We start from the raw sequence: 111,520 nt of genomic DNA, 5'->3' as shown, positions 1-111,520 counted from the left end.
GCTGCTGGACTGGCAGATGCCGGTGATGGACGGCCTGGCCTTCCTGCGTCGCCTGCGCGACCTGCCCGGCGGCCGCGCGCCCAAGGTCCTGTTCTGCACGATCGAGACCCGCGCCGACCGGATCGCCGAAGCCCTGTCCGCAGGAGCCGACGACTATGTTATGAAGCCTTTCGACGGCGAGATCCTTCAATCGAAGTTCGCCGAAGTGGGAGCTGTTCAGTCACCGTCATGACGCCCGAGGATTTCGATCGCCTTCAGACCTTGCTGGCGTCCCGCGCCGGCTTCCGGCTGACCCGCGACCGGATGCATCTGGCCGAGCATCGTCTGGGCCCGGTGGCGCGGCGCGAGGGCTATCACAACGTGGAGGCCATGCTGGCCACCCTGTGGAACAAGCCGGTAGCCTCTCTGGGCTGGTCGGTGATCGAGGCGTTGCTGAACAGCGAGACCTGGTTCCGCCGCGACCGCGCTGTGTTCGACGTCTTCGCACGCGAACTGATGCCCGCCCTGACGGCGGCGCGCCCCGGCGGAAAGGTGCGCCTGTGGTCAGCCGGGGTCTCCACTGGCCAGGAGGCCTATTCCCTGGCCATGGCGGCGCTGGAAAGCCACGCCGACGTCGAGATCGTCGCCACCGACCTGTGTCAGCAGGCTCTCGATAAGGCCGCCTCCGGCCTCTACACCTCCTTCGAGATTCAGCGCGGGCTCTCGGCCCGCACCATGTTGCGCTGGTTCGAGCAGGCCGACGAGCAATGGCGCGCCCGCCCCGAGTTGCGCAAGGCTGTGCGTTTCCAGCGCGCCAATCTGCTGGATGAACCCAGCGACGACGGACAGTTCGACGTCATCTTCTGCCGCAACCTCCTCAGCGATCTGGAGCCCGCGCGCCGCGCCCAGGCCCTGGAGCGGCTGGAGCACCGTCTGGTCGACGACGGTTGCCTCTTCCTCGGCCTCGACGAACGCCCCGACGGCGACAGCGTCGCCTTCCGTCCCGTCGCCGGGCGCAAGGGCCTCTACGTCAAGGCGCCGTCAGCCGTGCGCCGCGCCGCCTAGCAGGCCCGCCGCCGCCGTCGCCTTGACCCGCGCCTCGGCCATCTCGCTGAAGACCAGATCGCTGACGCCGAAATACTCGGCCTGATTCATGGCGCACCAGTCGGTCGTGACCAGACGCACCGTCGCCTTGCCCGCGACATCCCCCGCCGCCCCATAGAGGAAGTCGCCGCTGCGCTCCGCCAGCGGCATGGGCCGGTCCTGATTGGCCCGCGCCATGAAGCCCGCCAGACGCGCGACCGGAACCTCGGCGACCATCAGCCTGCCGTCGAACCGCACCACGGCGTCAAAGGCGTAGCGCGTCACCGGGCCCGCCGGCAGGCCGGTCCCCAGCGTCGTATGACCGATGAAACCCGCCTCGGCGCCCGCCGCCCGCGCCATGGCGGCGGCGACGGCGCGGCCGGTCTCGCCCAGCGTCAACGCGACCGGACTGACGCCCAGCACGACCTGCTCCTCATCCGTCAGATGGGCGGCCACGGTCGTCGCGATCAGGTCGGCGATGCGCGGCGACGGCGGGGCCGCCAGGTCCACCGGCGTCGAGATCACATCGATCCGCCCGTCTTCGAACAGGGTGGCGGTCGTATAGGCGTTGCTCCACGACCCCGTGTGGGCATAGGCGCTGCGCCCCTGTTCGTGCTGGAACAGCAGGTGATTGTGCCCGCCGATCATCAGGGCGCCGTCGGGCAGCAGGGGCAGGATGTCGCGATCCCCGGCCACCCCGGCATGGCTCATCATCAGCATCAGGTCGGCGCCGTCCAGCAGACGGGTCAGGTTCGCCTTCGCCCACGCGCCCGGTTCCGGGATCGACAACCAATCACGGCTGGCCTTGGGATAGGTGTTCAGCGAATCCGTCCCCGCCCCGACGATGCGCAGCGACCGCGAACCCAACGGCACGGTCACGGCGGCCTCGGCATAGGGCTGGCCGGTGCGGGCGTCGAGAATGTTGCTGACGACCACGATGCCCAGCGACCGCATCCGCCCCACCACCTCTGCCAAGTCCAGCGTCAGGTCGTTGTCGTGGTTGCCCAGGTTGACCACTGTGGGCGCCAGCTTCGGCAGTTCGCCCAGGAAGGCCCAGTCAATTGCTCCGCCCGACCTCACCGAGACGACATTGCCATGCTCGAAGATGTCGCCGTCGAGGGCGATCAGATGCGGAATGTCCGAACCTGCGATCTCGGCCTCCAACGCGGCGAGCAGTTGACCTGTGCGTTCATAGGCCGAGTGCAGATCCGACATGGCCAGAACGCGGCCGACCGCTCGCGCCCTACGCCGCGGCGACAGCGCGCCCAGACCCGGCGCCACGGCGGCGACGGCCATCAGCTGAAACAGGCGGCGGCGGTGAAGGGGAGTGATCGTCATGCGCAGGTCCCTGTCAGGCCGCGCCCGGCGGGTCGAGAGACAACTCACCGAAAAACAGCGGCGCAGCCCTGCCGTTTCGCACGACATATTGCGACGCACAATGCCAAGCAGGCCGGCAGGCCGCCAGAAACGTCGAGTTTTTTGACATCGTGTCCCTGTCGCGAAAGCTTCATCGAACAGCCGTTCTCGAGACTGGAAAAAGCGCCGCTGTGGACCTAGGGCCTCGCCACCAGTCTCAACGAGGATCTTCCCCCATGTCCCGTCGTCTCGTCGCCCTCGCCGCCTCCGCCAGCGGCCTCGCCCTGCTCATCGCCGCCCCGGCCCTGGCCCAGAATGTCGCGCCCCAGCCAGCCGACGCCGCCTCACAAGCCGTCGCCATCGACGAGATCGTCGTCACGGCCCAGCGCCGCAGCGAGAACATCCGCGACGTGCCTTTCGCCGTCACGGCGATGAACACCGAGACCCTGGCCGCCCTGTCCTCGGGCGGCGGCGACATCCTGCAACTGTCCGGGCGCATGCCCAGCCTGCAGGTCGAGAGCTCGAACGGTCGCTACGCCCCGCGCTTCTACATCCGCGGCCTGGGCAATGTGGACTTCGACTTCAACGCCTCGCAGCCGGTCTCGGTCGTGCTCGACGACGTGGTGCTGGAGAACGTCTACCTGAAGGGCTTCCCCCTCTTCGACGTCAAGCAGGTCGAGGTTCTGCGCGGTCCGCAAGGCACCCTGTTCGGTCGCAACACCCCGGCCGGCGTGATCAAGATCGACACGACCAAGCCCGGCGACGACTTCACCGGCTACGGCTCGCTGACCTACGGCAACTATGGGTCGACCCGCGCCGAAGCCGCCGTCACCCTGCCCGCCTCGGACACCCTGTCGGTGCGTGTCGCCGGTCTGTGGAACCACCGCGACGACTGGGTCAACAACGCCTATGACGCCCCCTTCGCCAAGACGGACGGCAAGGATCTCGGCAATTTCGACGACATCGCCGGCCGCATCCACGTCGCCTGGACCCCGACCGACCGCCTGTCGACCCTGCTGACCCTGCAGGCACGCGACTATGAAGGCACCGGCACGATGAACCGCGCCAACGTCCTGACCAAGGGCTCGAACAAGCTGAACGACCGCTTCGACCGCGACACCGTCTATTACGACGGCGGCCGCAACAACTACCAGAAGCAGCAGACCACCTCGCAATCGCTGCAGGTCGCCTATGATTTCGGCCCCGCCACCCTGACCGGCGTGCTCGGCTCCTATCAGGGCTCATCCGCTGGCAACGGCGACATCGACGGCGGCGTGCTGAACGACCCCATCAACAGCGGCACCGTGCCCTTCCCGTCGGAAACCGGCACCCTGTCCAGCGACCTGATCCAGAACACCTATGAGCTGCGTCTGTCGTCCAACGGCGACGGCGCATTCGGCTGGCAGGTCGGCGCCTTCTACTGGAATGAACGCTTCAACCTGGTCTCGGCCACGTTCAACGGCTTCGGCGGCCTGACCCCGACCCACGTGACCGACATCGTGCAGAAGTCGGATTCCTGGTCGATCTTCGGTCAGGGCCGCTATCAGGTCACCGAGGCCCTGAAGCTGACAGCGGGCGTGCGCTACACCGACGATAGCCGCGACTTCCGTGGCCAGCGCATCAAGTCGCCCACGACCTTGCTGGACGTGACCAAGACGGTCGGCGACGAGCAGGTCAGCTGGGACGTCAGCGCCCTGTATGAGGTCAACGACAGCCTCAACCTGTTCGCCCGCGTGGCCAACGGCTATCGCGGCCCCTCGATCCAGGGCCGCATCGCCACCTCGGACCTCGTCACCACCGCCGACTCCGAGACCGTCATGTCCTATGAGACCGGCTTCAAGGCCCGCCTGTGGGACGGTCGCGCTCGCCTGAACGCAACGGTCTACTACTATGAGGTCTCGGACCCGCAGTTCACCGCCATCGGCGGCCAGGGCAACTTCAACCAGCTGATCAACGCCGCCAAGGGCGAAGGCTACGGCGTGGAAATCGACGGAGACGTCTATCTGGGCGCAGGCTTCAGTCTGGCTAGCAGCTTCGCCTGGAACCATACCGCGATCAAGGACAAGGACCTGCTGGTCCCGATCTGCCGCATTCCTACGGTCGGCGCAGCGCCGATCTGCACCCCCACGGACCCGCTTGTGACGGTGGGAACCACGCCGCGCGCCAACATCAACGGCAACCCCTTCCCTCAGGCGCCGGAATACACCGCCAACCTGACGCTGAACTACGTCCGTCCGATCGGCGACGATCAGGAACTGTTCGCCTCGACCGACTGGGTCCTGCGTCAGAACTTCAACCTCTTCCTCTATGAAGCGGTCGAGTTCCGTCAGGACACGCAGTTCGAAGGCGGCCTTCGCGCGGGCTGGCGCGACCTGAACCGTGGCCTGGAAGCCGCCGCCTATGTCCGCAACATCACGGACGAGGCCAACATCCTCGGCGCCATCGACTTCAACAACCTGACGGCCTTCGTCAACGAACCGCGCATGTACGGCGTGGAGCTGTCGAAGCGCTTCTAAGCCTTCACGGCTGCGGCGATCAGAGGGCGGCGGCGGGGAGACCTGTCGTCGCCCTCTTGCCATCCGGGCTCGGCTTGGCCCTACTGCCTATCGGATCGGGGAGGATCTTTCACATGCGGCTGGCCCTGCTGTTCGGATCGCTGACGCTCGCCTTCTTGCTGGCGGTATTGACCACCCAGGTTCCCCGGCCTCGCCCCCTCGACGCGCCCGCCGCCGCCTTCTCCGCGGCCCGCGCCATGAGCGACGTCGAGCAGATCGCCCGCGCCCCGCACCCGGTCGGCTCGCCCGAGCACGCCCGCGTCCGCGCCTATCTGACCGACCGCATGACCCAGCTGGGCCTGTCGCCGCAGGAACAGGCCGGCCCCCTGTCGCCCGGCTCGATCCAACGTTTGAAAAGGGCCGGCGGCGATCCCGAGGCGGCCAATAATCAGGCGATCAATCTGATCGGGGTCCTGCCCGGCCAGAATCGTAACGGGGATCGCAGCCAGCCCGCCGTCATGCTGATGGCCCACTATGACACCGTGGTCGGCTCGCCCGGCGCGGCGGATGATTCCACCGGCGTCGGCGCCGTGCTGGAGGCCGTGCGCGCCATCCAGGCGCGCGGTCCAGCCGAGCGCGATCTGGTCGTCCTCTTGACCGACGCCGAGGAGCTGGGCCTGGACGGCGCCCGCATCTTCTTCGGCGGGCATCCGCTGCGCGACCACATCGGCGCCGTGGTCAACCTCGAGGCGCGCGGCGGCGGCGGCCGCGCCGCCATGTTCGAGACCGGGCGCGAGGCCGGCCCCACCGTCGACCTGTTCCGCCGCGCCGCCATGCGCGCCGACGGCGGGACCACGGCCACCTCGCTGGCCGTCTTCATGTACGAGCAGATGCCCAACGGCACCGACTTCACCATCCCCAAGGATCGCGGCGTCGGCGGTCTGAACTTCGCCTTCATCGGCCGCCCGGCCCAGTATCATTCCCCCGACGCCACCCCCGAAAACCTCGACAAGGGCGGGCTACAGCACCTCGGCTCACAAGCGCTGGAGGCCGCCGACGCCCTGCTGCGCGCCCCCGCCCTGCCCGCCAAGGGGCCGAACACCGTCTATGCCGACGTCTTCGGCCGTCTGATGCTCAGTCATTCGGCGGCGACCGGCTGGGCGCTGCTCGGCCTGACCGCCCTGTTCGGCGGCTTCGCCGCCTGGCGCGCCCGACGCTCGACCGGTCCGAGCGCCGGACAGGTCGGGCGCGGCCTGCTCGACGGGCTGTGGTTTCTGTCCGCTGGCCTGATCCTGGCCCAGGCCGTGCGCCTGCTGGCCGGGCCGACAGCCAGCCGCGCAAGCTCATCAGAGACCTACTACGTCCTGCTGCGTCGCCTGCCCTGGATGGAGGCGGGCGCCGTCCTGACCATCCTGGCGCTGGCCCTGCTGTTCCTGACCGGCGCGCGTCGCAGGCGTCCGCGCGCGGTGGCCGGGGTTGTCGCCGTCCTGACCCTGCTGGTCCTGCTGATCGGCGGCTTCAGCCCCGTCATGCTCGGCGCGGGCGTCATCGCCGCCGCCCTGTCCCTGTGGCCGGTCAAGGCGCCGACCGCGACCACGACCTCGACCTGGGGCGGTTGGCTGGGTTTGATCGCCCTCGTCTTCCTGCTCGGCTGCGCGGTTCAGGGCTCAGCCCCCGAAGCCGCCCTGCTGTTCGTCTGGCCCGCCCTGCTGGCCGCCGCCGCCGCCGCGCTCGCCGCCCTGATCAGCCCCGACCTGACCCGCCCCGCCAGCCTGATCCCGCCCGCCGTCGCTGGCGTGCTCGGCGTCGCCTGGCTGATGGGACTGGGCCATTTCGTCTTCCTCGGCATCGGCATGGACCTGCCCGGCGCCCTGGCCCTGATCGGTCTGCTGGCCCTGCTCTTCCTGCGCCCGCTCAGCCCGCCCCTCGGCGCCGTCCGCCCGGTGCTGATCGGCGCCGCCGCCTGCCTGATCCTGGCCTGCGGCCTCAGCCTCGCCGCCCGCTTCGCCGAGCCGACCCCCGCTGTGGCCCAGAGTGTTCCCTGACCCTGCCCTGACAGCGGCCCGCTGGCGAAACCGCGTCCAACCGTCTATCGCAGCCTGATGTCCACTGATCCCGTTCTCGTCACCGGCTCCGCCGGCTTCATCGGCTTCCACACCGCCCAGCGGCTGCTGGAGCGCGGCGAGACGGTCATCGGCCTGGACAACCTCAACGCCTATTACGACCCGGCGCTGAAACACGCCCGTCTGGCCCAGCTTCAGGCCTATCCCGCCTATCGCCACTACACGCTGGATCTGGCCGACCGCGCCGGCGTCGCCGCCCTGTTCGCCGAGCACGCGCCGCGCCGCGTGGTCCACCTCGCGGCCCAGGCCGGGGTCCGCTACAGCCTCGAGGCGCCCGAGACCTATGTCGATTCCAACGTCGTCGGCTTCCTCAGCATCCTCGAGGGCTGCCGCGCGGTGAAGGCGACCAATCTGGTCTTCGCCTCGACCAGTTCGGTGTTCGGCGCCAACGCCGCCCTGCCGTTCTCGGTGCGCGACCCGGCCGACCATCCGCTGACCGTCTATGCGGCGACCAAGCTGGCCAACGAGGCCATGGCCCATTCCTACGCCCACCTGTTCGGCTTCCCGGCCACGGGCCTGCGCTTCTTCACCGTCTATGGACCGTGGGGCCGCCCGGACATGGCCCTGTTCAAATTCACCCGCGCCATCCTCAAGGACGAGCCCATCGACGTCTACGGCGAGGGGAAAATGAGCCGGGACTTCACCTACGTCGATGACATCGTCACCGGCGTGGTCGCCGCCCTGGATCGCCCCGCCGCCATCGACCCGACCTGGGACGCCAAGGCTCCCAACCCCGCCACCAGCGGCGTCGCCCCCTGGCGTATCCTCAACCTGGGCGCCGGCCGCCCGGTCGCCCTGATGCGCTACATCGAGGTGCTTGAGGCAAAACTGGGCCGCCAGGCGAAGCTGAACCTCATGCCCATGCAGGACGGCGATGTGGCCAATACCGAGGCTGACGTCACCGACACCCTGGCCGCCCTGGACTACGCCCCCTCGACACCGGTTGAGGACGGCGTCGGCCATTTCGTCGACTGGTACTGCAACTTCTATCGCGAAAACTGACGCGCGCAGCGGCCTTGCGCCTCATCGTCTCTCAATGAGGAAAGCCTTGGTGGAGCCGAGGGGAGTCGAACCCCTGACCTCGTCATTGCGAACGACGCGCTCTACCAACTGAGCTACGGCCCCGACCGACAGGCAGGTGGCGAGATAAGCGGCGGGCCAAGGGGGTGTCAACGGGTCGCGGAGGAATCCTTGGCGTTCGGCGACGGCGCCGTTAGAAGCGTACTGGTTTCAAGGGAATTTCTGCATGGGCATCGGCGTCGGCGTCATCGGCTTCATCTTCTTTCTGATCGGCGCGCTGCTGCAGCTGCTGCTGTTCGCCATCATCGCCAATGCGATCCTCAGCTGGCTGTTCGCCTTCGACGTCATCAACTACCGCAACCGGTTCGTGGCCCAGGTGGCCGAGTTCCTGGACCGGTTCACCTCGCCGGTTCTGGCGCCCCTGCGCCGTGTCATTCCGCCGCTGGGCGGCATGGACCTGACGCCGATCGTGGCCCTGCTCATCATCCAGGGCGTGCAGGCTTATCTGCTGCCGCCGCTGCATATCGCCGCCCTCGGTCTCGTCGGCGCCTACTAGGCCGCCACGTTGAGGCGCGGCCACGGGCGGCAGGAATCTCAATCGCGCCTCATTCCGCCCCTTGCGCGTGGCGGGCGGGCTCCTAAGGTGCCCGCGATTGGTCCCTGCGGGACCGCAGCTTGCGCGTATCTATGACCACGATCAGGACAGTCGCCATTATCGGCGCCGGACAAATGGGTTCGGGCATCGCTCAGGCGGTGGCCTCCGGCGGTTATGAGGTGCGGCTCTACGACTTGTCAGCCGAGCGGATTCCGCTGGCCCAGGGCGAGATCGCGGCCAGCCTGGCGCGTCGCGCCGCGCGCGGCCTGACGACAGCGGCCGAGGCCGACGCAGCCCTGGCCCGCATCCGCCCCGTCGCCTCGCTCGCCGAAGCCGCCCAGGCCGATCTGGTCATCGAGGCGGCGTCCGAAGACGAAGCGGTCAAGAAGTCGGTCTTCATCGAGCTTCTGCCCCACCTGCGCCCCGACACCCTGCTGGCGTCGAACACCTCGTCCATCTCGATCACCCGCCTGGCCTCGGTCAGCGATCGGCCGGACCGCTTCATCGGCCTGCACTTCATGAAGCCGGCGCCGACGATGAAGCTGGTCGAGATCGTGCGCGGCATCGCCACCTCGGCCGCCACCTACGAGGCCGCCGTCGCCTTCGCCGAGAGCCTGGGCAAGATCACCACCGAGTCCGAGGACTTTCCAGCCTTCATCGTCAACCGCATCCTGGTGCCGATGATGAACGAGGCCATCTATGTGCTGTATGAAGGCGTCGGCAACGTCGCCTCGATCGACAAGGCGCTGAAGCTGGGCGCCAACCACCCGATGGGGCCGCTGGAGCTGGCGGACTTCATGGGTCTGGACGTGGTCCTGGCCATCATGAACGTGCTGTACGACGGCCTGGCCGACAGCAAGTACCGCCCCTGCCCGCTGCTGGTGAAGTATGTCGAGGCGGGCTGGCTGGGCAAGAAGAGCGGGCGCGGCTTCTATGACTATTCCGGCGCGACGCCGGTGCCGACCCGCTGATGTCGCGTCTCGACCGGATCGAGGACCTGCCGGGCCTCAAGCGCGTCGCGCCCCGGCATTCGACGCAGAGGTTTGTGCTTGCGGCCCTGGCCGCAGCCGCCTGGCCGCCGCTGATCGGCACCCTGATCGTCTGGCCGCCCGAGAACTGGGCCTCGGGCGTCGATACCGACTGGCGACTGGTGCTGCTGGTGCTGGGCCTGATCGCCGCCCCCGTCGGTCTGTGGATGCTGCGCCAGACCCATGCACGCGCGGGCCGTCCCTCGACGCGCCTGGGCGTGGTCTGCCGCTTCATGGTCTTTGGCGGACTGCTGGCCGCCGCCGTGCAGATCCTGATCGCCGCGGTCATGTCCCTGCTGTCGGTGATCGCCTCGCAGAGCCTGGTCCAGGGCCTGGGCGCGTTGGAGACGACCTTGCTGATCTTCGGCGTCGCCGGCCTGCCGCTGGCGGTGCTGGTAGGCGTCAGCTACGCCCTGTGGGCCGGTCTGTGCGTGGCGTTCATCGCCTTCGCGCCCGCCCCCGTGGTCAAGGACCGCATGGGCCTGATGCAGAACGGCGCCCGCTGACATTCGGCGACGCCCCGCCTAAGCTTGTCCCTCCACGGGGGACGCCATGATCGACCAGACGAATCTCTCGGACGGGCCGCAGCCCGTGGCCGCCGACGCCCGCATCCAGACGCTGGACGTGCTGCGCGGGGTCGCCGTCCTGGGCATCCTCGCGGTCAACGCCGCCGCCTTCGCCCTGCCGATGGATGCGGCCGTGGCGCCGGAGCAGTCGCCCTTTCCCCTGATCGGCGCCTCGGCCGTGGCTCACTGGGTGGTCGAGGTCTTCTTCCATCAGAAGTTCGTCACCCTGTTTTCCATGCTGTTCGGCGTGTCGATCTTTCTGGTCGGCGGCGAGCGCGGAGATGAAGCGCGTGGGCGGGTGCTGCGACGTCGCCTGCTGTGGCTGGGCCTGTTCGGCCTGATCCACGGCCTGGCCTTCTGGTACGGCGACATCCTTCTGCTCTACGCCTGGTCCGGGCTGTTCGTCATGCTGATGCGCTCCATGCCGGCGCGCTCCCTGATCCTGTTCGGCGCCGCCGCCACCCTGGCCTTGGCCACTATGCAGGCCGCCACGATGTGGATGACGGTCAACGGTCCCGCCCTTCTCGTCGACGCCCTGAGCGACGAGTCCCTGAGCCTCGCCGAAGGGGCCGTCTCGGCCAGTATCGCCGCCTATCACAGCGGCTGGCCCGCTGGCCTGATCGAGAACCTCAAGGCCTGGGGCATCCTGCAGGGCGCCAGTCTGTTCGGCTATGTCTTCGCCACCGTGCCGCTGATGATGCTGGGCCTGGGCCTGTTCAAGGCGGGCTTCTTCCACGGCCGCCTGCCCACCCGCGTCTATGCCGCGCTGATCGCGCTGGGCGGCGCCATCCTGGCCCTGCTGGCTCTGCTGGAGTGGCGCGAGATCATGGCCGGGCCCGCGATCAAAGGAATGGGCGTCGAGGCCACGCATGGCTGGGCCGAGATCGTCGCCTCCTATCCGATCTTCATCACCCTGGCCTACGCCAGCGGCCTGATCCTGCTGACCTCGCGCGGGGTCGGCTGGGTGCGCCGCGTCTTCGCGCCGGTCGGTCAGATGGCCTTCACCAACTATCTCAGCCAGACGCTGATGATGAGCAGCCTTTTCTATATGCCGTGGGGGCCGCGCCTGATGGGACAGGTCGACTATCCGGGCCAGTGGGGGATCGTCATCGCCGTCTGGGTCCTGCAACTGATCTGGTCGCCGCTGTGGTTGAGCCGCTTCCGCATGGGTCCGCTGGAGTGGCTGTGGCGCCGCCTGAGCTATGGCCACGACCTGCCGCTGCGCCGTCAGGTCTGACGGCAAGTTGCAGCGGGTCCGCCGATGGCTTAATCGCGCGGCATGACTGACGAAGCCCCCATCCGCCCCGAAGCCCGCGCCCCCCGGGGTTTCGCCGACCGTCGCGGCCGCGACCTGACCGCCGAGCGCCGCATCGTCGCGCGCGTGTCAGAGGTCTATGAGCGCTGGGGCTTCGAGCCGCTGGAAACCCCGGCGTTCGAATACGCCGACGCCCTGGGCAAGTTCCTGCCTGACGCCGACCGCCCCAACGAGGGCGTCTTCGCGCTTCAGGACGACGCCGGGTCGGACGAGCCGGGCGAGTGGATGGCCCTGCGCTACGACCACACCGCTCCCCTGGCCCGCTTCGCCGCCCAGAACTGGGAGACCCTGCCCAAGCCGTTCCGCCGCTACGCCTACGGCCCTGTCTGGCGCAACGAGAAGCCTGGCCCCGGCCGCTTCCGCGAGTTCTGGCAGTGCGACGCCGACACCGTCGGCTCGGACCGTCCTGAAGCCGACGCCGAGATCATCGCCATGGGCTGCGAGGGCCTGCGCGCCGCCGGCCTCGGCGACGGCCAGTCGGTGATCCGCGTCTCCAACCGCAAGCTGTTCGACGGCCTGTTCGACGCCGGCGGCGTGACCGACGCGGTCCAGCGCCTGACCGCCCTGCGCGCCGTCGACAAGTATGACCGCCTGGGCCTGGAGGGCGTGCGCGCCCTGCTGGGCGAGGGCCGTCTGGACGAGTCCGGCGACTATACCAAGGGCGCCCGCCTGCCCGCCGCCGTGATCGGCGCGGTCGAGGCCTTCCTCGTCTCCGCCGAAACCGCCGGTCTCAGCCGCGCGGGCGTGCTGGACGCCGTGGCCAAGGCCGGCGCCTCCCTGGGCGCGGCGGGCGAAGCGGCCCTGGCCGAGCTGTCGGCCATCGACCGGGCCCTGACCGCCATGCGCGTGGGCGAGGCCGAGGTGAAGTTCGATCCGACCATCGTGCGCGGGCTGGAATACTATACCGGCGCCGTGTTCGAGGCGGAGCTGCTGCTGGACACCAAGGACGACAAGGGACGCGCCGTGCGCTTCGGCTCCATCGGCGGCGGCGGTCGCTATGACGATCTGGTCGCCCGCTTCACCGGCCAGTCCGTGCCGGCCACCGGCTTCTCCTTCGGCGTCTCGCGTCTGGCCTCGGCCCTGCGCGCCGCCGGTCGCGGCGACGATCACGCCACGCGCGGCCCGGTTGTGGTCATAGTCTTCTCGGAAGACGATATGCAGCACTACCTCGACGCCGTCTCCGAACTGCGCGCCGCCGGGATCGCCGCCGAGCTCTATCTGGGGCGCGCCGGCATGAAGGCGCAGATGAAATACGCCGACCGTCGCGGCTCGCCCGCCGTGGTCATCCTCGGCGGCGACGAACTGGCCGCCGGTGAAGTCACCATCAAGGATCTGGACGCCGGACGCGCCCGCGCCGCCGCCATCGCTGACAACGAGGCCTGGAAGGCTGAGCGTCCCGGCCAGCAGAAGGTGGCCCGCAGCGAACTAATCGCAACGGTTCGCGCCATTATCGAATAGGCTTCGAGTTTATCCGCGCCACAGGCGCGGGTTATCGATGTTTAGTCATAAATGGATGCTTTTTGACGCTGACCTTGATTGACTTGACCCCTGGGTTCGCGTCAATTGGCCTCACTCAAGAGGCGCAGCGGTCAAATGCAGCGACAACTTGAAGGCGTTTCGGGGAGGAAACGTCCGCTCCTTAGAGAGCGATAAAGCCCGCTGCGATGTATCCCCCGCAGCGGGCTTTTTCATGCCTGAAATCCTGCAGCGGCCGCGCAAAGCCCCTGCGCCGTCGCATTAATCGAAGGTTATTCGAGAGTGCGGCTTCTTCATGAAAAAGGGCCGGAGCGTCGCCGCTCCGGCCCTCTTCACATGTCAGACGTCGCGCCTACCAGATGCGAACGCGGTCTTGCGGCGCGAGGTAGTATTTGTCGCCCGGCTTGACGCCAAAGGCCTCGTACCAGGCGTCGACGTTGCGGACAGGACCGATGACGCGGAACTCGGCCGGGCTGTGCGGATCGGTGGCGATCTGCTGCTTCAGCGCCTCCTCGCGATACTTCGACTGCCAGACCTGGGCCCAGCCGTAGAAGAAGCGCTGGTCGCCGGTCACGCCGTCGATCACCGGGGCCGGCTGGCCGTTCAGCGACAGGTGGTAGGCCTCAAGGCCGACCGCCGTGCCGGCGGCGTCGCCGATGTTCTCGCCCATGGTCAGACCGCCCTGGACGGGGTGGCCCGGCAGGGGTTCGAACTGGTCATACTGGGCGCCCAGACGGGTCGTCAGGGCCTGGAAATTGGCCTTGTCCTCGTCGGTCCACCAGTTGCGCAGCACGCCGTCGCCGTCGGACTTGGAGCCCTGATCGTCGAAGCCGTGGCCGATCTCGTGACCGATCACGCCGCCAATACCGCCATAGTTGACGGCCGGATCGGCGTTCGGATCGAAGAAGGGCGGCTGCAGGATGGCCGCCGGGAAGACGATCTCGTTATTGGCCGAGTTGTAGTAGGCGTTGACCGTCTGCGGCGTCATGCCCCACTCGGCCTTGTCGACCGGGCCGTTCAGGCGGTTCAGCTGATAGTTCCACTGGAACTCGCCCAGGCGCTGGCTGTTGCCGAACAGGTCGTCGGCGCGGATGTCCAGGGCGGAGTAGTCGCGCCACTTGTCCGGGTAGCCGATCTTGACGGTGAATTTGCGCAGCTTTTCCTGAGCCGCCGCCTTGGTCTCCGTCCCCATCCAGGTCAGGTTGTCGATGCGGTGCGACAGGGCGGTGCGCAGGTTGGCGACCAGCTCTTCCATCTTGGCCTTGGATTCGGCCGGGAAGTATTCGGCGACATAGAGACGGCCCGCGGCTTCGCCCAGCGAACCTTCAGCAAAGCTGATGGCGCGCTTTTCGCGGCTGCGCTGCTCGGGTTGGCCCGACAGGTCGCGCGAACGGAATTCCCACTGGGCGTCCGAGAAGCGCTTCGACAGGGTCGAGGCGGCGTCGTCCGTCGTGTGGAAGGCCTGCCAGGCTTGCAGGGTGTCGACCGGCGCCTCGGCGAAGATGGCGGCGATCTTGGGCATGGCGGTGTTCTGACGCACGATCAGGCGGTCGACCGAGCCCAGGCCGGCGGCGTTGAAATAGCCGGTCCAGTCAAAGCCCGGCGCCTCGGCGGCCAGGGTTCGGATGGTGTATTCGTTGTAGGTCTTGTCGCGGTTGCGATTCTCGATCGGGGTCCAGTGGGCCTCGGCGATCCTAGTTTCCAGCGCCACGATGGCGGCGGCGTGACCGGCAGGATCCGCCCAGCCGATATTGGTCAGCATCCGCTCGACATAGGCCTGATACTTCTCTTTCTTGTCCGCAAAGCGGGCGTCCAGATAGTAGTCGCGGTTCGGCAGGCCGATGCCCGCCTGGCCGGTCGTCACAGCGTAACGGGTCGGGTTCTTCTGATCGATGGTGATGCCGGTGCCGAAGAAGGAGGCGCCGACCCGACCCTGGGTCTGCCCCATGTAGGCGGCGATCTTCTCATGGGTGTCGGCGGCGCGGATGGCGGCCAGGAAGGGCTGCAACGGCTGGGCGTCCAGCGCCTCGATGCGCGCCTCGTCGATATAGCTGCGATAGGCGTCGGCCACCTTGGCTTCGTCCGAACCGGGCGTCAGGTCCGTGCGCGACGCCAGCCCCTGAACCAGGGCCTTCATGCGGTTGTCCGACAGCTCGCGCAGCAGGGCGAACGAGCCGTAGGAGGTGCGGTCCGACGGGATCTGCAGCTTGTCGAAGGCCGCGCCGTTGGCATAGCGGAAGAAGCTGTCGCCCGGCGCCACCGAGGTGTCGCGACCCGACAGGTCAAAGCCCCAGGTTCCGTATTTGGGCGCGTCCGTGCCGGCCCAGCCGGCTGGCGCGGCGCCGCCTTCAGGCGCCGAGGCGCCGTGGAACAGCTCCACCACCGAGCAGGATTCGTCCACGCAGGCGTGGTCGTGGCCGTCTTGCGCCGCGGCCATTCCGGCGGGCAGCAACAGGGCGCCGACAGCGGCCCCGATCAGCAGTTTCTTCATTAAGCAATTCCCTCGACTAACCCGTGCTCAGGTTCGGCGCGGACCCTAGTCCGACCGTGAGCGGACCCGCGTCTTAAAAAAAGTTCATGAAAGACGCGAGCCGTCTCGCCAGATCGTGATCGCCTGCGTCACAGTGCGGCGTTACGGAGGATGCATGGATCAGGCGCACGGCGGCGAATACCGGGACCTTGTGGTCTTTCTGGCGGCGGCCGGCGTGGTGGTGCCCCTGTTCAACCGGCTGAAGATCAGCCCGGTGCTGGGCTTTCTCGCGGCGGGGGTGCTTCTGGGCCCCGACGGTCTTGGGCGCTTCGCCCAGTCGCACGGCTGGCTTAGCTGGCTGACCATCGGCGATCAGGCCCAGATCCGTCAGCTCTCCGAACTGGGCGTCGCCTTCCTGCTGTTCATGATCGGACTGGAGCTGTCGTGGGAGCGGCTGAAGGCCATGCGCCGACTGGTCTTCGGCCTGGGTCTGTTGCAGGTCGCCGCCTGCGCCGTGGTCATCGCTATCGCCTTCATGGCCTTGGGCCAGCCCCTGGCCGGGGCCGCCGTCCTGGGCATGGGTCTGGCCCTGTCCTCGACCGCTGTGGTCATGCCGGTGCTGGCGGCGCAAGGGCGCATCAACAGTGAAACCGGGCGCGCCACCTTCGCCGTCCTGCTGGCCCAGGACGTGGCGGTCGCCCCCATTCTGATCACCGTCACCGTGCTGGCGACCCTGGCCCAGAGCAACGCCGCCACGGTGGAGCCCGCCGCCCTGGGCCGCGCCCTCTTCACCCTGCTGCCCGCCGCCGGCGGTCTGTTTCTGATGGTGCTGCTGGGGCGGCTGGTGCTGCGCCCCATGTTCCGTTCGGTCGCCCGCGCCCAGCACCGGGGCGAAGGCCGCGAACTGTTCGTGGCCGCCAGCCTGCTGGTCGTCGTCGTCGCCGGGCTGACGGCCCAGGCGGTCGGCCTGTCGATGAGCCTGGGCGCGCTTGTCGCGGGCGTCCTCCTCGCCGAGACAGAGTTCCGCCGCGAGGTCGAGGTGGCCATCGACCCCTTCAAGGGCCTGCTGCTGGGCGTCTTCTTCATCGGGGTCGGCATCGGCCTGGACCTGGACGCGGTAGCGGCGGACCCGGCCACCGTCCTGGGCATGGCCGCCGGTCTGATCCTGCTGAAAGCCCTGATCATCTTCGTCCTGGCCCGCGCCTGGGGCCTGGCCGCCCGCTCGGCCATCGAGACGGCCCTGGTCCTGGGCCCGGCGGGCGAGTTCGCCTTCGTCATCCTGTCCACCGGCCTGGTCGAAGGCCTGGCCTCGCCCGAGCTGACCCGCAAGGCCATGCTGGCCGCCACCCTCAGCATGTTCGCTGTGCCCCTGCTGGCCGTTCTGGCCCGCGCCCTGACCAAACGCGCCGCGCCGGTCTCCGACCCCGAGACCGAAGGCCTGTCGCCGGACGCCGGCGCGCCGGGACCGGACGAAGCGGTGCTGATCGTCGGCTTCGGCCGGGTCGGGCGGCTAGTGGGCGAGCTTCTGGCCGAACACGATCAGCGCTTCGTCGCCCTGGACGCCGATCCCGCCACCGTCCGGTCAGGCCGCGCGGAAGGTCATGAAGTCTATTACGGCGACGCCGCCCGGCCCGAGATGCTGACCGCCTGCGGCCTGGGATCGGCCCGCGCCCTGATCGTCACCATGGACAGTCCGACTAAAGTCGATGAGGTGGTCAAGGCGGCCCGCGCCCTGTGCCCCGACCTGATCCTGATCGCCCGCGCACGCGACGATCACCACGCCGCCCGCCTCTACGCCCTGGGCGTCACCGACGCCGTACCCGAGACCACGGAGGCCAGTTTGCAGCTCGCCGAAAACACCCTGGTCGATCTCGGCGTCCCCATGGGGCTTGTGCTGGCCTCGATTCACGAGCGTCGCGACGGCTTCCGCAAGACCTTCCAGGCGGCGGCGCCAGATGGTCGGGGCGCCCGCCCAGCAAGAGCGTTCCGCAGCCCCCGTTCAAACGTTCCGCCACCGAACAACAGTACGCAAACTACGTAAAAACCCTTAGGCCGATTGACCTTAAGGCCAAGCTTAAGCAAGATTTCAGATCGGTTAGCGACCCATTTTGGTCAATGTTCGGTGATGAAAGTTCGCTTCCCCCCCACGGGACGCCGGTTGTCGTCTTATCGTGGTCCATGCCGAGGCGGCGTCGGATCAGGTTGGATGCTACGGGCGCCCTTCACGACCGGCGGGCGTTAAGCCCTTACCGAGCCAGAGTATTTTACTGATGCGTGAGACTAGCCTGTCTGCCCCGGAAACTGTCGAAACCGAGGGTCAGCCCCGCCTGAATCGTCGTCAAGCCGCCAAGATCCGCACCCGTCAGAAGGTGCTGGACGCCGCGCGCACCCTGTTCGCCGAGCGCGGATACGACGCCGCCACCATCCGCGACATCGCCAAGGGCGCCGGAATGTCGACCGGCGCCGTCTTCGCCAACTTCCAGGACAAGGCCGAACTGTTCGAGTGCGTCTTCGCCGAGGAGATGGCTGGCCTGCTGCAGGACATCCAGACCGCCGCCGGTCATGAAGGCCGCGTCGCCGAGCGTCTGGCCGAGGGCCTGACCGCCGGCTACCATCGCTCGCTGGAGCACCTGCCGCTGATGCAGGCGATGATCGCCCGCTCGTGGTTCCAGCCCGAGGCCGCCGACGAGCGCTCGCGCACCTTCGTCAAGCCGATCGTCGAAGCCATCATCAATGTCCTTCAGGGCGGCATTCGCGAAGGCGAACTGCGTCAGGACCTCGATCAGATGGTCATGGGCCGGATGATCTGGGACGTCTTCATCGCCAACTTCCGCTACGCCGCCTACGACAACTGGGGCATCGAAGAGCTGACGCCGCAGATCCGCAAGCAACTGGACCTGATCCTTTCCAGCCAGCTGGCGCGGCAATAGTCCGCGGGGGCCGACAGCCCCTGATCGCTGAATAGAAAAGGCCTCTCCCCAGCGCGGGGAGAGGCCTTTTGCTTGGCTTCAGGGTCGGAGCATGACGACCTCGGCCACCCCTCCAATCAGCTCTTCCACCTCAAGACCACTTCCTTGATCGGATTGATGAAGCTGCGCCCCTCGGCGCGGCTCTTGATCCACTCACGCTTCAACTGCTGGTACCATTTGGCCTGCTTGTCGGCGTCGTCGATCCAGATCAGGGCCGGGTCGTATTTCAGCCCCTCGTTCTGCAGGTTCACCATGCCGCCGTCCTGCTTCAGGAAGGCGACCACGCCCATGCGCAGGAAGGGCTTGGCGACATTGAACACCCAGTGGTCGGACCAGAAGATCTGGGTGATCCGCGTCTTGGTCTCCGTCACCGGCGTCAGGCAGGTCAGGGCCAGCACCTGTTTGGCGCCGACCTGGATATGCTCCCAGCGATAGCCGGGCAGGCGGAAGGTGATCTCGGTCGCCGGCGCCCCGCCCAGGATCTTGTAGAGGCGGCTGTTCGACGACGGGGCGTGGCGCACCATGGCCCAGCCATAGTCGCGCGGCGCAAAGGTCTTGGCCTTTTCATGCATCGAATGCTCGGAGCGCCACCACCACTGCTGATGCACGAAGGGGCCGTGCGCCGGGTCCATCAGGCCGATGACGGCGTGGTCGATATGGCTGTCGAAATCCATCGCCTCGACCAGCTTCACCTCGCCCTCAGCGCCGGGGAAGAGCGGCGGCTCGTGGTCGGGCTCGGACGGATCACGCGCGTCCGCCGCCATCCAGACGAAGACCAGGCCCTGGCTCTCGCGCACCGGATAGGACCGGACGCGGATGCGATTGGCCTCAAAGGCCTGATCTTCGACCAGGGAGGGAATGGCGGCGCAGACGCCGTCGGGACGGAAGCGCCAGCCGTGATAGGGGCATTCGATCGTCTCGCCCTCGCCCGGCTTGTCCACCAGACGCCCGGCCGAGAGGGGCGCGGCGCGGTGAGGACAGATATCGCGCATGGCATAGATCGCGCCCGCGCGCGTCCGCCCGATCAGGACCGGCTCGTCCATCACCTCATAGCGCTTCAGGCTGGCGACCGGCACGTCGCGCGCCAGGGCGACGAAATACCATGCGTCGCGCACGAAGCCCTTGCCGAAGGCTGTAGGCGGGGCCTTGGCCTCAGGAACGGCGACATCAGAGGACTGGACGGGATCGACGGCGGCTGGCTTCATCCCGCCTCTCTATCAAGAGACGCCGCTCGTGTCGTCGGGGTCGATGATGGGTCACAAAAAGAACTTTACATCATAAAGTCGGTCATCTAGTTCGAAGATCATCTTTCGGGGAGCCACGCCATGAACCATCGCATCGCCATCGCCGCCGCCCTTCTGGTCCTGGCCTCGCCCCTGGCCGCCCAGGCCCAGGACGGTCACACCAATCATGCCGCCGGCCACGCCCACGCCGCCTTCGCCTCGGACCGCCTCCACGTTCGCGTCGACGGCCCTGAAGGCGCACCTGACCTGATCCTCATCCCTGGCCTGTCGTCCTCGCCCGAGATCTGGCAGGGCGTGGTCGATCATCTGGGGGACCGCTACCGTGTCCACCGCATCCATGTTCAAGGCTTCGCCGGCGCGCCGGCCAAGGGCAATGCGAGCGGCCCGGTCGCCGCCCCGGTGGCCGAGGAGATCGCCCGCTACATCCGTGAACAGGGCCTGCAAAAGCCCGCCGTCGTCGGCCACTCGATGGGCGGGACCATGGGTCTGATGCTGGCCGCGCGGCATCCCGATCTGGTCGGCAAGCTGATGGTCGTGGACATGATCCCCTTCATGGGCGCCATGTTCGGCCCGCCCGGAACCACGGCGGAAAGCGTCGCCCCCGTCGCCGATCAGGTCTTCACCGCCCAGTCGACCGCGCCCCGCGACCAGTACCTGACCCAGGCCCGCGCCGCCGTCACCGCCATGATCAAGACCGAGGCCGCCCGCTCCGGCCCGCTGCAGGACACCGAAAACAGCGACCAGCAGGTCTCGGCCGCCGCCTTCCGCGAGCTGATCGTCACCGATCTGCGCCCGGAACTGGGCAAGATCACCGCCCCGACCGAAGTCCTCTACGTGAAGTTCAACGACCCGCGCATGACCGACGCCATCACCGACGCCATCTATCAGATGTCATTCGCCAACCTGCCGAACGCCAGGCTGAAGCGCATCGACGACAGCGCCCACTTCATCATGCTGGACCAGCCGACGGCCTTTTACGGTGATCTGGACGCCTTTCTTTCGGCGAAATAAGTCCTCACGCTCCTGTGATTAGAAACGACGGCGTTTTCTACGGCGGCGTGACCCGGCATCTTGCTTGCGCGAATATCTGAGTTTGGACGCTGTCGCGTCCCTGCCGATTTCGCTCTAGGGTCACGCCGCTGCAAGAGGGACTTTCATGGCGCGTAAAGACGGCGGACCTGACCGCAATGAGCAGGGCGGCGGCAAGAAGCCGCGCCGGTCCTTCCTCGGCAACCTCTTCTATTGGGGCGCGGTTCTGGCCGTCTGGGGCCTGATCTTCGCTGTGGTCTTCTTCGCCGTCTTCGCGCGCGACCTGCCTGACACCTCGACGCTTTACGACGTCGAGCGGCAGCCCTCGATCACCTATCTGGACCGCTCCGGGGCCCTGATCGCGGTGCGCGGCACGCAGATGGCCCCGCCGGTCGATCTGGACGCCCTGCCCGACTATGTCCCCGCCGCCTTCGTCGCCATCGAGGACCGCCGCTTCTATCACCACCCCGGCTTCGACCCCATCGGCATGAGCCGGGCCATGGCCCTGAACCTCAAGGCCGGGCGCGTGGTCCAGGGCGGCTCGACCATCACCCAGCAGCTGGCCAAGAACCTGTTCCTGACGCCCGATCAGAACATGAAGCGCAAGGTTCAGGAACTGATGCTGGCCGTCTGGCTGGAGATGAAGTTCACCAAGAAAGAGATCCTCGCCCTCTATCTGAACCGGGTCTATTTCGGCGCTGGCGCCTATGGCATCGAGGCGGCCTCGCAGCGCTACTTCGACAAGAGCGCGGACAAGCTGACGGTCGGCGAATCCGCCCTTCTGGCTGGTTTGCTGAAAGCCCCGTCGCGCTACTCGCCCGTGTCCGAGAGCGAGCGCGCCGCCACCCGCGCCACCGTCGTCCTCAATGAAATGGTCGAGGCCGGCGTCATCACCCCGGCCCAGCGCGACGCCGCCGTGGCCGAGCCGGTCCGCGTGTCGCGCACCCTCGCCAGCCAGCACGCCCAGTACTTCATCGACTGGCTGGACAAGCAGATCCGCGGCCTGGTCGGCGAACCGACCGAGGACATGGTGGTCGAGACCACCCTCGACCTGACGTTGCAGACCGACGCCGAGCGCGCCGTGCGCCGCATCCTGGACCGCGACAAGGGCCGGGGCGTCGAACAGGCGGCCCTGGTGGCGCTGGACGGCGAAGGCCGGGTCCGCGCCATGATCGGCGGCGGCTCCTACGCCGACAGCCAGTTCAACCGCGCCGTCGACGCCCGCCGTCAGGCCGGCTCGGCGTGGAAGCCCTTCGTCTATCTGGCGGCGGTCGAGGCCGGCTACACCCCGACCACCCCGGTCGTGGACCAGCCCGTGACCATCGGCGGATGGTCGCCGAAGAACTATTCCGGCAACTTCTCGGGCCAGATGACCCTGGCTCAAGCGGTGGCCCAGTCGACCAATACCGTCGCCGCCTATGTCGCCGATCAGGTCGGTCGTGACAGCGTGGCCCGCGCCGCGCGTCGCCTCGGCATCACCAGCGAGATCGGCCTGCAGCCGTCGATGGCGCTCGGCGCCGTCGAGGTCAGCCCGCTGGAGATGGCCCAAGCCTATGACGCCTTCGCCAACGGCGGCAAGCGGGTCGAGGCCTATGGCATCAGCCGCATCCGCACCCCCTCGGGCCGCGTCATCTACAGCCACGGCACGGGCGAGAGCGGCCAGGCCATCAACAACCCGTCGCTCTACTACATGAACCAAATGCTGCGCGGCGTGATCACCTCGGGCAGCGGCCGGTCGGCGGCCATCGGCGGGCGCGACATCGCCGGCAAGACCGGCACCACCTCGGACTACAAGGACGCCTGGTTCGTCGGCTACACCGGCGGCTTCGTCGCCGCCGTCTGGGTCGGCAAGGACGACAACAAGGCCATGCGCGGCGTGACCGGCGGCTCGTCGCCCGCCGCCATCTGGCGCGGCTTCATGGAGGCGGCCCTGCCCAAACTGGCGGTCCAGCCCATCCCCAACGGCCCGCCCCTGCCCGAAGGCTGGGTCGCGCCCGATCCCGTCGGCGACATGATGGGTCAGGTGCAAGACCCCTACGCCCAACCCACGGACGGCGAACCCGGCCCGGCCATCGTCGACGGCCAGCCCCTGCCGCCCCCCGCGCCCCTGCCCAATGATCAGCCGGTCATCCGCCCCACCTCGCCCCAGCCTGCGCCCAAGGAGGCCCCGCGCAGCGAGAAGAAGCCCGAGGCGGTGTTCTTCTAGAGTTCGTCATTCTCCGACGAAGCGAAGCGGAGATCGGGGAACCCAGCGGCGCCGAAGGCGAACTTCCAGCGTCGCGCGTGTCCCTTTTCGCCTGACGGGCGCCGCTGGGTCCCCCGGTCTGCGCGGCTGCGCCGCTTGCCGGAGGATGACGGAAAAGGAAGGGCCGCCCTATCGCCCCACGGCGTGCAGGCCCGCGCCGTGGTCGCGCAGCCACTGGCGGAACGGGCGATGGTCGCCGACCAGCCGGTGCACCACCGCCCAATAGGCCGGGCTGTGGTCGGCGTGGACCAGGTGGGCGACCTCGTGCGCGGCGAGGTAGTCGGCCACCTCGGATGGGGCCATGATCACGCGCCAGGAATAGCGGATCGAGCGATTGTGCGGGCTGCACGACCCCCAGCGCGAACGGGTGTCGACGATCGACACCTTGACCGGCTTCTGGCCTAGCGCGGCCAGATGGACCTCGGTGCGCTCGACCAGAAAGGCGCGCGCCGCCCGCTTGAACCAGTTCTCGACCCGGCGCGAGAAGGCCTCGCCCTCGCCGCCCGAGCGGATCACCGGCCCGTCCGCCGTCTCGATCAGACGCGCCGCGCCCGCCCCGCCGACCGCTTCCAGCCGCACGCTCCGCCCCAGCCAGGAAACGGTCGCGCCGGGCTCCAGAGGCGAACCCGCGACCCGCGCGGCCAGCCGGTCAGCGATCCACTCCGACTTGCTGCGCGCAAAGGCCACCACCTCGCCCAGACGCCGCTCGGACGGGGCCACGGCCACGGCTTCGCCGGCGCGGGCGTCGATGCGGATCGACAGCCTACGCGCCCGCGGGTTCACCGACAGGCGAAGGGCGCCCCCGCCCTCAAGCGGCAGCCGCTGACCGTTCCGATACTGCACTCAGGCTCTCGTTCTGGGCGATGAAGTCGCGCACGCGCGGATAGATCTCGTCGCGGAAGCGGCGGCCGTTGAAGACGCCGTAATGACCCACGCCCGGCTGGACGTAGAGCAGGCGGCGGTCGTCAGGGATGTGGGGCGTCAGGCCGTGCGCGGCCTGGGTCTGGCCTACGCCGGAGATGTCATCCTTCTCGCCCTCGACCGTGGCCAGGCCGATGTCGGTGATGGCGGACAGATCGACGCGCTGGCCTCTGTGCTCCAACAGACCGCGCGTCAGCAGATGCTGCTGGAAGACGATGTCGATGGTCTGGAGATAGAATTCCTCGGTCAGGTCCAGAACCGACAGGTATTCGTCGTAGAACTGCTCGTGCTTCTCGACCCCGTCGCCGTCCCCATCGACCAGGCTCTCGAAGTAGCGGCGATGGGCGTCGACGTGCTTGTCCTCGTTCATCGACATGAAGCTGTAGAGCTGGACAAAGCCCGGATAGACCCGCCGCCCAAAGCCCGGATAGGGCCAGGGGACGGTGTGGATCATGTTCGACCTGAACCAGGCGAAGGGCTTGGCCTCAGCCAGCTGGTTGGTCACCGTCGGCGACAGGCGGGCGTCGATGGGCGAGCCCATGAAGGTCATGGAGGCGGGCCGGTTCGGGTCGTTCTCGGCCGCCATGACGGCGCAGGCCGCCAGCACCGGCGGTCCCGGCTGGCAGACGCCGACGACGTGGGCGCGTGGGCCGATGGCCGTCAGCATCGCCCGGACATGGTCGATATAGTCGTAGAAGTCGAAGCGGCCTTCCAGCACCGGCACCTGACGGGCGTTCTCCCAGTCGGCGACATAGACGTCGTGGTCCTGCAGGAAGCCCTCGACCGTGCCGCGCAACAGGGTGGCGTAGTGACCCGACAGGGGAGCGACGATCAGGACGGCGGGCGCCTCAAGCGCCTTGCCCGCCTTCTTCAGGTCGCCTGCGTCGCGCTTGAACCGGACCAGCCGACACCAGGGGGATGACCAGACGACCTGCTCCGTCGTGCGCACGACATGGCCGTCGATGTCGATGGTCTCCAAGCCCCAGGCGGGCTTGCCGTAGCGCCGCGTCAGGCTCTCGAACACCTCGGCCGAGGCGTAGGCCGTGCGACCGATGGCCGTGTCCGAGGCCGGATTGAAAGGCGACGTCCAGAACTGGCGGGCCATCTGGGCCCCGATCCGGAACGGCGTCGCCGAATGATAGGCGAGTTCGTGAAATGCGTAGAGCATGAAACCCCGATGCGGCCCCCGCCGATGCGGCAGTGCAGCATATAACGCTTTCCGAGGCAAAACAGACCAGGGTCGCCCCTGATCAGGGAAAGGTGATCAGCCCCGCTCCATCGCCCGTTCGATCAGCTTGGCCGTCTTGTCCGGCCCCAGGTCGTGGGCCACGGCGCTGCGGAACTGGCCGTCCGGCCCCATCAGATAAACGGTCAGGCTGTGGTTCATCGTATAGCCCTCGCCCTCGCCGACCTTCTGGTAGAAGGCGCGGTAGGCCTTGGCGACCTGGGCCGTCTGCTCCGGCGTGCCGGTCAGGCCGATGACGCCGTCCGGGAAGCCGTCCGACGACAGATAATCCTTCAGCAGCTTGGGCGTGTCGCGCTCGGGGTCAATGCTGACGAAGACGATCTGCAGGTCCTTGGCCTTGTCGCCCAGGTCGTTCTCCATGCGCTCCTGCACCGCATTCAGCACGCCCAGCGTGGTCGGGCAGTAGTCAGGGCAGTAGGTGAAGCCGAAGAAGACCAGGGTCCACTTGTCCTTCAGGATCGACTGATCGACCACCTGTCCGTCCTGATTGGTCAGGGTGAAGGGACCGCCGACGGTCGGCTGGCCGGTTCCGGTCTCAGCCACCTGTGCCGACTGCTCGCGTCCCTTGACCACGACCATGGTGATCAGCCCCAGAGCCAGGGCGATGACCGCACAGGCGGCGGCGAACAGAATGACGGGACGACGCGGCATCGACTTCTCCTCAAAGGCCGGCGACGGGTGTGCAGCCGCCAGCGTCGCGGTCTATAGAAGAGGCGTGAGCAGCACAGAAGCCCCCTCCCTGTCGCAGGCCGTGAAGGTCGCGGGCCGCTCTGGCGCCATGGAGGCCCTGCGCGAGCGGCCCCGGCGCGGACGCGGCCTGTCTCTGCGGACCCTGATCGTGCTGCGCTGGCTGGCCATCCTGGGTCAGACCTCGGCCATCCTGACCGCCTATTTCGCCCTGCACTTCCCCCTGCCCTTGTGGGAATGCCTGCTGACCATCGGCGCCGGGGTGGTGATGAACCTGGCCACCATGGCGCGGGCGCGGCGCATCGACGGCAGCCTGCCCAACGGCCCGCAGACGGCGGCCCAGTTAGGCTTCGACATCCTGCAACTGGCCACCCTGCTGGCCCTGACCGGCGGACTGGACAACCCCTTCTGCCTGCTGCTGGTCGCGCCGGTGACCATTGCGGCGGCCTCCCTGCCTTCGCGTCAGGCCCTGGTGCTGGGGGTCATGGCCCTGATCGCCCTGGCCGTCCTCTTTTCCTGGTCCCTGCCCCTGCCGTGGCGCCTGCACGAGCACCTGGTTCTGCCCGGCCTTTACCGCTTCGGCATGGGCCTGGCCCTGGCCACCGGGGTGCTGTTCACCTCGGGCTATGCCTGGAAGGTGGCCGCCGACGCCGAAAAGCTGGAACTGGCCCTGGCCACCACCCAGGACGTGCTGCAACGCGAACAGAGACTGGCGGCCCTGGGCGGTCTGGCCGCCGCCGCCGCGCATGAGCTGGGCACGCCGCTGGCGACCATTCAGGTGGTGGCCAAGGAGCTGCTGCGCGCCTCGCCGCCCGACAGCCCGGTGGCCGAGGACGCCGCCCTGATGCTGCAACAGGCCGAACGTTGCCGCGACATCCTGAAACAGCTGTCGGCCCAGCCCGAGGACGGCGACGCCCTCTACGCCGACGTCGACCTCAAGGCCCTGCTGGAAGAGGTGGTCGAGCCGCATCGCGGCTTCGATCTGGACTTCCAGACCGCGATCAAGGCCCCGCCCGGCCAGCCGGTGCCGCGCGTCCACCGCCTGCCCGAGGTCATCCACGGCCTGTCGACCCTGATCGAGAACGCCGCAGACTTCGCCAACAGCCGGGTGCGCGTCACCGCCATCGTCGACGCCGGCTGGATCGAGATCGACATCCTCGACGACGGCCCCGGCTTCGCCTCAGAGATCCTGCCGCGCCTGGGCGAACCCTATGTGACCAGCCGCCCTCAGACCAAGGCCCGCCGCGCCCTGGCGGCCCAGCTCGCCGCCGCCTCGGACGCCCCGCGCAAGGCCAGCCGCAAGACTGCGCCGCCGCCGATCACCGCCCCTATCGCTCCCAGCCAGGGGGGGATGGGTCTGGGCTTCTTCATCGCCCGCACCCTGCTGGAGCGCAGCGGCGGCAAGGTCTCGGTCGGCGCCGGCGACGGCGAAAAGGGCCAGCCGCGCGGCGCCCGCGTCACCGTCCGCTGGCCGCGACAGGCCCTCGAAGTCGCCGATCCCGCCCTCGAACCGCGCAAGGCCTAGGTGGAACCTGATGTCGCAGTCGGGAGCTAAAACCTTGACCATGCCGCGCGGACGCACGACCTGAGCGTCAGGAGAACTCCATGTCCGAACTCGAAGCCCGTATCGCCACCCTGACCGACAAGACCCTGCTGCTGCTCGACGACGACGCAGCCCTGCGCACCCGTCTGGGTCGGGCGCTGGAAGCCCGCGGCTTCACCGTGACCCTGGCCGGTTCCGTGGCCGAGGCGGGCGACGCCCTGCGCGTCTCGGTCCCCGCCTTCGCCGTCCTGGACATGCGGCTGGAGGACGGCAACGGCCTGAAGGTGGTTGAGGCCATCCGCGAGCGCCGCGAGGACGCGCGCATCGTCATGCTGACCGGATACGGCGCCATCGCCACCGCCGTCGCGGCGGTCAAGGCCGGCGCCGTCGACTATATGCAGAAGCCCGCCGACGCCGACGACGTGGTCAAGGCCCTGCTGTCCACTGGCGACGCCCCTGAACCGCCTGAAAATCCGATGAGCGCCGACCGGGTGCGCTGGGAGCATATCCAGCGCGTCTATGAGCTGTGCGACCACAATGTCTCTGAAACCGCCCGCCGCCTGGGCATGCACCGTCGGACGCTGCAGCGGATTCTGGCCAAGCGGGCGCCTCGCTAAGCCTTTCCTCCCCACCCTGTGGGGAGGGGGACCACGAAGTGGTGGAGGGAGCGGCGCAGACGGTCGCCGGGGAGTCGCCCCCTCCATCTCGTCGGCTGCGCCGCCGATCCACCTCCCCATTCGCTCCGCGAACAGGGAGGAAAATCAATCCCGCATGGTTCTAAGCGCCCCCAGCCGGGCGAAGGCCAGGGTCAGCGCCTTCCTGCGCGCCGGGGCCAGCGGCGTGGCGGGGGCCTCGCGCACCACCGCCCCGCCGAAGCCGTCGGCGACGATCAGGCCCGGCTCCTCGGGCAGGACGGATTGTGGAAACTCGGGCGCCACGGCGAAGTAGAAGGCGTCGCAGAAGGGCCCGTACTCCTGCCATTTGCGGTCCACGCGATAATCGTCGATCCCTGACTTCACCTCGCAGATGACCACGTCGCCCTTGGGCCCCAGGGCCATGACGTCGGCGCGCCGACCATTGGGCAGGCAGACCTCCAGCAGGGGCGCATAGCCCATATCCAGCATCAGCCGCGCCGCCCCGCGCGTGACCGACAGGGTCGTCTCGGGGCGACTGAAGACCAGTTCGAGATGCAGGGCGGAGGCGGTCATGCCGCCTTTATGTTCCACCTATGTTCCCGCCGCAAGCGACGCCGTTCAGCGGCCGGTGTGCACCGGCTCGCCGCCAAAGCCCAGTTCCCGCGCCCGCGCGATCAGACGCGTCCGGGTCGCCTCGGACGGGCTCTGGCTGCGGTGCCAGATCCACCAGTGAGACTTGTTCGGCAGGCCCATGATGGCCCAGCTATAGTCAGGGGCGTGATCCCATACCCAGTAGTTCTGGCCCGCCAGACCGCCGAAACTGAGCAGGCCCCGCAAGGTGAAGCGGAACTTGGCCCGCGTCGCGGCGTCGGTGACGCGAGCGTTGGCGCGAAGGGTTTCTATCTGTCCGCCCGGTCGCCGGGTGCAGGTCACGGCGATGGCGTAGCGGCTCCCGGGGGCCTGGGGCGTGAAGTCGATCTGGGCGCGGCTGCAATCCTTTTGAACATCGTTGGGATTGCGGACGATCTCGAACCAGCGGCCGTCGAAGCGGTCCAGATCGACCGCCTCGGCCTGGGCCAGGGCCGGGCTGGCCAACAGGACGGCGACCACCACGGCCGCCGCCGCGGGCAGGGCATGGCGCTCAAACCTGGGGTGTTTCATACGGCGTCCTCCGAAAATCCCGACGGGGCCCTTACGCCCGGCGCCCGGCTTCGGATGACCTGGCGGCTACAGACGGGTGCGATTGGCGCGCCATTCCTCGCGCGTCTGCCCCCACAGATTGACGACATGATCCTGGAACGGCGGCGGGATACGGCCCGGCCCGCGGTTGCTCGACCCCAGTCGCAGAGCCACCTTTTCCGAGCCCCGATTATCCGGGTCGATGCAGTGGATCACGTCGGGCCAGTTCAGCACGTCGAAGGCGTAGTCCATGGTCGCGGCCGCCGCCTCGACCGCATAGCCCTTGCCCGTGGCGTCGCGGTGCAGGCTCCAGCCCACCTCGCGCCCCGGCCAGTCGTAGGGGTGCAGCGGCCCGATGCGGCCCATCCAGTTTCCGGTGGCCTTCTCGATCACCGAGAACATGCCCTCGCCCTGCAGAGCCCACATGCCCGCGACCGCGGCGATCCCCCGCCAGACCTCATGCTTCGACTGCGCTCCGCCGATGAAGCGGGTCGTCTCCGGGTCGCTCATGAAGTCGGCCCAGCGCGGAAAGTCATCATGCGTCGGCGGACGCAGGAACAGCCGCTCGGTCTCCAGCGTCGGGCCAAGCGGCGAGGTCGGACGCTCGATCACAGGAGATACTCCCGCTCCAGGCTGTAAACGCTGCCGTCGCTGGTCAGGACGCTGGAATAGAGGCCGAAGCGATCCACCCGGATCGGCGGCGACTGCAGCAGGTTGTGCCCGGCGATCCAGGCCCCGATGCGGTCCGGGTTCGCCTGGGGCTTCAGATAGGCCAGCGTCACGTGCGGCCGGTACTCGCGCTTCTCCGGCGGCACGCCCGCCCGCTCGCCCGCCGCGCGGCAGCGCCCGGCCAGGACGTTCAGCGGCTCCGACCGTTCCAGCCCCGCCCACAGGGTGTGGGTGCGGTGGGCGTCGCCGAAGGCCCCGACGCCGTTCAGGGTGATCTCGAAGGCCCCGCCGCCCTCGGCTCGGCTCAGTTCCGAGGCCAGATCGTCGGCCGTCCTTTCGGACGCCTCGCCATAGAAGGCCAGGGTGACGTGCAGGGCGTCCAGCGGTCGCCAGCGCGCGCCGGGCAGGCCGGACTGACGGCGCTGAAGCGTCTCGGCGACGTCTTCGGGAATGGCGATGGCGGTGAACAGGCGCAGCATGCGACCCTTGGTAGCGCCCGGAACGCCAGGCCGGAAGTCGGGTTTTCCTTGCAAGACGGGCCGTCCGTCACGATATTTCCCGTCAAGGTCGGCATTTGCCGTCCACTTAGGAGACTTCTTTCGCGATGAGCGACTTCAACAACGGTTATGCGCGCCCGCTTCCGCAGTCGGCGGACATGTCCGTCGACGCTGGTCTGCGCGCCTTCATGCTCGGCGTTTACAACAAGCTGGCCCTCGGCCTCGTGGTCGCCGGCGCCCTCGCCTATGTCACCGGCAACGTGCCCGCCGTGCAGCAACTGCTGTTCGCCCGCACCGACGACGGCCGCATCGGCCTGACCCTGCTGGGCATGATCATCCAGTTCTCGCCGCTGGTCATGCTGTTCGGCTCCATGTTCTTCATGAAGAACCCGACGGCCAAGGGCGTGAATATGCTCTACTGGGCCGTGGTTTCGACCATCGGCGCGGGCCTCGGCGTCCTTTTCCTGCGCTACACCGGCGGTTCGCTGGCCTCGACCTTCTTCGTCACGGCGGCGGCCTTCGGCGGTCTCAGCCTGTTCGGCTACACGACCAAGAAGGACCTGACCGCCATGGGCAGCTTCCTGATCATGGGCGTAATCGGCCTGATCATCGCCTCGCTGGTGAACATGTTCATGCAGTCGGGCGTCATGTACCTGATCATCTCGGGTCTCGGCGTGCTGATCTTCTCGGGTCTGATCGCCTATGACACCCAGCGCCTGAAGATGACCTACTACGCGCTCGGCGGTAATCAGGAAGCCATGGGCGTGGCCACGGGCTTCGGCGCCCTGAGCCTGTTCATCAACTTCATCAACCTGTTCCAGTTCCTGCTAGCCTTCATGGGCGGCAGCCGGGAATAGAAGTCGGAAACGACTGAGTTTGGAGGCCCCGATGGAAACGTCGGGGCCTTTTTCATTGCACTGACAGCAACCCTATCCGCTCATCCCCGCGGAGGCGGGGACCCAGTAAGAGCGCCGGGCGGAGCGTTTCTCCGTTGATCGAAGTGTCTTGAAGCCAAAGCACTGGGTCCCCGCCTCCGCGGTGATGAGCGGTGGGTGGCTATTCCACCACGGTGAACTTCCTGCTGTCGAACACCCGCAGCACCTGGGCCAGGTCTCGCCCGCGCTTCAGCACATGGCCGCCCTCGCCGATCACGGCCCACTGGCCCTGTTTCAGGCGCAGGGCCGGGCGTTTCTCGATCCGGTAGAGCGGCGCGTCGCCCGAACGGCGGAAGACGGCGAATTCCGCCACCTCCTTGTGGCCGATCATGGCGTAGTCGCGCCATTCGCCAGCCGCGACCATGCGGCCATAGACCCGCAGCACCAGCCCCAGTTCCTGTCGATCAAAGAAGACCGGACCGGGTTGAGAGACGTCTGAACTGTTCGGATCAAGGCTCATCATCTGTCAACTTAAGCAGGCCTGCGCCGAACGCCAGCGGCGCCGCGACTTGTCACCCGCGCGCCACGCGTCCAAAAGGCGGATCAAGTTCAGATACGGAGACGAACCCATGGCGACGAGCGAAGGCTGGGATATGCCCACCGGCGACCTGATGAAGGGCAAGAAGGGCCTGATCATGGGGGTCGCGAACTCCAGTTCCATCGCCTGGGGCATCGCCTCGCAGCTGGCCGCCCAGGGCGCCGAGCTGGCCTTCACCTACCTCGGCGAAAGCCTTGAGCGCCGCGTGCGCCCCCTGGCCGAGAGCGTCGGCGCCAAGCTGCTGATCCAGGCCGACGTCACCGACGACGCTTCGATGGACGTCGCCTTCGCCGAGCTGGAAAAAGAGTTCGGCACGATCGACTTCGTCGTCCACTCGGTGGCCTTCGCCAACAAGGACGAGCTGAAGGGCTCCTTCGTCGACAACACCACCCGCGACAGCTTCCTGCTGGCCATGAACATCTCGGCCTTCAGCTTCGTCGATGTGGCCAAGCGCTCGGCCAGGCTGATGCCCAACGGCGGCTCGATGATCACGCTGACCTACCTGGGGTCCGAGCGGGTCATCCCCAACTACAACACCATGGGCGTGGCCAAGGCCGCCCTGGAAGCCGCGACCCGCTACATCGCCCGCGACCTGGGTCCGAAGAACATCCGCGTCAACGCCATCTCGGCGGGCGCGATGCGCACCCTGTCGCTGGCCGGCATCTCGGGCGGGCGCGGCCTGCACTCCAAGTCGGCGCAGTTCTCGCTGATCAAGGAAGAGACCTCGATGGAAGGCGTCGCCGGCGCCGCCCTGTGGCTGTGCTCGGACCTGGGCCGCTCGACCACGGGCGAAGTCGTCCACGTCGACGCCGGCTTCCACGCCGTCGGCCTGCCGGACGACATGGAGGGCTGAACCCGACCGGGGTTCGGAACAAGATCAAGGGGCCGTCGGGAAACCGGCGGCCCTTTTTGCTGCGTGACCAGTAAGAGCCAAGGATGCCGCCTTCTCTTTGGCGCTTCGATCTTGGCGAGGCAGATGAAGCCAAAGCACTGGGTCCCGGCGTCCGCCGGGATGAGCGGAGGAAACAGGTTTCGCTTCCAGGCCGCCGTCGCCCGGCCTAGCTTCGCCGCATGAGTTCGTCGCGTCTGCCGCCCCCCGCCAGCTTCTCCGCCGCCGCCGTGGCGATGGTCGTCGGTTTCGGCGGCACGGTGGCCCTGATCGTTCAGGCCGGGCAGACGCTGGGCGCCTCGCCCGCCCAGATCATCTCCATGGTCACGGCCCTCTGCCTCGGCATCGGCCTGCCGGGCGCGGTGCTGAGCTGGCGACTGAAGATGCCAGTCGTCCTGGCCTGGTCGACGCCCGGCGCGGCCCTGCTGGCGGCCTCGACGTTGGGGCTGGGATGGTCGACCGCCGTCGGCGCCTTCGTCATCGCTGGGCTGCTGATGGTGCTGACAGGCCTCGTCCCCGCCTTGGGACGGCTGGCCGAGCGTATTCCCGCGGCTGTCGCCTCGGCCATGCTGGCGGGGGTGCTGCTGCCCTTCTGTCTGAAGCTGTTTCTGGTCTTCCCCGCCGACATGGCGCTGGCGGCGGGGTTGCTGGCGGTCTTCCTGATCATGCGAAGGGTCGCCGCCGCCTGGGCCCTGCCGGCGGTTCTGGTCGCCGCCTTCGCGGTTCTGACGCTGAGGGGTCAGCTCGGCCTGCCCGCCGGGACCGGCCTGTTCGGCGAGCTGTCGCCGGTCATGCCCGGCTTTGACTGGAAGGCGGCGATCAGCCTGGCCCTGCCCCTCTATCTGGTGACCCTGGCCTCGCAGAACCTGCCCGGTCTGGTGGTGCTGAGGGCCGCCGGCTACGCCCCGCCCGCCGGAAAGCTGATCTTCTGGGGCGGCCTGACCAGCACGGTCCTCGCCCCCTTCGGCGCCCACGGGGTCAATCTGGCCGCCATCACCGCCGCCCTCTGCACCGGACCCGAGGCCCACCCTGATCCCGAGCGCCGCTGGACCGTCGGCGTCCTCTACGGCCTGATCTATCTGGTCGTCGCCCTGTTCGCCGCGCCGCTGGCCGGCCTGTTCATCGCCATGCCGACGGGGGCGCTGGCCGTCATCACCGGCCTGGCCCTGATCGCGCCGCTGACAGGATCGCTGAGCGGCATGATGAGCGTAGTCGAGGACCGCGAGGCGGCGGTGCTGACCTTCGCCGCCACGGCCTCGGGCGTCGCCCTGTTCGGGGTCGGTTCGGCCTTCTGGGGCCTGGCGATCGGCTTCATCGCCCTCGCGGCGCGGCGCTGGATCAAGCCGCGCGCCTGAACCCCATCACGCCACTGTGAGAGAACAGCGGCTTTCCACGTCGAGCCTGACTGTGAGAGCGTCGCCTCTGGTCGACACCCGGCCCAGCAGAGAGGCGACGATGGCGCACAAGTTCGAAGTCTATCAGGACAAGGCCGGCGAGTTCCGCGTCCGGTTCAAATACAACTCCGAGATCATCTTCTCGACCGAGGGCTATTCCGACAAGTCGGGGGCCAAACGCGCCATCGAGTCGATCAAGAAGCACGTCGGCGACGCCCCGACCGAAGAAGTCTGAGTTCAGCGGGGGCGCAGCGTAGAGCTCGCCCCCGCCATCTCTCTTACGGTCGCGCCGGGATGTTCAGACCCCGCTGCACCGCCGGACGCGCCAGCCCGCGCTCCAGCCAGGCGGCGACGTGTGGGAAGTCAGCGAACCCCACCAGATCACCCGCCTCATAGAAGCCGATCAGGTTGCGCACCCAGCCCAGGCTGGCGATGTCGGCGATGGTGTAGTCCTCGCCCATGATCCAGTCGCGGCTCTCCAAACGCCCCTCCAGAACCCCCAGCAGGCGCCGCGACTCGGCAACGTAGCGGTCGCGCGGGCGCTTGTCCTCATACTCGCGCCCGGCGAACTTGTGGAAGAAGCCGACCTGGCCGAACATCGGGCCGATCGCCGCCATCTGGAAGAAGACCCACTGGAGGGTCTCGTAACGCGCCGCCGGATCGGCGGGCAGGAAACGCCCGGTCTTCTCAGCGAGATAGACCAGGATGGCCCCGGATTCGAACAGGGCCAACGGTTTGCCGCTCGGGCCGTCCGGGTCGAGAATGGCCGGGATCTTGCCGTTGGGGTTCAGCGACAGATAGTCGGGCGTCCAGGTCTCGTTCTGGCCGATGTCCACCAGATGCGGCTCATAGGCCAGACCCAGCTCCTCCAGCAGGATGGAGACCTTGACCCCGTTCGGCGTCGGCAGGGAGTAGAGCTGCAGCCGGTCGGGATGCTGGGCCGGATACTGGCGAGTGATCGGATAGGCGGACAGGTCGGCCATGGGGCGCTCCGGGCAGGTTGAACCTCCCATGTTGGAAGCCTGACCGCCCGCCGCAATAGCCACCGTTCCAGTGGCGGTCGATCAGGTCTCGTCGCGCTCGTCCACCTCGGTCGGACGCACGATACGCAGCCAGCCCTCGGCGATGCGCAGGTCCGGCGCCGCCTCGCGGGTGAAGGGCAGATACCAGGTCGGACCGCCCTCCTTGGGCGCGATCTCCAGCATGTCGGAGGCGCCGAAATTCTGCACCGACTTGACCGTGCCGACCGCCGTATCGTCGAGGTCGCGCGCTTCGAGACCCACCAGATCGGTCAGGTAGAACTCGTCGTCCTCGGGCTCGGGCAGGCGGTCGCGCGGCACGAACAGCTTCTGGCCGCGCAGGACGTCGGCCTGTTCCTTGGTGGCGATCTCCTTGACCCTGGCCACCACGCCCGCCTTGTCAGGCCGCGCCGAGATCAGGGTCAGGGCGGGCGTGCCGTCGGCCTTCAGCAGGGGCTGATAGGTCATCAGGGCCATGGGGTCGGCGGTGAAGGCGGTGATACGCACCTCGCCCTTCACGCCGAAGGCGCCGCCGATCTGGGCGACGAGGATCATCTTGTTTTCGTCGCTCATCGACAGGCTCCGTTTCGCAGTTCCAAGGGCCAGATAGCAGAAAAGCAGCGCCCGGAATCGGACGCTGCTTTCCATTTCCGCATCCCGGTCGGAACCGGGAAGCCGAAGGGTTTAGCCCTCGGCGTTTTCTTCAGCGGCCGGAGCTTCTTCAGCAGCGGCTTCAACCGGAGCTTCTTCGACAGCCGGAGCGTTCTTGGCGGCTTCAGCGGCAGCAGCAGCTTCTTCCTTGGCGCGAGCGGCGGCTTCGGCAGCTTCGACCTTGGCGGCGGCTTCGGCTTCCAGACGGTCGGCTTCGCGCTGAGCGCGCTCGGCGGCGCGTTCCTGGGCCTTCTTGCCCGGCGCGCCCTTGTTCGGGTTGTTCGACTGGGTCCAGGCGACCTTGCCGACCAGAGCTTCGTCTTGCGACTGGCTGATGAAGCGCGCGACGCGGTCGGTCGGCTGGGCGCCCTTGGCCAGCCATTCCGAGATGCGGTCGGCCTTCAGGGTGACGCGCGGCTGGGCGCTGTCCTTGGGCAGCATCGGGTTGTAGCTGCCGACGCGCTCGATGAACTTGCCGTCGCGGGGAGCGTGGCTGTCAGCAACGACGATGTAGTAGTAGGGGCGCTTCTTGGCGCCACCGCGGGCCAGACGAATCTTCAGCATTTTCAGTCTCTTTCTAGAAAATCGAAATCAGTTCTTTTTCGGGAAGCCCGGCAGACCCGGAAGGCCCCCCGGAAGTTGTCCGCCGCCCAGTCCGGCGAGCCGGTCCTGAATGGCTTTCATGTCGTCGGCGCTGGGTTCGGCCATCTTGCCGCCGCCCAGAGCCTTGAGGCGGGCCATGTCGGGGCCGCCCATGCCGGGGAGACCGGGCATGCCGCCGCCGCCCCCGCCGAGACCGCCCATCATGGCGGCCATCTTCTGCAGGTTCTTGCCGCCGCCCTTGGACAGGGACTTGACCATGTCGGCCATCTGCCGGTGCTGTTTCAGCAGGCGGTTGATGTCCTGAACCTCGACGCCGGCGCCGGCGGCGACGCGCTTCTTGCGGCTGGCGTTGAGCAGGTCGGGCTTCTTGCGCTCGGCCTTGGTCATGGAGCTGATGATGGCTTCCTGACGGGCGATCATCTTGTCGTTGACGTTGCTGTCGGCCATCTGAGCCTTCAGCTTGGCCACGCCGGGCAGCATGCCCATGATGCCCTGAAGCCCGCCCATCTTCTTCATCTGCTGCAGCTGGGCGGCCAGATCGTCCAGATCAAACTGACCCTTGGCCAGCTTGCGGGCCATCTTCTCGGCCTTGGCCTGGTCCAGCTCGCCCGCAGCCTTTTCGACCAGGGCGACGATATCGCCCTGACCCAGGATGCGGCCAGCGACGCGGCGGGCGTCGAAGACGTCGAGGGCGTCGACCTTTTCACCGGCGCCCAGATACTTGATCGGCAGGCCGGTGACGGCGCGCATCGACAGCATGGCGCCGCCGCGACCGTCGCCGTCGGCGCGGGTCAGCACCAGGCCGGTCAGGGGCAGGCGTTCGTGGAAGGCGGCCGCGGTGCGGACCGCGTCCTGACCCGTCAGGCTGTCGGCGACCAGCAGGGTCTCGACCGGATTGGCGACGCGAGCGACCTCGGCCACCTCGGCCATCAGGGCCTCGTCCAGCGTGATGCGGCCGGCGGTGTCGAGGATCAGGACGTCGAAGCCCTGGAGCTTGGCGGATTGCAGCGCGCGCCTGGCGATCTCGACCGCCGACTGGCCCGCCACGATGGGCAGGGTCGCGACCTCGATCTGCTGACCCAGGGTCGCCAGCTGCTCCATGGCCGCCGGACGACGCGTGTCCAGCGAGGCCATCATAACCTTCTTCTTGTCGAACTTGGTCAGGCGCAGGGCCAGCTTGGCCGAGGTCGTGGTCTTGCCCGAGCCCTGCAGGCCGGCCATCAGGATCACGGCGGGCGGCGTCGCATTGATGTTGATCGGGGTCGGCTCTTCGCCGCCCAGCATCTCGACCAGACCGTCATAGACGATCTTGACCACCTGATCGGCCGGCTTGACCGAACGGATGACCTCTTCGCCCGTCGCCTGTTCCTTGGCGCGGCTGATGAAGTCCTTGACCACCGGCAGGGCGACGTCGGCCTCGAGCAGGGCGACGCGGACTTCGCGCAGCGCTTCCTCGACATCCTTTTCGGACAGGGCGCCGCGGCCGGTGATCCGGTCGAATACGCCTGTCAGTCGCTCGTTCAGAGCCTCGAACATTCAAAACCTTTCATGCGCGAACCCTGTCCCCCATAGAGAAAAGGCCTCTGGCGACGATCACGTCGGCAGAGGGTCCTCGCCGGGCTCGTTCTTTCCTTTTGGGGCTATCGGCCGGTCGGCCTACTTGAGCCCGAATGGGCTGTGCTCAAGTAGCGCTCAGCGCGGTAGCACGACCAAGAAAGCTGTCGTACCGGAGGAGGCGCAGGTTCAATTGCGCCGGAAGTGGCGGCTTATGGAGCATTCGCCAGCAAATGTCGACTCTGCGGCACGCCTCCCAAAACCACACAAAGGGTTTCAGCGTTGACCATGGGACTAGGCGGCTCGGATTCCACTGATACGGTTCCGCTTCCAGCCTCCCCGCTGAAGGACAATGCGATGATCCAGGCCGCCGACGACGCCTTACGCGATGAGGTTCGCCTGCTAGGCGCCCTGCTCGGCGAGGTGATCCGCGACGAGGGCGGTCAGGAACTCTACGACCGCATCGAAGCCGTGCGTCAGGCCTCGGTGGCCTATCACCGCGACCCGGCCTCGCACGACGCCTCGCAGTTGGAGGCCCTGCTCAAGGACCTGTCGCTGGATCAGGCCATCGGCCTGACTCACGGCTTCGCCGCCTTCTCGCTGCTGGCCAATGTCGCCGAGGACCGCGCGGGCAAGCGCCGCGCCCGCGAACAGGCCGTCGCCGGCGAACGGGCCGACACGCCCGAAGGCGCGCTGAAGCGGCTGGAGGCGGCGGGCGTGGACCGGGCGGCGGTGCGCGACCTGCTGTCCACCGCCCTGATCTCGCCAGTCCTGACCGCCCACCCGTCCGAGGTGCGAAGGAAGAGCGTCATCGACCGCATCGCCGCGGTCGGCGCCCTGCTGGACGGCTGCGACCGTGACGGGATCGCCTGTTCACCGACGACGCTGAAGGCGGCTCTGCGGCGTCAGATCGTCATCCTGTGGGCCACGCGCCTGACGCGGGCCTCAGGCCTGGTGGTGCAGGACGAGATCAACACCGTCACCGACTGGCTGCAACGCATCTTCCTGCACGTCGCCCCGGCCCAGCTGGCTGAGTGGCGAACGCTCCTGGACGCGCCCGACCTGCCGCCCTTCCTGCGCATCGGCACCTGGGTCGGCGGCGACCGCGACGGCAATCCCAATGTCGACGCCGCCGTGATGAGCGCCGCCTTCCGCACCCAGTCGCGCGCGGTGCTGCGCTTCTATCTGGAAGAGGTGAACGCGCTCGGTGAAGAGCTCAGCCTGTCCGCTGACCTGACCACCGTGACCCCCGAACTGGCGGCCCTGGCGGCGACGTCCGGCGACGCCTCGATCCAGCGCGCGGACGAGCCCTATCGACGGGCGCTGAGCCAGATCTACGCCCGTCTGTCGGCGACCCATGCGGCCCTGACCGGCGGCCCCGCCCCCCTGCCCGCCCAGTTCGAGGCCCCGGCCTATGACGGTCCCGACGCCTTCCGCGCCGACCTGGCCGTGCTGCACGACAGCCTGATCCGCACCCACGGCGCCGTCTTCGCCGACGACCGGCTGGCGCGGCTGATCACGGCGGCGGATGTCTTCGGCTTCCACATGGCGACGCTGGATATGCGCCAGAACTCCGATGTGCATGAGCGGATCGTGGCCGACCTGCTGAAGGTCGCTGGCGTCTGCCCCGACTACGCGGCGCTGGACGAAGAGGCCCGGCTGACCCTGCTGGCGTGCGAGCTGGCCAACCCGCGCCCGCTGTTCTCGCCCTATGCCGATTATGCGCCCGAAACCCTGAAGGAGCGCGCCATCCTGCAGGCGGCGGCCCAGGCCCTGTCCGCCTTCGGCCCCCAGGCCATCCGCACCCATATCGTGTCCAAGACCGACGCGGCCTCGGATATGCTGGAGGTCTATCTGCTGCTCAAGGAGGTCGGCCTCTACGACCCCGCGGACCCCGCGGCCTGCCCCATCCAGGCCGCCCCCCTGTTCGAAACCATCGACGACCTGCGCGCCTCGCAGCCCACGCTGGAACGGGTGCTGGCCGAGCCGTCCGCCCGCGCCGTGGCGACCGCGCGGGGGGTGCAGGAGGTCATGATCGGCTACTCGGACTCGAACAAGGACGGCTCCTATCTGACCTCGGGCTGGGAACTGCACGAGGCCTCGCGCGCCCTGCTGGACGTGACCCGCGCGGCGGGCGTGCGTCTGCAACTGTTCCACGGTCGCGGCGGCGCCGTGGGGCGCGGCGGCGGCTCCAGCTTCTCGGCGGTGCTGGGCCAGCCGGCGAGGACGGTCGCGGGCCGCATCCGCGTCACCGAACAGGGCGAGGTCATCGCCAACAAGTACGGCGAGCCCGAGGTGGCGCAACGCAATCTCGACGCCCTGACCTGCGGGACCCTGCTGGCCTCGCTGGGGCCGCAGACGGACGGCGGCTACAGCGCCGAGCACGGGGCCACGGCGGCGCGCCTGTCGGCGGCCTCGATGAAATCCTATCGCGCCCTGGTCTATGAGACGCCGGGCTTCGTGGACTATTTCCGCGCCGCCACCCCCATCGCCGAGATCGCCGATCTGAAGATCGGCTCGCGCCCGGCCAGCCGCACCGCCTCGCCCGCCATCGAGGACCTGCGCGCCATTCCCTGGGTGTTCAGCTGGTCGCAGTCGCGGGTCATGCTGCCCGGCTGGTTCGGCTTCGGCTCGGCGGTCCAGGGCGAGGACCCGGACGAACTGCGCGACATGGCCGCCGCCTGGCCCTTCTTCCGCACCGTGGTCCAGAACATGGAGATGGTGATGGCCAAGGCCGACATGGCCATCGCCCGGCGCTACGCCGGGCTGGTCCCCGACGCGGCCCTGGCCGAGCGCATCTATGGCGCCATTCGTGCGGAGTGGGACCGGACCCGCGACGCCGTCCTGTCCATCACCGGCCACGACGACCTGCTGGGCGGCCAGCCCCAGCTGGACCGCCTGATCCGCCAGCGGATGCCCTATGTCGAACCGCTGAACCATGTGCAGATCGAGCTGATCCGTCGCAGACGGGCGGGCGACGACGACCCGCGCGTCAGGAACGGCATCCTTCTGGCCATCAACGGCGTGGCGGCGGGCCTCAGAAACAGCGGCTGATTACAGCCACTTGATCCGCTTGAACGTAATGTAGAGGCCGAGGCAGATGGTGGCGATCAACCCCATGACCATGGGGTAGCCATAGACCCAGCGCAGCTCCGGCATGTATTCGAAATTCATGCCGTAGATGCCGGCGACCGCCGTCGGGGTCGCCAGGATGGCGGCCCAGGCGGCCAGCTTGCGGGTGATGACGCCCTGACGCTGCTGCTCCAGCAGGTTGGACACTTCGAACACCGACGACAGGATGTCGCGCAAGCTCGCCGCTCGGCTCGAGACGCGCCGCACATGGTCGGCCACGTCGCGGAAATAGGGTCGCACCTCGCGGTCGATGCAGGGCAGGTCCAGCGACTGCAGCTTGTTGGCCACCTCCTCCATCGGGCCGAGGACGCGGCTGAACTTCAGCAACTCGCGGCGCAGCTGGAACAGACGCTTGAGGTCGGCGCGCGACAGGAAGCTGTCCAGCGCCCGCTGCTCCATCTCCAGCACGCTGTCCTCGATGTCGTCGACGATGGGCACATAGGCGTCGACGATGAAGTCCAGCACCCCGTGCAGGATGAAGTCGGCGCCGTGCTTCAACTGCAGCGGCGAGGCCTCCAGCTGGGCGCGCAGCTGGGTATGGGCGCGGGCCGAGCCGTGGCGGATGGTGATGACATAGCGCGGCCCGACGAAGACGTGCGTCTCGCCGTACCAGATGGCGTCGTCGGCCTTTTGCGCCGTGCGGGCGACGATGAAGAGCTCGCCGCCATAGACCTCGATCTTGGGCATCTGATGCGCCGCCAGCGCGTCCTCGACCGCGAGCGGGTGCAGATGAAAGCGCCGCACCAGGGCCTCGAACTCCTCGCTTGTCGGCTCGTACAGGCCGATCCAGAGGTATTCGCCCGGCTTGAGCCGCAGCCCCTCGTCGGTCAGCGGCGCCTCGCGAACCCGCTGGCCGTCCTTGTAGATATAGGAGGCGACGACGCTCATGCGGGGAACCTCATTCTTGCTAGCCAAAGCCAAGGCTTACGCCACCTCGCCGAAAAACAGAACGAACCTTTCCCGCTCACCCTGGCGGACGCCGGGGTCCTGCGAGGCCTCCGCCGCCGCAACTTGAAGCCAAAGCACTGGATGCCGGCGTCCGCCGGGATGTGCGGAGAGATAGGGCCATGAAAAAGCCCGGCGGATTGCTCCACCGGGCCTTGTCACGGCTAGCGCCAACGGGCCTCAAGTAGCCCGAAGGACGGTAGGCCCACTCAGGAAGTCGGGAAGCCGCGCACCTTGAGCAGGGCCGCCACGTCGGGGTTGCGGCCGCGGAACTGGCGATAGGCGTCGCCGCGGTCCGTGGTGTTGCCCGGCGCCAGCATGATCGACTTGAAGCGACCAGCGATGTCCGGGTTGAAGACGTCGCCCGACTCTTCGAAGTAGGCCCAGGTGTCGGCGTCCATCGTCTCCGACCAGAGGTAAGAGTAGTAGCCGGCCGAGTAGGCGTCCGAGGTGAAGAGGTGGTTGAACTGCGGCAGACGGTGCCGCATCACCATCTCCTTGGGCATGCCGATGCGCGCCAGCGACGCCTTCTCGAAGGCGTCGATGTCGGTCGGCGGCGTGGCCTGGGTGTGCAGGTCCATGTCGACGATGGCCGACGACAGGTAGCTGACCGTGGCGTAGCCCTGGTTGAAGGTCGAGGAGGCCTCGATCTTGTCCACCAGCGCCTGCGGCATCGGCTGGCCGGTCTCGACGTGCTTCATGTAGCCGTCGAGGATCGGGCGGCTCAACACCCAGTGCTCGTGCACCTGCGACGGATATTCCACGAAGTCGCGTGGCGTATTGCCGAACGACGGATAGGTCACCACCGACGAGAAGTAGTGCAGGGCGTGGCCGAACTCGTGGAACAGGGTCTCGGCGTCGTCGAGCGAGATCAGCAGGGGCTGACCTTCCTCGGCCTTGACGAAGTTGTTGTTGTTCGAGGCCAGGATCGGCTTGGCGCCGGTCAGGGTCGAGAAGGACCGGTAGGTGGTCATCCAGGCGCCCGAACGCTTGCCCGGACGGGCGAAGTCGTCGGCGTAGTAGAGGCCGATCAGCTTGCCGGTGGCCTTGTCGGTGACCTCATAGGTGGTCACGTCCGGCTCGAAGGTCGAGACCGTGCCCTTGGGCAGTTGCTTGAAGACAAAGCCGTAGAGGCGCTCGGCCATGTAGAACGACGCCGCGCGGACGGCGTGCAGCTCGAAGTAGGGCTTCAGCTCGTTCTGATCGAGGTCGTACTTGGCCTTGCGGACCTTCTCGGCGAAGTAGAGGTAGTCCCAGGGCTCGATGTCATAACCGGCGATCGCCTTCATGTCGGCGACCTCTTCGGCCACGCGGGCCTTGGCCGGGGCCCAGACGCGCAGCATCAGCTCGGACGCGGCGGCCGGGGTCTTGGCCATCGTGTCCTGCATGCGCCATTCGGCGTGGTTGGCGAAGCCCAGCAGCCTGGCGCGCTGCTGACGCAGGGCGACGATCTGGGCGATGGTCGACTTGGTGTCGTTGGCGTCGCCGTTGTCGCCGCGCTTGACGAACTTCTTCCAGACCTGCTCGCGCAGGGCGCGGTCGTCAGCGAAGGTCAGGAAGGGATCGACGCTGGAGCGGGTGTTGACGATGGCCCAGCCCTGGACGTTGCGGGCGCGGGCGGCGGCGGCTGCGGCGGCCTTGTTCGAGGCGGGCAGACCCTTCAGGCCGGCCTCGTTGGTGATGACGGTCCAGGTGTTCTCATCGGCCACCACCTTCTGACCGAAGCCGGTGAAGGCGTTCGACAGGGCGGTGTTGATGCGGCCCAGCTCGGCCTTGCCAGCGGCGTCCAGAGCGGCGCCGTTGCGGATGAAGCTGTCGCGGCTGCGCTCGGCCAGACGGGTCTGCTGGGCGTTCAGGCCGCTGGTCTCGGCGCCATCGGCCACGGCCTTGATGCGCTGGAACAGCTTCTCGTTGAAGATGATCTCGTCGCCGGCGGCCGACAGGATCGGCGACAGTTCGGTTTCCAGCACGTCCCATTCGTCGCCGCCGATGTTCGACGTCATGACGCTGAAGACGTTCATGGCGCGGTCCAGCGGTTCGCCGACCAGCTCCATCGCCACCAGGGTGTTGGCGAAGGTCGGGGCCTCGGGGTTATTGGCGATCGCAGCCACGTCGGCGCGTTGCAGCTCGATGCCTTCCAGGATGGCTTCGCGCATCTTGGGCGCCGTCACCTTGTCCCAGGGGGGCACGCCCTCGTAGGGGCCGGTCCAGGGCTGCAGCAGCTCGGCGCGCGGGGCGGTCGTCGGCAGGACGGCGCGGGCGATGCGCGCCTCGTCGGCGGTCGAAAGCGAGGCGGCGGTCGGTCCCGTCATTCCGTTCTCCATGGCGCCGGCGGAGGCGCAGCCCGTAAGGGCGAAGAGGCTCGCGCCCCCGATGAGAAGATGGCGTCTGTGCATCCAGGTCTCCCAACCATAGCGATTTCAAAACGTCCCCGGCGTGCTCGCCCGAAACGTCCATGGCATGGATGTAATCCTAACCATTGGACGACGGAACCCCACGGGTCTAAAGGCCGCGTCATGGCGATAGGCGTTTTTGACTCCGGCGTGGGCGGACTGACGGTCCACCGCGAACTTACAGCCCGCTTTCCGACGCGGGACTTCATCTACCTGGGCGACCAGGGGCACGCCCCCTATGGCGGGCGCGGCGGCGAGGACATCGTCGAGCTGACCCGCGCCGGCTGCGAGCGGCTGTTCGAGGCGGGCGCCTCGGTCGTGGTCCTGGCCTGCAACACGGCCTCGGCCATCGCGCTGCGCCGTCTGCAGCAGACCTGGATTCCAGGGATGCGCGAGAAGCTGGGTCGCCCGGTCAATGTCCTGGGCATCATCGTCCCGACCATCGAGGCGGCCACCGGCCTGCCCTGGTCCTATGAGGCCGAGCGCAACGGGCGGCTGGAAGGCCAGAAGAAGGAGGCGATCGACATCACCGGCGTCTTCTGCACCGCCGCCACGGCCATGAGCCGGGTCTATGAGATCGAGATCGACAAGCGCCGCGAAGACCTGGCCGTCTTCACCGAGCCCTGCCCCGGCCTGGCCGGCCTGATCGAGCTGGGCGCCCCGGCCGAGGAGCTGAAGGTGGTGGTCGAGGACCACGTCGACGCCCTGCGCCGCCGCATCGGCCGCCACCCGGACAAGGCCATCCTGGGCTGCACCCACTATGAGATCGTGGCCGACCTGTTCGCCGCCGCCCTGCCCGCCGGGGTCCAGGTGATCAGCCAGCCGACCGCCGTGGCCGACTCGCTGGAACGCTATTTCGCCCGCCATCCCGAATACGACCTGGGAAGCTCGGCCCGCCGCGACTTCCTGACCACCGGCACGCCCGGCCCGCAGTCGGACCTGGTGGCCCGCTTCTGGGGCGCGCCGCTGACGTTTGACGCCGCCTGAGGCGCAGGCAGCGGGCCGATTGCACCGTGGCGTGAAAAAAACAGTGCAATTCGTGCAATAGGGCCGGAGCGGAGGTCGGGCGGTCTTTGTCGACCCGCTCGACCTCTCCTTGCCAACACCAGACTCTGTCAAAGACCAGAGCGCATCCTAGCAGCGTCCTGACCCTCGGCGCGTTCGAGCGGGGTTTCACGGCGCAAACACCCGCTGCGGCTAGGTTGAAGGCGTCGGTGAAAAGAATATGCCTCGCGTTCGGGGCCGTCGCCCCGCCAGACGCCAGGCCCCTGCGTCACCGCCCGCCTCGGGCCAGATCTGAGGATGACCGCCCCTGGCGGCGAGCCGCAGGCTTGGTGCAGGTCGTGAACGCCAGACATAGCCGACGAAATCGCCGCCCAAGGACGCCTGGATGGCGGCGCGCCTATTTCCGCTTCCGACCCGTTGCGGACATTGAGCGTGCCCGCTTTCGGTAACCGCCTTGCCTAGCGTGACATGAAACAATCTACAGCCTCGCCGCGAATGGGCGATACGCCAAACCCGGAAGCGGACTTAAATATCAGAGCGAAATCGCCGTCAGGGTCGGGATCATAAGCTAGGAAGATATAGTCGTCCTCAGCGACGATGATGACCCGTCTTGGCACCGGCTTGGGTATGCCTCCGGGAAAGCGTCCGTCACCATCAATCTCGACAAGGTAAGGCTCGATCAAAGCCGCTCTCATCTCGTCTAGTTGCTGCGAAAACCATTCGGCGGGGAGTGGCTCTCCAAGCTGATCAGGACGCGGGGCAGGTACCACGAAGGCTTCGATTTCCGTCACTACCTGTTGGCCTATATCGGCCAGAGAAATGCGCGCTTCCATATTCAGGGATGTTATTCGAAGGCGCTGCGGTGGCAAGGTCCGCTTCCCACCCGTAGCGGACATTCGGCGGGTCCGCTTCCGTCATCCAGGCGCTGAGCCTACTCCTCCGCACGCGCGCCTGAGCGGCGCTGGCCGAAGGTCGGGGCCCGCTCCTTTTGCTGGGCCCAGTAGGCCGGGCCGTCGTCGGGCTTGAACATGGTGCGGGGCACGCCGTTGCGGTCCACCACGGCGAAGGTGTTGGTCGAGGCCTGGTAGTAGAGGGTGTCGCCGTTGGGGCGCTTGACCGTCTCGGTCCCCTTGGGCGTGGCCTCGGTGAAGGCTCGCACCCTGGTCAGATAATCGTCGGCCGACTTGGCCCCGAAGGCTGCGCCGTTGCGCTCAAACAGGCGCTGCACCTTGGCGTCGGCGGTTTCACGCCGGTTGGCGGTGACGGGGGGCTTGGCCTCGGGCGCCGCCTCCATCTCGCGGTCGGGGGCCGCCGCCGAGATCAGGGCGACGGGTTCAGACGCCGTCCGGTCCCGCGTCTCGACCGCCGAGCCGCCGTTGTCGCACGCCCCCAGAGCCAGCGCCAGCAGCGCCGCCGTCGTCACCTGAATCCGCATGGTCCGCCCTTCCCTGACCGTTCGACAACCATAGATATGCACGACACAATCGTTCCTGCAATGTTCTTATTCACATCCATGTTTGAATAGAGCCTGTCTCGACGGCGTCATGCGGCCCCGCTAGAGATTCCCCATGACCGCATCCTCGCTTTCCGGCCGCAAGGTCCTGCTGATCGTCGGCGGCGGCATCGCCGCCTACAAGGCGCTGGAGCTGACGCGCCTGCTCAAGAAGGCCGGAGCCGAGGTGATGAGCCTGCTGACCGCCGCCGGGGCCGAGTTCGTCACCCCCATGTCGCTGGCGGCCCTGACCGGCCATCCGGTGCGCCAGGCCCTGTTCATGCCCGAGGACGAGACGGCCATGGGCCATATCGAACTGTCGCGCTGGGCCGATCTGGTGGTGGTGGCGCCGGCGACGGCGGGGCTGATCGCCAAGGCCGCCAACGGGATGGCCGACGACCTGGCCTCGACCACGCTTCTGGCCACCGACAAGAAGGTGCTGCTGGCCCCGGCCATGAACGTGCGCATGTGGCTGCACCCGGCGGTTCAGGCCAATGTCGAGCGGCTGAAGGGCTTTGACGGCTTCCACGGCGTGGCCGTGGTCGGCCCTGACGAGGGCGAAATGGCCTGCGGCGAGTTCGGGCCGGGCCGCATGGCCGAGCCCGCCGCCATCCTCAACGAGATCGCCCGCCTGCTGGCCGGCCCCGACGGTCGCCCCCTGACCGGCAAGACCGCCGTCGTCACCGCCGGGCCGACGTTCGAGCCCATCGACCCGGTGCGGGGCCTGACCAACCGCTCCAGCGGCAAGCAGGGCTACGCCATCGCCGCCGCCCTGGCCGATCTGGGGGCGACTGTGACCCTGATCTCCGGCCCCGTGGCGCTGGAGGCCCCCGTCGGCGTCACCCGCGTCTGGGTCGAAGCCGCGACCGAGATGAAGGCCGCCGTCGAAGCCCATCTGCCCGCCGACATCGCCGTGATGAGCGCCGCCGTCGCCGACTGGCGCGTGGACGGGGTCGCCTCGGGCAAGATCAAGAAGAAGCCGGGCGGCCCGCCCTCGCTGGCCCTGATCGAGAACCCCGACATCCTGGCCGGCGTCTCGGCCCCCGGACCGAAGCGTCCCGGACTGGTGGTCGGCTTCGCCGCCGAGACCACGGAGCTGGAGGTCAACGCCCGCGCCAAGCTGTCGAAGAAGGGCTGCGACTGGATCGTCGGCAACGACGTCTCGGGCGAGGTCTTCGGCTCGGACGGCAACGCCGTGACCCTGTTCACCCACGACGGCGCCGAGCCCTGGCCGCGCCAGTCCAAGACCGAGGTGGCGAGAAAACTCGCCCAGCGCATCGCCGATCATTTCAAGGCCTGAGAGACTTAAACGAATGACCACCGTCCGCGTCGAACGCCTGCCCCACGCCGAGGGCCTGGCCCTGCCCGCCTATGAGACGACGGGGTCGGCGGGCATGGACCTGCGCGCCGCCGTGGCCGAGTTCGAGCCGGTCGTGCTGCATCCCGGCGAGCGCAAGCTGATCCCGACCGGGCTGAAGATCGCGCTGGAGCCCGGCTATGAGGCCCAGGTGCGGCCCCGCTCGGGTCTGGCGCTGAAGCACGGCGTCACCTGCCTGAACGCGCCCGGCACCATCGACAGCGATTATCGCGGCGAGGTCGGGGTCATCCTGATCAACCACGGCCAGATCCCCTTCGAGATTCAGCGCGGCGAACGCATCGCCCAGATGGTGATTGCGCCCTACGCCCAGGCCGTCATGGCCGAGGTCGAGGCTCTGGACGAAACCGCGCGCGGGGCCGGCGGCTTCGGCTCGACCGGGCGCTAGACCGTCGAACCGGGCGAGGGCGGGGTGATCTCGCGCCGCAGGACCCGCTCGCGCCAGGCGGTGTAGAGGCCGCTGCCGGCGATCAGGCCAGCCCCGGCCAGGGTCGCCGCGGTCGGCGTGTCGCTGAGCAACAGCCAGCCCAGGACCACGGCGCCGACCATCTGCAGATAGTCGAGCGGGGCGAGCAGAGAGACCGGGGCGTGCTGCAACGACGAGGTCATCAGCAGTTGCGCTAGCCCGCCCGCCAGGCCGCCCGCCGCCAGGACGGCCAGCACCGGCCAGCTGTGGAGGCGGCCGTCGATCAGGGTCAGGATCCCGCCCACGGCGGCGCAGGCGACAAAGAACCAGAAGACGATGGCGGTGGCGGATTCCGTCTTGCCCAGTTGGCGCAGGGTGACGGTGACGGAGGCGGCCACGAAGGCCCCGCCCAGGGCGAACAGCAGACCGCCCAGCGGCGGCGCGCCCTCGGCGCCCGGCCGCAGCACGACCAGAACGCCGAGGAAGCCCAGGATGACCGCCGTCCAGCGATGACGCCCCACCTTCTCCTTCAGGAAGACGATGGACAGCAGGGTGGCGAAGATGGGCGCCGTAAAGCTGATCGCCGTGGTGTCGGCCAAGGGCAGCAGCCGCACCCCCTGGAAGATCAGCAATATGCCCGACACGCCCAGGGCGCAGCGCCAGACGTGGACCATGGGCCGTCGGGTCGAGATCGCGGCCAGTCCTCCGCCGCTGTTCAGAACCCAGAACAGGACCACGGGCAGGCCAAAGAGCGAGCGGTAGAAGACCATCTCGCCCGCCGAGACAGGCTCCAGCGTCGCCGCCCACTTCATCAGGGCGTACATCAGGGAGAAGCTGAGGGCGGCGGCGGCCCGCAGCGCCATGCCGTAGCTGGTCCCGTGTCGGATCACGCCGATCAGGCCTGACGGAAGCCGAGCACGTCCTGCATGTCGTAGAGGCCGGGGCGACGGTTGCGCACCCAGGCGGCGGCGGCCACGGCGCCCTTGGCGAACAGGGAACGGTCGATGGCCGAATGCGACAGGGTCAGCAGTTCGTCTTCCGAGCCGAACAGGACCGTGTGCTCGCCGATGACGCCGCCGGCGCGCAGGGAGGCGAAGCCGATCTTGCCCGGCTCGCGCGGGCCGGTGATGCCGTCGTAGGGGGCGGTCTTCAGGTCGTCCAGATCGCGGCCCCGGCCATGGGCGGCGGCCTCGCCCAGCATCAGGGCGGTGCCCGAGGGGGCGTCCACCTTGCGCCGGTGATGGGTCTCCAGCACCTCGATGTCCCAGTCGCGGCCGTCCAGCCGCTGGGCCGCGTGCTCGACCAGACCGATCAGGATGTTCAGGCCCAGCGAGAAGTTGCCGCTGCGCACGATGGCGATCTTTTCCGCCGCCGCCTCGATCTCGGCGTCCTGTTCCGGCGACAGGCCGGTCGAGCCGATGACCAGGGCCGGACCGCCGCGCGCGGCGCAGGCGCGGGCCAGATCGACCGAGGCCTCGGGCGTCGAGAAGTCGATGATGACGTCGCACAGCTTCAGGTCGGGCGTCTCGCCGCGATCGAAGCGGGCGGCGACCACCACGTCCTCACGGGCGTCCAGCACCTGAGAAACAGCGCGGCCCATGCGGCCCCGGGCGCCGGAGATGCCGGCGTGGAAGATGTCGCTCACGCAGTCTCTTTCGGAGTGTCGGCGTCGCCGCCCAGAATATCAGCCCAGAACCGCTTGGCCTTGCCGGCGAAGCTGGAGTTGCGCGGATTCTGGCTCTCTCCGAACGAGGCTGCAAGTTCCTGCATCAGTTCCTTCTGACGCGCGGTCAGATCGGTCGGGGTCTCGACGAACAGCTCCACCACCAGATCGCCGCGCTGGCGGCCGTTCAGGTGGGGCATGCCCTTGCCCTTGATGCGGATGGTCTTGCCGGTCTGGGCGCCGGCCGGCACCTCGACCGTGGCCTTGCACTTGCCGTCGCAGGCCTCGGACACCAGGCAGGGGGCGTCGACGATCCCGCCGAGCGCCGCCACCGTCATCGGCACGGGGACCGTGACCAGCAGGTCCAGGTTGTCGCGCTCGAACAGTTCATGGTCGTGGACCGAGAGGAAGACATAGAGGTCGCCGCGCGGGCCGCCGCGCTGGCCCGCCTCGCCCTCGCCCGACAGGCGGATACGCGAGCCGTCGTCGACGCCGGCGGGGATCTTGAGGCTGAGCTGGCGGTTCTTGCGGACCTGGCCGTGACCGTGACAGGTCCCGCAAGGGTCGGCGATCATCTCGCCCGAGCCGCCGCAGCGGGGGCAGGTGCGCTCGACCTGGAAGAAGCCGTTGGCCTGGCGCACGCGTCCGGCGCCGCCGCAGGTGGAGCAGATGGTCGGCTTGGTCCCGGCCTTGGCGCCCGAGCCGTCGCAGACCTCGCAGGTCATGGTGGTGGGGACCGCGATCTCGACCTCGGCGCCCTTGTAGGCCTGCTCCAGGGTGATCTCGAGGTCATAGCGCAGGTCCGAGCCGCGACGCGGTCCGCCCTGCTGCTGGCGTCCGCCGCCCCGGCCGCCGAAGGCGTCGCCAAAGGCGTCGCCGAAGACCTGGGAGAAGATGTCGTTGATGTCGTGGAAACCTTGCCCGCCGCCGCGTCCGAACGGGTCGCCGCCGCCAGCGCCGCCGTTCACGCCCGCATGGCCGAACCGGTCATAGGCCGCGCGCTTCTGTTCGTCCGACAGGACCGTATAGGCCTCGGAAATTTCCTTGAAGCGGGCGAGAGATTCCTCCGAGCCGCCGTTGCGGTCGGGGTGATGAACCATGGCCAGCTTGCGATAGGCCGACTTCAGGCCCGCGGCGTCGATGGTCCGCTCGACCTCCAGAATTTCGTAATAGTCACGCTGCGCCATCAGGCGTTCGTCCTCTTACTTTTCTCGGCGTCCGCGACCCTTCTTGAGCGAGGGCGGCGCGTCCGCGAATGACCCAAAGACCATGTCTGCTGACATGGGCGCCCGGTCGAATGATGCAAGTTTTATGAAACGGCCCCGCGTCGTGACGCCGTAATCCTCCCCTGCTCTAGCGGGGGAGGGGGACCACAAAGTGGTGGAGGGGGCGAGCCCCAGGCGACTACGCCAGAAGCCGCCCCCTCCACCGCCTGCGGCGGTCCCCCTCCCCCGTCAAGAACGGGGGAGGATCGGGTTTTACGCGTTCTTCTTGTCGTCTTCGTCCGAGACTTCCTCGAACTCGGCGTCGACCACGCCGTCGTCGGCGGGGGCTTCGGCCGAAGCGCCGTCTTCACCGGCGCCCTGCTGCGCGGCGTACATGGCCTCGCCCAGCTTCATCGAGGCCTGAGCCAGGGTGTTGGTCTTCTCGCGGATGGCTTCCGGGTCCGAACCGTCCTTGGCCGCCTTCAGGTCGTCCAGGGCCGACTGGATGGTCGCCTTGGTCGCGTCGTCGACCTTGTCGCCGTGTTCCGACAGGGCCTTCTCGGTCGAATGGATCAGGCTGTCGGCGCCGTTGACGGCCTCGACCAGTTCCTTGCGGACCTTGTCGGCGGCGGCGTTGGCTTCGGCTTCCTTGACCATCTTGTCGATGTCGGCGTCCGACAGGCCGCCGTTGGCCTGGATGCGGATCGACTGTTCCTTGTTGGTCGCCTTGTCCTTGGCGGTGACGTGGACGATGCCGTTGGCGTCGATGTCGAAGGCGACCTCGATCTGCGGCATGCCGCGCGGCGCCGGCGGGATGCCCATCAGGTCAAACTGACCCAGGACCTTGTTGTCGGCGGCCATCGGGCGCTCGCCCTGGAAGACCCGGATCGTCACGGCCGACTGGTTGTCGTCGGCGGTCGAGAAGACCTGGCTCTTCTTGGTCGGGATGGTGGTGTTGCGTTCGATCAGCGGGGTGAAGACGCCGCCCAGGGTTTCGATGCCCAGGGTCAGCGGGGTCACGTCCAGCAGCAGCACGTCCTTGACGTCGCCTTGCAGAACGCCGGCCTGAACGGCGGCGCCCAGGGCCACGACCTCGTCAGGGTTCACGCCCTTGTGCGGTTCCTTGCCGAAGAAGGCCTTCACGGCTTCCACGACCTTGGGCATGCGGGTCATGCCGCCGACCAGAACGACTTCGTCGATGTCGCCGGCTTTCAGACCGGCGTCGGCCAGGGCCTTCTTGCAGGGCTCGATCGTGCGCTGGATCAGGTCGTCGACCAGGGCTTCCAGCTTGGCGCGCGACAGCTTGATGTTCAGGTGCAGCGGGCCCGAGGCGTTCATGGTGATGAAGGGCAGGTTGACCTCGTACTGCGACGTCGAGGACAGCTCCTTCTTGGCCTTCTCGGCCTCTTCCTTCAGGCGCTGCAGAGCCAGCTTGTCGGTCCGCAGATCGACGCCCTGCTCCTTCTTGAACTCGTCGGCCAGGTAGTCGACCAGACGCAGGTCGAAGTCCTCGCCGCCGAGGAAGGTGTCGCCGTTGGTCGACTTCACCTCGAAGACGCCGTCGCCGATCTCCAGGATCGAGACGTCGAAGGTGCCGCCGCCCAGGTCATAGACGGCGATCTTCTGGCCTTCGTGCTTCTCCAGGCCATAGGCCAGAGCAGCGGCGGTCGGCTCGTTGATGATGCGCAGGACTTCCAGACCGGCGATCTTGCCGGCGTCCTTGGTCGCCTGACGCTGGGCGTCGTTGAAGTAGGCCGGAACGGTGATCACGGCCTGGGTCACGGTCTCGCCGAGGTAGGCCTCTGCGGCCTCCTTCATCTTGCCGAGGGTGAAGGCCGAGACCTGTTGCGGCGAATAATCCTTGCCGTGGGCGCGCACCCAGGCGTCGCCGTTCGGGCCCTTGACGATCTCATAGGGCACCATGCCCTTGTCCTTGGCCACCACCGGGTCATCGAAATTGCGGCCGATCAGGCGCTTGATGGCGAAGAAGGTGTTGGTCGGGTTCGTGACCGCCTGGCGACGCGCAGGCTGGCCGACGAGGACCTCGCCGCTGTCCTGGATCGCCACGACCGACGGGGTCGTGCGGTTGCCTTCGGCGTTCTCGATGACCTTGGGGTTCTTGCCGTCCATGACGGCCACGCACGAGTTGGTCGTGCCGAGGTCGATGCCGATGATCTTGGCCATGAGCTTGTCTTTTCACTCCTTGCGGCGGGCGATGCGGCGGCCTTCGAAAAGCGCCGCGCGTGACCGCCCCCAGTTGGGCTGAAAGCCGTCCCGGACATCCGGTCGGGCGGGTGGATTGGTTTCGGTCGAAAGCCCCAAGAATTTCGGGGTTTCTTCCGGACAGGCCCGGATATGGGAAAGACCGCAGGGGCTGCAAGGGTTTCGTGCGGTTCAGGACGGATTCGGCGCCGTTTCCTGGTCGCGCACATTCCCCCGCCGTCACCCCGGACGGCCCGAAGGGACGATCCGGGGCCCAGACGCCAGATTCGAAGACGGCTCGGCGAAATGTCGGACGCCTGGGTTCCGGGTTCGCTTCGCGCCCCGGAATGACGGCAAGGGGGAGACGCCTTCTCCCATCGGGAGAAGGGTCCTAGATGTGGAGCATGAACCGCCCGCCCATCCGCGAAACCCCCACCGGCCTGCCCGGCTTTCGCCTGTGGCCCGGCGCGCTGGATGCAGAAGCCCAACAGACCCTGCTGGCCGAGGTGCTGGCGGCGGCTGAGGTCGCGCCCTTCTATCGTCCCGTCACCCCCGGCGGCCGGCCCTTTTCCGTCGAGATGACCGGCATGGGGCCGATGGCCTGGGTCTCGGACCGAGCGGGCTATCGCTATCAGCCGACCCATCCGATTACTGGCCAGAGCTGGCCGCCGATGCCGCAGAGCCTGCTCGACCTGTGGGACGCCCTGACCGGCTGGCCCGCCCCGCCCGACGCCTGCCTGGTCAACCTCTATCGCCATGAGGCGAAGATGGGCCTGCATCAGGATCGCGATGAAGCCGACCTGACCGCCCCCGTCCTGTCGGTGTCGCTGGGCGATACGGCGGTGTTCCGCATCGGTCCCGCCGAGGGCGGCCGGACCCAGAGCCTGAAGCTGGCCTCGGGCGACGTCTGCGCCCTGACGGGGCCGGCAAGGCTGGCGCGCCACGGGATCGACCGGCTGCTGGCCGGGTCGTCGCAGCTGGCGCCCGGCGGCGGGCGCATCAATCTGACGCTGCGGCGGGCGCGCTGAAGGGAGCTCGCGGATCGGGACTCGACGCCACCCCGAAAGCCAGGCCACAGTCGCGCCTTCAAACCAATCGGAGACCCGCGATGACCCTGATCACCCGGCCCGAGGGCCTGAGCGCCGACCAGATCGCTCCCAGCCGCCGCAGCCTGGGGGTCGCGGCCCTCGGCGGCGTGGCCTTCGCCGCCTATGCCCCCGCCGCGCTGAGCCAGGCGGCCAGTCCGATCACCACCGACAGCGCGGGCCTGACCACCGCCAACGTCTCCTATGCCGCGCCCGACGGTTTCGACCTGCCGGCCTTCGTCGCCCGGCCCGAGGGCGAAGGCCCCTTCCCCGTGGTCATCGTCGTGTCCGAGATCTTCGGCGTGCACGAATACATCCGCGACATCTGCCGTCGCCTGGCCAAGGCCGGCTACGCCGCCGTCGCCCCGGCCTTCTTCGTGCGCAAGGCCGATCCCGCCCCGCTCAGCGATATGTCGGCCATCATGACAATCGTCGCCGCCGCCGGATACGAACAGGTCATGGGCGACGTGGCCGCCACGCTGGACTGGATCGGCCAGCAGACCTGGGCCAAGGCCGACAAGGTGGGGATCACCGGCTACTGCTGGGGCGGCAAGGTGGTGTGGCAGGCCTGCGCCCGCTTCGCCGCCCTCAACGCCGGGGTCGCCTGGTACGGCCGCCTGGCCCCCGCCGCCAACGCCACCGACGAACAGAAGACGGCGGGCCGTCCCTGGCCGGTCGATCTGGCCGCCGAGCTCAAGGCCCCGGTGCTGGGCCTCTACGGCGGTCAGGACGGCGGCATCCCCGTCGCCAGCGTCGAGGCCATGCGCGCCGCCCTGGCCAAGGCGGGCAAGAGCGACAGCCAGATCATCCTCTACGACGACGCCCCGCACGGTTTCCACGCCGACTATCGCGCCAGCTATCGCGAAGCGGATGCGAAGGACGGTTGGGCAAGGTTGCTGGTCCTGTTCGAGCAGAAGCTGAAACACTAGGTCCGCCCTAAAAACCGCTCATCCCCGCCTCCGCGGGGATGAGCGGAAATTGAAACGAACTGCCCCAAACAAAAAGGCCCGGAGCGACTGCCCCGGGCCTTTCCAGTTCTCAATCAGCCGAAACTTACGCCTTGGCGTCGAAATTCCCGCCGGTCGTATTGGCTTCCGAATAGGCGCCGCCCGAGGCCGGGCCCGAGCCCTTGGCCGCGACCACCACCATCGCCGCGCGCACGGTGCGGCCGAACAGGGCGTAGCCGGGTTGCAGGGTCTGGATCACCGTGCCGCCCGGCACCGTGTCCGAAGGCTGTTCCATCACGGCCTGATGCAGGTGGGGGTCGAAGGCCTCGCCCGGCTCGGGCGCGACGCGCGTCAGGCCGTTGGATTCAAAGGCCGACAGCAGGGACTTCTGCGTCAGTTCCAGCCCCGTGACCATGCTGGCGGCGGCGCTGTCGGCCTCGACCGTTTCCAGCACCTTGGGCGCCGACAGGAGGCCGCGCTCCAGGGTGTCGGCCACGCCCAGCAGGTCCTTGGCGAAGCGCTGGATGGCGTAGGCGCGGGCGTCGTTGGCCTGGGTCTCGGCGCGGCGCTTGGTGTTCTCGGCGTCGGCCACGGCGCGCAGGGCGCGGTCCTTCCACTGGTCGCGCTCGGCGATCAGGGCGTCGACCACGGCCATGTCGCCGTCCTCGGCGGCTTCCTGTGCGGCATCGATGGCGGCCTCTCCCATGTCCTGTTCGAGTTGGTCGCGGGTGTCGTCGTTGATGTCGTTCACGTCTCTTGTCCGTCCAGAATCCGGCCCAGCACCCGGGCGGTATAGTCCACCAACGGTATGACACGGGCATAGTTCAGTCTTGCAGGGCCGATGACGCCGATGGCGCCGAGCATCCGCTGCCGACCCGTCATATAGGGCGCCGCGATCACGGCGGAACCCGAAAGCGAAAACAGGCGCGTTTCGGCGCCGATGAAGATGCGCACCCCTTGCGCCGCGCCGACCCCGTCGAGCAGGCCGATCAGCTGTTCCTTCTGCTCCAGATCGTCGAACAGGACGCGCACCCGCTCCAGATCCTCGACGGCCTGGGCGTCCTGCAAAAGGTTGGCGCGGCCGCGCACGATCAGGGCCCGGTCGCGCTCGCCTCCGCCCGACCAGGCGGCCAGACCGTCCTCGACCAGACGGGCGGCGGCGGCGTCCAGCTCGCGCCGGGCGGCGTCCAGCTCGGCGCTCATCTCGGTGCGCGCCTCGGCCAGGGGACGGCCCTTCAGCCGGGCGTTGAGGAAGTTGGAGGCCTCGGTCAGGGTCGAAGGCGTCACCCCCGCCGACAGGGGCATCAGCCGGTTCTCGATGGTGCCGTCGTCGCCGACCAGAACCGCCAGGGCCTGATCATGGCCCAGGGCCACGAACTCGACGTGCTTCACGCCCGCGTCGCGCACCGGGCTGGCGACGATGCCCGCGCCCCCGGCCAGACCGGACAGAAGGTTGGTGGCGGCGTCCAGGGCCTCTTCGAAGTTGCGGCCCTTCCCCGCAAGACGCGCGTCAATCTCGCGCCGCTCGTCCTTGCCGATGTCGCCGACCTCCAGCAGGCCGTCGACGAACAGGCGCAGGCCCGCATGGGTCGGGATGCGTCCCGACGAGGTGTGCGGCGAGGCCAGCAGACCCGCCAGGGTCAGGTCCTGCATGGTGTTGCGGATCGAGGCCGGCGACAGGGCCAGCCCCCCGCGCGAAATGGTGCGCGACCCGACCGGCTCGCCCGTCTCCAGATAGGTCTCGACGATGCGGCGGAAGATGTCGCGCGCACGGGCGTCCAGCGTCCCCAACCCGGCGGGGGCGCTTCCGAACGGCGACGGATGGGGGGCATACAGGCTCACGCTTTCAGGATAAGCACGCCGCACTCAGGTTCCAAGGAAATCCCATGCGCCCGTCCGAACGCACCCCCGAACAACTCCGCACCGTCACGCTGGAAACCGGCGTCAACCGCTACGCCGAGGGCTCGTGCCTGGTGTCGTTCGGTCACACCAAGGTGCTGTGCACCGCCTCCATCGAGGAAAAGGTGCCGGGCTGGATGCGCAACACCGGCCAGGGCTGGGTCACGGCCGAATACGGCATGCTGCCCCGCGCCACCCACACGCGCGGTCGTCGTGAAGCCGCCGCCGGCAAGCAGTCGGGCCGCACCCAAGAGATTCAACGCCTGATCGGCCGCTCCTTGCGCGCCGTGGTCGACCTGAAGGCGCTCGGCGAGCGTCAGGTCCTGATCGACTGCGACGTCATCCAGGCCGACGGCGGCACCCGCACCGCCTCGATCACCGGCGCCTGGGTGGCCATGGCTGTGGCGCTGAACTACCTCAAGGACGAGGGCGTGCTGAAGACCGGCCCCATCATCGATCAGGTCGCCGCCGTGTCCTGCGGCATCTTCAACGACCTGCCGGTTCTGGACCTCGACTATGAGGAAGACTCCACCGCCGAGGCCGACAGCAACTTCGTCCTGACCGGCGCCGGCGGCATCGTCGAGATTCAGGCCACGGGCGAGAAGCGCGGCTTCTCGCGTCCCGAGTTCGACCGCCTGTTCCAACTGGCCGAGATCGGCTGCACCGACCTGTTCGCCCTGCAACGCGCGGCTCTGGGTCGTTAAGCTGGACCGCTAGACAGCACAGGCTAGGCGGCGAGGGCCGATCAAGGCATGGTGGGGTCTTCTGCGAACGGAGACTGCCTCATGCGCCCCGCCCTCGCCGCCGCTCTTCTGGGCCTCTCGGTCGTCCTGGCCAGTTGCGGCCAGCCCGCCCCTGCCGAGGCGCCGCCGCCCGCAGGCGTCAACGCCAAGCTGTCGCAAGAGCCGATCGACGCCGTGCCGATCACGGCGGCGCCCGCCGCGCCTGCCACGGTCGCCCCCCCCAAGCCCAAGACCGAGCCCAAGCCAGAGCCTGTCGTGTCAGAACCCGCCGCGCCTGAGGGCGAGCCGGGCTCCTGCCTGGCCGAGATCGGCGAGGCCCGGTCGAAGCGGCTGGTCGAGCGCTGCATCCAGGTCAGCCCCGCCACCCGCCCGCCCTGCAACAGCGCCAACCCCTGCGCCATGATCCAGGGCGAGATCGACCGGTCGTGCGCCATGTACGGCCCGGACGAAACCAAGCCGAAGGAATGCGGGGCCTAGAGCGAAATCTAGGCTGAGGCCTCGCGTCAGACCCGCCAGGTCTCGGCGAACAGGCGCTGGAAATTGGCGCCCAACACCTTTTCGACCACCCGCACGGGCTGGCCGCGATCCAGCAGGGCGCGGGCGATGACCTCGGCCCGGTCGGCCCGGTTCAGGCCGGTCACGAACGGCGGACGGCCTTCACCCGGCGCGGACACGCCGGCGGCCTTGCGGGCGGCGATCGAGGCGTCCCACTCGGCCATGCTCTCGGGCGAGGTGTCGAACGGGGTCAGGACGGCGTCGCTGCCGATGCCGACGTGGTCCTCGCCGCAGACCGACAGGGCGTGCAGCATGTGGGCCATATAGTCGTCCAGCGACTGCTGCTCGGGACCGGCGCTGATGTAGCTCAGCCCATAGAGGCCGACCACGCCGCCGCCGTCCGCCACGGCGCGCAGGACCGCGTCGCTCTTGTTGCGAGGGTGGGCGTAGGCTGAGTAGCAACCGGCGTGGGTGATGGCTGCCGGGCGGGTCGAGGCCGCCAAAGCTTCGAGACTGGAGCGTTCGTCGGCATGGCTGAGGTCCAGCGTCACGCCGCAGGCGTTTATCCGGGCCACCGCCTCATGCCCCAGGGCGGTCAGACCAGCCGAGGGCTGCGGCGCCATGACCCCGGAAGCGAAGGGCGAAACGGTGTTGTAGCTGAGTTGCATGACCCGCACGCCGAGCGCGCTGAAGTGGTCGATATTGGCCGGCTTGCCGTCCAGCATGCCCGCGTCCTCGAACGAATAGATGACGCCGACCCGCTGGGCCCGCTTGGCCGCCAGCAGGTCGTCGGCCGTCCGGATCTTCATATAGACGTCGGGGCTGAGCGCGATGGCCTTGTCGAAGGCGGCGATGTCGGTGTTGACCGCGTCGTACGTGCCGACCGATCCGCCGATGGTCATCTTGAAGGCGGTCAGGCCCGAGCCCAGCACCTGCTCCGCCGTGGCGCGGTCCAGCGGCGCGGCGTCGTCGAACGGACCGACCAGATTGCCGTCGATGACCATGGCGCTGCGATACAGACGCGCGATCGCGTCATCCCCGGTGGGCGCTGCCTGCGCGCGCACGGCGCCGGGCGCCAATGTCGCAGCGGCGGAGGCCGCAAGGAAGGCGCGTCGGTGGGTGGTCCAGGTCATGAAGCTCGCCTCAGTCACACGCGGTTCGTTCGCATGAGAAATATGTAGGCAGCTACATATTTAGTCAACTGCCGTTGGAAGAACCACCTTCGATGCGCTCGTTGATGCGGTCGAACATGGATTTGCGCGCCAGGGCGTCGTCGAGCCGGTCCAGCAGCGCCACGACATTACCGGCCTCTTCATTCAACTCGGCCGCTGCGGCGTTGAAAGCCCCCCACAGCGGCGTCAGCCGTTCGACCAGGGCGTCGCCGGCCGGGGTCAGGGACAGGGTGCGGCGCCGAGCGTCGGCCGGATCGGGCGCGGATCGGATGATCCCCGCCTTTTCCAGCGAGCGGCACGACTGGCTGACCGAGACATGGGTGATCTGCAAGGCCGCCGCGATCTCGCCGACTGTCGTGGGGCCCTTGAGGATCATCTGGTTCAAAACGCCGAACCAGCGCTGTTCGAACACCACGCCCTGCGCGGCGTAGATGCGGGTGCCGTCGCTGTCGATGCGCTCGGACAGGCGGCGCAGCCGGGCGCCCAGGGCCTGTCCCCCCTTGCCCCGGCTGTAGTCGTCCGATCCGGCGCTGCGCCCGTCTTCATCCTGCGTCATGCGCCACAGATACTGGCAGAACCCGCAAACGACAAAGGCCCCGCTGTTTCCAGCGGGGCCTTCTTCAGTTCAACCGTAAGGCTGCAGCCTAGTCGCGACGGCGACGGCCGCGGTCGCCACCGCGATCGCCTTCACGCTTGGGACGGCCGCCGGTGTCGTCGGACAGCGGGGCTTCACCGCGTTCAGCGCGCTCGGCGTTGATCTTGTCGGTGATGTCTTCGCCGGTTTCCTGATCGACGACCTTCATCGACAGCTTGGTCTTGCCGCGATCGTCGAAGCCCAGGAACTTGACCTTGACCTCCTGGCCTTCCGACAGGACGTCGGCCGGGTTGGCGACGCGTTCCAGAGCAATCTGGGACACGTGGACCAGGCCGTCCTTGGCGCCGAAGAAGTTCACGAAGGCGCCGAAGTCGACGACCTTCACGACCTTGCCGGAGTAGATCATGCCCAGCTCGGGTTCCGAGGCGATGGACTGGATCCAGGCCTTGGCGGCGTCGATCTTCTCCTGGTCGTTGGCGGCGACCTTGATGGTGCCGTCATCGCCGATGTCGATCTTGGCGCCCGTCTTCTCGACGATCTCGCGGATCACCTTGCCGCCCGAACCGATCACTTCACGGATCTTGTCGACCGGGATCTTGATGGTTTCGATCTTGGGAGCGTGCTCGCCCAGCTCAGCGCGCGGCGCGTCCATGGCCTTCGACATTTCGTCGAGGATGTGGAGGCGACCGGCCGAGGCCTGCGTCAGAGCCTGTTCCATGATCTCCTTGGTGATGCCGGCGACCTTGATGTCCATCTGAAGGCTGGTGATGCCTTCCGAGGTGCCCGCGACCTTGAAGTCCATGTCGCCCAGGTGATCTTCGTCACCCAGGATGTCCGACAGGATGGCGAACTCGCCCGACGGCTCCAGGATCAGACCCATGGCGATGCCCGAGACCGGACGGATCAGCGGCACGCCGGCGTCCATCAGGGCCAGCGACGAGCCGCAGACCGTGGCCATCGAGGACGAGCCGTTGGACTCGGTGATCTCGGAGACCAGACGGATGGTGTAGGGGAAGTCTTCCTTGGTCGGCAGCATCGGACGGATCGCGCGCCAGGCCAGCTTGCCGTGACCGATCTCGCGACGGCCGGGCGAACCCATGCGGCCCGCTTCACCCACCGAATAGGGGGGGAAGTTGTAGTGCAGCAGGAAGGATTCCTTGTACGTGCCCGACAGGCTGTCGATGTACTGCTCGTCCTCGCCGGTGCCGAGGGTGGCGACGACCAGGGCCTGGGTTTCGCCGCGCGTGAACAGCGACGAACCGTGGGTGCGCGGCAGGACGCCGACTTCCGAGACGATGGCGCGGACCTTGTCGAGGGCGCGGCCGTCGACGCGGTGGGCGTTCTCGATGATGTCGCGACGCAGGACGTCGGCTTCGCATTCCTTGAAGGCGGCCGAGAACTTGGACGAGTCGACGCCGTCCGGGTTTTCGTCGGTCTTCACCAGGGCGGCGGCGGCGGTCTTCTTGGCCGCGTCGACGCCCGAGCGGCGCTCATACTTGCCCGGATGGGCGTAGGCGGCCTTGATGTCTTCGCCGACCAGCTTCTTGATCGAGGCGACGACGTCGGAGTGGTCTTCGGCGTGGAAGTCGAAGGGCTCCTTGGCGGCGTGTTCGGCCAGCTCGATGATGGCGTCGATGACCGGCTGCATGCCCGCGTGCGCGAACATCAGGGCCTCGAGCATCTTCTCTTCCGACAGCTCCTTGGCTTCGGATTCGACCATCATCAGGGCGTCTTGCGTGCCGGCGACGACCAGGTCGAGCGCGCTTTCACCCATGGTGTCGATGGCGGGGTTCAGCACCAGCTCGCCGTCGATCAGGCCGACGCGCGCAGCGCCGATGGGGCCCATGAAGGGCACGCCCGAGATGGTCAGGGCGGCCGAGGCGGCGACCATGCCCAGGACGTCCGGGTCGTTTTCCATGTCGTGCTGCAGCACGGTGATGACGACCTGGGTCTCGTTCTTGAAGCCCTTGACGAACAGGGGGCGGATCGGACGGTCGATCAGGCGCGAGACCAGGGTCTCTTTTTCCGACGGACGGCCTTCACGCTTGAAGTAGCCGCCCGGGATCTTGCCGGCGGCGAACGTCTTTTCCTGGTAGTTGACGGTCAGGGGGAAGAAATCCAGGCCCGGCTTGGGCTGGCGGCCATAGACGACGGTGGCCAGAACCACGGTCTCGCCGTAGGTCGCCAACACGGCGCCGTCAGCCTGACGGGCGATGCGGCCGGTTTCCAGCGTCAGCGGGCGGCCGGCCCACTCGATCGTCTTGCGTTTGATATCGAACATTTTTCTTCTTTCAGAACCCGGCGGGCGTATTCCCGGCGGGGGCGGAGCGGCAGGCGTTTTCGTCCCACGGTTCCCGATGAACCCGGCGGCGCTTCGCGGCCGGGCGGGTGGAGTGAGGACCGCCTTCATGGCCCTCGCGTCTGCGCCGATTCAAGACCTGCGGCGCGCAGGAAGCTCACTGTATGGCCTATCCGGGGGCGGGCGACAGCCCGCTCCGTCAGAAAGGCTCTTAGGTGCGGAACGAGGCGCGGACGTGTCCGCCCGCGCCTCGAAAATCGTTTCCGCTGCTGGTCGGCCGCCTTAGCGACGCAGGCCCAGCTTGGCGATCAGAGCGGTGTAACGCTCGCGATCAACCTTGGTCAGGTGGTCAAGAAGACGACGACGCTGCGAGACCATCTTGAGCAGGCCGCGACGCGAGTGGTTGTCTTTCTTGTGGGTCTTGAAGTGGTCGGTCAGGTTGGCGATGCGTTCCGAAAGGATCGCGACCTGAACCTCGGCCGAGCCGGTGTCTGCAGCCGAACGAGCGTTGTCAGCAATGACTTCGCTCTTGCGTTGAGCCGTAATCGACATCGTAGGTCTCCATGTTGGAGCCCTGTCGCGCCGCTCGAAAGCCGGCGCTAGGGGAGATTGAAAACGCGGTCGGGTTCTAGCCGTCCGGCCCGCATGGTGCAGAGCGCGACCAGGGTTTCTCCCACAAAGGCCGACACCGTGCGCGAACCGGCGGAAAGCTGGCTCTTCAAGGTTTCAACCTGACGGGGGAGCAGAACGATCGGCCGACCCTGCCTCAGCGAGAAGGCGTCCTGTTCCGTAACGGCCAGATCCGGGATGTCGTCCAGAGCGGTCGAAACGGGCAGCAAGCCTTCCAAGGCGGCGCCCTTATGCGCCAGATCGGCGAGAAAATCCAGAGTGACGGCGTTCTCGGTCGAGAACGGCCCCACGCGTTCGCGGCGCAGGGCGGAAACATGCCCCTCGGCGCCCAGCATGGCGGCCAGGTCGCGAGCCAGCGAGCGGACATAGACGCCCTTGCCGGTCCGCATCGTGATTTCGACGTGGTCGGCGTCCGGGGCGTCGGTCACCGCCGCCTCGTGGATCGTCACCTTGCGCGCTTCCAGCTCGAACTCGGCCCCGTCGCGCGCCAGGTCATAGGCCCGCTCGCCGTTGACGCGAATGGCCGAGAACTGGGGCGGGACCTGATCGATCTCGCCGACGAAGGCCGGCAGGGCCGCCTTGACCGCCTCGACCGAGGGCCGCACGTCGGAACGGCCGATGATCTCGCCCTCGCGGTCCAGGCTGTCGGTCGAGACGCCCCAGTGGATGGTGAAGCGATAGACCTTCTCGGCGTCCATCATGAAGGGCACGGTCTTGGTCGCCTCGCCCAGGGCGATGGGCAGGATGCCCGAAGCCAGAGGGTCCAGGGTGCCGGCGTGGCCCGCCTTCTGGGCGTCGAACAGACGGCGCACCTTGGTCACGGCCTCGGTCGAGCCCATCTCATAGGCCTTGTCGAGACAGACCCAGCCGTTGACGATCTCGCCCTTCTTCCTGCGCGCCATGGGCCTAGTCTTCCTTCGAGCCTACCGCGCCTTGCGCTGCTTGAGACCCGTCGTCCTGCTCGGCGGCTTCCGGCTCATCTTCCGACTGGGTCGGCCGGTCCAGGTCGGCGCGGATGCGCGGGTCGTCCATCAGCCGGTCCATGTAGCTGGCCGCCTCGAAGCTCTCGTCGTGACGGAACTTCAGGTCGGGGGTGTATTTCATGTCGATCAGGCGACCCAGCTGACCGCGCAGGAATTTGGCGTGGGTGTTCAGGGCCTTGATGATGACCGGCTCCTGGCCGGCCGTCTCGGCGGTCTTGACCCCGGCGCCCAAGGGCTCGACGAAGCAGGTGGCGTGGCGCAGGTCCGGGGACAGGCGCACCTCGGTCACGGTGATCGACACCCCGGCCAGAGCCTCGTCGTGGATGCCGTGCTCGCGCAGCACGTCGACCAGGGCGTGACGGATCAGTTCGCCGGCGCGCAGCTGGCGCTGGGACGGGCCCTGGGGACCGGTGGCGTTGCGGGTATGCTGTTTGCGGCTCATGGCGCGCCTCCCTTGTCGCTCGCCGGGGATCGGACGCCGGCTGAAAAAGCGAAGGGCGGGGTCTAGTCGCGGACGGGCTGCAAGTCCAGCTTGGCCGCATCGGTCTGGCCCCGCGCCGCCGTGCGCATCACCTCGCCCGAGGTCAGGGTGCGCCAGGGCCGGATCGGCAATCCCGCCGCCGACAGCAGGTCCGCCGTCCAGTGGTTGCACAGGTGGCCGATCCAGAAGGTCTCGCGGCTGGCGAAGAAGCGGGCCTCGTCGCCGGACCGGGCCGTCGCCAGAACCGGCCGCCCCGCCGCATCGGTCGCCAGCGAAGCCTCGATCCGCGCCCGCAAGGCCGCCATGCCGCCCGTCGACAGCCTGAGCGCCTGACGATCCTCGGGCCGGAACCGTCGCGCCGGGTCGGTCGTCACGGGGGCCAGCATGACGACCGAGGCGTTGCCGGGCCGCAGAAAGGCCCGCGCCCCGTCGGCCAGCCGCCCCGAAATCGGGCTCTGGTCGACATAGAAGGTCGCATCGCCCCAGCCGACCAGGACCCAGTCGCCGGGGGCCAGGCCCGCCGTCGCCGCAGCTAGTGGCCCGCCCCCGTCCATCAGGGCCGCGCGCGGCACGGCCAGGTCAGTGTGAAAACCGTTATCGAGCAGATAGACGACCACCCCCGCCTCGTCCGGCCCAACCGGATAGAGGGCGGGATCGCCGGGGCGGCTCAGCGTCCACAGAGCCGCGATCAGACCGATCAGGGCCGCGATCAGGAAGCGGCCCGGCACGCCGACGTCAGTTCGGGCCGAAGGCCAGGGGGGCGTCCTTGGCCGGCCCCGCACCAGCCTGCGTCGCCCATTCGCCGCGATAGTCGTAGTTCAGCTGGACGCAGTGGCGATACTGACCGTCGCTCCAGCGGCCGACGGCCTGCATGGTCATGGGACGGCCCGCCTTGACCCGCCCGATCACCAGCCAGCTTTCATCCGCGCCGGGGCAGAGGGCGCGGGCCAGGCCGCGGCCGTCGCCTTCCTGGACGATCGCATAGACCCCGCTCTCGCTGGCCCCCGCCGGAAGGGCGCGGCGAACGGCGTCGGGTCCGCCCCGCTCGAACCGGGCAGACCCGCGCGAGGTGCTGGAAAACAGATTGCGCACCGCCACGGCGCCGAAGAGGCCGCGATCAACCTCCAGGGTCACGCCGCGCGTCAGGGCCTGGGTCGTGCGGTCGCGCGCGTCAAAGGCCAGGAAGCGCGTGTCGGCGGCCGCCGCGCCCGCCGTGGCGGAGGCGACCAGCAGCGCCGAAATCAGGATATGGCGACGCATGGCGACCCCGTCGTTGAAACACGCCCCCCGGCGACCGGGTGGAGCGTAACGGGATCGCCGGCCGCCGTGAAGCCTGGACCGGAAAAGACAAAGGGCGCGGTCCCTTGCGAGACCGCGCCCTGAAGCCTTGAGCGAAGCTGGACCTGTTTAGTCCAGGGTGCGCTTGACCGATTCCACGGTGAAGCACTCGATGTAGTCGCCTTCCTTGATGTCCTGGAAGCCCTGGAACTGCATGCCGCACTCCTGGCCCGAGGGCACTTCGTTGACCTCGTCCTTGAAGCGCTTGAGCGTGTTGAGGACGCCCAGTTCCAGCACCACCACGTCGTCGCGAACGATACGGACGCGCGCGCCCTTGCGGACCACGCCTTCCGACACCCGGCAACCGGCGATCTTGCCGACCTTGGTGATGTCGAAGACCTGAAGCACCTTGGCGTTGCCGAGGAAGGTTTCGCGTTGCAGCGGCGCCAGCATGCCCGAGAGCACGCCCTTCATGTCGTCCAGCAGGTCGTAGATGATCGAGTAGTAGCGGATCTCGACGCCTTCACGCTCGGCCAGGTCGCGCGCCTGCTTGGAGGCGCGAACGTTGAAGCCGAGGATCGGCGCCCCGGCCGACTTGGCCAGATTGACGTCGCTCTCGGTGATGCCGCCGGCGCCCGAATAGACGGTGCGGGCGCGGACTTCGTCGTTGCCCATCTTCTCCAGCGAGCCGACGATGGCTTCGGCCGAACCCTGCACGTCCGCCTTGATGACGACCGGCAGTTCCGAGACCTTCTTGGACTGCAGCTTCGACATCATGTCGACCAGCGAGACCGAGCCGCCCGAGACCTGGTTCTTCTCGCGGCGCGCACGCTCGCGATATTCGGTCAGTTCGCGGGCGCGGGCCTCGCTCTCCACCACGGCGAAGACGTCGCCCGGCGAGGGTGCTTCCGACAGGCCGAGAATCTCGACCGGGACGGAGGGACCGGCTTCGGTCAGTTGGGCGTTGCGTTCGTCCAGCAGAGCGCGCGCCTTGCCCCAGGCGGAGCCGGCCACGACGATGTCGCCGCGCTTCAGCGTGCCGCGCTTGACCAGGACGGTGGCGACCGGGCCGCGGCCCTTGTCCAGCTTGGCCTCGATGACCACGCCTTCGGCCGAACGGTCCGGGTTGGCCCGCAGGTCCATGACCTCGGCCTGCAGCAGGATGGCGTTGATCAGACCGTCGAGGTTGATGCGGTTCTTGGCCGACACCTCGATGATCTGGGTGTCGCCGCCCAGGCTTTCAGCGATGACTTCGTGCTGCAGCAGCTCGTTGACGATCTTCTGAGCGTTGGCGTCCGGCTTGTCGATCTTGTTGACCGCGACGATCAGGGGCGCGTTGGCGGCCTTGGCGTGGCGGATGGCTTCGATCGTCTGCGGCATGACGCCGTCGTCGGCGGCCACGACCAGGACCACGATATCGGTGACGTTGGCGCCGCGCGCCCGCATCGCCGAGAAGGCGGCGTGGCCCGGGGTGTCGAGGAAGGTGACGCGTTGGCCGTCTTCCAGACGCACCTGATAGGCGCCGATGTGCTGGGTGATGCCGCCGGCTTCGCCGCCGGCGACGTCGGTCGTGCGCAGGGCGTCGAGCAGCGAGGTCTTGCCGTGGTCGACGTGGCCCATGATGGCCACGACCGGAGCGCGCAGGGTGGTGGCGCCTTCGTCGTCGGCCTCGGCGATGAAGCCTTCCTCGACGTCGGATTCCGACACGCGCTTGACGGCCATGCCGAACTCTTCGGCCACCAGTTCGGCGGTGTCGGAGTCGATCACGTCGTTGATCTTCATCATCAGGCCCTGACGCATCAGGAATTTGATGATGTCGACGCCGCGGACGGCCATCCGGTTGGACAGCTCCTGCACGGTGATGACGTCAGGGATGACGACTTCACGCGGCCGGTTCGGCGCGTCCGTCGAGCCGCCCTTGCGCTTTTCCTTCTCGCGTTCGCGGGCGCGGCGGACCGAGGCCAGCGAGCGCATGCGCTCGGCGGTGTCGCCGTCGCCGGCGACCGACTGGATGGTCAGGCGGCCTTCACGGCGCTTGGGTTCGCCGCGGGTGCGCGACACGGCCTTGCCGGCGTCCGAGAAGCGCTTGTCGCGATCGTCGTCACGACCGACCGGACGACCGAAGCCGACGCCCGGCGCACGGCTGGGACGGGCCACGTCGGGCGTGGCCGGCGGCGCGTTCGGGGCGGGACGACCGCCGGGGCCAGTGCGGGCGGCGCCCGGACGGGCGGCGCCGGGGGCCGGTTTCGGGTTCAGGGCCGAATAGCGGACGGTCTGGCTGGCGGCCGGACGGGCGCCTTGCGGACGATCGCCCTGGTTACGATCCTGGGGACGCGCGCCTTGCGGGCGGTCCGAAGCCTGGGGACGGTCCGATGCGGGACGGTCGCCCTCGCCCATGGCCTGTTCGCGGGCCGAGCGGCCGCCGAAGGCCGGACGCTCGATCGGCGCGCGGCCGGTCGGGATCTTGGGCGTGCGCTGGCCGAAGTTGACCACCGGACGCGCCGGCGGGGCCGGTCGCGGGGCCGGAGCGGCCGGCGCGGCGGCGACCGGGGCTGGGGCCGGCGTCGGGGCGGGCACGAGCGGCTTGGGCAGCTCGACCTTGGGCAGCTCCACCTTGGGAGCCGCCGGCTTGGCCGGGGCGGCGGGCGGCGCGGCGGCCGTCAGCTTGGCGGCCTCGGCGCGGGCGGCGTCGGCGGCGGCCTGGGCGGCGGCGGCTTCCGCGCGAGCGGCGTTGGCGGCCTGTTCGGCGGCGGCGGCCTGGTCGCGTTGCGCGGCTTCGCGGGCGGCCTTCTCGGCGTCGGCGGCGCGGGCGCGCTCAGCCTGGGCCTGGGTGGCCAGGGCGATGGCGCGGCGACGCGCCTCCTGTTCCTCGAGCGACAGGGCGCCGCCGGCCGGACGCGGCGCGGCGCCGCGCGGGGCGTTGGACCCGGCCTGATCGGCGCGCGGGCGCGAGACGTCGAAGCCCTGCGGACGCTGATGTCCGGGGGCTGCGCCGGCGCGGCGCTTCGTCTCGACGACCACGGTCTTGGAACGTCCGTGGCTGAAGCTCTGCTTCACGGTGCCGGTCGAGACCGATCCCGCCGCGCGCGGCTTCAGGCTCAGCGGAGCGCGCGGCCCCGTTTGAGAAGGCGCGTTGGCAGGGGTCTTACCGTCTTCGGTCTTGTCGTTTTCGTCGCTCATCCGGTCGCTTTACTCGGGGCGGAGAATTCCGCCATCGTCTCGTCAAACACCCATAGCCGGGCGTGGTCCCGCTTCCCGGTCAGGAAGCAGGGCCTCGTCCGCCAAAAGCCTCAGGCTCTCGTTCCGGGGTCTCGCCCCGGTCGTCCTCGGCGCCGTCGCCGGGACCTACCCGGCGCCAGCTCTCTGGACGCAGAGGCCGAAATCCCGCCAGTCGCTCGACCTCTATGGTCCAGCGATCGGCTCGCCCGCCTTTCAGCAGGACGGCGTGTATCGCATTTTCCAGCCCAAGGGCCAAACTCAAATCGTCCGCGCTGAAGGCGCCGCAGATTTTGGGCGCCGGGGACGGGTGTTTTGCGAGCGCCAGAAGCTTGCCTCGACCGTCGGCGGCGCCGTCGGCGGCCTCGATGACCCAGGCGGCGCGGCCTCCGCGAATGGCGGCGGCGCTCTTTTCAAAACCAGAGATAAGCACGCCTTCGCGCCGGGCAAGACCCAGTTGGTCAAGACAGCGCCGAACCAGCAGCTTCTCGACCATGTCGGCCAGGTCCGCCGCCGGTTTCAGCGGCGCCTTGGCCGAGCGGGCGAACAGGTTCTTCTTCACCGCCGTCTCGATCGAGGCGCGGTCGGCGGCGACCCAGAGGCCGCGGCCGGGCAGCTTGCGCGCCAGATCGGGGGCGACCGAGCCGTCCGGCGCCGGCACGAAGCGGATCAGGCGAGATTCATCGAGAACCTGGCGGGTCACCAGGTCCTGACGGTCTCTATCGATCAGCGCCTCGTTCGGGGTCATGGACAGCTGCGGCTCCCATCACGCGTCTTGGGTCGGCTCGAGATCCTCGACGAGGACCTCCGCATCGACATCAACGGCCTCGGCCGCGTCTTCGACGCCCTCTTCACCGGCGTCGGCGAAGATTTCGTCCTCATACTCGGGCTCGGGCTCCTCGACCTGCGGCAGTTCCGAGGCGTCGATCCAGCCGGCGGCCACGCGGGCCTGGAGGATCAGCAGCTCGGCGTCCTGTTGCGACAGGCCGAAGCTTTCCAGAACGCCCGGAACCTTCACGCGCTCGCCGTTGCGGACTTCATAGCCGCCGCGGATTTCGTCGGTGGCCAGGTCGGCCAGGTCTTCGACCGTCTTCACGCCGCCTTCGCCCAGGGCGACGGCGATGGCGCCGGTGACGCCCGGAACGGCCAGGACGTCGTCCTCGACGCCCAGGGCGACGCGCTTGGCGTCCAGTTCAGCGGCCTTGCGGTCCAGGAACTCGCGAGCGCGGGTCTGCAGTTCTTCGGCGGTGTCCTCGTCGAAGCCTTCGATCTCGGCGACTTCATAGGATTCCACGAAGGCCAGGTCTTCGATGGTGGCGAAGCCTTCGGTGACCAGCAGCTGGGCGATGGTCTCGTCGACGTCCAGGGCTTCCTGGAACAGGGCGGTCCGCTCGGCGAACTCCTTCTGACGACGCTCGGAGTCCTGCGACTCGGTGATGATGTCGATCTGCCAGCCGGTCAGCTGCGAGGCCAGACGCACGTTCTGGCCGCGACGGCCGATGGCCAGCGACAGCTGCTCGTCCGGCACCACGACTTCGACGCGGTCGGCGTCTTCGTCCATGACCACCTTGGCCACTTCAGCCGGCGCCAGGGCGTTGACGATGAAGGTCGGCTCGTCGTCGTTCCACTGGATGATGTCGATCTTCTCGCCCTGCAGTTCGGCGACGACCGCCTGAACGCGGCTGCCGCGCATGCCGACGCAGGCGCCGACGGGGTCGATCGAGCTGTCGTTCGACAGGACGGCCATCTTGGCGCGCGAACCGGCGTCGCGGGCGGCGGCGCGGATCTCGATCACGCCGTCGTAGACTTCCGGCACTTCCTGCGCGAACAGCTTGGCCATGAAGCCCGGATGGGCGCGGCTCAGCATGACCTGAGGGCCCTTGGCCTCGGGACGGACGTCATAGATGTAGGTGCGGACGCGGTCGCCGACGTTGAACACTTCGCGCGGGATCGACTGGTCGCGGCGCATGATGCCTTCGCCACGGCCCAGGTCGACGATGGTGTTGCCGTATTCGACGCGCTTGACCGTGCCGTTGACGATCTCGCCGACGCGATCCTTGAACTCTTCGTACTGGTTGGCGCGTTCGGCCTCACGGACCTTTCCGGTCACGACCTGGCGGGCCATCTGGGTCTGGACGCGGCCGAACTCGAACGGCGGCAGGACCTCGACGTATTCCTTGCCGACCTCGGCTTCCGGGTCGCGCTTCTGGGCGTCGCGCAGACGCACCATGGCGCTGTCGTTGAACTCTTCCAGCTCGTCTTCCGGCTGCCAGTCGTCCGGCACGATGGTGACGTGGCGGGTCAGGGCCAGTTCGCCGGTCTTGTGGTCGATCTTGGCGCGGATGTCGTGATGGGCGCCGTAACGCGACTTGGCGCCCTTCTGGATCGCCTCCTCGATCGCCTCGATGACGACTTCCTTGTCGATGTTCTTCTCACGCGCGACGGCGTCGGCGATCGAGAGCAGTTCGAGACGGTTGGCGGAAATACCGGTGACGGCCATCAGGCTTTGTCCTTGGTCGGGGTGGTGGTCGTGTCGTCAGTGTCGTCGGCCTCGCCTTCCGGCAAGCCGTCGTCTTCGGGTTCGCCGCGCGCCGCGCGCAGGGCCGCGCCCCGCTTCAGCAGCTCGTCGGTCAGCACCAGCTTGGCGTCCGAAACCCATTCAAACGGGATCAGGGCGGTGTCGTCCTCGCCGTCCAGATCGATGGCGACGTTGTCGCCCTCGACCCCGGCCAGCACGCCCTTGAAGCGCTTGCGGCCCTCGACCATGCGGTCGGTTTCCAGGCGCGCCTCGAAGCCTTCGAACAGCTGGAAGTCCAGCAGGCGGGTCAGCGGCCGGTCGATGCCGGGCGACGAGACTTCCAGCAGGTACTCGCCCGAGATCGGGTCGGCGGCGTCGAACACTTCCGACACGGCGCGCGACAGGCGGGCGCATTCCTCGACCGAGATGTCGTTGTCGATGACGCGCTCGGCCATGATCTGCAGGCGGCGCCGCAGGGTCCCGCCCATCAGGCGCACGCGCACGACGGCCAGCCCCAGGCTCTCGGCCACGGGGTCGATCATCTCCAGCAGGGCGCGGTCTTCAGCGGTCTTGGCGCGCAAAGGCTTCACTCTTTGTCCGGCCGCCACGCAGGCGCCGGAGGGATCCAGAAAACAAAAGCGGCGGTCCGTCCGGGCCGCCGCTTGAAACGACGCCGTTGGACGCCGGTCTAACGATGTGAGCGGTCATATAGGCGAAAGCGGGGGCCGTGTCAGCCCCCGCCGTCGTCAGACCCGATTCAGAACTCCTCCCAGCCGTCCGTGACCACGGCCAGGGCCGGCTTGCGCGCGGCGCCGCCCTGCCCGCGCAGGGCCGCAACGGTCTGGGCCACCGGCTGCGGGCTGCGCGCCGCAGGGGCCGGAGCCGCCGGCTTGCGCGCGGCGGCCGGGGCCGAGGCGTGGCCGGTGCGGAAGCGCGACACCGAGGCGGCCAGGGTGTCGGCCTCCTGCGACAGGGAGTGGCTGGCGGCGGTGGATTCCTCGACCATCGCCGCATTCTGCTGCGTCACCTGGTCCATCTGGTTCACGGCGGTGTTGACCTGTTGCAGACCGGTGGCCTGCTCCTGGGCCGAGGCCGAGATTTCCGAGACCAGACCGTCGATTTCGGCGACGCGGCTGACGATGCGTTGCAGGGCCTCGCCCGTCTGGCCGACCAGGCTGACGCCCGCGCCGACCTGCTGGCCCGAGGCCGAGATCAGGGTCTTGATCTCTTTCGCGGCTTCGGCCGAGCGCTGGGCCAGGGCCCGGACTTCAGAGGCCACCACGGCGAAGCCGCGACCCGCATCGCCCGCACGCGCGGCCTCGACGCCGGCGTTCAGGGCCAGGAGGTTGGTCTGGAAGGCGATCTCGTCGATGACGCCGATGATGTTGCCGATCTCAGCCGAGGACTGCTCGATGGCGTTCATGGCCTGAACCGCGTCGCGGACGATGACGCCGCTCTTTTCGGCGTCGCCGCGCGCGGACTGCACCACGCTGGAGGCCTGCCGTGCGCCGTCGGCGGTCTTGTTCACCGTGGCGGTGATCTCGTCCAGGGCGGCGGCGGTTTCTTCCAGGCTGGCGGCCTGTTGCTCGGTGCGGCGCGACAGGTCGTCCGACGCCTGGCTGATCTCGCCGGCGCCCGAACGGATGGCGGCGACGTTGTCGACCACCACGGCCACGGCCTGTTCCAGCTGGGCGATGGCGGTGTTGAAGTCAGTCTTCAACTGTTCCGAACGGGCCGCGACCTGGGCCGTCATGCGGTGGGTCAGGTCGCCGCTGGCCATGGCTTGCAGGCCCTGGCCCAGGGCGGTGACGGCGACGCGGTCTTCCTCGGCGACACGGGCCTTTTCAGCCTCGGCGCGAGCGCGTTCTTCGTCGGCGGCCTGACGCGCAGCAGCGGCTTCGACTTCCAGACGCTCGTTGGCGATGGCGGCCTCCTTGAAGGCCAGCAGGGCGTCGGCCATTTCACCGACCTCGTCCTTGCGACCCACGGCGGGGACGACGATGGTCTTGTCGCCGCCCGCCAGGCGACGCATGGCCGCCGTCATGGCCGCGATCGGGGTCGCGATCATCTTCGCCAGACCCAGACCGAACAGGATCGACAGGGTCAGGGCCGCGAGAATGCCCACGCCCAGGGCGATCTTGGTGGCCCGGAAGGCGTCAGCCTGCGTCTTGAGCGCCTTTTCCTTGCGCGCGCTCTGGGCCTCCGTAATCGTATCGAAGGCGGCGTTGATCGGCGCCATCATCTGGGTCGGGATCTCGCTCTCCGTCAGCGCCAGGGCTTCAGGGCGGGTTTCAGGCCGGCTGGCCAGACGGATTTCCGGGTCGAGCACCGCCGCCTGGAAGGCGGTCACGGCATCGGTCAGGGCGTCCACGCGCGCCGGAGAGCCGGGAATGTGGGCGGTGTCCGCCTTCAGATCGGCGGCGATCTCGCGGAACATCACCTTGTGCGCTTCGATCCGCTCAAGATGGGCGGGTTTGGCGGTCAGCAGATAGGCGCGCGTGCGGCTTTCCTGCTGATCCACCGAACGCTTCAGCTGGGCCGTCTTGGCCGTGACAGACTCGACAAGAGCCACGGTCTCCTTGGCCTTTTCCAGCTCGCGGACCTGGATGAAGACCACCACGCCGAGCGCGACGATCACCGCCACGATCAGGGCGAAGGCCCCGGCCAGCTTTCGAGAAATTCTTACGTTGTCCAAGTTCACCGGGGGGAGGTCCTGTGGCTGCACCGGCATCGGCGCGCGCCGATACGGAGGTCAAACTTCAAAAAGGGCGAGCGTCGCCGAGCGGCCCGGGAGGGGCGCGCGGAGGTCATCGGAGGACGCGCAAAGACGCACCTCCCCCGAGGATTTCGGCGAAAATCCTTGATGCGGGTAAACGTCAGGCGAAGCTGGGCCTGCGGACTATCCCTTGCGTATTTACCCTTACGTCAAGGCCGGCGACCGCCTCAGACCAGGGACAGGCGCCCCAGATAGTCGCGCTTGCCCAGGGCGATCCCGGCGTGGCGCAGGAGGGCGTAGGCGGTCGTGACGTGGAAATAGAAGTTGGGCAGGGCGAAGCTGGTCAGATAGCCGGCGCCGTCGAAATTCAACTCCATGCCGGGGAATTTCAGCTGCACCGGACGGGTCTCTGCCCCCGCGAACGTCTCGACCCCGACGCCCTCGACATAGGCGATGGTCCGCAGCACCCGATCGCGCAACTGCGCCAGGCTGGTCTCGTCGTCGGCCAGGACCAGGGGCTCGGCCCCGCTCAACCGGGCGACCGCCCCCTTGGCCGTATCGGTCGCGATCCGGACCTGGGCGACAAAGGGCAGCATGTCGGGGGCCAGACGCCCCTGCATCAGGCTCGCTTCATCCAGCCCCGAGGCCGCCGCCTTGTCGATCACGCCGACCAGGGCGTTCAGGCCCCGCACGAACATGGGCACGGAGGCGTCATAGAGGCTGAAGGTCATGGTCGGCTCCGGGTTCGGGTCGCCGCCCATAAGGCTAGGCCTGGCGCTGGAACTCAAGGAAGATCGGCGTGGTGTCGCCCAGCTTCTTTTCCTCATAGCGGGTGACGACGTGGTCGGCCGGGACGGCGAACCAATCGGCGCCCTCAGCCTGAACCCGCGTCAGGCCCGGCGTGCGCGCCAGCCGCTCCAGCGCCCATTCAGCATAGTCCAGCCAGTCGGTGACGAAGCGCACCCGACCGCCGGGCTTGAGCAGACGGGCGATCTCCACCGCCGTCTCGTCCTGCAACAGGCGGCGCTTGTTGTGGCGCGCCTTGTGCCAGGGGTCGGGGAAGAGGATCATCACCCGGTCCAGCGAGGCGTCCGGCAGGGCCGTCATCACGGCGCGGGCGTCGTCGGCGTGCAGGCGCACGTTCTTCAGGCCGCCCTCCTCCACATGGCGCAGGGCCGAGGCCACGCCGTTGAGAAAGGGCTCGCAGCCGATCATCAGGGCGTCCGGGTTGCGCGTCGCCTGCTCCGCCAGGTGTTCGCCGCCGCCGAAGCCGATCTCGAGCCAGACTTCCTTCGCCTCGGGCATCAGGGCCTGCGGATCGATCGGTCCCTTGGTCGGGTCCGGCACGGCGATCTGCGGCATCAGGGTGTCGAACAGGGCCGCCTGACGCGCCTTGATCGGCCGTGACTTGATGCGTCCGAACGAGCGCAGCGGGCCGTGGGCCTGGGCCCATTCGGGGCGGTCGCTGTCGAAGGCAGGGAGATCGGCGGGGTCGGACTTGTCGGTCATGGCGCGCGCTCTAGCCCCTTAAGGCCGCGCACGCAAAGGCGATCAGCCCCAGGGACCCCGCGATGTCGCTCGCTCGGACGGCGTGGTCGGCACGCTGGTCCGCACCGAGCCCATGACCGGAGCGGGCGCCACAGGCGCCGCCGCCGCACGTCGGCTCATGCCCATGGCCGCCCCCAGCTCCATCAGGGCGCGGACGCGGTTGCCGGTCGCCGGATGGGTCGAGAACAGGCTGTCGGCGCCCTTGCCGTTCAGCGGGTTGATGATGAACATGTGGGCCGTGGCCGGATTACGCTCGGCCGGCACATTGACCGCGCCGCGCGCATAGGCCTCGATCTTCTGCAGGGCCGAAGCCAGGGCCTGGGGGTCCTTGGCGATCTCGGCGCCGACGCGGTCGGCCTCGTATTCACGCGCCCGGCTGATGGCCATCTGCACCAGACCCGCCGCCATGGGCGCCAGCAGCATCAGGGCGATGGTCCCGATCAGACCGCCAGGCCGCTCGCGGTCGTCGCCGCCGCCAAAGAAGAGCGCGAAATTGGCCAGCATGGCGATGGCGCCCGCCACCGTGGCCGTCACCGTCATGGTCAGGGTGTCGCGGTTCTTCACATGGGCCAGTTCGTGCGCCATCACCCCCCTCACCTCCTCGCGCGTCAGCATGTCCAGCAGACCGCTGGTGGCGGCCACGGCGGCGTTCTGGGGATTGCGACCGGTGGCGAAGGCGTTGGGCTGGTCATTAGGAATAATGGTGATGGTCGGCAGGGGCAGGCCCGCGTCGGTCGCCATCTGCTTCACGTCGGCGACATAGGCCCGAACCACGGCGTTGGGGTGGGTCTCGTCCACCACCTGGGCCTTGTACATCTTCAGCACGATCTTGTCGGCGTTCCAGTAGCTGAACAGGTTCATCCCCGCCGCCACCACCAAGGCGACGACCATGCCCATGGCGCCGCCGATCAGATAGCCGATCCCCATGAACAGGGCGGTCATCACGGCCAGCAGGGCGAAGGTCTTGAGATGGTTCATCGGGTCCGCAGCGTCGTCAGGGGTGGCGTCGAGAGCCTGAACCTCTATTTGATCCCCCGTATCCCCGCCCTCAAGGCAGACCCCCTGTGACCGAACAGCCCACCCCGCCCGCCGCCGACGCCGCCGAACAGGCCCCCGCCTTCAACGCCGACGTGCCCCACGCCACCCCTGAGCGTCCCTTGAGCGCGGTCGCGCGCCGCGCCCTGCTGGAAGCGGCCGAACGTCGCAAGGCGAGCGAAGACCCGGTTCTGGACACCGAACACGGCGGCCCGCACGGCCCTGAACCCACCCGCTACGGCGACTGGGAGAAGAAGGGCCTGGCGGTCGACTTCTGAGCCCGGCCTCCAGAGCCAGGCCCCGCCCGGCTCGCGCGAGGGGAGAATATTGAACGCTTCCTCCGAAACCGCATTAACCTTTGCGGCTAAAACAAGGAGCGTGGCCATGAAGCCTGTTGTCCATATCGCCGTCTTCGCGGTCCTGATGGCCGCCGGAACCGCCGAGGCGCAGCAGCGTCATGTGCGCCACAACGCCGCCGCCGGCTACGCCCAGCAGACCTACGCCCAGCGCGGCCCCCTCGTCGAAAGCCGGGTCCAGACCTGGTACAGCGACAGCGGCTGGCAGGGCGGCTATGGCCCGGTCGAGACCTATGGCTATGGTTACGGCTACGGCGGCGCCGGCCAGCGTCCGCCGGTCGTGGTCGCCCCCTATCAGGAGCCGATCCGCCACGGTTATGGCGGCGTGACCCGCTCCATGCCCTTCGGCTATCCGGTGGACGGCTATGGCCGCTATCCCTGGACGCGCGGCGGTTATGGCCAGGGCCAGTATTCGCAAGGCCAGTATCAGCAAGGCTACTACCAGCACGGTTACGCCCCCGGCGGTTACGCCCAGGACTGCCGCTGCGGTCCGGCCCCGCAGCCGGCCTATTACCAACCCGCGCCGGTCTACGTCTCGCAACCCCCCGTCTATGTGGAAGCCCCGCCGGTCTATGTGCAGCCGGCCCCGGTCTATGTCGAGCCGGCCCGCGTCTATGTCTCGCCGCCGCCGGTCTATGTGGCCCCCGCCGACGTTCGCATCGCCCCGGCTCAGGTCGAGGTCGCGCCGCCCCAGGTCCACGTCGAGCCGCCGCGCGTCGAAGCCGCCCCGCCTCAGGTCCATTTCGAGCAGGGCTATTACGCCATGCCCGACACGCCGCCTCCGCCGCCCCAGAGATCTCCGACGGAACGCCCCTATGCCCAGGAACCGGGCGAGCGGGGCTAGAGAAAAAGGGCGACCTCTGCGAAGAGGCCGCCCTTTTGTTTCACGTGGATCAAGGGGTTGCGATCAGATCAACGCAATCTCCGCCGTGATCGGCCTTTAGACGAGCGCGATCTCTGCGGTAATCGCTTGCGCCGCCGCGCGCGGATCGCCGGAGGCCGTGATCGGACGCCCGATGACCAGATGGGTCGCGCCGGCCTCCAGGGCGCTGGTCGGGGTCGCCGCCCGCGCCTGATCGTCCAGAGCCGCGCCGGTCGGGCGCACGCCCGGCGTCACAATCAGGAAGTCCTCGCGGCCCGCCGCCAAGGCGATCTCGCGCACGCGGGCCGCCTCATGCGGGCTGGAGACGACGCCGTGGACGCCCGCCTCCAGCGCCTGTCGCACCCGCAGTTCGACCAGGTCCGCCGCCGACAGGCTGTGATCGTCCGCCTTCAGATCATCCTCGGTCAGGCTGGTCAGGACGGTGACGCCCAGAATCTTCAGGTCCGACCCCGCCGCCCCGCGCGCCGCCGCCGCCATGACCTGGGGCCGGGCGTGGACGGTCAGCAGGTCGCAACCCGCGTTCGCCAGAACCGCCGTCGCCTTCTCCACCGTCGCGCCGATGTCGTGAAGCTTCCAGTCCAGAAACACCTGATGGCCCGCCGCCTTCAGCGCGCGCGCCAGCCCCATGCCGTCCGAGGCGAACAGTTGCAGCCCCACCTTGTAGAAGCCGACCGCGTCGCCGATGCGCTCGACCAGGGCCCGCGCCTCCTCCGTCGTCGGCACGTCCAGGGCGCAGATAACACGGGGGTCGAAGGGGCGGTTGGCCAGGTCGACAGAAGGGACTTCGGACATTTCCGGCTCTCGGCGGGTTGCAGGCGCGCGCGGATGCCCCGATAGGTGGGGCGAAGCGTCGCGGGTCGCGCGGCGGGTTTTTAGGGCGGGACGAAGCAATGGACGCGGTCGATCTGGGGGTCAACCTGTTCGTGGCGCTGTTCGCGCTGCTGGACCCCATCGGCAATGTGCCGATCTTCGCCGCCGCCACCGCCGGGGCCTCGCTGCGTCAGAGAATCAGCGTCTCGGCCATGATCTGCGGCTTCGCGGTCGTCTTCCTCGGCTTCTTCTTCTTCACGGGCCTCGGCCTGCTGCAGTTCTTCGGCATTTCGCTGGCCGCCTTCCGCATCGCCGGCGGCATCCTGCTGCTGTTGCTCGGGCTCGACATGGCGCGCGAGGACTTCCTCAAGATCTTCGCCGACGCCGACGCCGTGACCGACGCCAAGGACGTGCGCGGCTACGCCAAGCGCCGGTTCAAGCGTCTGATCGTGCCCTTCGCCATTCCGCTGATGATCGGCCCCGGCGCCATCTCGGCCATCATCATCAACGCCGGCGAAGCCCAGAAGCTGGGCGCGGCGGGCACGGCCTCGTCGCTGATCGCCATGGCGGCGGCCTGCCTCGTCACCTTCGTCTGCTTTGCCTGCACCGGCCCGATCAGCCGCATCCTCGGCGATGTCGGCATGGCCATCGTGGTCCGCGTCCTGGGCCTGATCCTGTGCGCCCTGGCCATCCAGTTCATCATCGCCGGTCTGGGCGAGGCCATCCCCGGCATGTTCAGCATCGGGGTCACGGCGCCCTACCCCGCCGGCGGTCACTGAGCCTTTTGAGGTCTAGAGCCGGTCCAGCCGTTTGGCGTGGCCGCCGACCATTCTTAGCGCCAGGGCGTCGGGCAGCATCCCACCCAGGGCCGCCAGCACATTGTTGGCGACGCCCGGCGTGACGCGCGGGCGATCGGCCTCGACCGCGTCCCAGCCGATGCGGGCCACGCGGTCGGCGTCCATCCACATCCACTTGGGATAGGCGCTCGACACCTGAGCGCGCGAGCCGTTGACGTCGTGAAACTCGGTATAGGTGTAGCCGGGGCACAGGGCCGTGACGTGCACCCCCGTTCCGCGCATCTCCAGCCACAGCCCCTGCGAGGCCTTGATCAGGAAGCTCTTGATCGGCCCATAAAGCGTGTCGCCGCCGGTTGCGGGCATCTGCCCGGCCAGCGAGGCGACGTTCAGCACCCGGCCCCAGTGGCGTTCCACCATGCCCGGCAGCAGCAGCCGCGACAGTTCGACCGGCGCGGTCAGCATGACGCGGATCATGGCGGCGTGGTCGGCAGGATCGGTGGAGAGAAAGCCCGTGGTGCGGCTGAAGCCGGCGTTGTTGATCAGGCCGTCGACGCTGAGGCCCCGCGCCGCGATCGCCGCGACCAGGGCCGCGGGCGCGCCCGGTTCGGCCAGATCGGCGGGGATGACGCCGGCGGCGACGCCGTAGCGGGCGACCAGGGTCTCGGCCAGAGCCGTCAGCGCCCCTTCACGACGCGCGGTCAGGATCAGGTCATAGCCTCGCCCGGCGCACTCGTGCGCCAGGGCCGCGCCGATGCCGGCGCTGGCCCCCGTGATCAGGATGGTTCGGCGATGATCCCCCAAGCGGCGCGTCAGGCAGCGACAGGACAGGACGAATGCGGCGCGAAGTCGCGCAACGACGCGGGGTCGGCGTCGAGCAGGTCGGCGATGGTGATCTTGGACAGGGCCGCCCCCGCAGCCTGATCGGCGGCGGTCAGGGCCTTGGCCACCTGGCGCGGGATATGCTCGCCCACAGGACACCCCTTGGCCCCGGCGGGGGTGGAGCCCAGATGGGCGCAGCCGTTCACGGCCTTCAGCACCTCGTCCAGGCAGATGGTCTCGGGCTGACGCAGCAGCCAGGACCCGCCCGAGGCGCCGGGGCGCGTGGCGATCAGCCCGGCCTTGGCCAGCAGGGCCGTGACCCGGCGGATGACCACCGGATTGGTCGGCACCGAGGCGGCCAGAACGGCGCTGGGTGCGGCGTCGGCGGCCGAATAGGCGCCCTTGTGGGCCAGATAGGCCAGGGCGTGGGCGGCGACGGGGAATCTTTGGCTGTCAGACATCTTGATCAATGCTCCAGACCGGAAGGTAGGGCTTCCGGCGCCGTTTCACAATCCAACCGCAACAAAAACTGTTTTAATTACCGCCAAGCTTCACGCCCCGGCCCGCTGGGCGAAGCTCCAGGCCGCATCCGACAGGGGCCCGACCTGAGCCGCCATGCTCCTGGCGTGGGCGCTGGCGGCGGTGCCGTCGCGCACCCGCCCGGCTATGCCCTGACAGATGGCCGCCAGCCGGAACAGGTTGTAGGCGAACAGCCAGTCGAGATTCTGTAGCGGCGCCGTGCCCGTCTTTTCGGCGTAGCGTGCGACCGTCTCCTCAACCGAGGGAATGCCCAGTTCTTTCAGGTCCGCCCCCGCCAGTCCGTTGCGCAAAGACGCCGGTATGACCCACGCGATCAGCAGATAGGAGAAGTCGGCCATGGGGTCGCCCAGGGTCGACAGCTCCCAGTCCAGCACCGCCCTGACCCTGGCCGCATCGGGCGCGAGGATCATGTTGTCGAGGCGGAAGTCGCCGTGGACGATCCGCGTCGGCCCCTCCGGCGGCAGGCTGTCGGGCAGGAAGGCGATCAGCCGGTCCATCGCCGGGATCGGCGCGATCTCCGAGGCCCGATACTGCTTGGTCCAGCGTCCGACCTGCCGCGCGAAATAATTGCCCGGCTTGCCGTAGTCCGACAGGCCGATGGCGGCGGGATCGAAAGCATGCAGCGCCGCCAGCGTATCCGTCTGGGCCTCATAGACGGCGCGGCGCTCGGCGGGCGACAGCCCCGGCAGTTTCAGGTCCCAGAAGACCCGGCCCTCAACCTTGTCCATGACATAGAAGATCGAGCCGATCACGGCTTCGTCCGTACACAGAGCATAGGGTCGCGCCACCGGAAACCCCTGGGCGTGCAGGGCGGAGATGACGGTGAACTCGCGGTCCACGGCGTGGGCGCTGGCCAGCAGGACGCCCGGCGGCTTGCGCCGCAGGACATAGGTCCGACCCGGCGTGGTCAGCTCATAGGTGGGGTTGGACTGACCGCCCTTGAACTGGCGGATCGTCAGCGGCCCGGCGTAGCCCTCGACGTTCGCGCTCAGCCACCGATCCAGCGCCGCCTCGTCCAGCCGATAGCGTTCGTCCACCTCGCGCGTGCCGGAAAAGGCCGCCTGAGCATCAAGACTTTCGGTCATGTCTCGTCTCCCCCGCCGCCGCTCTTTGGCGTGCGTGCGATCATTCGGCGGCGATGATGGCGGCCTTCACCGCCCCGCGCCAGCCCTTCAGCAGCCGCGCCCGCTCCTCGTCGCCCATCCGCGGGCGCCAGACGGCGGGGGCCTCGAGCGGGGCGGTCCACAGCTCCGACGTCAGGCCGACGCCGAAGGCCGCCAGCCGCGCCGCCCCCATGGCCGTCATCTCCTGGAAGGCCGGGCGCTCGACCTCGACCTCGCAGATGTCGGCGACGAACTGCATGGCGAAGGCGTTGGCCGTGACCCCGCCGTCCACCTTCAGCCGCGTCAGGGCCGGCGCGCCATCCGTCTTCAGGGCGTCCAGCAGGTCGCGGGTCTGATAGGCCAGGCTCTCCAGCGCCGCCCGGACGAAGTGGGCCGGGCCGCTGTCGCGGGTCAGGCCGATGACCGTGCCGCGCGCCTCGGGCTGCCACCAGGGCGCGCCCAGGCCGGTGAAGCCGGGGACCAGATAGACCCCGCCATTGTCCTTCAGCGTCTGGGCCACGGCCTCGGACTGACGCGAGTCCGAGATCACCTTCAGCCCGTCGCGCAGCCACTGGATCGCCGACCCGGCCGAGAAGATCGACCCTTCCAGCGCATAGGCGACCTGGCCATCAGCAGCGTAGCCCAGGGTCCCCAGCAGTCGCGAGGTCGAGGCCACCGGCGCCTCTCCGACGTTGGCCACCAGAAAGGCTCCGGTGCCATAGGTGATCTTGGCGTCCCCCGCCGCCAGCGCCCCATGGCCGACCAGGGCCGCCTGCTGGTCCCCCGCCGACCCATGAACAGGCAGGGGCCGCCCGAACAGGCTGGCGTCGCAGTCGCCCAGATGATCGGCGCATCCCCGGATCTCCGGCAGGGCCTGCATGGGCACCTTGAACAGGTCGCACAGGTCCTCGCGCCATTGCAGCGTCCGCAAGTCCATCAGGCTGGTGCGGCTGGCGTTGGTGGCGTCGGTGACGTGGCTTTGTCCGCCCGTCAGCTTCCAGATCAGCCAGGCGTCGATGGTGCCCAGCAGGACCTCGCCCCTCGCCGCCCGCTCCCGCGCCCCCGGCACTTCGTCCAGCAGCCAGGCGTATTTCGAGGCCGAGAAATAGGGGTCGAGGATCAGGCCGGTCGCGGCCTGCACCGCTGCCTCATGTCCTTCCGCCGCCAGCCGCGTGGTCACGTCCGACGTGCGCCGGTCCTGCCAGACGATGGCCCGATGCAAGGGCTCGCCGGTCCCGGCGTCCCACAGGACCGCCGTCTCGCGCTGGTTGGTGATGCCCACGGCGGCGAAACGATCCACCCCGCCGGCCTTGCGCACCACCTCGCGACAGGTCTGCAAGGTCGCGCGCCAGATCTCGGCGGCGTCATGTTCGACCCAGCCCGAGCGCGGGAAGTGCTGGGCCAGTTCGATCTGGCTGACGGCGACGGCGCTGAACGCGCCTCCATTTTTGCGGCCTACCGGGCTTCGCCCTGCTTGAGGCTGATTGTCGCCTACCGGGCTTCGCCCTGGTTGAGGCGTGACCTCGAACGCAATCGCCCGCGTCGAGGTGGTGCCCTGGTCGATGGCGAGGATCATGTTCGCTTGCATGATGTGAGTTATGCAGAGCCTGCGTCTGCACGTAAGAGGAAACTCATGCACACGCCCTCCTTCTCCGGCGTCCTCGACGCCGCCCGCCAGATCGCCCCCGCCGCCGTGCGCACGCCGCTGATCGAGCATCCGGCTCTGAACGCGACCGTCGGCGGTCGCGTCCTGATGAAGGCCGAGACGCTGCAGGTCGCGGGCGCCTTCAAGTTTCGCGGGGCCTATAACCGCATCAGCCGCCTGACCGAGACGGAGAAGACGCGCGGCGTCGTGGCCTATTCTTCGGGCAATCACGCGCAGGGGGTGGCCGCCGCCGCGCAGGCCGTGGGAACCCGCGCCCTGATCGTCATGCCGTCCGACAGTCCCACGGTGAAGGTCGAGGGCGTGCGCGCCTTCGGCGGCGAGGTGCGCTTCTACGATCGCTGGAGCGAGAGCCGTGAGGCCATCGGCGCCGAGATCGCCGCCGAACGCGGCGCCGTCCTGGTCCCGCCCTTCGACGATCCCTTCATCATCGAAGGCCAGGGCACGGTGGGCCTGGAGATGCTGGAACAGGCGGGGATCCCGATGGACCAGCTGCTGTGCGGCGCCTCGGGCGGCGGTCTGATCGCCGGCATCAACCTGGTCATGGCCGAACAGAGCCCCGAGACCCGCGTCATCGTGGTCGAGCCCGAAGCCTTCGACGACACCCGCCGCTCGCTGGAAGCCGGCGAACGCACGGCCCATCCGCAAGGCGCCCCGTCCATCTGCGACGCCCTGATGGCGCCCATGCCGGGCGAACTGACCTTCCCCGTCAACCGACGCCTGTCGGGCGCCGCGACCGTTACCGACGCCGAGGTGGCCGAGGCCATGCGCTTCGCCTTCCGCTGGCTGAAGCTGGTCATCGAGCCGGGCGGCGCCGTGTCCCTCGCCGCATTGCTGTCCGGCAAGGTCGCGGGCAAGGGCCTGACCACCGGGATCATCCTGTCCGGCGGCAACGTCGATCCGGGCCTGTTCGCCGAGATCATCGAGGGGCGGTTCAAGGGCTGACTGCCGCCCCTTGCGCCCGTCCGCGACGCAGTCAAGGCTGCGGAAAACGGAGGGGACCCCGATGACGAAGCCGAGCGATCTGCAATCCCTGGTCGGCCAGGAGGTCGGCCTCAGCCGCTGGATCACCATTGATCAGGCCCGCATCGACGCCTTTGCGAAGATCACCGAGGACGAGCAGTTCATCCACGTCGATCCCGAGCGGGCCAGGGCGACCCCCTTCGGCGGGACCATCGCGCATGGGTTTCTGACCCTCAGCCTGGCCTCGGCCATGGCGGAAGCGGTGGCGCCGCTGGACGGGGTGGTCATGGGCGTCAACTACGGCTTCGACAAGCTGCGCTTCCTGGCCCCGGTGCCCGCAGGATCGAGGGTGCGCGGCCGGTTCATCCTGATGTCCGCCGAGAACAAGGGCGTCCAGGACGGCGTGACCCGCTGGCTGCTGAAGCACGCCCTCACCGTCGAGATCGAAGGCGGCGACAAGCCCGCCCTGATGGCCGAATGGCTGTCGATGCAGATGACGACCGCCTGAACATCGCCGGACGCTGGACAAGCGTCGACGAACGGCGCTCCTGTAAAAATCGGATCACTGCGCGTTTCAGATCGAGGGAGGCTGGAAAGTGCATCTACACCTCATCTCGCCCTTCGGCGCCCTGTCCGTCCTGGTGGCCGTGTTCGCGGCCTGGACAGCCCTGGACCTGTTCCAGCAGGTGCGCGGAAGACAGGGGGCGGCGCGGCTGGCCTGGCTGGCGACGGCGGCGACCGCCATGGGCGGCGGCGTCTGGTCGATGCATTTCATCGCCATGCTGGGCTTCGATCCGGGCGGCCCGGTCCAGTATGACCTGACCCTGACCCTCGTCTCCTTCCTGCTGGCCGTCGCCGGGTCCAGCCTGGCCTTTCTGATCGCGGCCCAAAGCGAGGGCTTGCGCCGTCTTCTGCCGGCCGGCCTCATCATGGGCGCCAGCATCTGCACCATGCACTATGTCGGCATGGCGGCGCTGCGGACCACGGCCGCCTTCGCCTATCGGCCCAGCCTGGTGGCCCTGTCCGCGGTCGTCGCCCTGTCGGCCTCCATCATCGCTCTGGTCGCCGCCGAGCGGGCGCGTTCGACGCGGGTGCGGCTCGCGGCGGCGGTCGTCTTGGGGCTGGCGGTCGTGGGCATGCACTACTTCGCCATGGCGGCCCTGACCCTGACCCCGTTGCAGAGCCCCGCCCCGATCCATCCGGTCGGCGCTCCGCCGCTGATGCTGGCCGTGGGCGTGGCCGCCGTGACCGTCGTCATCCTGTTTCTGGCGCTGGCGGCCTCCATGGTCGGCCAGCGCGACAAGCTGATCGCCATCATTGACGCGGGCGGGGTCGGCTATTGGGAGCTGAGCCTTCCGGGCCAGAGCCTCTGGCTGTCCGGCCGGGCGCGCAAATACCTGGGCTTGGCCCACGGCGAGGCCTTCGGCGCGGCCGACTTCCTGCGCAAGCTCAAGCCTGAAGACCTGCCGCGCCGCGCCGCCACCCTGGCGCGGGCGCTCAGGGGCGGCGAATACAACGCCGAGTATCAGATGCGGGACAGCGGCCGCTGGCTGCAGTTGCGCGGACGACTGATCCGCTCGCGTTCAGGACGACCGATCAAGCTGGCCGGGGTCATCACCGACGTCACCGACCGGCGTCAGGCCTTCGCCGCCCTGGCCACCAGCGAGCATCGCCAGCGCCTGCTGATCAATGAGCTGAACCATAGGGTGAAGAACACCCTGGCCACCATCCAGTCCATCGCCGCCCTGACGGCGCGCCGCTCCAGCAGCGTCGAGGATTTCATGCGGCTGTTCCAGGCCCGGCTGATCGCCCTGTCGGACACCCACAACCTGCTGACCGCCAACGGCTGGGAAAAGGCGCGGCTGCGCGACCTTCTGGTCCAGGAGTTCCGACCCTATGCCGAGGATCGTCTGCGGATGACCGGGCCGGACGTGACCCTGGGCGCCGAGCAGGCCCTGTCGATGGGCCTGATCCTGCACGAACTGGTCACCAACGCCGCCAAATACGGCGCCCTCAGCTGCCCGGACGGCCCCGGCGGCTGGGTGACGGTCGACTGGACGGAGGCCGACGACGAGGGCCTGATCACCCTGGACTGGCGCGAGCACGGCGGTCCGACCGTGGTCGCGCCGACGCGCTCAGGCTTCGGCTCGCGCCTGATCGAGACCAGCATCCGCACCACCCTGGCCGGCGCGGCGACCATGGACTACGCCGACGGCCGCCTGCATTGCCGCCTGAGATTCAGGCCCGGCGCGCCGCCAAAGACCTAGGCCTAATGCTCGCCCAGGCAGCGCAGGGCGACTTCCAGATTGCGCAGACCGTCTTCGCCCGAGACCGCCGCCGTCTCGCCGGTGCGGATGGCGTGGACGAAGGCTTCGTGTTCCTTGCGCAGCGGCTCGGCGGGCCAGGAGTTGAGCATCCGCGTCGAATAGGAGCCGTCCGGCTGCTGGCCGAAATACTCGGTCACCTGGCGGGTGATCAGGTCGGCGACGATGAAGCGGTTCTTGGTGGCGACCTGCAGGGTGCGGGTCTTGTAGGGCGTGACCCAGTTGGTGGTGATGTGGGCGATCACATCATTGGCCATGCGGAACTGCAGCAGGGCCGAGTCTTCGCGCGAGGCATGGGTGTGACCCAGCAGCGACTGGACCTCGACCACTTCGGAGCCTGTCAGGTGGCGGATGATGTCGATGTCGTGCACCGCCAGGTCGATGACCACCCCGACCTCGCCCATGCGCGGCGGGAAGGGGCCGACGCGGGTGATCTGGATGGAGATGATCTCGTCGCCGTCGATGGCGCGCTTGACCGTGTCGACCGCCGGGTTGAAACGTTCGACATGGCCGACCATCAGCACGCGGTTGTTGACCTTGGCCGCGTCGATCATGGCCTGGGCGTCGGCGGTCGTGGCCGCGATCGGCTTTTCGACCAGGACATGGACGCCCGCGTTCAGCAGGGCCACGCCCAGCTCGGCGTGGAAGCGGTTCGGCGTGGCGATGACGGCGGCGTCGAGACCGGCGGCGACAAAGGCCTGGGCCGTCGTCACGGCGGTCGCGCCGTAAGCCTCGGCCACGCCCTCGGCCGTCACAGCGTCGGGATCAAACACGGTCGTCAGCTCGACGTCGCGCAGTTCGGACAGGACGCGGGCATGGTTGCGGCCCATGACGCCGGCGCCGGCGACGCCGACCTTCAGAGGGATGTGCTGGGTCATAGGGTTCAGGCCTTGAAGCTGGCGACGGCGGCGATGATGCGATCCTGCGTCGCCGCGTCCAGGTCCGAATGCATCGGCAGGCTGATGACCCGCTCCATCAGACGCTCAGTCACCGGCAGACCCTGCGGGCCGCGCGGATAGTGGGCGTAGGCCGGCTGGAGGTGCAGCGGGATCGGATAATAGACGGCGGTGGGAATGCCCTCGGCCTTCAGGTGCGCGGCCAGACCGTCGCGGTCCTCGTGCTCGATGGTGTATTGCGCCCAGTTCGAGATGTTGCCCGCCGGCACGTCCGGCACGGCGGCGACGTGGGGACGCAGGCCCTCGTTGTAGCGGGCGGCGGCGGCGTTGCGCCACTCGATCTCCTGGCCGAACACCTTCAGCTTCTCGATCAGGACGGCGGCCTGGATGGTGTCCAGGCGGCTGTTCAGGCCGATGCGCATGTTCAGGTATTTGGGGTCGTGGTCGAAGGTCTTGTCCTTCAGGTCGATCGCCACCGCCTTGCCATGCACGCGGATGGAATCGATCAGCTGGGCCAGGTCGTCGTCATTGGTCAGCACCGCCCCGCCGTCGCCGTAGCAGCCCAGGGGCTTGGCCGGGAAGAAGCTGGTGGTGGTGATGTCGGCCCACTTCAGCGGATGTTCGCCGTTGATCGTGCAACCGAAGCCCTGGGCCGAATCCGAGATCAGCTTCAGGCCATATTTGTCGCAGATGGCCCTGATGGCCGGATAGTCGGCGGGCTGGCCGAACAGGTCGACGGCGATGACCACGCGCGGTTTCAGACGGCCCTCCTTCAGCGTCGCCTCAATGGCCGCCTCCAGATGAGCCGGGCTCATGTTGTAGGTGGCCTCGTCCACGTCGATGAAGACCGGCTCGGCGTCGAACCACGGCACGACCTCGGCGGTGGCCGCGAAGGTGAAGCTGGGGACGAAGACGGCGTCGCCGCGTCCAATGCCCCAGGCCATCAGCGGCAGGGCCAGGGCGTCGGTGCCGTTGGCGCAGCCCAGGGCGTGCCTGGCCTGACCAAAGGCGGCCAGATCGGCCTCGAACTGGCGCACCTGCGGGCCCATGACCCAGGCGCCGCCGACGACGGCTTCCTGAACGGCGGCCTCGATCTTTCCGCCGAGGCGAAGGCGCTGGGCCTGAAGGTCGATGAAGGGAAGGGTCATGAAGGGTCGCTCTCTCGGTGGGGGGCCACGCAGGCGGAACTCGGTTCGGCGCGCGGACGCGAAGGCGGATCAACTATCTTGAGCGCCTCCTACCAAAGCCCGGGGCCGCTAGACAAACCCGCGAGGGTCACTTCGCGTTGCCGGTTGCAACGAAAGCCATGCTTGGCAAAGCCCGCGACCCTGCCTAAGCCCGACAGATCATGACGCTTTCGACGATGCAGAACCGGGTCCGCGACTGGCTGTTCGGCCAGGCCCTGCCGCTGTGGGCGGACGCCGGGATCGACGCCGAGGGCCGCTTTTTCGAAAAGCTGGACTATGACGGCCGCCCGATCACGGGCCGTCCCCGCCGCACGCGGGTGCAGGCGCGGCAGGTCTATGTTTTCACCGAAGCTGCTTCGCTTGGCTGGACCGAGGGCGAGGCTGTCGCCCGTCGCGCGCTCGACGTCCTGATCCGCGACTATCGCCGGGACGACGGCCTGTGGGTCCGCAGCGTCGACGACGCCGGCGCCGTGATCGACTCCACGCCCGACCTCTACGACCTGGCCTTCGTCCTCTTCGCCCTGGCCGCCGCCCATCGCGTGCTGAAGGACGACCGCGCCCGGCCGCTGGCGCTTTCGACCCTGGCCGCCATCGAGGCGCAGATGGGCGACCCGGTCCACGGCGGCTGGCAGGAAGCCCTGCCCCCCGTCCTGCCGCGGCGTCAGAACCCGCACATGCACATGCTGGAGGCCCTGCTGGCCTGGCAGGCGATCGCCCCCGATCCGGCCTTTGAATCGGCGGCGCGGCGCGTGCTGGCGTTGTTCGACCGACGCTTCTTCGACCGCGAACATCTGATGCTGGGCGAGTTCTATGATCGCGACTGGACCGTGCGTCCGGGCTCGGAGGGCCAATGCATCGAGCCGGGCCATCATATGGAATGGGTCTGGCTTCTGGGCGAGGCGGCGCGCCTGGGCCTGCCGAACCTGAGTTCCCCCGCCCGCGCTCTCTACACCAGCGCCCTGACCTGCGGCCTCCGCCCTGACGGCCTGGCCGTGCGCGAGATCAGCCGGATCGGACAGGTCCGCGACGGCGGCGTCCGCCTGTGGGCCCAGACCGAGCTTCTGCGCACCCTGAAGACGCGCGGCGAACCCGTCAGGGCGGACCATGTGACCCAACGTCTGTTCGAGACCCACCTGGCCACCGCCACGCCCGGCCTGTGGATCGACAATTTCGACGCCGAGGGCGTAGCTGAAGACTCCGACGTGCCGGCCTCCAGCCTCTATCACCTGATGACCGCCTTCTCGGCCTTGCTGACGGACCCCGCATGAGCCGCCCGGCTGCTTTTCTCGACCGTGACGGCGTCCTGATCGTCGACAGCGGCTATCCGCATCGCCCCGATCAACTGGTCCTGATCCCCGGCGCCGCCGAGGCGGTGAAACGGCTCAATGACGCCGGCTACGTCACCGTCATCGTCACCAACCAGTCGGGCGTGGCGCGCGGGATGTTCAGCGAAGCGGTCATGCACGGCTTCAACGCCCTGCTGGTCGAGCGCCTGGCCGAGGCCGGCGCCCGCATCGACGCGGTCTACGCCTGCCCCTTCCACGCCGAGGCCGTGGACGACCGCTACCGCCACCCCGACCACCCCGACCGCAAGCCCAATCCGGGCATGTTGCTCAAGGCCGTCGTCGAGCACGACCTCGACCCGGCGCGCTCGCTGATGATCGGCGATCAGCCTTCGGACATGGAGGCGGCGCGACGCGCGGGCGTGGCGGGCTATCGCTTCCAGGGCGGCGACCTCGATCAATTCGTGTCCGAGATCCTCTCGGCCTGATCGCAATTCTGCATCTGGTGAATTAGGTTGACGTCAACGCTGGAGACACAGCCGGAGAAACGCCTGATGACCTATGCCGACCGCCGCTGGACCTCGCCCGATGGCCTGAGCCTCTACGCTCGCGACTACGCCCCCGCCGACGGCCCGGCGCGGCTGCCGGTCATCGCCATCCACGGCCTGACCCGCAACAGCGCCGACTTCGAGGTCATCGCCGCCCTGATCGCCCAGAGCGGCCGTCGCGTTCTGGCGGTGGACGTGCGCGGACGCGGGCGGTCCGACCGCGCGCCCGACCCCATGACCTATACGCCCGACGTCTATGCCAAGGATGTCGTGGCCCTGATGGAACAGCTCGGCATCGAGAAGGCCGTCTTCCTCGGCACCTCCATGGGCGGGCTGATCACCATGGCCCTGACCGCGATCAAGCCCAAGGCCATCGCCGCCGCCATGCTCAACGATGTAGGGCCGGAACTGGCGCCCGAGGGCCTGGCCCGCATCGCCGCCTATACGGGCCAGCCCGTCGTCATCGAGACCTGGGACGACGCCGCCGCCTATGCCCGGCGCATCAACGAAACCGCCCTGCCCCACTATGCCGAGGCCGACTGGATGGCCTTCGCGCGCCGCACCTTCCGCGAGGGGACCGAAGGCGCCCCGGTGCTGGACTACGACCCCGACATTTCGGCGCCGATCAAGGCGGCGGGCGCCAAGGCCCTGATCCCCAACCTCTGGCCGTATTTCCGGGCGCTGGCCCGCAAAAAGCCGTCCCTGCTGCTGCGCGGCGCGACGTCAGACCTGCTCAGCCCCGCCATCGTCGCCAAGATGAGGAAGGCCGCGCCCGCCATGGCCTACGCCGAGGTTCCCGGCGTCGGCCACGCGCCCATGCTGGACGAGGCCGAGGCGCGCGCGGCCATCTTCGAGTTTCTGGCGGGGGTGAGTTAACCCCTCCCGCCGTCATTCCGGGGCGGCGAAGCCGAACCCGGAACCCAGACGGTTGAGGCAAGCCGGGGCAGACGTGTTTTGATCTCCACCGTCTGGCCCCCGGACAGCCCTGCGGGCTTCCGGGGTGACGGCTTGGGAGCAAGGGGCCTCAAGTCGCGCGAAGCGCGATAGGCCCCAGAATTAGGCCTTCTTCACAAACTCCGTCCGCAGCACCAGGCCGCGCACCTTGTCGACATTGGCTTCGATCTCGTCGGGGTCGCCGGTCAGGCGGATGTTCTTGACCATGGTCCCGCGCTTCAGCGTCACGCCGCCCGAGCCCTTGACCTTCAGGTCCTTGATCAGGGTCACGCTGTCGCCGTCGGCCAGGATGTTGCCGTTGGAGTCCTTGGTCACGTCGTCGGTCATGGTCTTTTCCTCGTCATCCCGGCCGAAAGCCGAGGCGACGGTCCTACTCAATCCGGAACATTGTTGTCGAGTTCATCGAGCCAGACGCGCGCCGAGGAATCCGACGGCGCCCGCCAGTCGCCGCGCGGGGACAGGGAGCCGCCCGTCACCACCTTGGGCCCGTTCGGCACGGCGGAGCGCTTGAACTGGCTGGTCTGGAAGAAGCGGATCAGGAACTTCCTCAGCCAGGCCTTGATGGTCGCCAGGTCATAGGCGACCCGCTCCGCCTCGGGCAGACCGGCGGGCCAGGCGCCCGTCGTCGCGTCGCTCCAGGCCTGATGGGCGAGGAAGGCGACCTTGGACGGCTTCAGGCCGAACCGGCTGATGTAGAAGAGGAAGAAATCGTTCAGCGCATAGGGGCCGACGATGCTCTGCGTCGACTGGATCGCCCCGTCCGCGCCCGCCGGCACCAGCTCGGGCGAGATCTCGGTGGCGAGAATGGCGAGCAGCGTCGGGGTCGCCGCCTCGCCCACCAGCTCACGCTCGGCCACCCAGCGGATCAGGTGCTGGATCAGGGTCTTCGCCACCCCGCCGTTGACGTTGTAGTGGCTCATGTGGTCGCCGACGCCATAGGTGCACCAGCCCAGGGCCAGCTCCGACAGGTCGCCGGTGCCCAGCACGAAGCCATGGTTCTGATTGGCCAGTCGGAACAGGTAGTCGGTGCGCAGCCCCGCCTGCACGTTCTCGAAGGTGATGTCGTGGACCGGCTGACCGTCGGCGAAGGCATGGCCGATGTCGCGCAGCATCTGTTCGGCGGCGGGGCGGATGTCGATCTCGGCCCCCGTCACGCCCAGGGCCTGCATCAGCTTCCAGGCGTTGGACTTGGTGCCCTCCGAGGTCGCAAACCCCGGCAGGGTGAAGGCCAGAATCCCCGTGCGCGGCAGCGTCAGCCGGTCAAAGGCGCGACAGGCCACCAGCAGGGCCTGGGTCGAATCCAGCCCCCCCGAGACGCCAATGACCAGGGTCCTGGACCCCGTCGCCGTCATCCGCCGCATCAGGCCCTGGACCTGGATGTTGAAGGCCTCGAAGCAGTCCTGATCAAGACGCGCGGCGTCGTCGGGCACGAAGGGGAAGCGGTCCAGCGGACGGATCAGGGCGTCGCCCGGACCGTCTCCCGCCTCGAACGGAACCACGGTCGCGGCCTCGCCTTCCAGACGGGCGCAGTCGGCGAAGGTGCCGTTGCGCAGACGGTCCAGACCGATCCGGTCCACGTCCACGTCGGCCACCGTCAGATGGCTCTCCAGCGCGAACCGCTCGCCTTCGGCCAGCCGCGAGCCCAGCTCATGGATGGTCGCCTGACCGTCCCAGGCCAGATCGGTCGTGCTTTCGCCCCAGCCCGAGGCGGCGAAGACGTAGGCCGACAGGGTGCGCGCCGACTGGCTGGCGCACAGCAGGGCCCGCTCGTCCGCCTTGCCGATGACGATGTTGGAGGCCGACAGGTTGCACAGGATACGCGCCCCCGCGAGCGCCGCCCGCGTCGAGGGCGGTTGCGGCGCCCAGAAGTCCTCGCAGATCTCGACCGCGAAGACGAAGCCCGGCCGGTTCGTCGCCTCGAACACCAGACCCGGCGCGAAGTCGACGCTCGTACCGTTCAGGACCACCGCGTCCTCGGAGCGGCTGGCGGCCGGGGCGAACCAGCGCTTTTCGTAATACTCGCGGTAGTTGGGCAGGTAGGTCTTGGGGACTACGCCCAACACCTCGCCGCCGCCCAGGACCACGGCGCAGTTGAACAGGGCGTCGCCGTTGCGGACCGGCGCGCCGATCACGGCGATGACGCCCGCCGCGTCCGCGACCGCGGCCAGTTCGGCGATGCGGCGCTCGACCTCCTCCAGCAGGGCCGCCTGCATCAGCAGGTCGTCGATAGCGTAGGCGCTCAGCGACAGTTCGGGGAAGACCAGCAGGTCCACGCCTTCAGCGCCCGCCTGACGGATCAGCCGCTCATGTTCCTCGGCGTTGGCCGCCGGGTCGGCGACATGAACCACCGGGGTCGCGGCGGCGACGCGCACGAAGCCGTGGGCGCGCGGGGCGTGGAAGGAACTGTTCGAGGCCATCAATCCATCCGCTCATCCCGGCGGACGCCGGGATCCAGTGAGAGCCGCGAGGCGCGGCGCCCGATCTCTAAGACCGTTCGATCAATATAGGGTTGCGACCCGAAGCCAAAGCACTGGCTCCCCGCCTCCGTGGGGATGAGGGGGCCGTTGGAAGTTCGTGACCTGCGAACCGGCGTCGGCTAAGGCTCGCAGCATGAGCGATACGCCCAAAAAAGGCTGGTTCCAGCGACTGAGCGCGGGTCTGTCCCGCTCCTCCCAACAGATGACCGAACAGGTCGTCTCGACCTTCGTGAAGGAGCCTCTGTCCGAAGAGGCGCTGGAGCGGCTGGAAGAGCACCTGATCGAGAGCGACCTGGGCCCCGCCGCCTCGGCCCGCATCGTCGAGCGCTTCCGGGCGCTGCGTTTCGGCAAGTCGTCCAACGAGCGCGAAGTCAAGGAGGCCCTGGCCGAGGCCGTGGCCGCCGAACTGCTGCCGCGTCAGGCGACCTTTGATCCCCTGTCGGGACCCAAGCCCTATGTCGTCCTGTTCGTGGGCGTGAACGGCTCGGGCAAGACCACGACGCTCGGCAAGATCGCCTCGGACCTGACGGCCAAGGGCGCCAGGGTCATGATCGTCGCCGGCGACACCTTCCGCGCCGCCGCCCGCGAACAGCTGAAGGTCTGGGCCGAGCGCGCCGGAGCCGATTTCGAAAGCCGCCGCGACGGCGCCGACGCCGCCGGTCTGGCCTTCGACGCCTATGCCAAGGCCAAGGCCGAGGGCTACGACGTGGTCCTGATCGACACCGCGGGGCGGTTGCAGAACAAGTCCGCCCTGATGGACGAACTGCTCAAGATCGTCCGCGTGCTGAAAAAGGTCGATGCGGACGCCCCGCACGAGACCCTGCTGGTGCTGGACGCCACCGTGGGCCGCAACGCCCTGGAACAGGAAAAGGTCTTCGGCCGCACCGCCTACGTATCTGGTGTCGTGATGACCAAGCTGGACGGCACAGCGCGCGGCGGGGTCCTGGTCCCCGTGGCCCAGGCCTCGGACGCCCCGATCAAGCTGATCGGCGTCGGCGAAGGCGTCGACGACCTGCAACCCTTCGACGCGCGCGCGTTTTCCCGATCACTGGTCGGGCTTGAGGACTGAAGCGTATGAGTGAAGCCGTCGAAACCAAGCGTCCGCAGTGGATCCGTCAGGCCGTCGATTTCGGCGCCCTGATCGCCTTCATGGCCGCCTATTTCATCACCCGCGACATGATCAAGGCCACCTGGGTCCTGGTCATCGCCTCGATGATCGCACTGGCCGTCGGCTTCATTCTGGAGCGCCGCCTGGCCCCCATGCCCCTGATCACCGGCGGCTTCGCCCTGGTCTTCGGCGCCCTGACCATCCTCACCGACGACGACCTGTTCGTGAAGCTGAAGCTGACGGTGCAGAACGGGCTGCTGGCCGCCGTCCTGCTGGGGTCGATCCCGCTGAACAAGTCGCCGTTCAAGGCCCTGCTCGGCTCGGCCATCCAGGTCACGGATGCCGCCTGGCGCAAGCTGACCTTCCGCTACGGCGTCTATTTCCTCTGCGTCGCCATCGCCAACGAGGTGTTCCGCAGCCCCGAGGCCGTCACCGCCATCTGGTCGGCGCTGAACCTCGGGACCCCCGACCCCAACGGCGTCTGGACCGGCTTCCGCGGCGTCCTGTGGATCGCCGCCTCCATCTTCGGCCTGTGCCAGGTGCCGCTGATCATGAAGAACATGATCAAGGACGAAGAGCCCGGCCCCATCTCGCCCGACACCGGGCTCTGACACCCCGTCATCCCGGCCAAGCCCGCAAGGGCGCCGAGCCGGGACCGCCAGAGGCGCAACCTTGGCCTGAGCATGGCGTTCCTCTGCGGTCCCGGATAGCGGCTACGCCGTTTCCGGGATGACGAAGCCCCACGGCCTCAAGTAGCCCGCAAGGGCGGTAGGCCAACATAAATGTCTTCAAACCGTCAGGGTTTCCGTCGTCAAAGCGTAAAGCGCGGCTGTTAGCTGTCGCGCCATGTCCGGCGATACCGGAATGGGGATCGAAGACGATGGTCAAGTCAGGCAAGCAGGCGAAGATCAAGGGCGGGCTGGCGGACTCGCCCAGCCACCTGATGCACCGGGTGTTGCAGCTGTCGCTCGACATCTACGCCGAGGAGGCCGGACCTGACGGCCTGACCCAACGCCAGTTCGCGGTGCTGGAAGCGGTCTCGGTCCGCTCCGGCCTGACCCAGACCGATCTGGTCAAGGCCACCGGCATCGACCGCTCGACCCTGGCCGATCTGGTCGCCCGCATGACCGCCAAGGGCCTGCTGGAGCGCGAACGCTCGGCGCTGGACGCCCGCGCCAAGGCCGTGCGCCTGTCCGAGGCCGGTCAGGCTGCGCTCGACGCCGCCCGCCCCCGCGTCGCCGCCGCCGACAAACGCATCCTGGCCCTGCTGCCCAAGGCCCGGCGCGAGGGCTTCCTCGACCTGCTGACCAGCCTGACCGACGCCGCCGACGCCGCCCCGGAACAGGCTCGCGCCGAGGCCAAGATCGCCAGGAAGGCCGCCAAGGAAGCGCGCAAGGCCGAAAAGGCCGCGAAGAAGGCTCTGGACGGCGTCCGGCCGAAAAAGAAGAAGAAGGGCGTTGAAGTCGTCGCCGAAACGGGCGCCGTCGAAGCGGTGATCATTCCGCTGAAAGACGTGGCGAAGGCCTAACCCCCTCGTCACCCTCGGGCGTGTCCCGAGGGCCCATCGTTCGGGACAAGCCCGAGGGTGACGGTTGTTATGGGGTCAGACCCGGATATCCAGCAGCGAGCCCGGCCGCTGATAGCGCGTGGCCGAGGGCGGCTCCTGCGTCTGCACCGACCGCACCGGCGTGTCCGCCCGCGCCTGAACCGGAGCGGCGGCGGGCGTCGGCGCGCTGATCCCCATGGCCGCGCGGAAGAAGGCGGACTGGGAGGTTCTCAAGGCATGGGCCGCGCCGCCTGCGGGAGGCGGGAAGGCCGGGCGGTCTGAAGGAATCGCGGACATGGGCCGACGATCCGCTCAAACGGTCTAGATATGGTTAATGCGCGATTCACCGTGTTTCGCGCCGAGGTCGCTCTACCGAACCGGCGTCTTCAGCGCGTCGACCAGCTTCTGCAGATCAGCCTCGGTCAGGATCGGTCCCGACGACTTGGCGACGATGGTGCCGTAGGCGTCCACCGCAAAGCTCTCGGGCACGCCCGAGACGCCGAAGTCCAGCCCCGCCCGCCCCTCGCGGTCCACCAGCACGAGGGCATAGGGATCGCCCAGTTCGTCGAGGAAGGCGCGGGTGGCGATGGGGTCGTCCTTGTAAGCCACGCCGACGACGTTGACGCCCTGGGCCTTCAGCTTCAGCAGCTGCGGATGCTCCAGCCGGCAGGGCGCGCACCAGCTGGCGAACAGGTTGACGATCATCGGCTTGCCGACGCCCGCCGTCTTCAGGTCCAGACGCTGATCGGTCTCCACGTCGCCTTGCAGGATGGGCAGGACCGTTTGCGGGATGGGCTGACCGACCAGGGCGTCGGGCTTGTAGGACCGGCCCTCGCCCGGCGCGCCGGACAGGTGGCCCAGCTGGATCATCATGAAAACGCCCAGGGCGGCCAGCGCGGCGATGGGGATCAGGGCGAACCAGCGGTTCATTTGCGCGTCTCTTCCAGACGCGCCAGCTCGCGCTTCCAGCGCCGGGCGGCGACCAGGGCGCGGATCGAAATGGCCGCGAGCGCCACCGCGCTGATCGCCCAGGACGACCAGACGAAGACGCCGTAGGGGCTCATGTCGAGATCCAGCATCGGCGTCTCCTTCAGGCTTCTTGGGCGGCGCGGGCGCGTAAGGACAGGACGCGGCGACGACGCACCTCGGTACGGATCGACGTCACCCAGATGGCCCCGAACAGCATCCCGTAGGCCGCCATCATGGTCAGCAGGGGCGTAAGGTAGGCCGGGTCCAGACTGGTCCCGCCCGCGCGCAGCAACGAGGCCGGCTGATGCAGGGTGTTCCACCAGTCGACCGAGAACTTGACGATGGGCAGGTTGATCAGCCCGACCAGACCGAGCACCGCCGCGGCGCGGCCAGCTTTTTGCTCATCGTCGATCGAGGCGCGCAGGGCCATGTAGCCGAGGTAGAACAGGAACAGCACCAGCACGCTGGTCAGCCGCGCGTCCCACACCCACCAGGTCCCCCACATGGGCTGGCCCCACAGCGAACCGGTGATCAGGGCCAGACCCGTCAGCACCGCGCCCGGCAGGGCGGCGGCGCGGGCGGCGGCGTCGGCCAGCGGGTGACGAAACACCAGGGCGAAGAAGCTGGACACGCCCAGCGCCGCATAGGCGCCCAGCCCCAGGGTCGCGGCGGGCACATGGATGAACATGATCCGCACCGTGTCGCCCTGCTGATAGTCGGCGGGGGCGGTAAAGCTGAGCCAGGTCCCCACGGCCAGCAGGACGACCGCCAGCCCCCACAGAACCGGCGTGACCGGGCGGGTGAAGCGCATGAAGCGGTCGGGATTGGCGAGGCCGAACATGGTCCGCCGATTACGCGGCGCGACGGGGAACGGCAAGCCGCGCGTGGCGCCTGGCCGCGATCAGAGCTTGGGCCGCGATCAGAGCGTGAGGCCGTGCTGAGCCGCCAGGGCCTCCAGCTTGACCATCGGACGCGGGCCCCAGTGGGCGATGACTTCCGAGGCGGCCAGCGAACCCAGGGCTCCGGCCTCGGCCAGCGACAGGCCGCGCGCCAGACCCAGCAGGACGCCGGCGGCGTACTGGTCGCCCGCCCCCGTGGTGTCGACGACCTTGTCGACGGGGAAGGCGGCGATCTCGACCCGCTCGTCGCCACGGAACAGCACCGAGCCGGCGGCGCCGCGCGTCACGGCAGCGACCTCGACGATGCGGCCCAGATGGGCGGCGGCAGTGTCGAAGTCCTCGGTCTCGAACAGGGCGTGCAGTTCGCCCTCATTGGCCAGAACGATGTCCGCCGAGGCTTCGATGAAGGCCAGCAGTTCGGCGCGCCAGCGGTGGACGACGAAGCTGTCCGACAGGGTGATGGCGACCTTGCGGCCCGCCGCATGGGCGGCGGCGGCGGCGGCCTCGAAGGCGGCGCGGGCCGGGGCCGGGTCGAACAGATAGCCTTCCAGATAGACGATCTCGCTGGCGCCGATCAGGTCGGCGTCGATGTCGGCCGTGGTCAGCTGGTTGGCGGCGCCGAGGAAGGTGCACATGGTGCGCTGGGCGTCGGGCGTGACGTTGATCAGGCAGCGGCCGGTGCCGAAGCCCGAACCGGCGCCGCCTTCCAGAACCGGGGTGTCGAAGTGGACGCCGGCGGCGCGGATGTCGTGGCTGAAGACCTCGCCCAGCGTGTCCTCGGCCACCTTGCCGATATAGGCGGCGCGACCGCCGAACGAGCCGACGCCCGCCACGGTGTTGCCGGCCGACCCGCCCGAGGCCTCGACCCCCGCCGCCATGGCGTCATAGAGCATGGCGCTCTGATCTTCGTCGACCAGCTGCATCGAGCCGGCGACCAGCTTGTGCGCGTCGAGGAAGGCGGGCTCGCACGGGCTCAGCACGTCGACGATGGCGTTGCCGACGGCGCAGACGTCGAAGCGGGCGGAGGAGATGGCGGTCTGGGTCATGCGCGCCCCATAGCGGGCGAACGGTCCTGACGCCAGCGCCGGGCTTTTCGAGGCCCGCGAAAACAGCCTATGCAGGTCCCTTCAAGGAGCCGCCTGCATGACCGACGTCGCCGTCCTGACCCCTGATCCCGCTGACCCCTCCTACGCCGGACAATGGCCGGGCGTGCTGGACCGGCTGGCGGCGGCCCTGGCCACGGCGGGCGTCAAGGCTCGACCCACGCCCTGGACCGATCATGTCGAGAGCGCCCACGGCCTGATGGACTTTCCCCTGGTCCTGCCGCTGATCGTCTGGGGCTACCACCGCGACCACGCCGCCTGGATGCAGGCCTGCGCCACCTGGGCCGAGGCGGGCGCGCCCCTGGCCAATCCTGCCGAGGTGCTGCGCTGGAACTCCGACAAGCGCTATCTGGCCAGGCTGGCGGAGAAGGGCGTGGCCATCCCGCCGACCATCTGGACCGACCACGCCAGCCCCGCCGTGGTCGAGGCCGCCTTCGCCGCCACCGGCGCCGAGCAACTGATCGTCAAGCCGACCGTGTCCGGCGGCGCCTGGCGGACGCTGAAGGTGGCGGCTGGCGATCTGCTGGAAGAGGTGCTGACCGAGGCGCCGGAAGGCGGCGCCATGATCCAGCCCTTCCTGCCGACCATCGGCACGGCAGGCGAAACCTCGTTGCTCTTCTTCGGCGGCGAGCTGAGCCACGTCGTCAACAAGCGCCCGGCCCACGCCGACGAGTTCCGCATCCAGGTCCAGTACGGCGGCCAGTATCAGCGTCTGGATCAGGCCCCCGAGGGCGCGCTGGCTCTGGCCGAGCGCACGCTGGCCGCCATCGACGAGCCGCTTCTCTACGCCCGCATCGACATGGTGCCCGACGCCGACGGCCAGTGGCTGCTGATGGAGGCCGAACTGATCGAGCCCGACTTCTATCTCAGCGCCGCCCCCGAGGCCGGCGCGCGGTTTGGCCGCGCCGTGGCGGATCGGCTGGGGCTGTAAATTATCTTCCGTCATCCTCCGGCAAGCGGCGTAGCCGCGCAGACCGGGGGACCCAGCGGCGCGCGCGAGCGCGACCCTGTCACAGCCGCTTCGTAAGAAAGATCGCCTTCGGCGCCGCTGGGTCCCCCGGTCGCCCTGCGGGCGCCGGAGGATGACGAAAAGGGATTGCTCAGATCCCTGTGAACGCCGCCCGCGACGGGCACAGGTCGGCGATCACGCAGGCCGCACACTTGGGCCGCTGCGCCAGGCAGGTGTAGCGCCCATGCAGGATCAGCCAGTGGTGCGCCTTCGGCAGCCAGGCCTCGGGCACGACCTTGTGCAACTGCGCCTCCACCTTGTCCGGCGTCGCGGCGTTGGCCAGCCCCAGCCGATGCGAGACGCGAAAGACGTGGGTGTCCACCGCAATGGCCGGCTCGATGCCCAGTTCGTTCAGCACCACGCTGGCGGTCTTGCGCCCTACGCCGGGCAGGGCCTGAAGGTCGGCGCGGTTCAGCGGGACCTCGCCGCCGTGCTGCTCGACCAGCATCCGGGCTGCGGCGATGACGTTCCTCGCCTTGGTGCGATAGAGGCCGATGGAGGAAATCAGCGGGATCAGCCCCTCCTCGCCCAGGGCCAGCATCTTCTGCGGCGTGTCGGCGACGGCGAACAGCGCCTTGGTCGCCTTGTTGACTCCCACGTCGGTCGCCTGGGCCGACAGGGCGACGGCCACCACCAGGGTGTAGGGATTGACGAAATCCAGCTCGGTCTTGGGGTCGGGCATGACCCCCGACAGGCGGACAAAGATCTCCTCGACCCGGTCCTCGTCCGGCGGCCAGCCGATCACCGCCCCGACCGGCGCCGTCTTCGGCGCGCGCGATCGCTTGCCCTTGGGCGGCGTCAGGCCAGCACGGACAGCCTTGGAGGGGGAACGGGGACGAGCAGCCATATCTTCGCTTCGCCTCCCGGCGGGCGCAGGTCAACCGGGCGGAATCGACACGGTGCGACGAAATCGCGCAGCCGCCTCTTGATTTATGGACGCACCTGTCCATTTTACGGCCCGAAATCGAAGCGAGCTGTCTCCCCCATGGCCCTCCCCGCCCCTCTCAAGAAACGCCTGCCCCTGATCGTCGGCGGCGTCGTCGTCGTCGCCCTCCTCGTCGGAGGCGTCTTCTGGTGGCAGGGCAAACAACGCTGGGAGGCGACCGACAACGCCTTCGTCCAGGCCGATACGGTTCTGGTCAGCCCGCGCATCAGCGGCGCGGTGATCGAGGTCCTGGTCAAGGACAACCAGCGCGTCGAGGCCGGGCAGATCCTGGCCCGTCTGGACGACGCCGACGCCCGCGCCGCCCTGGCCCAGGCCCAGGCCAACCTGGCCGCCCTGACCGCCGCCGTGGCCAATGTCGACGCCCGCGCCGAACAGGAACAGGCCACCATCGCCGAAAAGGCCGCCGCCGTGACCCAGGCTCAGGCCCAGGCCGGTCTGGCCCACGCCGAGGTCGACCGCTACGGCAAGCTGGCCGCCCAGGGCTGGGTGTCGCAACAGCGGATCGAGACCCAGCGCGCCACCGCCGCCACCGCCCGCGCCTCGGTCGCCCAGGCCCAGGCTGCTCTGACCGCTGAACAGCGCGCCTCGACCGTGCTCGGCTCGACCCGCAACCAGAGCGTCGCCGCGGTCGAACAGGCTCGCGCCCTGGTCGAACAGGCCCAGCTGACCCTGGACCGCACCGTCATCCGCGCCCCCGTGGCCGGGGTCGTCGGCGCCCGCGGCGTGCGCGTCGGCCAGGTGGTCCAGGCCGGCGGACAGATGATGTCGATCGTGCCGCTGCAGGACACCTATGTCGTCGCCAACTTCAAGGAGACCCAGGTGGGCCGGATGCGCCTGGGCCAGCAGGTCGAGATCAAGGCCGACGCCTTCCCCGGCCAGTCCATCGTCGGCCACATCGACAGCTTCGCCCCGGCCACGGGCTCGGAGTTCGCCCTGATCCCGGTCGAGAACGCCACCGGCAACTTCACCAAGATCACCCAGCGCGTGCCCGTCCGCATCGTCGTCGACCGCCGCGCCTCGGGCGAGCCCATCGCCCTGCGCCCCGGTCTTTCGGTCGAGGTCAAGGTGGATCTCAAGAGCCAGGGCGGCGCCGCCTTCGCCGACGCCCATCTGAGTCAGGTGGCCGTCGCCTCTCTGGACACGGGTCGGTGAGAGACGGCGTCCTTCCTGCGGACGCCCCGGCGGTCGCAGACAAGCCCGAGATCAACTGGACCGTCCTGCTGCTCGGCTTCGCCGGCATGGTCATCGGCCAGTTCATGGCCATTCTGGACATCCAGATCGTCGCCGCCTCCCTGCCCCAGATTCAGGCCGGGATCGGCGCCTCCGCCGACGAGATCAGCTGGATTCAGACCGCCTATCTGATCCCCGAGGTCGTGATGATCCCCTTGTCGGGATACCTGTCGCGGCTGTGGGGCACGCAGAAGCTGTTCCTGGCCTCCTGCGCCGGCTTCCTGGCCATGAGCGTGATCGTCGGCCTGTCATCGTCGGTGGAGATGATGATCTTCTTCCGGGCGCTGCAGGGATTCCTCGGCGGGGCCATGATCCCGACCGTCTTCGCCGTGGCCTTCACCGCCTTTCCGCCGGAGAAGCGCGTCACCGCCAGCGTCATCATGGGCCTGATCGTCACCCTGGCTCCCACGGTCGGCCCGACCCTGGGCGGGCATCTGACCGAGGCGCTCAGCTGGCGCTGGCTCTTCTTCATCAACGTCTTCCCCGGCGTCCTGGTCCTCTTTCTGGTCAGCCGCTACGCCCATTTCGACAAGGGCGACCCCAGCCTGTCCAAGGGCTTCGACTGGTGGGGCCTGGGCCTGATGGCCGCCTTCCTGATGAGCCTGCAATTCGTGCTGGAGGAAGGCTCCAAGAACGACTGGCTGGCCGACGATCACATCCTGCTGCTCAGCGTGGTCGCGGCGATCTGCGGCCCGGCCTTCATCTGGCGCTCGCTGACCTATTTCAACCCGATCGTGGAGTTGCGCGCCTTCGCCAACCGCAACTTCGTGGTCGGGGTGGTGATGACCTTCATCGTCGGGGCGGCCCTGTTCGGCGGCACCTTCCTGATGCCGCTGTTTCTTGGACGGGTGCGCGACTATTCGGCGGCCGAGGTCGGCACCACCATGGTGGTCTCAGGTCTGGCCATGTTCGCCACCGCGCCCTTCGCCGGGCGCCTGGTGCGCAAGGTCGATCCGCGCATCCTGATGTTCTTTGGCTTCATGCTGTGCGCCTGGGGCATGTGGGACGCCCGTCTGGTGACGGGAGAGTGGGGCTTCTGGGAGTTCGCCTCGGTCCAGGCTGTGCGCGGCTGCGGCGTCATGATCGCCATGATCGCCTCGCAGCAGGTGACCATGTCCACCCTGCCGCCGCACATGGTCAAGAACGCCTCGGGGCTGGTGAACCTGTCGCGCAATGTCGGCGGCGCCTTCGGTCTGGCCATCCTCAACACCTCCCTGACCCAGAATACGGCCCTGCACATGGTCGAGCTGACCAGCGGCATCGACCAGACCAATGCGGGCGTGCGCGGCCTGATCGCCGGAATGGCCGAACGCTTCTCAGGCTCCATCGACCCGCACGCCTCGGCGATGAAGGCCATCTATGGGATGTTGCAGCGTCAGGCGACGACCCTGGCCTTCGGCGACGCCTTCGCCCTGCTGGCGGTGGCCTGCGCCTGCGCCGCCTTCGTCACCCTGCTGTCCAAGCCCGGCAAGCCGAACCCCTCGGCGGAACCGTCGGAGATGCACTGACATGCCCCGCGCGCCCGGTCAGGTCGACGAGCACAAGAGCGCCGCCATCCTTCAGGCGGCCTCGGACCTGTTTGTCGAAAAGGGCGCCCAGGCCTCGATGACCGAGATCGCGCGCCGGGCGGGGGTGTCGAAACAGACCCTCTACAACCGCTTTCCGACCAAGATCGACATCGCCCGCGCTCTGGCGGCCCAGCGCTCGGACGCGATCACCGCCCCGCTGAAATCCGGGGCCGAGCCGGAAGCGGTTCTGGCCGCCATCGCCGAGACCCTGATCCGCAAGATCTGCCGCGAGGGCAAGGGCGCCTCCCTGCGCGGGGTGGCCCTGATGTCGCCCGAAGCGCCCGAACTGGCCCGCGCCATCTACGACGCCGGACCGGGCGAGAGCGTGCGTCGCATCGCCGCCTGGCTGGCCGAGCAGGACCGGCTGGGCCGGCTGTCCGTGCCCGATCCGGCGGCGGCCGCCGAAATGTTCGCCGGCATGACCCTGGGCCACGGCCATCTGCGCTCGGTCCTGGGCCTGCCCCACCCTCACCCGGATCAGGCCCCGGCGCGCGCCCGCGAGACGGCCCGGCGCTTCATTCGCGCCTTCGCCCCGAACTAGGCTGCCTCAGGTCGCTCGTGTTTGGCCGCTGAGCCGGATGGGCGTAAAGCGCCGGGATCTGTCTGCCCCCTCGCGGAGTTCCCCATGCTGATCCACCTGTCGTCCTGGCCCGAAATCGACGCCCGCCTGAAGTCCGGCGCCGCCCTGTCCAAGACGGTCATCGTGCCGATCGGCTCGAACGAGCAGCATGGCCCCACCGGCCTCCTCGGCACCGACTGGCTCTGCCCCGAGATCATCGCCCACGCCGCCGAGAAGGGCGACGAGAACCTGATCATCGCCCCGACCTTCAACATCGGCATGGCCCAGCATCACCTGGCCTTCGCCGGGACCATCTCCTTGCGCCCCTCGACCTTCATGGCCGCCATCACCGACTGGGTGGCCTCGCTGGCCCGTCACGGCTTCGAGCGCATCTATTTCCTCAACGGCCACGGCGGCAATGTCGCCACCATCGAGGCCACCTTCGCCGAGATCTACGCCGACTGGTCCTTTGGCAAGGCCGGCCTCACGCAGCCGAGCGCCGCGCGCGAGGCGGTAGGCCAAGAATATGGGCAGCCGCCCTTCGTGCTGAAGCTGCGCAACTGGTGGGACCTCCCCGGCGTGCACAAGCTGTGCGAGGACATCTTCCCGGTCGGCCACGGCGCCCACGCCACCCCGTCGGAGATCGCCGTCACCCAGGCCGCCTATCCCGACCACATCAAGATCGCCGACTACAGCCCCAGGATCGCCCCCAACGGCCCGATCCGCGACGCGCTCGACTACCGCGCCCGCTTCCCCGACGGCCGCATCGGTTCGGACCCGGCCCAGGCCAGCCCGGAAAAAGGCCAGCGCATCATCGACGCCGCCATCCCGGCGCTGATCCAGGACGTCTCGGCCTTCGCCGCCGAAGTCCTTCCCTGAATGTGACGGGCCTGTTCTGCTTGCCCGGCAGGCGGAACAGGCCCACGGTCCCTGCATGAACCCCATTGATCGCGCCGCCCGCACCGCCCGCGCCGGACAGGAGACCGCGGAGGCCTCGGCCCAGGTCATCGCCCGTCGTCTGGCCATCATGGGCGAGGCCCTGGCCGATCCGCTGCGCGCCGATCACGCCGAGCTGAGCCGGATGGGCGTGGAAAAGGTCGAGGCCCTGACCGCCTCTGCGGGCGCCGTGGCCACGGGCGCGCTGGACCTGGCCGATCAGGGCCGCCGCATCGCCGACCGCGAAGGGCTTGAGGCCTCGGCCCACATGGCCCGGCTGTCGCGCGCCGACAGTCTGGCCGGCGCCGCCGCCCTCCAGACCGCCTGGGGCATGGGCGTCTGGTCGCGCGCCCTGTCCGACAGCTGGGACATGGGCGAAGCCCTGCTGAAGATGCAGGCCCAGGCCCTGTCGCCCATCCACGCCGCCGCCGTGGCCAACGCCAAACGCCTGAAGCCCTAGCTCAAATCGCCGTGATGGAACGCCGCCTGCCGGGCGGTGTTGCTTGCGGGTGTCCCACAAGGAGCCCGACATGGCCGAAGACCCGAAAAAGACCGACCCCCATCCCGGCATGATGGGCGACGGCACCGAAGAGCAGAATCTCAACCAGCCCGGTGATCCGTCCAAGCGGATCACCGAGGAAGAGGTCGACGACGCCTTCACCAAGGACCCGAAGATCGTCCCGAAGAAGTAGGCGCTCCCTTCCGCTCATCCCGGCGGACGCCGGGATCCAGTCCTTTGGCGGCGAGCGCCTCCGTAACCTCGGAAAGCAGCGTCATCGGTAGTGTTTGTCGTTCTCACTGGATTCCGGCGTCCGCCGGAATGAACGGAGAGATTGCTTTCAAGCGGTGCGGATGATCCCGCCCCCGGCCTCGACCGGCCAGGGCGTCAGCTTGCCGCCCGCGCAGGGTCCGCCGACACAGGTGCCCGACAGCGGCTCGAACACCGCCCCATGCCAGCCGCACATAATCAGCGAACCATCCGGCGTCAGATAGCGGTCCAGCTCCATGGCGATGGGGAAGCCCGCGTGCGGGCAACGGTCGACCCATCCGGCGATCTCGCCGTCCTTCTTCACCACAAAGCCGTGGAAGAAGGCCTCGCCGATCTGGAGCACGAAGCCGCGCGAGCCGGGGTCGGCGATGTCGGCCTCGGCGCACAGGGCCACGTTCGGCGGCGTCTTCCAGACGCGCTTGCGCTCTTCCGGCGCCGCTTGCGCCGCCGCATCCACCGGCTCGGACACTATTCGCGTTCGGGCTTGAGCGGCCGGGTCAGCAGGGCCTCGATGGCCGCATCCACCGTGGTCTCGCCCGCCAGGACGGCGGCGACGGCCTCGCAGATGGGGGTTTCGACGCCCAGCTTGCGCGTCAGTTCGCGGACGGCCGGCGCGCTCTCATAGCCCTCGGCCACGGAGCGCTTGCCGGCCAGGGCCTGTTCAACGCTCATGCCCTGGCCCAGGGCCAGGCCCAGGCTCATGTTGCGCGACTGCGGGCTGGAGCAGGTCAGGACCAGGTCGCCGAGACCGCAGAGACCAGCGACCGTCTCGGCCTTGCCGCCCAGGGCGATCGCCACGCGGGTCATTTCAGCGAAGCCGCGCGTGATGACGGCGGCGTGGGCGCTGCGGCCCAGTTCCCGGCCCTCGACGATGCCGCAGGCGATGGCCAGGACGTTCTTCAGCGCCCCGCCGGTCTCGGCCCCGATCAGGTCGTCGGCCAGATAGGGGCGGAAGACCGGCCCCGACAGGGCCGTGGCCAGAGCGACCGCCATGGCCTCGTCCTCGCAGGCCAGGGTCACGGCGCTGGGCAGGCCGCGCGCCACCTCGGCGGCGAAGCTGGGCCCCGACAGGACGGCGGGGATGGCCGAGGGAATCGTCTCGGCCAAAACTTCCGTCATCAGCTTCAGCGAGCCGCGCTCAATGCCCTTGGCGCACAGGACGATGGGCAGACCGGGACGGGCATAGGGCGCAAAGGCGGTCAGCGTCGCCCGCATGTGCTGGGCCGGCGGCACCGCCAGAATCAGATCGCAGTCGGCCAGATCGGCCAGGTCCGACGTCACGTTGATGGCCGAGTCCAGCTCGATCCCCGGCAGGAAGGCGTCGTTCATCCGCCGCGCGCGGATGCTCTCGATCACCTCAGGCTCGCGCGCCTGGAGGACGACCGCGAGGCCCGCCGCTGCTGCGCTCTGCGCCAGGGCCGTGCCCCAGGCGCCGCCGCCGATTACGCCTGCCGTGTGAAATTCCATGTCTTCTCCGGTCCCCCGACCACCGCTCGAACCCCGGCTGATCAAGCCTTGGCGCCCTTGCGGCCCGTTTTCTTGTGCACAGGATCGGCGTTCGCGCGCGCCTCGTCCAGAGGCCATCGTGGCCGGGCGGCGACATCAATGTCCGAGGTCAGGCCTTTTTCCAACCGTTCCGCCCCCGCCAGGGCGATCATGGCGGCGTTGTCGGTGCAGTAAACCATCGGCGGCGCCAGGAAGCTGAAACCATGCTTCGTCGCCAGATCCTCCAGCGTGCGCCGGATGGTCTTGTTGGCCGCAACGCCCCCGGCGACGACGAAATGAAGCGACTCATGCGCCTCGGCATAGGCGACCATGGCCCGCTCGGTCCGCTCCGACAGCTGGCGCGCAATCGCCTTCTGCACCGCGTCGGCCAGATCGGCCCGGTCCTGATCGCTCTCGCAGGTCTGGGCCAGCCGCGAGGCCGCCGTCTTCAGCCCCGAGAAGGAGAAGTCGCAGTCCTTCCTCCCCAGCAGCGCCCTCGGCAGATCAAAGCGCGAGCCGTCGCCGGACGCCGCCAGCTTCTCCAGCGCCGGCCCGCCGGGATAGCCCAGCCCCATGGCCTTGGCGATCTTGTCGAAGGCCTCGCCCGCCGCGTCGTCGATGGTGGTGCCCAGCCGGCTCATGTCGCCGATGCCGCGCACCTCCAGCAGCTGACAGTGCCCGCCCGAGACCAGCAGCAGCAGGAAGGGATAGGACGTCTCCGCCCCCAGCCGCGCCGACACCGCATGGCCCTCCAGATGATTGACCGCGATCAGCGGCAGGCCGCGCGCCAAGGCCACCGCCTTGCCGTAGGACAGCCCCACCATGACCCCGCCGACCAGACCAGGCCCCGCCGTGGCCGCCACCCCGTCCAGGGCGGCGTAGTCGATCCCGGCCTCGCTCATGGCCCGGCGCGCCACCCCGTCGATCATCTCGACATGGCTGCGGGCGGCGATTTCCGGCACCACCCCGCCAAAGGCCGCGTGCTCGTCGATCTGGCTGTGAATGACGCTGGACAGGACCTCGGCCCCGGCCGCCGTCAGGCGCACCACCGAGGCGGCGGTCTCGTCGCAGCTGGTCTCCAGACCCAGGACAATCAGCCCGGCGCCAGGGGCGCGGCCTTCAGCCTCACGCGCGCCAGGGTCGAGCTTGGTTGCCCCCGTGGTCCCGCTGCTATAGTCCGCGCCAGTGTTCATCGGGTCGAGGTAGCGGCCCGGTTCCCCTTTCGCAACGGCTGCGCGACCTCATGACCCCGCTTCTTCGCATCGGCACCCGCCGCTCCAAGCTGGCGCTGGCCCAGTCCGGCATGATGCAGCGCGCCATCGGCCGCGCGCTCGGCGTGGCCGAGGACCAGATCGAACAACTGGTCCCCCTGGTCGAGATCGTCACCACCGGCGACCGCATTCACGACCGCCGCCTGCTGGAAGTCGGCGGCAAGGCCCTGTTCACCAAGGAAATCGAGGAGGCCCTGCTCGACCGCCGCGTCGATGTCGCCATCCACTCGATGAAGGACGTCCCCGCCGAACAGCCCGAGGGCCTGGCCATCGCCGCCGTGCCGGAACGCGAAGACGCCCGCGACGGCTTCATCAGCGAACAGTTCTCCACCTTCGTCGACCTGCCCCACGGCGCCCGCCTCGGCACCGCCTCGCTGCGGCGTCAGGCCCAGGCCCTGTCGCTCCGCCCCGACCTGCAGATCGAGATGCTGCGCGGCAATGTCGACACCCGGCTCAAGCGGCTCAAGGAGGGCGATTTCGACGCCATCCTGCTGGCCTGCTCCGGCCTCAACCGTCTCGGCCTCTCGGAAGTCATCCGCGAGCGCCTGTCGCTCGACGCCTTCCTGCCCGCCCCCGGTCAGGGCGCCCTGGCCATCCAGACGCGCGAAGGCGACGCCGACGCCGACTGGACCCAGGTCCTCAACCACGACCTGACATCGCTCGCCGTGGCCGCCGAGCGCGGCGCCATGACCGCGCTGGAAGGCTCGTGCCGCACGGCCATCGGCGCCTATGCCCGGATCGAGGGCGACGTGCTGCGCCTGACCACGGAAATGCTCAGCCCCGACGGCTCGGCCCGCTGGCGCCGCGCCGGAGAAATCTCGGGCGTGTCCGCCACGACCGCCCTCGACGACGCCCGTTCGCTGGGCTTGCGCCTCGGCGCCGAGGTCCAGGCCGAGGCCGGCGACCAGAAGATCGACCTCTAGGCCATGCGGCCGATCCGCCGCGTCTGGATCACCCGCGCCCAGCCCGGCGCCGCGCGCACCGCCGCCCGGCTGACGACGCTCGGGTTCACGCCCGTCGTCGCGCCGCTGCTGACCCTGCGCCCCCTGCCCGAGGCCCTTGGCGCCGCGCCCGACTTCGCCACGGTCGCCGCCCTGGCCTTCACCAG

108 protein-coding genes and 1 tRNA gene (2 of these 109 only partly in view) are annotated in these 111,520 nt (G+C 68.6%); 49 read left to right on the top strand and 60 right to left on the bottom strand.

Going from position 1 to position 111,520, the window contains the following annotated elements; genetic code table 11:
* Together P0Y52_15515 and P0Y52_15510 are read left to right on the top strand one after the other, a co-directional pair.
* Positions 1-232 carry the 3' portion of a response regulator gene (locus P0Y52_15515; GenBank protein ID WEK57923.1) on the top strand. The gene continues 152 nt to the left of window position 1, outside the view, so the window shows 232 of its 384 coding nt (coding positions 153-384); the start codon falls outside the window, past its left edge; it ends in the stop codon at positions 230-232.
* A complete protein-coding gene (locus P0Y52_15510; protein ID WEK57922.1) occupies positions 229-1,044 on the top strand; it encodes a protein-glutamate O-methyltransferase CheR in 816 nt (271 codons plus the stop codon). The genes P0Y52_15515 and P0Y52_15510 overlap by 4 nt, the downstream gene beginning before the upstream one ends.
* On the opposite strand, the gene P0Y52_15505 is transcribed toward P0Y52_15510, so the two are convergent.
* On the bottom strand, positions 1,021-2,400 hold the full coding sequence (locus P0Y52_15505; protein WEK57921.1) for a metallophosphoesterase: 1,380 nt from the start codon (positions 2,398-2,400) through the stop codon (positions 1,021-1,023). The two genes, P0Y52_15510 and P0Y52_15505, sit on opposite strands and share 24 nt — an antisense overlap.
* A gap of 254 nt (positions 2,401-2,654) precedes the next feature.
* Between P0Y52_15505 and P0Y52_15500 the strand changes: the two genes are divergently transcribed.
* From P0Y52_15500 to P0Y52_15490, 3 genes are all read left to right on the top strand, one after another.
* The gene (locus tag P0Y52_15500; GenBank protein ID WEK57920.1) at positions 2,655-4,934 is read left to right on the top strand and encodes a TonB-dependent receptor; all 2,280 of its coding nucleotides are present in this window, start codon (positions 2,655-2,657) and stop codon (positions 4,932-4,934) included.
* A gap of 113 nt (positions 4,935-5,047) precedes the next feature.
* The gene (locus tag P0Y52_15495; protein WEK57919.1) at positions 5,048-6,958 is read left to right on the top strand and encodes a M20/M25/M40 family metallo-hydrolase; all 1,911 of its coding nucleotides are present in this window, start codon (positions 5,048-5,050) and stop codon (positions 6,956-6,958) included.
* A gap of 57 nt (positions 6,959-7,015) precedes the next feature.
* The gene (locus P0Y52_15490) at positions 7,016-8,038 is read left to right on the top strand and encodes an NAD-dependent epimerase (GenBank protein ID WEK57918.1); all 1,023 of its coding nucleotides are present in this window, start codon (positions 7,016-7,018) and stop codon (positions 8,036-8,038) included.
* 47 nt (positions 8,039-8,085) lie between these two features.
* On the opposite strand, the gene P0Y52_15485 is transcribed toward P0Y52_15490, so the two are convergent.
* A tRNA-Ala gene (locus P0Y52_15485) sits at positions 8,086-8,161 on the bottom strand.
* A gap of 121 nt (positions 8,162-8,282) precedes the next feature.
* Between P0Y52_15485 and P0Y52_15480 the strand changes: the two genes are divergently transcribed.
* From P0Y52_15480 to hisS, 5 genes are all read left to right on the top strand, one after another.
* Positions 8,283-8,612 carry a YggT family protein gene (locus P0Y52_15480; protein ID WEK57917.1) on the top strand — a complete coding sequence of 110 codons (330 nt, stop codon included), beginning with the start codon at positions 8,283-8,285 and terminating at the stop codon, positions 8,610-8,612.
* 131 nt (positions 8,613-8,743) lie between these two features.
* Positions 8,744-9,622 (top strand): 3-hydroxybutyryl-CoA dehydrogenase, encoded by an 879-nt coding sequence (locus tag P0Y52_15475; protein WEK57916.1) that lies wholly within the window; start codon positions 8,744-8,746, stop codon positions 9,620-9,622.
* Positions 9,622-10,185: a hypothetical protein gene (locus tag P0Y52_15470; protein ID WEK57915.1), complete on the top strand. Its 564-nt coding sequence runs from the start codon at positions 9,622-9,624 to the stop codon at positions 10,183-10,185. Before P0Y52_15475 ends, P0Y52_15470 begins: the two co-directional genes overlap by 1 nt.
* 46 nt (positions 10,186-10,231) lie before the next feature.
* Positions 10,232-11,482, top strand: a complete 1,251-nt coding sequence (locus tag P0Y52_15465) for a DUF418 domain-containing protein (protein ID WEK57914.1) — start codon at positions 10,232-10,234, stop codon at positions 11,480-11,482.
* A gap of 42 nt (positions 11,483-11,524) precedes the next feature.
* Positions 11,525-13,018 (top strand): histidine--tRNA ligase, encoded by a 1,494-nt coding sequence (gene hisS, locus P0Y52_15460; protein WEK57913.1) that lies wholly within the window; start codon positions 11,525-11,527, stop codon positions 13,016-13,018.
* Between the two features lie 370 nt (positions 13,019-13,388).
* Here the strand turns inward: hisS and P0Y52_15455 are convergent, their stop codons facing one another.
* Positions 13,389-15,527, bottom strand: coding sequence for a peptidase M13 (locus P0Y52_15455; GenBank protein WEK57912.1), 2,139 nt, complete (start codon positions 15,525-15,527; stop codon positions 13,389-13,391).
* Positions 15,528-15,681: 154 nt separating this feature from the next.
* On the opposite strand from P0Y52_15455, the gene P0Y52_15450 reads away from it, so the two are divergent.
* Both P0Y52_15450 and P0Y52_15445 read left to right on the top strand, forming a co-directional pair.
* Positions 15,682-17,547, top strand: a complete 1,866-nt coding sequence (locus P0Y52_15450; GenBank protein ID WEK57911.1) for a cation:proton antiporter — start codon at positions 15,682-15,684, stop codon at positions 17,545-17,547.
* A gap of 229 nt (positions 17,548-17,776) precedes the next feature.
* Positions 17,777-18,436: a TetR/AcrR family transcriptional regulator gene (locus P0Y52_15445; protein ID WEK57910.1), complete on the top strand. Its 660-nt coding sequence runs from the start codon at positions 17,777-17,779 to the stop codon at positions 18,434-18,436.
* A gap of 116 nt (positions 18,437-18,552) precedes the next feature.
* On the opposite strand, the gene P0Y52_15440 is transcribed toward P0Y52_15445, so the two are convergent.
* On the bottom strand, positions 18,553-19,680 hold the full coding sequence (locus P0Y52_15440) for an aromatic ring-hydroxylating dioxygenase subunit alpha (GenBank protein ID WEK57909.1): 1,128 nt from the start codon (positions 19,678-19,680) through the stop codon (positions 18,553-18,555).
* A gap of 120 nt (positions 19,681-19,800) precedes the next feature.
* Here P0Y52_15440 and P0Y52_15435 point away from each other — a divergent pair, with 120 nt between their 5' ends.
* Entirely contained in the window at positions 19,801-20,730 is a 930-nt protein-coding gene (locus P0Y52_15435; GenBank protein WEK57908.1) for an alpha/beta hydrolase, read from the top strand.
* Positions 20,731-20,875: 145 nt separating this feature from the next.
* The gene (locus P0Y52_15430; protein ID WEK57907.1) at positions 20,876-22,954 is read left to right on the top strand and encodes a penicillin-binding protein 1A; all 2,079 of its coding nucleotides are present in this window, start codon (positions 20,876-20,878) and stop codon (positions 22,952-22,954) included.
* 168 nt (positions 22,955-23,122) lie between these two features.
* Here the strand turns inward: P0Y52_15430 and P0Y52_15425 are convergent, their stop codons facing one another.
* The 3 genes from P0Y52_15425 to P0Y52_15415 all read right to left on the bottom strand — a co-directional run bounded on the left by P0Y52_15425 (position 23,123) and on the right by P0Y52_15415 (position 25,811).
* Positions 23,123-23,836, bottom strand: coding sequence for a SprT family zinc-dependent metalloprotease (locus P0Y52_15425; GenBank protein WEK57906.1), 714 nt, complete (start codon positions 23,834-23,836; stop codon positions 23,123-23,125).
* Positions 23,802-25,082: a polyhydroxyalkanoate depolymerase gene (gene phaZ, locus P0Y52_15420; GenBank protein ID WEK57905.1), complete on the bottom strand. Its 1,281-nt coding sequence runs from the start codon at positions 25,080-25,082 to the stop codon at positions 23,802-23,804. Before phaZ ends, P0Y52_15425 begins: the two co-directional genes overlap by 35 nt.
* 96 nt (positions 25,083-25,178) lie before the next feature.
* Positions 25,179-25,811, bottom strand: a complete 633-nt coding sequence (locus P0Y52_15415; protein ID WEK57904.1) for an SCO family protein — start codon at positions 25,809-25,811, stop codon at positions 25,179-25,181.
* 127 nt (positions 25,812-25,938) lie between these two features.
* On the opposite strand from P0Y52_15415, the gene P0Y52_15410 reads away from it, so the two are divergent.
* A complete protein-coding gene (locus P0Y52_15410; protein ID WEK59515.1) occupies positions 25,939-27,372 on the top strand; it encodes an ActS/PrrB/RegB family redox-sensitive histidine kinase in 1,434 nt (477 codons plus the stop codon).
* 80 nt (positions 27,373-27,452) lie between these two features.
* Entirely contained in the window at positions 27,453-28,007 is a 555-nt protein-coding gene (locus P0Y52_15405) for an ActR/PrrA/RegA family redox response regulator transcription factor (protein WEK57903.1), read from the top strand.
* Positions 28,008-28,151: 144 nt separating this feature from the next.
* Here P0Y52_15405 and mmcB read toward each other — a convergent pair whose 3' ends face one another.
* The 4 genes from mmcB to thpR all read right to left on the bottom strand — a co-directional run bounded on the left by mmcB (position 28,152) and on the right by thpR (position 30,352).
* Positions 28,152-28,598: a DNA repair putative endonuclease MmcB gene (gene mmcB / locus P0Y52_15400; protein ID WEK57902.1), complete on the bottom strand. Its 447-nt coding sequence runs from the start codon at positions 28,596-28,598 to the stop codon at positions 28,152-28,154.
* A gap of 45 nt (positions 28,599-28,643) precedes the next feature.
* Positions 28,644-29,186 (bottom strand): lipocalin family protein, encoded by a 543-nt coding sequence (locus P0Y52_15395; protein ID WEK57901.1) that lies wholly within the window; start codon positions 29,184-29,186, stop codon positions 28,644-28,646.
* A 66-nt stretch (positions 29,187-29,252) separates the two neighbouring features.
* Positions 29,253-29,816 (bottom strand): GNAT family N-acetyltransferase, encoded by a 564-nt coding sequence (locus tag P0Y52_15390; GenBank protein WEK57900.1) that lies wholly within the window; start codon positions 29,814-29,816, stop codon positions 29,253-29,255.
* The gene (thpR, locus tag P0Y52_15385) at positions 29,813-30,352 is read right to left on the bottom strand and encodes an RNA 2',3'-cyclic phosphodiesterase (GenBank protein ID WEK57899.1); all 540 of its coding nucleotides are present in this window, start codon (positions 30,350-30,352) and stop codon (positions 29,813-29,815) included. The genes P0Y52_15390 and thpR overlap by 4 nt, the downstream gene beginning before the upstream one ends.
* A gap of 125 nt (positions 30,353-30,477) precedes the next feature.
* On the opposite strand from thpR, the gene P0Y52_15380 reads away from it, so the two are divergent.
* Entirely contained in the window at positions 30,478-31,227 is a 750-nt protein-coding gene (locus P0Y52_15380; protein ID WEK57898.1) for a Bax inhibitor-1/YccA family protein, read from the top strand.
* A 199-nt stretch (positions 31,228-31,426) separates the two neighbouring features.
* Here the strand turns inward: P0Y52_15380 and P0Y52_15375 are convergent, their stop codons facing one another.
* A complete protein-coding gene (locus tag P0Y52_15375) occupies positions 31,427-31,765 on the bottom strand; it encodes a DUF2794 domain-containing protein (GenBank protein ID WEK57897.1) in 339 nt (112 codons plus the stop codon).
* Positions 31,766-31,898: 133 nt separating this feature from the next.
* Between P0Y52_15375 and P0Y52_15370 the strand changes: the two genes are divergently transcribed.
* From P0Y52_15370 to P0Y52_15360, 3 genes are all read left to right on the top strand, one after another.
* A complete protein-coding gene (locus P0Y52_15370; protein ID WEK59514.1) occupies positions 31,899-32,696 on the top strand; it encodes an enoyl-ACP reductase in 798 nt (265 codons plus the stop codon).
* Between the two features lie 218 nt (positions 32,697-32,914).
* Positions 32,915-34,087 carry a benzoate/H(+) symporter BenE family transporter gene (locus tag P0Y52_15365; protein WEK57896.1) on the top strand — a complete coding sequence of 391 codons (1,173 nt, stop codon included), beginning with the start codon at positions 32,915-32,917 and terminating at the stop codon, positions 34,085-34,087.
* Positions 34,088-34,187: 100 nt separating this feature from the next.
* On the top strand, positions 34,188-34,361 hold the full coding sequence (locus P0Y52_15360) for a DUF1508 domain-containing protein (protein ID WEK57895.1): 174 nt from the start codon (positions 34,188-34,190) through the stop codon (positions 34,359-34,361).
* A 43-nt stretch (positions 34,362-34,404) separates the two neighbouring features.
* Here the strand turns inward: P0Y52_15360 and P0Y52_15355 are convergent, their stop codons facing one another.
* From P0Y52_15355 to ffh, 4 genes are all read right to left on the bottom strand, one after another.
* Positions 34,405-35,109, bottom strand: a complete 705-nt coding sequence (locus tag P0Y52_15355; GenBank protein WEK57894.1) for a glutathione S-transferase N-terminal domain-containing protein — start codon at positions 35,107-35,109, stop codon at positions 34,405-34,407.
* An 81-nt stretch (positions 35,110-35,190) separates the two neighbouring features.
* The gene (gene rimM / locus P0Y52_15350; protein WEK57893.1) at positions 35,191-35,718 is read right to left on the bottom strand and encodes a ribosome maturation factor RimM; all 528 of its coding nucleotides are present in this window, start codon (positions 35,716-35,718) and stop codon (positions 35,191-35,193) included.
* 111 nt (positions 35,719-35,829) lie between these two features.
* Positions 35,830-36,360: a 30S ribosomal protein S16 gene (rpsP, locus tag P0Y52_15345; protein WEK57892.1), complete on the bottom strand. Its 531-nt coding sequence runs from the start codon at positions 36,358-36,360 to the stop codon at positions 35,830-35,832.
* Between the two features lie 27 nt (positions 36,361-36,387).
* Positions 36,388-37,935, bottom strand: coding sequence for a signal recognition particle protein (gene ffh / locus P0Y52_15340; GenBank protein WEK57891.1), 1,548 nt, complete (start codon positions 37,933-37,935; stop codon positions 36,388-36,390).
* A gap of 375 nt (positions 37,936-38,310) precedes the next feature.
* Here ffh and ppc point away from each other — a divergent pair, with 375 nt between their 5' ends.
* Positions 38,311-41,007, top strand: a complete 2,697-nt coding sequence (ppc, locus tag P0Y52_15335) for a phosphoenolpyruvate carboxylase (protein ID WEK57890.1) — start codon at positions 38,311-38,313, stop codon at positions 41,005-41,007.
* Here ppc and corA read toward each other — a convergent pair whose 3' ends face one another.
* Positions 41,008-41,973 carry a magnesium/cobalt transporter CorA gene (gene corA, locus P0Y52_15330; GenBank protein WEK57889.1) on the bottom strand — a complete coding sequence of 322 codons (966 nt, stop codon included), beginning with the start codon at positions 41,971-41,973 and terminating at the stop codon, positions 41,008-41,010.
* A 266-nt stretch (positions 41,974-42,239) separates the two neighbouring features.
* The gene (locus tag P0Y52_15325) at positions 42,240-44,342 is read right to left on the bottom strand and encodes a M3 family metallopeptidase (protein WEK57888.1); all 2,103 of its coding nucleotides are present in this window, start codon (positions 44,340-44,342) and stop codon (positions 42,240-42,242) included.
* 204 nt (positions 44,343-44,546) lie between these two features.
* Here P0Y52_15325 and P0Y52_15320 point away from each other — a divergent pair, with 204 nt between their 5' ends.
* Complete coding sequence (locus P0Y52_15320) at positions 44,547-45,410, top strand: aspartate/glutamate racemase family protein (protein ID WEK57887.1); 864 nt, start codon at positions 44,547-44,549, stop codon at positions 45,408-45,410.
* 476 nt (positions 45,411-45,886) lie between these two features.
* Here the strand turns inward: P0Y52_15320 and P0Y52_15315 are convergent, their stop codons facing one another.
* A complete protein-coding gene (locus P0Y52_15315) occupies positions 45,887-46,261 on the bottom strand; it encodes a hypothetical protein (GenBank protein WEK57886.1) in 375 nt (124 codons plus the stop codon).
* A 98-nt stretch (positions 46,262-46,359) separates the two neighbouring features.
* On the bottom strand, positions 46,360-46,863 hold the full coding sequence (locus P0Y52_15310; GenBank protein WEK57885.1) for an S-type pyocin family protein: 504 nt from the start codon (positions 46,861-46,863) through the stop codon (positions 46,360-46,362).
* Between the two features lie 133 nt (positions 46,864-46,996).
* Here P0Y52_15310 and coaBC point away from each other — a divergent pair, with 133 nt between their 5' ends.
* Both coaBC and dut read left to right on the top strand, forming a co-directional pair.
* Positions 46,997-48,220: a bifunctional phosphopantothenoylcysteine decarboxylase/phosphopantothenate--cysteine ligase CoaBC gene (gene coaBC / locus P0Y52_15305; protein WEK57884.1), complete on the top strand. Its 1,224-nt coding sequence runs from the start codon at positions 46,997-46,999 to the stop codon at positions 48,218-48,220.
* 13 nt (positions 48,221-48,233) lie between these two features.
* Complete coding sequence (dut, locus tag P0Y52_15300) at positions 48,234-48,683, top strand: dUTP diphosphatase (GenBank protein ID WEK57883.1); 450 nt, start codon at positions 48,234-48,236, stop codon at positions 48,681-48,683.
* Here the strand turns inward: dut and P0Y52_15295 are convergent.
* The 4 genes from P0Y52_15295 to dnaK form a co-directional block, all read right to left on the bottom strand.
* A complete protein-coding gene (locus P0Y52_15295; protein WEK57882.1) occupies positions 48,680-49,591 on the bottom strand; it encodes a DMT family transporter in 912 nt (303 codons plus the stop codon). The two genes, dut and P0Y52_15295, sit on opposite strands and share 4 nt — an antisense overlap.
* A gap of 5 nt (positions 49,592-49,596) precedes the next feature.
* Positions 49,597-50,346: a 4-hydroxy-tetrahydrodipicolinate reductase gene (gene dapB, locus P0Y52_15290; protein ID WEK57881.1), complete on the bottom strand. Its 750-nt coding sequence runs from the start codon at positions 50,344-50,346 to the stop codon at positions 49,597-49,599.
* Positions 50,343-51,551 (bottom strand): molecular chaperone DnaJ, encoded by a 1,209-nt coding sequence (gene dnaJ, locus P0Y52_15285; protein WEK57880.1) that lies wholly within the window; start codon positions 51,549-51,551, stop codon positions 50,343-50,345. Before dnaJ ends, dapB begins: the two co-directional genes overlap by 4 nt.
* Before the next feature lie 291 nt (positions 51,552-51,842).
* Positions 51,843-53,753 carry a molecular chaperone DnaK gene (gene dnaK, locus P0Y52_15280; GenBank protein WEK57879.1) on the bottom strand — a complete coding sequence of 637 codons (1,911 nt, stop codon included), beginning with the start codon at positions 53,751-53,753 and terminating at the stop codon, positions 51,843-51,845.
* Between the two features lie 422 nt (positions 53,754-54,175).
* Between dnaK and P0Y52_15275 the strand changes: the two genes are divergently transcribed.
* Together P0Y52_15275 and P0Y52_15270 are read left to right on the top strand one after the other, a co-directional pair.
* The gene (locus P0Y52_15275; GenBank protein WEK57878.1) at positions 54,176-54,799 is read left to right on the top strand and encodes an alpha-ketoglutarate-dependent dioxygenase AlkB; all 624 of its coding nucleotides are present in this window, start codon (positions 54,176-54,178) and stop codon (positions 54,797-54,799) included.
* A gap of 80 nt (positions 54,800-54,879) precedes the next feature.
* A complete protein-coding gene (locus tag P0Y52_15270) occupies positions 54,880-55,785 on the top strand; it encodes a dienelactone hydrolase family protein (GenBank protein WEK57877.1) in 906 nt (301 codons plus the stop codon).
* 124 nt (positions 55,786-55,909) lie between these two features.
* Here P0Y52_15270 and grpE read toward each other — a convergent pair whose 3' ends face one another.
* Positions 55,910-56,554 (bottom strand): nucleotide exchange factor GrpE, encoded by a 645-nt coding sequence (gene grpE, locus P0Y52_15265; protein ID WEK57876.1) that lies wholly within the window; start codon positions 56,552-56,554, stop codon positions 55,910-55,912.
* Positions 56,551-57,594: a heat-inducible transcriptional repressor HrcA gene (hrcA, locus tag P0Y52_15260; protein ID WEK59513.1), complete on the bottom strand. Its 1,044-nt coding sequence runs from the start codon at positions 57,592-57,594 to the stop codon at positions 56,551-56,553. Before hrcA ends, grpE begins: the two co-directional genes overlap by 4 nt.
* Positions 57,595-57,689: 95 nt before the next feature.
* Between hrcA and rph the strand changes: the two genes are divergently transcribed.
* Positions 57,690-58,406: a ribonuclease PH gene (gene rph / locus P0Y52_15255; protein WEK57875.1), complete on the top strand. Its 717-nt coding sequence runs from the start codon at positions 57,690-57,692 to the stop codon at positions 58,404-58,406.
* Between the two features lie 81 nt (positions 58,407-58,487).
* Complete coding sequence (locus tag P0Y52_15250) at positions 58,488-58,922, top strand: hypothetical protein (protein WEK57874.1); 435 nt, start codon at positions 58,488-58,490, stop codon at positions 58,920-58,922.
* 26 nt (positions 58,923-58,948) lie between these two features.
* Here the strand turns inward: P0Y52_15250 and P0Y52_15245 are convergent, their stop codons facing one another.
* The 16 genes from P0Y52_15245 to htpX all read right to left on the bottom strand — a co-directional run bounded on the left by P0Y52_15245 (position 58,949) and on the right by htpX (position 77,354).
* Positions 58,949-60,073, bottom strand: coding sequence for a membrane dipeptidase (locus P0Y52_15245; protein ID WEK57873.1), 1,125 nt, complete (start codon positions 60,071-60,073; stop codon positions 58,949-58,951).
* A 64-nt stretch (positions 60,074-60,137) separates the two neighbouring features.
* Entirely contained in the window at positions 60,138-60,668 is a 531-nt protein-coding gene (locus P0Y52_15240) for a MarR family winged helix-turn-helix transcriptional regulator (GenBank protein ID WEK57872.1), read from the bottom strand.
* An 88-nt stretch (positions 60,669-60,756) separates the two neighbouring features.
* On the bottom strand, positions 60,757-62,988 hold the full coding sequence (gene pnp, locus P0Y52_15235) for a polyribonucleotide nucleotidyltransferase (GenBank protein ID WEK57871.1): 2,232 nt from the start codon (positions 62,986-62,988) through the stop codon (positions 60,757-60,759).
* A 300-nt stretch (positions 62,989-63,288) separates the two neighbouring features.
* Entirely contained in the window at positions 63,289-63,558 is a 270-nt protein-coding gene (rpsO, locus tag P0Y52_15230; protein WEK57870.1) for a 30S ribosomal protein S15, read from the bottom strand.
* Positions 63,559-63,605: 47 nt separating this feature from the next.
* Positions 63,606-64,538: a tRNA pseudouridine(55) synthase TruB gene (gene truB / locus P0Y52_15225; GenBank protein ID WEK57869.1), complete on the bottom strand. Its 933-nt coding sequence runs from the start codon at positions 64,536-64,538 to the stop codon at positions 63,606-63,608.
* Between the two features lie 4 nt (positions 64,539-64,542).
* On the bottom strand, positions 64,543-65,061 hold the full coding sequence (gene rbfA, locus P0Y52_15220; protein ID WEK57868.1) for a 30S ribosome-binding factor RbfA: 519 nt from the start codon (positions 65,059-65,061) through the stop codon (positions 64,543-64,545).
* A 62-nt stretch (positions 65,062-65,123) separates the two neighbouring features.
* A complete protein-coding gene (locus tag P0Y52_15215) occupies positions 65,124-65,828 on the bottom strand; it encodes a DUF2459 domain-containing protein (GenBank protein WEK57867.1) in 705 nt (234 codons plus the stop codon).
* A gap of 7 nt (positions 65,829-65,835) precedes the next feature.
* Positions 65,836-66,360, bottom strand: a complete 525-nt coding sequence (locus P0Y52_15210) for a hypothetical protein (GenBank protein WEK57866.1) — start codon at positions 66,358-66,360, stop codon at positions 65,836-65,838.
* Positions 66,361-66,507: 147 nt separating this feature from the next.
* Positions 66,508-69,558: a translation initiation factor IF-2 gene (gene infB, locus P0Y52_15205; protein WEK57865.1), complete on the bottom strand. Its 3,051-nt coding sequence runs from the start codon at positions 69,556-69,558 to the stop codon at positions 66,508-66,510.
* Between the two features lie 79 nt (positions 69,559-69,637).
* Positions 69,638-70,342, bottom strand: coding sequence for an RNA-binding protein (locus P0Y52_15200; GenBank protein ID WEK57864.1), 705 nt, complete (start codon positions 70,340-70,342; stop codon positions 69,638-69,640).
* 18 nt (positions 70,343-70,360) lie between these two features.
* On the bottom strand, positions 70,361-72,094 hold the full coding sequence (nusA, locus tag P0Y52_15195) for a transcription termination factor NusA (GenBank protein WEK57863.1): 1,734 nt from the start codon (positions 72,092-72,094) through the stop codon (positions 70,361-70,363).
* Positions 72,094-72,693 carry a ribosome maturation factor RimP gene (gene rimP / locus P0Y52_15190; protein WEK59512.1) on the bottom strand — a complete coding sequence of 200 codons (600 nt, stop codon included), beginning with the start codon at positions 72,691-72,693 and terminating at the stop codon, positions 72,094-72,096. The genes nusA and rimP overlap by 1 nt, the downstream gene beginning before the upstream one ends.
* Positions 72,694-72,869: 176 nt before the next feature.
* Positions 72,870-74,843, bottom strand: a complete 1,974-nt coding sequence (locus P0Y52_15185) for a methyl-accepting chemotaxis protein (protein ID WEK57862.1) — start codon at positions 74,841-74,843, stop codon at positions 72,870-72,872.
* 212 nt (positions 74,844-75,055) lie between these two features.
* Positions 75,056-75,559, bottom strand: coding sequence for a DUF1993 domain-containing protein (locus tag P0Y52_15180; protein ID WEK57861.1), 504 nt, complete (start codon positions 75,557-75,559; stop codon positions 75,056-75,058).
* A gap of 34 nt (positions 75,560-75,593) precedes the next feature.
* A complete protein-coding gene (gene trmB / locus P0Y52_15175; GenBank protein WEK57860.1) occupies positions 75,594-76,337 on the bottom strand; it encodes a tRNA (guanosine(46)-N7)-methyltransferase TrmB in 744 nt (247 codons plus the stop codon).
* A 42-nt stretch (positions 76,338-76,379) separates the two neighbouring features.
* Positions 76,380-77,354, bottom strand: a complete 975-nt coding sequence (htpX, locus tag P0Y52_15170; protein WEK57859.1) for a zinc metalloprotease HtpX — start codon at positions 77,352-77,354, stop codon at positions 76,380-76,382.
* An 86-nt stretch (positions 77,355-77,440) separates the two neighbouring features.
* Between htpX and P0Y52_15165 the strand changes: the two genes are divergently transcribed.
* Together P0Y52_15165 and P0Y52_15160 are read left to right on the top strand one after the other, a co-directional pair.
* Positions 77,441-77,689, top strand: a complete 249-nt coding sequence (locus P0Y52_15165) for a DUF1674 domain-containing protein (protein WEK57858.1) — start codon at positions 77,441-77,443, stop codon at positions 77,687-77,689.
* Positions 77,690-77,795: 106 nt separating this feature from the next.
* Positions 77,796-78,611, top strand: coding sequence for a hypothetical protein (locus P0Y52_15160; protein ID WEK57857.1), 816 nt, complete (start codon positions 77,796-77,798; stop codon positions 78,609-78,611).
* 96 nt (positions 78,612-78,707) lie between these two features.
* Here P0Y52_15160 and pyrF read toward each other — a convergent pair whose 3' ends face one another.
* The gene (pyrF, locus tag P0Y52_15155; GenBank protein WEK57856.1) at positions 78,708-79,442 is read right to left on the bottom strand and encodes an orotidine-5'-phosphate decarboxylase; all 735 of its coding nucleotides are present in this window, start codon (positions 79,440-79,442) and stop codon (positions 78,708-78,710) included.
* A 98-nt stretch (positions 79,443-79,540) separates the two neighbouring features.
* On the opposite strand from pyrF, the gene P0Y52_15150 reads away from it, so the two are divergent.
* Positions 79,541-80,239, top strand: a complete 699-nt coding sequence (locus P0Y52_15150; GenBank protein WEK57855.1) for a MarC family protein — start codon at positions 79,541-79,543, stop codon at positions 80,237-80,239.
* A gap of 12 nt (positions 80,240-80,251) precedes the next feature.
* On the opposite strand, the gene P0Y52_15145 is transcribed toward P0Y52_15150, so the two are convergent.
* The 4 genes from P0Y52_15145 to glpK form a co-directional block, all read right to left on the bottom strand.
* A complete protein-coding gene (locus P0Y52_15145; protein ID WEK57854.1) occupies positions 80,252-81,058 on the bottom strand; it encodes an SDR family oxidoreductase in 807 nt (268 codons plus the stop codon).
* Between the two features lie 8 nt (positions 81,059-81,066).
* Positions 81,067-81,537, bottom strand: a complete 471-nt coding sequence (locus tag P0Y52_15140; GenBank protein ID WEK57853.1) for an Rrf2 family transcriptional regulator — start codon at positions 81,535-81,537, stop codon at positions 81,067-81,069.
* Between the two features lie 90 nt (positions 81,538-81,627).
* Positions 81,628-82,701 (bottom strand): phosphotransferase family protein, encoded by a 1,074-nt coding sequence (locus tag P0Y52_15135; protein ID WEK57852.1) that lies wholly within the window; start codon positions 82,699-82,701, stop codon positions 81,628-81,630.
* Positions 82,702-82,741: 40 nt separating this feature from the next.
* Positions 82,742-84,307, bottom strand: a complete 1,566-nt coding sequence (gene glpK, locus P0Y52_15130; protein WEK57851.1) for a glycerol kinase GlpK — start codon at positions 84,305-84,307, stop codon at positions 82,742-82,744.
* A 45-nt stretch (positions 84,308-84,352) separates the two neighbouring features.
* Here glpK and P0Y52_15125 point away from each other — a divergent pair, with 45 nt between their 5' ends.
* From P0Y52_15125 to P0Y52_15115, 3 genes are all read left to right on the top strand, one after another.
* The gene (locus P0Y52_15125; GenBank protein WEK57850.1) at positions 84,353-85,327 is read left to right on the top strand and encodes a threonine/serine dehydratase; all 975 of its coding nucleotides are present in this window, start codon (positions 84,353-84,355) and stop codon (positions 85,325-85,327) included.
* A 61-nt stretch (positions 85,328-85,388) separates the two neighbouring features.
* Positions 85,389-85,853 (top strand): MaoC family dehydratase, encoded by a 465-nt coding sequence (locus P0Y52_15120; GenBank protein ID WEK57849.1) that lies wholly within the window; start codon positions 85,389-85,391, stop codon positions 85,851-85,853.
* Between the two features lie 88 nt (positions 85,854-85,941).
* Entirely contained in the window at positions 85,942-87,612 is a 1,671-nt protein-coding gene (locus P0Y52_15115; protein ID WEK57848.1) for an MHYT domain-containing protein, read from the top strand.
* Between the two features lie 2 nt (positions 87,613-87,614).
* Here the strand turns inward: P0Y52_15115 and P0Y52_15110 are convergent, their stop codons facing one another.
* Together P0Y52_15110 and P0Y52_15105 are read right to left on the bottom strand one after the other, a co-directional pair.
* Positions 87,615-88,547: a Gfo/Idh/MocA family oxidoreductase gene (locus tag P0Y52_15110; GenBank protein ID WEK57847.1), complete on the bottom strand. Its 933-nt coding sequence runs from the start codon at positions 88,545-88,547 to the stop codon at positions 87,615-87,617.
* Between the two features lie 5 nt (positions 88,548-88,552).
* Positions 88,553-89,713, bottom strand: a complete 1,161-nt coding sequence (locus tag P0Y52_15105) for a DegT/DnrJ/EryC1/StrS aminotransferase family protein (protein WEK57846.1) — start codon at positions 89,711-89,713, stop codon at positions 88,553-88,555.
* A 200-nt stretch (positions 89,714-89,913) separates the two neighbouring features.
* On the opposite strand from P0Y52_15105, the gene P0Y52_15100 reads away from it, so the two are divergent.
* The 3 genes from P0Y52_15100 (at position 89,914) to P0Y52_15090 (ending at position 92,459) form a co-directional block, all read left to right on the top strand.
* Complete coding sequence (locus P0Y52_15100; protein WEK57845.1) at positions 89,914-91,020, top strand: AGE family epimerase/isomerase; 1,107 nt, start codon at positions 89,914-89,916, stop codon at positions 91,018-91,020.
* Positions 91,017-91,523, top strand: a complete 507-nt coding sequence (locus P0Y52_15095; GenBank protein ID WEK57844.1) for an HAD family hydrolase — start codon at positions 91,017-91,019, stop codon at positions 91,521-91,523. The genes P0Y52_15100 and P0Y52_15095 overlap by 4 nt, the downstream gene beginning before the upstream one ends.
* 66 nt (positions 91,524-91,589) lie before the next feature.
* The gene (locus tag P0Y52_15090; protein WEK57843.1) at positions 91,590-92,459 is read left to right on the top strand and encodes an alpha/beta hydrolase; all 870 of its coding nucleotides are present in this window, start codon (positions 91,590-91,592) and stop codon (positions 92,457-92,459) included.
* 180 nt (positions 92,460-92,639) lie between these two features.
* On the opposite strand, the gene P0Y52_15085 is transcribed toward P0Y52_15090, so the two are convergent.
* Entirely contained in the window at positions 92,640-92,864 is a 225-nt protein-coding gene (locus P0Y52_15085) for an alkylphosphonate utilization protein (GenBank protein ID WEK57842.1), read from the bottom strand.
* 47 nt (positions 92,865-92,911) lie between these two features.
* On the bottom strand, positions 92,912-94,954 hold the full coding sequence (locus P0Y52_15080; GenBank protein ID WEK57841.1) for an NAD(+) synthase: 2,043 nt from the start codon (positions 94,952-94,954) through the stop codon (positions 92,912-92,914).
* A gap of 193 nt (positions 94,955-95,147) precedes the next feature.
* Between P0Y52_15080 and ftsY the strand changes: the two genes are divergently transcribed.
* The 3 genes from ftsY to P0Y52_15065 all read left to right on the top strand — a co-directional run bounded on the left by ftsY (position 95,148) and on the right by P0Y52_15065 (position 97,650).
* Positions 95,148-96,083, top strand: a complete 936-nt coding sequence (gene ftsY / locus P0Y52_15075) for a signal recognition particle-docking protein FtsY (GenBank protein WEK57840.1) — start codon at positions 95,148-95,150, stop codon at positions 96,081-96,083.
* A 5-nt stretch (positions 96,084-96,088) separates the two neighbouring features.
* Positions 96,089-96,733, top strand: coding sequence for a septation protein IspZ (locus P0Y52_15070; protein ID WEK57839.1), 645 nt, complete (start codon positions 96,089-96,091; stop codon positions 96,731-96,733).
* Between the two features lie 269 nt (positions 96,734-97,002).
* Positions 97,003-97,650, top strand: a complete 648-nt coding sequence (locus tag P0Y52_15065; GenBank protein WEK57838.1) for a MarR family winged helix-turn-helix transcriptional regulator — start codon at positions 97,003-97,005, stop codon at positions 97,648-97,650.
* Between the two features lie 75 nt (positions 97,651-97,725).
* On the opposite strand, the gene P0Y52_15060 is transcribed toward P0Y52_15065, so the two are convergent.
* The 5 genes from P0Y52_15060 to P0Y52_15040 all read right to left on the bottom strand — a co-directional run bounded on the left by P0Y52_15060 (position 97,726) and on the right by P0Y52_15040 (position 100,582).
* On the bottom strand, positions 97,726-97,965 hold the full coding sequence (locus P0Y52_15060; protein WEK57837.1) for a hypothetical protein: 240 nt from the start codon (positions 97,963-97,965) through the stop codon (positions 97,726-97,728).
* A gap of 72 nt (positions 97,966-98,037) precedes the next feature.
* Complete coding sequence (locus P0Y52_15055) at positions 98,038-98,598, bottom strand: DsbE family thiol:disulfide interchange protein (protein WEK57836.1); 561 nt, start codon at positions 98,596-98,598, stop codon at positions 98,038-98,040.
* Complete coding sequence (ccmD, locus tag P0Y52_15050; GenBank protein ID WEK57835.1) at positions 98,595-98,747, bottom strand: heme exporter protein CcmD; 153 nt, start codon at positions 98,745-98,747, stop codon at positions 98,595-98,597. The genes P0Y52_15055 and ccmD overlap by 4 nt, the downstream gene beginning before the upstream one ends.
* Positions 98,748-98,758: 11 nt before the next feature.
* Positions 98,759-99,478, bottom strand: a complete 720-nt coding sequence (locus tag P0Y52_15045; GenBank protein ID WEK59511.1) for a heme ABC transporter permease — start codon at positions 99,476-99,478, stop codon at positions 98,759-98,761.
* A 78-nt stretch (positions 99,479-99,556) separates the two neighbouring features.
* Complete coding sequence (locus tag P0Y52_15040) at positions 99,557-100,582, bottom strand: adenosine kinase (protein WEK57834.1); 1,026 nt, start codon at positions 100,580-100,582, stop codon at positions 99,557-99,559.
* Between the two features lie 97 nt (positions 100,583-100,679).
* Here P0Y52_15040 and P0Y52_15035 point away from each other — a divergent pair, with 97 nt between their 5' ends.
* Complete coding sequence (locus tag P0Y52_15035; protein ID WEK57833.1) at positions 100,680-101,570, top strand: transporter; 891 nt, start codon at positions 100,680-100,682, stop codon at positions 101,568-101,570.
* 169 nt (positions 101,571-101,739) lie between these two features.
* On the opposite strand, the gene nth is transcribed toward P0Y52_15035, so the two are convergent.
* Positions 101,740-102,495: an endonuclease III gene (gene nth, locus P0Y52_15030; GenBank protein WEK57832.1), complete on the bottom strand. Its 756-nt coding sequence runs from the start codon at positions 102,493-102,495 to the stop codon at positions 101,740-101,742.
* Positions 102,496-102,633: 138 nt separating this feature from the next.
* On the opposite strand from nth, the gene P0Y52_15025 reads away from it, so the two are divergent.
* The 6 genes from P0Y52_15025 to P0Y52_15000 all read left to right on the top strand — a co-directional run bounded on the left by P0Y52_15025 (position 102,634) and on the right by P0Y52_15000 (position 107,579).
* On the top strand, positions 102,634-103,746 hold the full coding sequence (locus P0Y52_15025) for an HlyD family secretion protein (protein ID WEK57831.1): 1,113 nt from the start codon (positions 102,634-102,636) through the stop codon (positions 103,744-103,746).
* Positions 103,743-105,332, top strand: coding sequence for a DHA2 family efflux MFS transporter permease subunit (locus P0Y52_15020; GenBank protein WEK57830.1), 1,590 nt, complete (start codon positions 103,743-103,745; stop codon positions 105,330-105,332). The genes P0Y52_15025 and P0Y52_15020 overlap by 4 nt, the downstream gene beginning before the upstream one ends.
* 1 nt (position 105,333) lies before the next feature.
* Positions 105,334-105,933, top strand: coding sequence for a TetR/AcrR family transcriptional regulator (locus P0Y52_15015; GenBank protein ID WEK57829.1), 600 nt, complete (start codon positions 105,334-105,336; stop codon positions 105,931-105,933).
* Between the two features lie 84 nt (positions 105,934-106,017).
* Positions 106,018-106,830 (top strand): creatininase family protein, encoded by an 813-nt coding sequence (locus tag P0Y52_15010; GenBank protein ID WEK57828.1) that lies wholly within the window; start codon positions 106,018-106,020, stop codon positions 106,828-106,830.
* Positions 106,831-106,885: 55 nt separating this feature from the next.
* The gene (locus P0Y52_15005) at positions 106,886-107,347 is read left to right on the top strand and encodes a phasin family protein (GenBank protein WEK57827.1); all 462 of its coding nucleotides are present in this window, start codon (positions 106,886-106,888) and stop codon (positions 107,345-107,347) included.
* Between the two features lie 70 nt (positions 107,348-107,417).
* Complete coding sequence (locus P0Y52_15000) at positions 107,418-107,579, top strand: hypothetical protein (GenBank protein WEK57826.1); 162 nt, start codon at positions 107,418-107,420, stop codon at positions 107,577-107,579.
* Positions 107,580-107,726: 147 nt separating this feature from the next.
* Here P0Y52_15000 and P0Y52_14995 read toward each other — a convergent pair whose 3' ends face one another.
* The 3 genes from P0Y52_14995 to tsaD all read right to left on the bottom strand — a co-directional run bounded on the left by P0Y52_14995 (position 107,727) and on the right by tsaD (position 110,334).
* Positions 107,727-108,050 carry a Rieske 2Fe-2S domain-containing protein gene (locus P0Y52_14995; GenBank protein WEK59510.1) on the bottom strand — a complete coding sequence of 108 codons (324 nt, stop codon included), beginning with the start codon at positions 108,048-108,050 and terminating at the stop codon, positions 107,727-107,729.
* 74 nt (positions 108,051-108,124) lie between these two features.
* Positions 108,125-109,123 (bottom strand): NAD(P)-dependent glycerol-3-phosphate dehydrogenase, encoded by a 999-nt coding sequence (locus P0Y52_14990; GenBank protein ID WEK57825.1) that lies wholly within the window; start codon positions 109,121-109,123, stop codon positions 108,125-108,127.
* A gap of 41 nt (positions 109,124-109,164) precedes the next feature.
* A complete protein-coding gene (gene tsaD / locus P0Y52_14985) occupies positions 109,165-110,334 on the bottom strand; it encodes a tRNA (adenosine(37)-N6)-threonylcarbamoyltransferase complex transferase subunit TsaD (protein WEK57824.1) in 1,170 nt (389 codons plus the stop codon).
* A 50-nt stretch (positions 110,335-110,384) separates the two neighbouring features.
* Between tsaD and hemC the strand changes: the two genes are divergently transcribed.
* Positions 110,385-111,335 (top strand): hydroxymethylbilane synthase, encoded by a 951-nt coding sequence (gene hemC, locus P0Y52_14980; GenBank protein WEK57823.1) that lies wholly within the window; start codon positions 110,385-110,387, stop codon positions 111,333-111,335.
* A gap of 3 nt (positions 111,336-111,338) precedes the next feature.
* Positions 111,339-111,520: the start of a uroporphyrinogen-III synthase gene (locus P0Y52_14975; GenBank protein WEK57822.1), read on the top strand. The gene runs 514 nt beyond the window's last position; 182 of the gene's 696 nt are visible here — the first part of the coding sequence; the start codon lies at positions 111,339-111,341; the stop codon falls past the right edge of the window.

The organism is Candidatus Brevundimonas phytovorans (genome assembly GCA_029203145.1).
Lineage (GTDB): Bacteria > Pseudomonadota > Alphaproteobacteria > Caulobacterales > Caulobacteraceae > Brevundimonas > Brevundimonas phytovorans.
This window is presented reverse-complemented; position numbering and strand designations above follow the sequence as displayed.

Bases quoted from the DNA above. Each gene is read 5' to 3' on its own strand.
- P0Y52_15510 (WEK57922.1), top strand. From the start codon at position 229: ATGACGCCCGAGGATTTCGATCGCCTTCAGACCTTGCTGGCGTCCCGC.
- P0Y52_15505 (WEK57921.1), bottom strand. From the start codon at position 2,400: ATGACGATCACTCCCCTTCACCGCCGCCGCCTGTTTCAGCTGATGGCC.
- P0Y52_15500 (WEK57920.1), top strand. From the start codon at position 2,655: ATGTCCCGTCGTCTCGTCGCCCTCGCCGCCTCCGCCAGCGGCCTCGCC.
- P0Y52_15495 (WEK57919.1), top strand. From the start codon at position 5,048: ATGCGGCTGGCCCTGCTGTTCGGATCGCTGACGCTCGCCTTCTTGCTG.
- P0Y52_15490 (WEK57918.1), top strand. From the start codon at position 7,016: ATGTCCACTGATCCCGTTCTCGTCACCGGCTCCGCCGGCTTCATCGGC.
- P0Y52_15480 (WEK57917.1), top strand. From the start codon at position 8,283: ATGGGCATCGGCGTCGGCGTCATCGGCTTCATCTTCTTTCTGATCGGC.
- P0Y52_15475 (WEK57916.1), top strand. From the start codon at position 8,744: ATGACCACGATCAGGACAGTCGCCATTATCGGCGCCGGACAAATGGGT.
- P0Y52_15470 (WEK57915.1), top strand. From the start codon at position 9,622: ATGTCGCGTCTCGACCGGATCGAGGACCTGCCGGGCCTCAAGCGCGTC.
- P0Y52_15465 (WEK57914.1), top strand. From the start codon at position 10,232: ATGATCGACCAGACGAATCTCTCGGACGGGCCGCAGCCCGTGGCCGCC.
- hisS (WEK57913.1), top strand. From the start codon at position 11,525: ATGACTGACGAAGCCCCCATCCGCCCCGAAGCCCGCGCCCCCCGGGGT.
- P0Y52_15455 (WEK57912.1), bottom strand. From the start codon at position 15,527: ATGAAGAAACTGCTGATCGGGGCCGCTGTCGGCGCCCTGTTGCTGCCC.
- P0Y52_15450 (WEK57911.1), top strand. From the start codon at position 15,682: ATGGATCAGGCGCACGGCGGCGAATACCGGGACCTTGTGGTCTTTCTG.
- P0Y52_15445 (WEK57910.1), top strand. From the start codon at position 17,777: ATGCGTGAGACTAGCCTGTCTGCCCCGGAAACTGTCGAAACCGAGGGT.
- P0Y52_15440 (WEK57909.1), bottom strand. From the start codon at position 19,680: ATGAAGCCAGCCGCCGTCGATCCCGTCCAGTCCTCTGATGTCGCCGTT.
- P0Y52_15435 (WEK57908.1), top strand. From the start codon at position 19,801: ATGAACCATCGCATCGCCATCGCCGCCGCCCTTCTGGTCCTGGCCTCG.
- P0Y52_15430 (WEK57907.1), top strand. From the start codon at position 20,876: ATGGCGCGTAAAGACGGCGGACCTGACCGCAATGAGCAGGGCGGCGGC.
- phaZ (WEK57905.1), bottom strand. From the start codon at position 25,082: ATGCTCTACGCATTTCACGAACTCGCCTATCATTCGGCGACGCCGTTC.
- P0Y52_15415 (WEK57904.1), bottom strand. From the start codon at position 25,811: ATGCCGCGTCGTCCCGTCATTCTGTTCGCCGCCGCCTGTGCGGTCATC.
- P0Y52_15410 (WEK59515.1), top strand. From the start codon at position 25,939: ATGGAGGCCCTGCGCGAGCGGCCCCGGCGCGGACGCGGCCTGTCTCTG.
- P0Y52_15405 (WEK57903.1), top strand. From the start codon at position 27,453: ATGTCCGAACTCGAAGCCCGTATCGCCACCCTGACCGACAAGACCCTG.
- mmcB (WEK57902.1), bottom strand. From the start codon at position 28,598: ATGACCGCCTCCGCCCTGCATCTCGAACTGGTCTTCAGTCGCCCCGAG.
- P0Y52_15395 (WEK57901.1), bottom strand. From the start codon at position 29,186: ATGAAACACCCCAGGTTTGAGCGCCATGCCCTGCCCGCGGCGGCGGCC.
- thpR (WEK57899.1), bottom strand. From the start codon at position 30,352: ATGCTGCGCCTGTTCACCGCCATCGCCATTCCCGAAGACGTCGCCGAG.
- P0Y52_15380 (WEK57898.1), top strand. From the start codon at position 30,478: ATGAGCGACTTCAACAACGGTTATGCGCGCCCGCTTCCGCAGTCGGCG.
- P0Y52_15375 (WEK57897.1), bottom strand. From the start codon at position 31,765: ATGAGCCTTGATCCGAACAGTTCAGACGTCTCTCAACCCGGTCCGGTC.
- P0Y52_15370 (WEK59514.1), top strand. From the start codon at position 31,899: ATGCCCACCGGCGACCTGATGAAGGGCAAGAAGGGCCTGATCATGGGG.
- P0Y52_15365 (WEK57896.1), top strand. From the start codon at position 32,915: ATGAGTTCGTCGCGTCTGCCGCCCCCCGCCAGCTTCTCCGCCGCCGCC.
- P0Y52_15360 (WEK57895.1), top strand. From the start codon at position 34,188: ATGGCGCACAAGTTCGAAGTCTATCAGGACAAGGCCGGCGAGTTCCGC.
- P0Y52_15355 (WEK57894.1), bottom strand. From the start codon at position 35,109: ATGGCCGACCTGTCCGCCTATCCGATCACTCGCCAGTATCCGGCCCAG.
- rimM (WEK57893.1), bottom strand. From the start codon at position 35,718: ATGAGCGACGAAAACAAGATGATCCTCGTCGCCCAGATCGGCGGCGCC.
- rpsP (WEK57892.1), bottom strand. From the start codon at position 36,360: ATGCTGAAGATTCGTCTGGCCCGCGGTGGCGCCAAGAAGCGCCCCTAC.
- ffh (WEK57891.1), bottom strand. From the start codon at position 37,935: ATGTTCGAGGCTCTGAACGAGCGACTGACAGGCGTATTCGACCGGATC.
- ppc (WEK57890.1), top strand. From the start codon at position 38,311: ATGATCCAGGCCGCCGACGACGCCTTACGCGATGAGGTTCGCCTGCTA.
- corA (WEK57889.1), bottom strand. From the start codon at position 41,973: ATGAGCGTCGTCGCCTCCTATATCTACAAGGACGGCCAGCGGGTTCGC.
- P0Y52_15325 (WEK57888.1), bottom strand. From the start codon at position 44,342: ATGACGGGACCGACCGCCGCCTCGCTTTCGACCGCCGACGAGGCGCGC.
- P0Y52_15320 (WEK57887.1), top strand. From the start codon at position 44,547: ATGGCGATAGGCGTTTTTGACTCCGGCGTGGGCGGACTGACGGTCCAC.
- P0Y52_15315 (WEK57886.1), bottom strand. From the start codon at position 46,261: ATGGAAGCGCGCATTTCTCTGGCCGATATAGGCCAACAGGTAGTGACG.
- P0Y52_15310 (WEK57885.1), bottom strand. From the start codon at position 46,863: ATGCGGATTCAGGTGACGACGGCGGCGCTGCTGGCGCTGGCTCTGGGG.
- coaBC (WEK57884.1), top strand. From the start codon at position 46,997: ATGACCGCATCCTCGCTTTCCGGCCGCAAGGTCCTGCTGATCGTCGGC.
- dut (WEK57883.1), top strand. From the start codon at position 48,234: ATGACCACCGTCCGCGTCGAACGCCTGCCCCACGCCGAGGGCCTGGCC.
- dnaJ (WEK57880.1), bottom strand. From the start codon at position 51,551: ATGGCGCAGCGTGACTATTACGAAATTCTGGAGGTCGAGCGGACCATC.
- dnaK (WEK57879.1), bottom strand. From the start codon at position 53,753: ATGGCCAAGATCATCGGCATCGACCTCGGCACGACCAACTCGTGCGTG.
- P0Y52_15275 (WEK57878.1), top strand. From the start codon at position 54,176: ATGAACCGCCCGCCCATCCGCGAAACCCCCACCGGCCTGCCCGGCTTT.
- P0Y52_15270 (WEK57877.1), top strand. From the start codon at position 54,880: ATGACCCTGATCACCCGGCCCGAGGGCCTGAGCGCCGACCAGATCGCT.
- rph (WEK57875.1), top strand. From the start codon at position 57,690: ATGCGCCCGTCCGAACGCACCCCCGAACAACTCCGCACCGTCACGCTG.
- P0Y52_15250 (WEK57874.1), top strand. From the start codon at position 58,488: ATGCGCCCCGCCCTCGCCGCCGCTCTTCTGGGCCTCTCGGTCGTCCTG.
- P0Y52_15245 (WEK57873.1), bottom strand. From the start codon at position 60,073: ATGACCTGGACCACCCACCGACGCGCCTTCCTTGCGGCCTCCGCCGCT.
- P0Y52_15240 (WEK57872.1), bottom strand. From the start codon at position 60,668: ATGACGCAGGATGAAGACGGGCGCAGCGCCGGATCGGACGACTACAGC.
- pnp (WEK57871.1), bottom strand. From the start codon at position 62,988: ATGTTCGATATCAAACGCAAGACGATCGAGTGGGCCGGCCGCCCGCTG.
- rpsO (WEK57870.1), bottom strand. From the start codon at position 63,558: ATGTCGATTACGGCTCAACGCAAGAGCGAAGTCATTGCTGACAACGCT.
- truB (WEK57869.1), bottom strand. From the start codon at position 64,538: ATGGCGCGCAGGAAGAAGGGCGAGATCGTCAACGGCTGGGTCTGTCTC.
- rbfA (WEK57868.1), bottom strand. From the start codon at position 65,061: ATGAGCCGCAAACAGCATACCCGCAACGCCACCGGTCCCCAGGGCCCG.
- P0Y52_15210 (WEK57866.1), bottom strand. From the start codon at position 66,360: ATGCGTCGCCATATCCTGATTTCGGCGCTGCTGGTCGCCTCCGCCACG.
- infB (WEK57865.1), bottom strand. From the start codon at position 69,558: ATGAGCGACGAAAACGACAAGACCGAAGACGGTAAGACCCCTGCCAAC.
- P0Y52_15200 (WEK57864.1), bottom strand. From the start codon at position 70,342: ATGACCCCGAACGAGGCGCTGATCGATAGAGACCGTCAGGACCTGGTG.
- nusA (WEK57863.1), bottom strand. From the start codon at position 72,094: ATGGCCGTCACCGGTATTTCCGCCAACCGTCTCGAACTGCTCTCGATC.
- P0Y52_15185 (WEK57862.1), bottom strand. From the start codon at position 74,843: ATGCCGGTGCAGCCACAGGACCTCCCCCCGGTGAACTTGGACAACGTA.
- P0Y52_15180 (WEK57861.1), bottom strand. From the start codon at position 75,559: ATGACCTTCAGCCTCTATGACGCCTCCGTGCCCATGTTCGTGCGGGGC.
- trmB (WEK57860.1), bottom strand. From the start codon at position 76,337: ATGACCGACAAGTCCGACCCCGCCGATCTCCCTGCCTTCGACAGCGAC.
- htpX (WEK57859.1), bottom strand. From the start codon at position 77,354: ATGAACCATCTCAAGACCTTCGCCCTGCTGGCCGTGATGACCGCCCTG.
- P0Y52_15160 (WEK57857.1), top strand. From the start codon at position 77,796: ATGAAGCCTGTTGTCCATATCGCCGTCTTCGCGGTCCTGATGGCCGCC.
- pyrF (WEK57856.1), bottom strand. From the start codon at position 79,442: ATGTCCGAAGTCCCTTCTGTCGACCTGGCCAACCGCCCCTTCGACCCC.
- P0Y52_15150 (WEK57855.1), top strand. From the start codon at position 79,541: ATGGACGCGGTCGATCTGGGGGTCAACCTGTTCGTGGCGCTGTTCGCG.
- P0Y52_15140 (WEK57853.1), bottom strand. From the start codon at position 81,537: ATGTCTGACAGCCAAAGATTCCCCGTCGCCGCCCACGCCCTGGCCTAT.
- P0Y52_15135 (WEK57852.1), bottom strand. From the start codon at position 82,701: ATGACCGAAAGTCTTGATGCTCAGGCGGCCTTTTCCGGCACGCGCGAG.
- glpK (WEK57851.1), bottom strand. From the start codon at position 84,307: ATGCAAGCGAACATGATCCTCGCCATCGACCAGGGCACCACCTCGACG.
- P0Y52_15125 (WEK57850.1), top strand. From the start codon at position 84,353: ATGCACACGCCCTCCTTCTCCGGCGTCCTCGACGCCGCCCGCCAGATC.
- P0Y52_15120 (WEK57849.1), top strand. From the start codon at position 85,389: ATGACGAAGCCGAGCGATCTGCAATCCCTGGTCGGCCAGGAGGTCGGC.
- P0Y52_15110 (WEK57847.1), bottom strand. From the start codon at position 88,547: ATGACCCAGCACATCCCTCTGAAGGTCGGCGTCGCCGGCGCCGGCGTC.
- P0Y52_15105 (WEK57846.1), bottom strand. From the start codon at position 89,713: ATGACCCTTCCCTTCATCGACCTTCAGGCCCAGCGCCTTCGCCTCGGC.
- P0Y52_15100 (WEK57845.1), top strand. From the start codon at position 89,914: ATGACGCTTTCGACGATGCAGAACCGGGTCCGCGACTGGCTGTTCGGC.
- P0Y52_15095 (WEK57844.1), top strand. From the start codon at position 91,017: ATGAGCCGCCCGGCTGCTTTTCTCGACCGTGACGGCGTCCTGATCGTC.
- P0Y52_15090 (WEK57843.1), top strand. From the start codon at position 91,590: ATGACCTATGCCGACCGCCGCTGGACCTCGCCCGATGGCCTGAGCCTC.
- P0Y52_15085 (WEK57842.1), bottom strand. From the start codon at position 92,864: ATGACCGACGACGTGACCAAGGACTCCAACGGCAACATCCTGGCCGAC.
- P0Y52_15080 (WEK57841.1), bottom strand. From the start codon at position 94,954: ATGGCCTCGAACAGTTCCTTCCACGCCCCGCGCGCCCACGGCTTCGTG.
- ftsY (WEK57840.1), top strand. From the start codon at position 95,148: ATGAGCGATACGCCCAAAAAAGGCTGGTTCCAGCGACTGAGCGCGGGT.
- P0Y52_15070 (WEK57839.1), top strand. From the start codon at position 96,089: ATGAGTGAAGCCGTCGAAACCAAGCGTCCGCAGTGGATCCGTCAGGCC.
- P0Y52_15065 (WEK57838.1), top strand. From the start codon at position 97,003: ATGGTCAAGTCAGGCAAGCAGGCGAAGATCAAGGGCGGGCTGGCGGAC.
- P0Y52_15060 (WEK57837.1), bottom strand. From the start codon at position 97,965: ATGTCCGCGATTCCTTCAGACCGCCCGGCCTTCCCGCCTCCCGCAGGC.
- P0Y52_15055 (WEK57836.1), bottom strand. From the start codon at position 98,598: ATGAACCGCTGGTTCGCCCTGATCCCCATCGCCGCGCTGGCCGCCCTG.
- ccmD (WEK57835.1), bottom strand. From the start codon at position 98,747: ATGCTGGATCTCGACATGAGCCCCTACGGCGTCTTCGTCTGGTCGTCC.
- P0Y52_15045 (WEK59511.1), bottom strand. From the start codon at position 99,478: ATGTTCGGCCTCGCCAATCCCGACCGCTTCATGCGCTTCACCCGCCCG.
- P0Y52_15040 (WEK57834.1), bottom strand. From the start codon at position 100,582: ATGACCCAGACCGCCATCTCCTCCGCCCGCTTCGACGTCTGCGCCGTC.
- P0Y52_15035 (WEK57833.1), top strand. From the start codon at position 100,680: ATGACCGACGTCGCCGTCCTGACCCCTGATCCCGCTGACCCCTCCTAC.
- nth (WEK57832.1), bottom strand. From the start codon at position 102,495: ATGGCTGCTCGTCCCCGTTCCCCCTCCAAGGCTGTCCGTGCTGGCCTG.
- P0Y52_15025 (WEK57831.1), top strand. From the start codon at position 102,634: ATGGCCCTCCCCGCCCCTCTCAAGAAACGCCTGCCCCTGATCGTCGGC.
- P0Y52_15015 (WEK57829.1), top strand. From the start codon at position 105,334: ATGCCCCGCGCGCCCGGTCAGGTCGACGAGCACAAGAGCGCCGCCATC.
- P0Y52_15010 (WEK57828.1), top strand. From the start codon at position 106,018: ATGCTGATCCACCTGTCGTCCTGGCCCGAAATCGACGCCCGCCTGAAG.
- P0Y52_15005 (WEK57827.1), top strand. From the start codon at position 106,886: ATGAACCCCATTGATCGCGCCGCCCGCACCGCCCGCGCCGGACAGGAG.
- P0Y52_15000 (WEK57826.1), top strand. From the start codon at position 107,418: ATGGCCGAAGACCCGAAAAAGACCGACCCCCATCCCGGCATGATGGGC.
- P0Y52_14990 (WEK57825.1), bottom strand. From the start codon at position 109,123: ATGGAATTTCACACGGCAGGCGTAATCGGCGGCGGCGCCTGGGGCACG.
- tsaD (WEK57824.1), bottom strand. From the start codon at position 110,334: ATGAACACTGGCGCGGACTATAGCAGCGGGACCACGGGGGCAACCAAG.
- hemC (WEK57823.1), top strand. From the start codon at position 110,385: ATGACCCCGCTTCTTCGCATCGGCACCCGCCGCTCCAAGCTGGCGCTG.